This window comes from Eubacterium callanderi, assembly GCF_900142645.1.
GTDB lineage: Bacteria > Bacillota > Clostridia > Eubacteriales > Eubacteriaceae > Eubacterium > Eubacterium callanderi.
The window spans coordinates 1-115343 of sequence record NZ_FRBP01000013.1 but is presented as its reverse complement, the minus strand read 5'-3'; the positions used below and the strand labels follow the sequence as shown (position 1 = coordinate 115343).

The following is a 115343-nucleotide window of genomic DNA, read 5'->3' as shown; positions in this document are numbered from 1 at the left end:
AGCTAACGCCAGTAATGTCAGCTGGGAGGCAGTGCATATAAAGCGCTTTGCCGTCTTTGGTTGTTTTCATCAACTCTTCGGTGCATTCCCAGTCTTTATGATTTGCATTCTGAGCGAGCAGTTCTTTTTCTAAGCGATCGATGCCTTCCTGGTCACCGTTGCCGTATAAGATGGTCCGTTCTTCCATTGCGGAGAAGGGTGCCCAGCTCTTGGGATAAACAACGTCAGCGTCTTTAAAAGCTTCTGCCATGCTGTTGGTCTTTGTAAAAGATCCACCGCTTTCAGCTGCATTCTTTTTAGCCACTTCTTCTACGTCAGACATAATTTCATATCCTTCCGGATGTGCCAGAGTAACGTCCATGCCCAGACGGGTCATCAGACCGACAATCCCCTGCGGTACAGATAACGGTTTTCCATAGGATGGGGAGTAGGCCCAGGTCATCGCGACTTTTTTACCCTTAAGGTTTTCAATACCGCCAAAATAATGGATTAGATGGAGGGCGTCGGCCATTGCCTGTGTTGGATGGTCAATGTCGCACTGCAGGTTGACTAAGGTTGGTTTCTGTTCCAGAATACCGTCTTTGTGGCCCTCAGTCACAGCATCGACCACTTCATGCATATAGGCGTTCCCTTTGCCAATGTACATATCATCCCGAATACCGATAACATCTGCCATAAAGGAGATCATATTGGCAGTTTCACGCACAGTCTCTCCGTGGGCTACCTGAGACTTACCTTCATCTAAATCCTGTACTTCCAGACCTAAGAGGTTGCAGGCAGAGGCAAAGCTGAAACGGGTACGGGTTGAATTATCACGGAACAGGGAAATTCCCAGACCACTCTCAAAAATTTTAGTAGAAATATTATTTTCACGCATATATCTTAAAGCGTCAGCCACGGTGAACACAGCTTCCAGCTCTTCCGGTGTTTTTTCCCAGGTCAGGAAAAAGTCATTTTCGTACATTTCTTTAAAATTCAACGCATTCAGTTTATCGATATAGGTTTGTAAAGTTTTATCCATTTTTTAATCTCCTTGATTTTTATAAATTAATGCTTATAGTTTAAAACTCAGGATAAAAGTAACAACGTCGCAAATTATCCTTTATCCACAGCCGAAGTTTTTTATTTGGTGTAAACAGTCGGTAAAGCAGCGTAAACAGCGGCACAGGTCACAAGATCCTGTTTCCAGGTTTTTTCGTTTGGTGCATGAGCCTGCGCTTCTGCTCCAGGGCCAAAACCAATTACCGGAATACCGTTACGTCCCATGATGGACACACCATTCGTTGAGAAAGTCCATTTATCTGTCAGCGGACGGGCTTTCCGTTCTGCCACTGTCTCAGAAGAGCCGATGCGTTCTTCACCGTACATTCCCTTGTAAGCTTCTTCCAATGCTTTAGTAACCTTGTGGTCTTCCGGAATAACCCATGTTGGGAAATAGCATTCGATCGGATAAACACATCCGGTGTAAGAAGGACGGTCATATTCATACATCGAAACCTTCACATCATTCCCGTATTTTTTTACATTTGGCAGATTGCGGATTTCTTCCAGACAGCTTTCCCAGGTTTCCCCGGCAGTCATACGGCGGTCCAGAGAAACCGAACAGCCATCCGCTACTGCACAGCGGCTTGGTGAGCTAAAGAAGATTTCCGAAGTGGTGACAGTACCACGGCCTAAGAAGCGGGCTTCCTTCCACTCCGGATTGTATTTTTCATCCAGCATTTTAACCAGACCCTTGATTTCCGTACCTTCTTCAGCATCATTTTCATTAAGGGCACGGACATCCTGGAGAATATCCGCCATTTTATAAATGGCGTTGTCGCCACGCTCCGGAGCTGATCCGTGACAAGAGACACCCGCAACGTCGATCCGGATTTCCATGCGGCCACGCTGTCCACGGTAAATACCGCCATCTGTCGGCTCGGTAGAAACGACAAATTCGGGACGGACCTTGTCTTCATTGATGATATACTGCCAGCACAGACCATCGCAATCCTCTTCCTGAACTGTACCGGTCACCAGCACGCTGTATTTATCATTCAGCATACCCAGGTCTTTCATAATTTTAGCGCCATATACAGCGGACACAATCCCCCCAAGCTGATCAGAGGTTCCACGCCCCCCGATTTCGCTATCCGATTCAAAGCCTTCATAGGGATCGAAATCCCAGTTATCCATATTGCCAACGCCAACGGTGTCTATATGAGCATCAAAACCGATCAGGGTATCGCCGGTTCCCATATATCCCAAGACATTCCCCTGTGGGTCAATTTCCACTTTGTCAAAACCGAGCTTACGCATTTCTTCAGCAATGGTATTAATATGCTTTTCCTCATCACAGCTTTCACCCGGGTTTTTAACAATATTGCGGAGGAATTTTGTCATATCCTCTTCATAACCCTGTGCCGCTTTTTTGATTGCTTCAAAATCCATTTTTATTTGCCTCCTGATTAATTTAAATTGATGGGTGTGCGCCATTCCAGACAATAGCGCGGTAATTTTCGGGATCTGTATCCCCTTCAGTTGAGAACATGATGATCTTAGAACTATGGTCCAGACCCATGCTCTCTCTCAGATCTTTATAGTCATCGCTTTCCATTAAAGTTGCAATTAAGCCCATGGATACCGCTCCGGACTCACCGGAGGTTACAGGCGTATCCCCTTTCACCGGCGCCGCCAGCATTCTCATACCTTTTGCCGCCACCCAGTCCGGGCAGGAAACGAAAAAGGAGCTGTTATTTTTCAAAATTTCCCATGATATGGTGTTCGGCTCACCGCAGGCCAAACCGGCCATGATCGTTTGCATATCTCCATCCACAAAACGGATCTTACCGTCTCCAGCAGAGGCCGATTTATATAAGCAGGCTGCTTCATCCGCTTCAACTACAACCGTTGTAGGGCAGTTTCCCGGGAACAGGTTTGCGAAAAATCCTTGTACTGCTCCGGCCAGGGATCCAACACCTGCCTGAATAAAAATATGTGTCGGACGTTCACAGCCAGCAGTTTTTAACTGCTCAGCTGCTTCCAGCGCCATTGTCCCGTAGCCCTGCATGATCCAGGCGGGAATTTCTTCATAGCCATCCCATGCCGTATCCTGAACAACCACGCCGTTTTCTGTTTTTTCTGCTTCAGCCGCCGCTATACGGACACATTCGTCATAGTTTACATCTGTAATGGACGCCTCCGCGTTCTCTTTTAAAATGTTTTCCAATCGAATCGGGCTGGAGCCTTTCGGCATATAGACGACTGCCTTTTGTCCGAGTTTATTAGCCGCCCACGCAACGCCACGTCCATGGTTACCGTCAGTAGCTGTAAAAAAAGTGGCCTGTCCAAATTCTTCTTTCAGTTTATCGGACGTCAGATAATCATAGTCCAGCTCAGAGACATCTCTGCCCAGCTTTTGTGCAATATACCTCGCCATCGCAAAGGAACCACCTAAAACCTTAAAGGCATTGAGACCAAAACGGTAAGATTCATCTTTCACAAACAAACTTCCGATGCCCAGATACTCTGACATTTTGTCAAGCTTTACAAGCGGCGTCTGTGAATACTGCGGAAAGCTTTCATGAAAAGCTTTCGCCTTCTTAACCGATTCGATGGACATCACCGATAATTCCTTATCGTCCGTTTTTGGCATCTCATTGGATACCCATTTGATTTTTTCCATTGTTCTCTCCTGTTAAAGTGTAATACTAAATTGTTTTCAGGGCCGTGATGGTCTTCGCCTATTTCTTTTCTGATGGATCAGAACTGCTCTGATCTATATAGCTGTACAGCGTGTACTTGGATATCCCAAAGTAAGCTGTCAGCTTTTCGCTTGCTTTGGTGATCAGTAAAGCTCCGGCATCATTTAAAAATTTAAGCGCCTTGATCTTATCCTCTTTGTTCATTAAGGCCACCGGCTTTCCAACCAGTCGAACAGACTGCTCAAGCAGATCGTCCAGTAAGTCATTAACATTTGTAGGAATGTTCTCCACTTCTTCCTCTTTTTCTTTTTGGGTTCCGATAAGAGACTGAAGTGAGTTCTCCACCATCAATAAGCCTGTAATGTCATAATTAATCGAAAAGATACCAATAACCTTATTGCCTTTATCTCTGATATAAACCGTACTCGATTTTAAAATTTTGCCATCTGCCGTTTTTGTCATATAATCCAGATGATCCTGTAAATCTTCGGGGCTTTTTTTCAGAGCTTCCAGCACCACATGGGAGGGCCCGTCTCCCAGCTTGCGGTTGGTAACATGTCCATTCTCTATATAGACAACCGTGCTCTCTTTATTTTCAGTTGTAAGATCATGCACTACCACTTCACAGTTGCTGCCAAACTGGGTAGCAATGCCATGGGCCAAATTTTTTAATAAATTCAGTGTTTCTCCTTGCATCTTAATTAATTCCTTCGCATATCGACTTTTTCAATTAACCAAACAGTTTATCAGGTTACCTGACAATTTGTTTGATTTATGTGTCTATCATAACACCATTTTTGAAGAAGCGCAACCCCTGTTTTTAAAAAAAATAAAAATTTATTATATTGCCAAAATAGATTTAATAATTTTTTTTAAAAAAGGCTTGCTTTTTGTTTTAAAACATGATAAATTATCTTTAGGATAATAAAGTATTATTGTCTTGCAAGTCTATTAAAAGGTTGCTGCATCTCATATAAAAACCTTCGCATATTCAATGTTTTGCAGTATTCATCCGTGATATAGAAAAACACACCATTTTCTATATCCATTCAAAATAATAATAATCAAGGAGAAAACAATGATTTTAATTGGAAATGGTCGGTTAATTACCCGAGATGAAAAGAACACGTATTTAGATAATGGTTGTGTCGCGGTGGAAGGTAATGAAATTGTAAACGTTGCTTCTACGGAAGAAATGAAAACACAATATCCCGATGCTGAATTTATTGATGCCAAAGGCGGTGTCATCATGCCAGGGCTGATCAACACCCATAACCATATTTACAGCACCTTTGCAAGAGGACTTTCCATTGAAGGCTTTAATCCTCAAAATTTCATGGATATTTTAGATGGCCAATGGTGGACCATTGACCGCAACCTGACAAACGAAGACAATAAATACAGCGCATACGATACTTATATCGACTGTATCAAGCAGGGTGTTACCACTGTGGTCGATCACCACGCCAGCTATGGCGAGATTAAGGACAGCCTCTTCACAATTGCTGATGTCGCCAAAGAGCTGGGCGTACGTACCAGCCTTTGCTACGAGGTTTCTGACAGAGACGGTGCCGATAAAATGAAAGCCGCCGTTAAAGAAAATATTGATTTTATCAAAGCCGCCCATGAAGACAAAACCGGCATGGTCCACGGCATGCTCGGCCTGCACGCCGCCTTTACCCTGACCGACGAAACGCTGGATTACTGCAATGCCGAAAAACCGGATTACGCCGGTTATCATGTACATGTCGCTGAGGGACTGGACGATGTTTATGACTCTTTAGAAAAATATGGTAAACGTGTAGTCAACCGCCTATTTGATAAAAATATTTTAGGCGAAAACACCATTGCTGTTCATTGCATTCATGTCAATGGCGAAGAAATGGCAATTCTCAAAGATACCAACACCATGGTCGTACATAACCCAGAGTCCAATATGGGAAACGCTGTTGGCTGTCCACCAGTGCTGGAGCTTGTAAAACGCGGTATTCTCATCGGTCTCGGAACAGATGGCTACACCAATGATATGATCGAATCCTACAAGGTCGCCAATATCCTTCACAAACATTTCAATTGTGATCCAAATGTGGCCTGGGTCGAAATCCCCCAGATGCTGTTTAACAATAACCCAGCCATCGCAAAACGCCTTTTTGGCAAAACATTAGGTGTGCTTGCCCCGGGAGCCGCTGCCGACATCATCATAACAGATTACAACCCAACCACCCCGATGAACGCTGACAATTATAATTCACATATTCTATTTGGTATGTGCGGCCGCTCCGTCATTACCACTATGATTAACGGCAAGGTTCTTATGAAAGACCGTGAGCTGCTGAACATTGATGAAGAAGCTATTCTGGCAAAATCACGCGAAGCCGCTAAAAAATTAGCTGATCGCATTAATCACAGATAACATCACTGCCCTGTTATAAAATAAAAATATGTTCCACCATAAAAAGGAGTATCAAAATGAGTGATAAAATGTACCCTATCCCCTTTGGCGAGATGATCAACTGGATCTTAAGTGAATACAAAAAAGAAAAAAGTATTTTTGGTGTTCACAAACTTTACAAAAAAAACGACCAGCAGACGCTCTCAATTTTTGGCGAGATGCTGGAAACCCCCTTTGGCCCCGCTGCAGGTCCGCACAACCAGCTGGCACAGAACATCATCGCCGCTTATGTTGGCGGTGCCCGTTTCTTTGAATTAAAAACTGTACAGCCCGTAGACGGCGAAGACCTTGCCGCGCTTGTTTCCAAGCCCTGTATCACAGCCGGCGATGAATGCTACAACTGTGAATGGTCTACCGAGCTGCGCGTGGAAGAAGCCTATGATGAATATGTAAAGGCCTGGTTTGCCATCAAGCTTTTAGCCAAGGAAATGGGCTTCGGAAGCCCAGACGGCTTTATCTTTAACATGAGTGTCGGCTATGATTTTGCCGGTGTTCAGACTGAAAAAATCGATCATTATATCGAGGGGATGAAAAATGCTGAAAACTCTGCCGTGTGGCAAGAATGTATGGATTACACCCTGGCTCATTTAGATCAGTTTGATAACATTGACGCTGGTTATGTCAGAAATATTACTCCGGTTGTCAGCCGCTCCATCACCCTTTCTACCCTCCACGGCTGTCCACCCGATGAAATTGAACGAATCGCCAGCTACCTGATTAACGAAAAAGGTTTGAATACTTTTGTCAAGTGTAATCCCACCATGTTAGGCTACGAATCCGCCCGTGAAATTCTGGACAGCATGGGTTATGACTACATGGATTTTGACGACTATCACTTCTTACATGACCTTCAGTTCAAGGACGCTGTCCCCATGTTTACCCGCCTGAAAAAAGAAGCCGCCGATAAAGGCGTTGCCTTTGGGGTAAAAATCACAAATACCTTCCCACAAAAGGTTATTGATGGTGTTTTGCCAAGCGAAGATATGTACATGTCAGGCCGGTCCCTGTTCCCATGTTCAATCGAACTGGCAAACCGCCTGGCAAAAGCCTTTGACGGCGATCTGCGTATTTCTTACTCTGGCGGTGCAGATATCTTTAACATTAAAGACATCTTTAAAGCAGGTGTCTGGCCGATCACCCTGGCCACCACCCTGTTAAAACCAGGTGGATACAACCGACTTGACCAAATGGCAGAGGATCTTGTCTCTTATAATTTCAAGGAAGTGCAAAATCTAAAGCCTTCGGCTTTATCCATGCTCGCAAAACGTGCCCGAACCAACCCTCATAATGTAAAAGGCGCCATAAAACCTTTGCCATCCAGAAAATTTGACAAAAAAGTACCGTTGGTTGACTGTTTTACAGCCCCCTGTTCTGAAGCCTGCCCAATTTCTCAGGATATCCCGGATTATATTGAACTTCTGGGCGAAAACAGGCCTCTGGAAGCGCTTAAAGTTATCACTGCGAAGAATCCACTTCCGTTTATCACCGGTACCATCTGTAACCACCGCTGCATGGACAACTGTACACGTAATTTCTATGAGGCCCCTCTGTGTATCCGTGATGTGAAGCTTAACGCTGCCGAGCTGGGTTATGACGATTTACTCAAAGAGATCAAACCCATTGAAAAACGTACAGATGCCAAGGTGGCCATTATCGGTGGCGGCCCTGCCGGTATCTCCGCCGCTTACTTTCTGGCAAGAAATGGGATCTCTGCTACAATCTTTGAACGCAATGAAAGTCTGGGGGGGATTGTACGCCATGTAGTTCCTGAGTTCCGTGTCGATGCCGAAATCGTAGAAAATGATGTAAAGCTCATGGAAGCCTACGGTGTAGAAGTCGTTACAAACAAAGAAATCGGCTCTGTAGAAGAACTGAAAAGCAAGGGCTTTAAATATGTTATCGCCGCTACCGGCGCCTGGGGGCCAAGCCCGTATAAACTGGAGGGTGAACAGGCAATCAACGTACTCGACTTTTTACAAAGCTTCAGAAAAGATGCTTCCAGCCTGAAACTTGGGAAGGACGTTGTAGTGATCGGTGGTGGCAATACCGCCATGGATGCCGCCAGAGCTGCCAAAAAAGCCCCAGGTGTTGAAAATGTCCATCTGGTATACCGCAGAACAAAACGTTATATGCCAGCCGACGAAGAAGAGCTTGCAATGGCATTGGAAGACGGCGTGAAATTCTATGAGCTTCTCTCCCCTGAAAAATTTGACGGCAGCCTCCTTTCCTGCCGTAAGATGGTGCTCGGCGCACCGGATTCGTCTGGCAGAAGAAGTCCTGAAAACACCGATGAATTCATGGATATTCCAGCTAATACTGTCATCGCCTCGGTTGGCGCAAAAATTGACAAAGAATGGTTTGCTCAGAATAAAATCGCTCTGACAGACCGTGACCGTGTCGAAGTAAACAAAGACACGCTGGAAGCCCGTGACAATATATTTGTAGCCGGTGACGCTCAATTAGGCGCTGCCACCGTTGTACAGGCCATTGCAGACGCGCGCAAGGTTACCGATACCATTGTAAAAGCCGAAGCGCTCGAACCTGCTTCCACCTATTCTAAAAATACCGGCAATTATGAAAGAGCTCTGGCTAAACGGGGTATTCTGGCCGAACCAAAATGTGAATCAACAGAATGCAGCCGTTGTCTGGAATGCTCAACTGTCTGTGAATCCTGTATGGATGTGTGTCCAAACCGTGCAAATCTGGCCCTTTTTGTACCGCACCATAAGATGCGTCAGATTGTCCATGTTGACAGAATGTGTAACGAATGTGGTAACTGCCAGACCTTCTGTCCATATGACAGTGCACCTTACAAAGATAAGTTTACCCTCTATCACACCCTTTCCGACTTTGAAGACAGCAGTAACAGTGGTTTTCTGGTCACAGGTGACCATTGTGTTAAGGTCCGCCTTGAAGGCAATGTTATTGATGCCTCTATCGGTGACAATACACTGCCTCAGGGTATCAATGATATTATTAAAGCGGTAGTCAATAATTACAGCTATCTCCTTTAAAAACTTTATATCAGGGACGTCTTATAAGACGTCCCTACTCTTGTTTCATACGCAAATTTCCATTGTAAAATGAGGTGTTATTATGAAAAAAACAATCATCAAGGGCGGTATTCTTTTTTCTTCCACAGATACGGTTAACGCCGATATTTTGGTGGAAAATGATAAAATCGCCCAAATAGGCCAAAAGATCGAAGACTCAGAAGCCAAAATCATCGAGGCTGCTGGGAAGTACATTTTCCCAGGCTTTATCGATCCACACACACATCTGGATATGGACACCGGAACTGTCCACACAGCAGATGATTTTGTCTCTGCGACAAAAGGCGCTGTTTCCGGCGGTACCACCACCATCATTGATTTTGCCACTCAGGATAAAGGCCAAAGCCTGACAGAGGCTTTGAAAAACTGGCATGGGCTGGCGGATAACCGTTCCTCCTGCCATTATGGCTTTCATATGGCCATTACCGACTGGAATGAAACGACACGCAGTGAGCTGAAAACAATGAAGGATTCAGGAGTAACCTCCTTTAAGCTCTATATGGCCTATGATAATCTACGCTCCAATGACCGTGAAATTTTTGAGATTTTAGAAGCTGTTAAAACCTTTGGCGGGCTTGTCTCCATGCACTGTGAAAACGGCGATCTTGTCAACGCACTGATTGCCGAACAAAAACGTCAGGGCCGCACGAGCCCTGCCGCCCATCCCCTTTCCAGGCCCGATTTTGTAGAAGCAGAGGCTGTCAATCGCTTTTTAGCCATCGCAGAAGCTGCTGAATCTCCTGTTTATGTGGTACACCTCAGTACTGAGCGGGGGCTTGCAGAGTGCCTGAATGCCCGCCGGCGCGGGCAAAAAGTCTTTATTGAAACCTGTCCGCAATATCTGCTGCTTGATGACAGCTGTTATGAACTGGAAGGTTTCGAGAGTGCAAAATATGTTTTTGCGCCTCCGGCACGAAAACCATTGGACGAAAAAGCGCTTTGGGAGGCTGTTGGTTCTGGAATTGTTGATACCATCGGCAGTGATCATTGCAGCTTTAATATGAAAGGCGGAAAGGATCTTGGTAAAAATGACTTCAGTAAAATTCCAAACGGCATGCCCGGTGTAGAAACACGACCGGTACTGATGTATACCTTTGGCGTGTGTAAAAACAAAATGACCCTGAATCAGATGGCGGCCCAGCTCTCAGAAACACCAGCTAAAATTTTTGGCATGTATCCGCAGAAGGGAGCCTTAAAACCTGGAAGTGATGCCGATATTGTTATCTGGGATCCGGAATATAAGGGCACTATTACTCAGAAAGACCAATACCAAAATGTTGACTATACACCCTATGAAGGTGTCAAAACCAAGGGCCGAGCAGAAGTTGTCCTGTTAAACGGAGAAATCATAGTCGAAAAAGGCCGGGTTATTGCCGAAAACAAAGGGCAGTATATTCCACGTGGGATCTGTCAGCTTTAAACAAAACCATAAAGCAGAAAAAAAGCCAACATTTCGTTGGCTTTTTTTGATGTATCTGATCATTACTTTTTCTTCTTTTTCTCATAGGGCGTATTTTTCAGCGGTAAAACCGTCTGAAATTCGCCGTTTAAACGATAGTATGCATCCGCAATGGCCGGAGCTGTCGGTATAGAGGTAATCTCACCAATACCAATGGCACCATAAGCCACATCAATGCCTGGTTTTTCAACAACGATACTGTCAAGTTCCGGCACTTTATCTGCCTTAAAAAGGCCAAGTGTACCAAATTTTGACTTTGGAATGCCGTGATCCAGCTCATACTGCTCCGTAAGCGCATAGCCCATCCCCATGACCACACCGCCTTCGATTTGCCCCTCTACGCTGGTAGGGTTCACAGCCTTGCCCACATCATGAGCCGCAACCATTTTTTTAATGGAGCCATCTTCATTCAGTACGCACATCTGCGTCGCATAGCCGTAGGCTACATGAGAAACAGGGTTTGGCACAGGTGTACCCATAGCGTCTGTTTTTGCTAGATACTCTCCCATAAAATCCTGTCCTTCAAGCTCAGCCAGTGTTTTATCTTTCATTGCCGCCTTCAAATCCTCCGCTGCCCGTCTACAGGCTTCACCGGTTACCAATGTCTGCCTGGAACCAGAGGTTGTGCCAGAGTCCGGTGCATTCGCTGTATTCGGCGGCATATAGGCAATCTGGTCCAGAGTAAGGCCTGCGGTTTCAGAAAGCACCTGCGTTAACACGGTACCCAGCCCCTGGCCAATACAGGAAGCTCCTGCATGTATCTCGACGTGTCCGTCCTTTACCAGAAGGCGGCAGCGTCCCCAGTCTGGAAGACCCACGCCGACTCCGGCATTTTTCATCGCACAGCCAATACCCACGTATTTTTCACTGTTGTAAATTTCCTTAACGGCTTCTAATGTTTCGGCAATCCCTGTTGCCGGATCGGCAATCTGTCCGTTTGGAAGCACCTCACCCGGCCGCACTGCGTTGCGGTAACGGATTTCCCATGGTGTGATTCCCACCATTTCAGCCAAAAGGTTAAGGTTCATCTCAGAGGCAAAGCAGGTCTGAGTTACCCCAAAACCCCTGAAAGCGCCAGCTGGCGGGTTATTCGTATAGACGGCTTTACCATCTATATCAATGGTCTGGAAATTATAAGGTCCGGCAGCGTGTGTACAGGCCCGCTGGAGTACCGGTCCCCCCAAAGAAGCATAAGCGCCTGTATCGGACACGACTACTGCCTTTAACGCCGTCAATCGTCCTTCTTCATCGCAGGCAGATGTGACATCCATATAAAACGGATGGCGTTTAGGGTGAATCATAATACTTTCCTTCCGCGAAAGCTTGACCTTGACAGTCCGTTTGGTCAGATAAGCAATCAGCGCAGCATGATGCTGGACCGATACGTCTTCCTTCCCTCCAAAGCCGCCGCCAACCAGCTTATTTTCTACAATAACTTTTTCGGGAGGCAGCCCCAGCATTGCCATGCACTCATGCTGAGTATCATAGGTTCCCTGGTCTGTTGAATAGATAAAGACACCGTCACCGTCAAAGGGCATTGCCACAGCTGTTTCCGGTTCCAGGAAAGCATGCTCGGTCCACGGTGTTTCATAATGGCGTGTAACCTTATATTTTGAACGGGCAATAACCTCATCCGCATTCCCACGTACCAGGTGCTCATGTGCCAAAATGTTAGTTTCACTGCCCTCATGCACTAAAGGAGCGTCCTCCTTCATCGCCTCACACGGATCAAAGACACCTTCAAGCTGTTCATACTCAACCCTTACCAGCTTTTTAGCCTCTTCCAAAATTTCTGGTGTTTCCGCCGCTACCAGACAAATCGCATCACCGATATAGTGCGTTGTTTTACCAACAGGAATCATTGTATCCCAGTCCTGCTTAAGGTGCCCAACCTTAACGCTTCCCGGAATATCCTCCGCTGTAAAAATACCAATCACGCCCGGCAGCGCTTTCGCTTCATCCGTATGAACGGCCAGCACACGGGCTCTCGGATATTCTGCCCGCACAGCGCTGCCATAGATCATACCGTCCAGATAAAGATCATCCGGATATTCACCTGTTCCCAACACCTTTTCTCTGGCATCCACACGCAACATGGCCTGGCCGACAGTGACCTCGCCGACTTCTTCATTTACAGGAAGATTCTCTCTGAAAATTTTAGCAGCTAACAGGACACCATCAACAATTTTCTTATAGCCGGTACAGCGGCATATATTATTTTTAATAGCGTTTATTACCTCCAAACGCGTTGGGTCCGGATTAACATCAATGAGCGCCTTTCCTGACATTACCATGCCCGGTATACAAAAACCACACTGCACAGCGCCTGCTTTTGCAAAGGCATAGCTGTAAACTTCTTTTTCACGCTCTGTAAGGCCTTCTACCGTGATAATTTCCTTATCTGCCATTTTAGATACCATGGGTATACAGGATCGGGTAGCTTTTCCGGCGATGATAATCGTACAGGTACCACAGGCCCCTTCACTACAGCCATCCTTCACTGAGGTTAATCTCAAATCATCTCTTAAAAAGCGCATGAGCTTTTTATCCTGTTCAACCTCATGTATAACTCCGTTGACCTTAATCGTGTACATTTCTGATACTCCTTTATTGATTAATTATACCGAATGCTTGGTTTCAACACTTCTGTTTATCTAAAGAACGATTAAAGGCAGCTGTTCTTTGATAAACTTTGCACAGTGTTTTATTTAAGATACAATACTGTTTTATTATATGACATAATAATATTTTATCGTACCTTTAGAGAAATAGCAAGCTTTTATTCTCAGAAACGACTGTTTTTTTTAGAACAATCGGAACTTTTAAGTATAAAAAAACCACCAAAATTAAACTGGTGGTTTGAAGTCATTCATTAAAAATTCATGCTTCATTATCAACTTTTTTAGCTGCGGTGGAGGGTGTTTTCCGAGTTGTCTTTTTAGCTGGTTCTGGGGCGGCTTGTATTGTTTCAGCCTTTCTAGATGTACTGGCTTTTGAGGTGGTCGCAGTTTTCTTTGCGGATTTTTTGGATGCCGTTGTTTTTCTGGCAGCGGTTGTCTTGGAGACCGTTACCTTTTCAGCCGTTTCTGATATGGCCTTCTTCTTTACCGCAGTTGTTTTCTTATCTCCAGATGAAGCTGTTTTTTTAGCCGCAGTGGCTTTTCGCGCGGCTGTTTTTTTTCGTGGCGCTGCTTCAGAAGCCGCCTTTTCATCTGGTTTTACTGCCTCATCAAGCTGAGTCGGTGAAAAATGCCATACCTGATTGGCACTCCCAGTTTTTTCCCAAATCTGCATCTGTGCGCCTGGTACAGCCGCCCCCATCGCAATGTCAAGATAGATACCAGCGCGCTGCGACCTGATCAGACAGCTGCCTTCAGCCGTTTCTTCTAATGTCCAAAGCTGACTGTCCGTATCAACAGATTCCCACTGCTGTACCCAGGTACCGTTTACTGTTCCCAGCATACACAGATCCAGTGCCTTTCCCGAATGTTTATTGATAAGCTTAAACCATTCACCATCTACGTATTTCACTGTCCATTTCTGGCTGTCTGCTCCTGTTTGGGAAGCCTCCTGTAATTTTATAAGTGCACCATTCTCAGCCGAGCCATTCTCAATCCCGAGAGCCAACGTCTTTTCCTGCGCCATAATGACGTAGGCTTTATTTGCTTGCAGTTTCACTTTACCAACTCCTTTGATCATTTTAAACAGTATTATAATATTACACTGTTTTTATCAAAATATCTCTACACTGCATTTTGATTTACTTTAGCTTAGTATTATCATAGCAATTTTTTACCTGTTCGTCAAACATTCATTGAAAATTTTACAAAATATAAACAAGTATTAAGCATTGCTTTGCGTTTTCATCAAAAAAATTGAAATTTATAACAGCTCACGAGATTCAACTATAACTCTGAACCAGCTTAACGGGCTGTCAATATTGTTTGAATAAACAGCAGAATTTTAAAGCTTTTGTTAAGATTAATCATAATCGGGTAAGAATTTTTTTGAAAAGAACTTGACCATTCTCATAAATTGTTATATTATATAAACATACCCCACCCCATGAGGGGTGTCATTTGGAGGTTATTATATGAAGAAAAATTTTAAAATAGAAGGGATGTCCTGTACAGCCTGCGCTGCTGCCATCGAACGAACTGTAAATAAAATGGACGGCGTTGAGGATGCAGTGGTTAATTACGCTACAGAAAACCTGACCGTAACTTACAATGACAGTTCTGTTCAGCCTCCTGCCATTGTTTCCGCCATCGAAAAAATCGGTTATGGCGCGGTGCCCGAGCAGGAAGCTTCTGCGTCCGGTAAAAGCACTGTCAGGAACACCGCCGGTGAAAATGCCCAAAAGCAAATGAAAGAGCTTCAGACCCGGCTCATAATTTCATTGGTTTTCACCATTCCTTTATTCTATCTCTCTATGGGCCCCATGGTAGGGCTGCCCATTCCTGCTTTTTTGGACGGTGATATGAACCGCCTGGTCAACACAATTACTCAGATGCTTTTAACCCTGCCTGTTGTTTATATGGGCGCACATTTTTACAAAGATGGTTTCAAAGCCCTCTGGAAACGCATTCCAAATATGGACTCTCTGGTAGCCGTTGGCACCAGCGCTTCTTTCCTCTACGGTATTTATGTATTGTACCAGTTGGCTTGGGGCTACTCTTACGGTGATATGACCATGGTGCATCACTTTGCCCACGAGATTTATTTTGAAGGGACCGCAGTTATCTTAACCCTTATCACCCTGGGAAAATATATGGAAGCACGCGCTAAAGGAAAAACCTCGCAGGCCATTGAAAAGCTCATTGCCCTGGCGCCGGATACCGCTCTCGTAGAACGCGGCAATTCAGAAGTCGAAATTCCCATTGATGATGTGCGCCTGGGCGACACAGTCGTCATTAAACCCGGCGACCGTATTCCAGTGGATGGTGAGATTATTTCCGGCCATTCCAGCGTGGATGAGTCATTGCTTACCGGCGAAAGTATTCCAGTGGAAAAGGAAACCGGCGACCACGTTATCTGTGGCAGTATTAACAAAACCGGTGCTTTTAAGTTTCGTGCCACAAAAATCGGTGACGATACCACACTCAGCAAGATTATCCATCTGGTAGAAGAGGCTCAGTCCTCTAAAGCCCCGATCGCCAAGATTGCCGACCAGATCAGCCGTTATTTTGTACCGGCTGTTATGGGCATTGCAGCCTTATCCTTTATCGTCTGGCTCCTTCTTGGCTATGAATTCTCCTTTGCCCTGTCCATGGGGATTTCAGTGCTTGTTATCTCATGTCCCTGTGCTCTTGGCCTGGCAACGCCGACAGCCATTATGGTAGGCACCGGAAAAGGTGCTGAGCAGGGCATTCTTTTTAAAAATGGTCCTGCCCTTGAAACCCTTGGAAAAGCGGATGCCGTTGTTTTTGATAAAACCGGCACCATCACCATTGGCAAACCATCCATCACAGATATTGTCCCTTTAGGTAATACAGATGAAGAAACACTGCTTCAGCTGGTTGCTTCCATCGAAGCCAAATCCGAACATCCGCTTAGTGAAGCCATTGTGGAGGGCGCCAATGGGCGGGGTATTGCGCTGCGGGATGTGTCCGACTTCAATGCGATTCCCGGCCTCGGCGTTGAGGGTACTGTGGATACCCGTTTTATTACCATCGGCAACCAAAAGCTCATGAAAGGCTCCGGAATTGATCCGAGTACACAGACCGAGCTTTACAATACGCTTTCTGACGCTGGCAAAACACCTCTTTTTATTGGCGAGGGCAGTGAACTGATTGGCATAATCGCCGTTGCCGATACGCTTAAAGAAAATTCAGCCAATGCCATCGCTCAGCTCAAGGCTATGGGTACTCAGGTGTATATGCTGACAGGTGACAATGAACGGACTGCCCGGGCCATCGGCTCAAAAATCAATATTGATCACGTTATCGCTAACGTTCTGCCAGAGGAAAAGGCTGACCTGATTAAAAAACTTCAGACTGAAGGCAAACAGGTGATTATGGTCGGAGACGGCATCAATGATGCTCCTGCCCTGGCACAAAGCGATATCGGTATTGCCATCGGCAACGGAACCGATGTGGCCATTGAGTCTGCTGATGTTATCCTTATGCAGAATGATCTTTTACAGATCGTAGCAGCGATACAACTGAGCAAAGCGACGATTCGAAATATCAAGCAAAACCTGTTCTGGGCTTTTATTTACAACACCATTGGCATTCCATTGGCCGCTGGGATTCTTTACCTCCCCTTTGGCCTCAAGCTGAACCCAATGTTTGCCGCAGCGGCCATGAGCTTGAGCTCTGTATCCGTTGTGCTGAACGCACTTTCTCTGAAAGGCTTTAAGCCCAAATTTATTCCTGTGAATGACCTGCCGTCTGCCCATACTGATGTGACGGTTGTCAATAATCAATTTAATACCAGTGATTCGGTAACGGAATCACAGAAAGAAGGAACAAATATGACTAAAAAATTGCACGTAAATGACATGAGCTGCAAGCACTGCGTAAAACGCGTTGAAGACACCTTGAACGCCATTGATGGCGTTTCAAATGTTCAGGTTTCTCTGGAAGACGCTCAAGCTACCATGGATGTAACAGATGCTGTTACCGACAAAATGCTGTGTGATGCACTGGATGAAGCAGGCTACCCGGCCTCTGTCATTACCGAGTAAAACCATGGAAGGCATTGACCGCACCAAGGAGCTCAATCTTTTAAAAACGGCCAGAGGTCAGATGGACGGTATTATTAAAATGCTTGAGGAAGGCCGCTATTGCATTGATATCTCTAAACAGGTACTGGCAGTGCAGGCCCTTCTGAAGAAGGCCAACCTGCAGATTCTCGAACAGCATATGCATCACTGTGTAACGGATGCCTTTGAAAATGGCAGCAAGGAAGACCGTAATATTAAGATTGAGGAAATCATTACTATTCTGGATAAATACTACAAATAGTTAAAAGCCCCGTACGGGGCTTTTTTATTATGCATCAGCGTATAAAAAAACAGGTTCCGGATACTTTGTTCCAGAACCTGCTCAGGGAAAATTTGGGGAGAGTAAAATTTTTAAGTAAGAGGTTGTATGCTCTTTTTAATAGATACCCTTTTCCTGAAATATAAACATTTTATCTTCCTTTTCTTTTTTGAATCGTGTGGGTATATAGCATCTTAGAAAGTGAGGTTTAAATCATGCAGAAAAACATTATTGATACTAAGAAACTTGAAGCTGTTCTCAAGCAGGCTCACAGCACCGCAGAAAGTGATCAGTCTGGCGCCAACGCTTCCTATATTCCTGCTCTGGCAAAGGTTCCATCAAATCTGTTTGGGCTGACCGCTGTAACAGCAGATGGCACAGTCCTTGAGACAGGCGACAGCAGCTATCCTTTTGCCATTGAATCCATCTCCAAGGTCTTTTCCATGGCGCTTGTCATGGAAGCTGTCGGCGCTCAAGAAATGTTAAAAAAGGTAGGCGCAGACCCGACAGGACTTCCCTTTAACTCTGTAATGGCACTGGAGCTGCACCGGGGCAAGCCGCTTTCACCACTGGTAAACGCTGGCGCTATGGCCACTGTCAGCCTGCTGCCAGCCGCCAATGCCGATGAAAAATGGCAGAAAATTCTGGATGGTTACAGTCAGTTTGCCGGCCACAGCCTCGAAGTGATGGACGCTGTATATACCTCCGAAGCTGCCACCAACAGTCATAATAAAGGCATTGCCTGGCTCATGTCAAGCTACGGCACGCTTTATGACGATCCAGATACCACCTGCGATATTTATACAAAGCAATGCTCTATCGCCATAACCTGTAAGGATCTGGCGGTTATGGGTTCTACACTAGCCAATGGCGGTGTAAATCCAATCACTGGAAAAGCCATAATAAATCCTGAATTTTTACCTCATATTTTTGCCGAGATGACCATGGAAGGTCTCTATGGTGCTTCCGGCGATTTCGCCTATACCGTAGGGCTTCCTGGGAAAAGCGGTGTAGGTGGAGGCCTGCTGGCGGTAGTGCCCGGACAGCTGGCGCTCTCTGCTTTCAGTCCCAGGCTTGACCCGATTGGCAACAGTGTTCGAGGGCAAAAAGCCATGCGTTTTATATCAGACGCGCTCGATCTTTCACTTTACCGGTAAGCAGCCATAAAATACCATGGATCTCTTTTTCCTAGTTGAAAATAAGCGGAACGGCAACTGAAGCTGCCTGTTTAACGCCAATTTCACACAATGTCTCCCGGGTCGAGCAGAAACTCCTGTGGAACAAATCAAAAAGCGTTTTGGAAAACAAGGCCGCGTCTTTATTATCAAGGCTGTTTTCAAACTGTTCAGCCATTTCCGGCCACCATGCAATGCCTTCATCTCCAGTGCTCTCCAGCCGCAGAACACTGCCCTTTAATGTCATAAGGGTCAGCTTACTGTATATCTCCCTTATGGCCGCAAATGGCGCGCAGTGGACAATAGCCTGTAAACAGGCCGCAAAGGTCTGTACCTTTGACCGCTCATCACCTTTTAATTTTAAGGCTCCTCTGATTTTCTTAATGGCGGCCTCGTTAAAGAATGGAAAGGTATGAAATACGACAGATTCACCGGTGATGGCTAAAATCTGCAGGGCTTCTAAAAACTGAATCAGATTTCTGTCCATTGTCATATCCTTCATTTTATATAAAATAGTTTGATCGCCCGGAAAGATCACTTTTGTCCCAATGCCATTGATATTTTTAGCTACGCCCAATTCATTTAAAATATTAATGGTTCGGCGCATGGTAATGGGCGATACGTGATAGATATCCGCCAATAGTCTGCCCTGTGGCAAATAGCTGTCTACCGGATATACGCCTTGGTTAATTTTACAGATCAGATCAATTGCGATATCATCACAGTACCGCTTACGTCCCTTCTGAGGTTCCCAGGAAAAAGCTTCAGCCTCTCTCTTCTGGCAGATCTCCTTCTGGTCAAAATCAAAAAAATCTTTAAAATACCCGCTTAATTCTAAAAGCTGCTCAAAGCTGTTTTTATATTCCTGTTTTTTAATACAGCGGATAGCATTAAGTAAATATTTCCTCACTTTTTCCAGAGCCCTGTCGCCCTGTCCATCATTAACACGTTTCATCCGGTCCACGAGCGCAGTTCCCACAAAAGCATCAATATCCGTAAATAAATACATTAGCATCTGATTTTTCATAGGCTTTAAAGAATCTTCGAATCCCTTATATAAACTGAACAGCAGCGGCTCCTGATCACTGGCAAGCAACTGTTCCAGTTCAGCAAGCTGTTCCTTGTCCATCAGACTTAATCCCTGCAGCCTGAATAAGGGTGAAAGGTGGCAGAGGCCTTCATAAAGGTCCCTTAGCACCTCTCTGCGCTCTTCAAAGTCCAGCGCTTCTTCAGTCTTTTCATCCGGCTGCCATATTATTTCTGCTGTTCTTCCCTTACTCAGCCGGACATAGCCATCCTTTTCCAATGTTTTCAGGGCTATCTGTGCCGGACAGTAGGATACATTAAAATGACCGGCGATCTCCTTAACCGTTGGAAAATGGTCACCGCTCTTATAGTTGCCCATCTTGATCTGTCTTAAAAGAAAATGATATATCATCCGCTGTTGACTTTTTTCTGCTGCCATAGAACTCCTCCTTTTTTTCATTCTAACATACTTTATTTTCAAAATCCAGCAATGCCATAGAATCAAAAGCATCAAAAAAAGAACGGCTTACCGTTCTTTTTTGTCTTTCATCCTCCTACGCATCTACTTCTGATAAAACAGAATGAAAATGGGTCTGGCGAATCTCGTCACGATAAAACGCATAATCGTTTTTATGTTCTTTTTTAATATAATATAGTGCCTGATCAGCTTTGACGAGTAATTCATCATATGTCTTTCCGTCTCTTGGAAAACATGCGATTCCAATACTCCCGGATATAGCGCATTCGACATCATCTTCCTCGTAGCGTTTTCTCAGAGCACGGCAGAAAGCCTCGGCTCTTTTTTCCAGTACACTTTCATCTCCGTAATTCTCCATAAAAACCACAAATTCATCTCCTCCAATGCGTCCTATTATATCTGTCTCCCTTACTCTCTCTCGAATTTCTCTGCTGATCTCCTTCAATACCCCATCGCCGTATAAATGTCCAAAATTGTCATTTACAGCCTTAAAATTATCCAGATCAATGATCATGACTGCCGCATTTTTTAGTACTGGATCTGCCAGAACCGCATAGATATGCTCATTTAGAGCATTCCGATTAAAAAGGCCTGTCAATGGGTCCGTATTTGCCTGCTGATATAACAGATCACTGCGTTTTTTACGCTCATGTATGTTGGTAATCTTACCCAAAATGCTGATACAACGCCCCATATCACTGTCAAAAATAGCGTTGGCATACAGGTCATACCATTCATAACTGCTATCTTTCAATTTAAGCCGCAGTTCCTGACGAAAAAAAGGCTGCTCTGGTGTAATTTTTTTAATGCTGTCGATTAATTCTTTAAACTGTTCCTGCTCTATAAACCCACTTTCCTGTATCCGTTTTATAAAATGTTCGATTTGAGTGTCCATACCAAATATATCACTGGCCTTTTCTGAAAATTCGATACGGTCACTTAAAAGATTATAATCAAAAATAATCTCACCTGACATTTCAGACAGGACCCGATATTTTTCCTGTTCAACCTCCAAAAGCCACATCACACGTTCAGAAATGGTATCCATCTCTTCAATATCCGTCAGCCTGAGCGGCTTGACATGGGAGGACGGACGATACGGTACCAATCCCTCCCCTGCGGTTTTCTCTGTATTTTCATCCAGATTATCGCGAATATGGTTAACACATTCCTTAAAGCATGCTATCAGCTTAGGGTTAAAAACACCGCACTCTCCGTTTAAAATCATCGTCACTGCCTGTTCATGACTGTAAGGTGGCTTATAAACCCTTTCACTGGTCAGGGCATCATAAACATCTGCCAATGAAACAATCTGTGCCCATATGGGAATTTCGTCTTCCCGCAGGCCTTCAGGATACCCTTTGCCATCCCATCTTTCATGATGATAACGACAGATTTCATAACACAGTTTAAAATAATCCTCATCCTGGGTATAGTCCAGCGTTTCAAGAATCTCACAGCCCCTTATGGTATGGGTCTTCATTACTTCAAATTCTTTATCGGTTAATTTGCCGGGCTTTAGCAGGACAGAATCTGGTATGGCAATTTTCCCGATATCATGCATCGTCGCCGCACTGGCTACGGCCTCTACCATGGCTGGTTCCATATCATACTCCGGATACAGGTGGACCAGATTATTGGTTAAATAACGCGTGAGACCACGCATACGCTGGATATGCTGTCCGGACTCGCCACTCCTGAACTCAATAACTGTGCTTAAGGCATCAATGACAAAACTATTGGCCTGGTTTAAACGGGCTTCCTGTTCCTCCATGGTTGTAATTTGCTTTTTAATCATAGTTTCAAGGTCAAATTTATGCGCGTAAAGCTCAATGACATTTTCCACACGCCGTCTTACTATTTCTGGATTAAAGGGCTTCTTGACCATATCAGAAACTCCCAGATTATAGCACCGCAATGCAGCCTTTTCCGATGAGTCCGAAGTGATAATGATCACTGGTATCTGCTTCAGCCATCCATTCCCAGCCATAGCCTGTAAAACCTCATAACCATCCATTTCCGGCATGATAATATCTAAAAGCACCATTTTAATGGCACGGCCGTGTACAGCAATGGCGTCCAGCACCTTCCTTCCGTTTTCGACCTCTATTATCCGGTAGTTTTTATTGAAAATCTCAGCAATGATCGCTCTGTTCAGCTCAATATCATCTGCTATTAAAATAATTTTTTCATTATCGTTCAAGGTGTTCTCCTCCGTTCAGCACATGGCGCCTTTTCTGCATTCACTTTAACACCTCTGAAAGCTGTTTCATATTTCCGGCCTGCTCACATCAGCATCCATACCGGTTAAGGTGTCTTAAATCATTCTTTGACAAGTATACTGTCCTCAGCCGTATGATCTGCTCTGTATTTTTTACATCACTTTTCAATTTCTGTTTCCCATAGCAAATAATCCGTCTACGCTTGTTCATTTTATATTTTATTATAAAATATATTATTATGAAACACAAGTAGTTTTGACAAGTATACTGTTTATGATTAACACTTTTACGCTCTCTGAAAGCCTTAAAATTCACACCACGATTTATCAGGTTTCCATTGCTTTTATTATCACACTGGATTATAATTTTACTCAATGGTTGTTCACGTTATCAGGAGGTTAAACATGAAAGTTTTAATTATTTCGTCCAGTCCCAGAAAAGGCGGTAACAGCGAACTGCTGGCCCGCGCCTTTGCACAGGGCCTTCAGCAAAATGGCCATGTGGTTACAATGATTTCTGCTGGTCACATGAAAATAAACGGATGTCTGGCTTGCGAACAATGCTATGCCGAGCCTGACGCCCCCTGCGTTCAAAAGGATGATTTTTGGAAAATTTACCCAATGCTTCTGGCTGCAGACATGGTTGTGCTGGTATCCCCGCTATATTTTTTCAATATGACGACCCAGCTAAAGGCCGTCATCGACCGAATGTACGCTTTTTGCAGGGGGCATCAGACGATGCCCCTGGCAGGTAAAAAATCTGTCCTGCTGATGACTGGCGCCAGCAGTGATCTAAAGGATTTTCTTCCCGCTATTGACAGCTATAAATTAACTGCTGATTATTTGAAATGGCAGGACAAGGGTGTTTTTATCGCTTCTGACGTCTGGAAAAAGGATGATATTTTGGAAAGCGGCTGGCTGGAACAGGTTCTTGCTTTTGGACAGAGCCTTTAAAAAATAATTTTGTTACTACAAAGCCGGGGGACTATGCCCCTGGCTGATTTTTTAAATCTTACATTATCAGGAGGATCGCTTTGTACGCAATTTCGAAAAAAAATCTGTGGTGTATTGCTTCATTATTTGAAGGCTGGAATGAAACACCAGTATGGTCCTGCCTTCAGGGGCATCTTGGCCAGGCCTTTGCAGATGATCCCGATAACCCTCAGTCCGCTCAGATATCAATCGGTGATTTCTGTTTTTTTGCCGGTATACCCAATCCAGAACTCATTAGAAACATTCCCGATCCCAGCAAAGTTCCTGTTATTACTTTAGTCGCACGCCAGGAAAACTGGCATCCATTAATCGAATCTGCCTATAACGGGCAATACGAAAAATTTACGCGCTATGCTTTTAAAAAAGAACCCGAAGCTTTTGATCAGGAACAGCTGCGGGCTAATCTCACAGCGCTTCCTCAGGACTGCGAAATTTGTCAAATTGACGGTTCGCTTTACAGTACACTTCAAAACGAGGACTGGTCCAGAGATTTATGCTCTCAGTTTAAAGACCCTCAGGACTATACACAAAACGGCCTTGGCTTTGTAATCATTAAAAACCATGAAATCATCGCAGGGGCTTCCTCCTATACTTATTACGACAATGGTATCGAAATCCAAATCGATACCAAACAGCCTTACCGAAGACAGGGGCTGGCGCGGATTGTAGGCTCACGCCTTATTTTAGAATGTCTGCAGCAAAACCGCTGTCCAAGCTGGGACGCAGTCAGCCCAGAATCCCTGCGCCTTGCCGAGAGCCTTGGTTATTGTCTGGAAACACCTTACACAGCTTATGCCGTAGGCGATATGGCACTTTTATCCGCACCACGTTAGATAACAAATATATCGTAAAAAAAACAGCACGAAAAACACAATAAAGCCCAGAGCAGCTTCTCACTGGTCTGAGCTTTTGATGATTAATTCCAATTTAATATCCTGTCTCGATTATACCACATATCTTAAAATTGACCTGAAAATAAAGAACCGTTAAACAAGTCTTTCTGTTTAACGGCCACCAATTATTTATATTTCACCAAATCCGCCTCTGACTAACTCTGCCAGAGCCTCAACCGCTGCGTATTCATCCTCGCCTTCTGCGCTGATTTCGATCTCACAGCCTTTTGGCAGTCCCATAGCCATAACAGCGATCACAGACTTTCCGTTTCCTTCTTTTTCGTTTTCTCCCAGGCGTTTAAGGCTAATTTTTGATTGATAGGTCCCAGCGATCTTACAGAACTCTGCTGCTGGCCGCGCGTGCAGGCCGGTAGGGTTAACGACCGTCAGTTTTTGTGTGTGCATTTTGTTTTCTCCTTTTTTAAAAAGTGCCCAGACAAGTGTGAAGTGCTTGCTGTCTCCACATCCTGTCCAGGCAAGGGGTAAAGGTTAGATAAATAATTCGTCCTGTAATTTGCGCAGTTGTACAATCAGGTTATCATTGTTCAGTACAACATCGTCATAGGTAATCACTTCACCGGCCTTTTTATCATGGACCAGCTGTGTTTTTTTGTCGACAAGTCCCATCGGCAGTGCGTTCTGTCTGTCGGCTTCTGAGGCAGCCATGAAGGTTCCCCGAATGGTATACCCGCCGATGCCATCCAGCATTTCTCCAGCTTTCATATCCTTTTTAGCGACAGCAATGGTTTCAGCCACACGGCCGCAGCGCGGTACAATCGTCGGTTCATGATCTATGCAGGCCTTTGCTACAGACATTGGTGTTTCTAAAGAAGTTAAGTGATACGGACGGTACAGTGTATAATTTGGTCCAGGCCCCATACTCAGATAAGTCAGCTCTGCAGCAATATCCGGCTGATCTGTTCCGATAATTACAAACACACCAGGCGCCACGCCATTGATATATTCAATGACACCATAATTGTCTAACACACCACCGCGTCCTTCGCTCTTAAGGCTTAACACATCATTCAAGTGGGCAACATCGCTTTCGGCGCCATGTGCACCGGTAACATCTGGTACAAAGCCTGTGGCATTGGCCATTGCAGTCATCTCGACCATGGTTTTAGTGCCATCCTTGAAGGCACAAATCATTTTTGGAGAAGCGCCTTTCTCTTTTGCGATTTCTGCAACGGTTTCTGGTGTGCACTCCAGAGCCAGAGGATTGTTTTTACCTTTACCAACAACCTTGACATCAAATCCGAGGCCTTTTGCATAATCATACATTTCAACAACAGCACCTGGTTCGTCTCCTGCGGAACCAGTGTAGACAACACCTGCGTTGTTGGCCAGTTTATATAAAAGATGGCCGATGCACACGTCAGTTTCAACATTTAACATACAGATATGTTTACCGGCGTTGATGGCGTCCATTGCAACCTTGGCACCAACTTCCGGCACGCCGGTTGCGTCGACAGCACAATCGATAATGTCACATTTTGTTGCGATTTCATTATTTTTTGTAACAATAAACTTGCCTTCTGCCAGAAGCTTATTAGCTTCTTCAACTGTTTCCGCTTCTACAAAGTCTTCGCCTTCTTTATAACCGGAATCCAGATACGCACGTTTTGCATTTTCAAGCACAACGTCAACCACAACTACCGGATCCATCCCTTTCATAACTGTCATCTGAGCGGCCATACCGCAGCCCATCTGGCCTGCGCCAACAATACTGGCCTTAATTGGTTTACCTTCGTCTTCCAACTTCTGAAGCTTGTACATCATGTTAATCATTTTAAATACCTCTTTCTATATTAAAAATTTGTTAAACGATTTTTATCCGACAGCTTAATAAGTCTGCTCTCCACTGTCATATTAAGTGAATAAAATTTCAAACTGATCTCCAGGCTTTATTTCTGGCAGATCACCGCCAGACAGTTCAATCTGTCCAGGAAGTTCCACAGCCTCTTGGCCTGTAAATTTAAAAGAGCAGTGCCCCATCGCTTTTAAAGTGTGGTTTGCTTCCTCACCCACTGCGGTAACAATATATTGGTTGTTTCCAAAAATGACCACATCTCTTGGCTTAATTTCCTGATCCATATCACAGATAGTGTGAAGAACAGACATCTCTGCAAGAGATTCTGGTGCATTTTCATTAAATACGATTATAAAATTTCCTTCTTCCGCCATTTCCTCTACCAGCGGCCCAATGGTTGTTACAGTGCTTTTATAGTCCATTTCATCTCTGCCTTTTAATATAAACCAATACTGAAAGCATAAGCGATCAGAACAGCCACAGGGCCTGTGATCAAGCGCTCAAACAGTACGGCTGGTACACCGGCATCAATGGTTTCCGGCTCTGCTTCACCAAGGGAAAGGCCGACCGGTACAAAATCACAGCCTACCTGTGCGTCAATGGCAAAGAGTGCTGGCAATGCCAGTGAAGGATTGATGGCGCCTACACCAATCTGCTGACCAATTAAAACACCGACTACCTGAGCAATGACAGCGCCTGGTCCGATAATTGGGGAAATAATTGGTATGGCGCAGATAATACAGATAACCAACAAGCCCGGCAGTGTATTTGCAAGCGGTGAAATCGTGTTTGCGATCCAGTCGCCAAGACCGGTTCCCTGGATAATCCCGATAAGCATGGCAACAAAGGCCATAAAAGGAAGGATATTACGGATAACCATATCGATGGTGTCACGGCCTGCCTGAAAGAATTTGCCAACAACGCCGCCAACGCCTTTACCAAGACGTACGATAATGCTTTCTTTCTTGTCACCCTTATCGCTTTTCTTATTTTTGCTTTCTTCTTTCTTCTGTTTTTCCTTTTGTATGGTTTTTTCAGTGGCAATTGGTGCTTCAGAGCCATCGGCCAGCTGAATGGTCTCAGGCTTTACCCCCGATACATAGATATCTTCGGTGATAAATTTAGCCAGCGGACCGCTCTGTCCTACTGAAGTGATGTTAATGGTCGGTATCTGCTTTTTAGGGTAAACACCGCATCGGGCTGTACCGCCGCAGTCAATGACAACGCATGCAAATTCATCATCAGGAACACCTGTTGAGAAGCCATCAACAGCAGTCGCTCCTGTCAGCTCAGCGATTCTTTTAGTGAGCGGGTCGATACCGCCACCTGTAACAGATACAATTTTATTACGCTTTTCGGTTGGCTGGATCACCAGCGGGCCACCCCAGCCTGAAGAACCCTTTGATACTTTAACGGCTTTATACATTTGCGTTTTCCCCCTTTTTCATAAACTTAATGGTCAATCGCTCGCAGATAATCCCACGGATCAATATTACGATAACGCCGACAATAAAGTAGCGGATTGCCAGTGGGCCCAGATCCTTGCCTAGGGTTGTGAGCCCTGCCGCAATCCCGCCGTAAACAAAGTATTCACCAGCATTAGCATGCGGAAACAAACCTGTGATTGGATGACAGAAAGACACTGCCGCATCATAAAATGCGGGTTTGTATTTTTCATCCAGAAAACGTCCCATTGTGTAGGCCATTGGGTTGCACAGGAAAAACATTGACAGGATCGGCAGCAGCGTGTATCTGAGTAAAAAGTTTTTGCTGCAGATAATTCCCAGCTTATCGACCTTGTCCTGACCGATGATTGCGATCAGAGCATTGACTGCTGTGATCAAACAGACAAGTGTTGGAATGATTCCGGTGATGTACCCTACAAACTGTTCACCCCCAATTTGAAACAGCCCAATAAATGCAGTAGCTAAATTTGATAAGAATTCCATAATTACCTCCTCGTTCTTTTCTTTTTTAATAATTGCTGATATGTAAACGGATCATCAACATTTTACATACAGCGTATTATTTACATTGATTCCTTTGCCGTGAGTTGTCCAGTGCATTCGAGCATCCGTTTTTTATTCTCTGTTTGCGTATCTTCCACAGCAAGCCTTCTTTCGATGGCCTCTACCGCCTGAATGAGTGCCCCCTTTTTTTTAGACATCTCTTCTGGGTCATAAGGATGCTTCCGCCTTCTACGCCGGAATTCCCGGGCATCTTCTTTCAAACCAATATCTTTCAAATCTGACAGACTTTTTCCAAGAATGGCTTCGTTTGTCTTAAACCCTGCAAAAATGGTAAGCCCTTTCATCTGACGGTAAGCCACTACCTGATCTTTACGCCTGCTATAAGACACAATCAAAATTTGTCCTGCCTTCAGCCCCCCTTTCGTATGTCCAATACCAATGGTACCGGTTCCTCTTAACTTGCCCAGTTCACGCTGATAGCGCTTTATCTGAAACAAGCTGAGTACCATCTGAAGTGCCATCAACGCAAATACAACTAAAAACAATAAATTTCTTTGCATTTTCCTTTTCCCCTTATTTTAATTTTTTAGTCTGAATGCTTCTATTTTTGTCTTTTGTTCTTGGCTTTAATCGCATTATATAACGCACATTTGTAAATGTCAATCAGATATTGAAATCATCCTTGTGATCTTTGATATTAAATTTTATATAACTTTGGCTTAATTTAGCGAATTGCATTCGTTTTCTTATGCTTTATTTGTTTCATTCGTTAAAATAATATCATTTTAGATTACGTTTTTATAATTTACAAATGATAATTTTATGATGTTATTTGTTTAACAATCATAAATAGTTTACAAAAATAAAAAATGATCTATATTATTTTTGTTCCTAACTTTTCTTTTTCTAAAACAAAAAAATGCTATATTCTCATTAAAAATAGAGAGTACAGCATTTTTTATATTATATTAAAAATTATTCGCCAATAATGCAGACCTTACATTTTCTTGGTCTGGGGCGCGAGCAGTCAAAATCAACAAAATAAGCATATCCCGTCACACCAACGCCAAGATTTCCGTTTTCTACATCAAAAACTTCACTTGAGCCAATGATCGTTGCTTTCAGATGGGCGTCACAATTAAAAAGCTGCGTCCGGTCGCCTCCCGGCAGATAGGTTTCGGCATTCGGCCAGGATTCGACCTCTCGATAATGCTCCTCACCGGGATAAAGATATTGTTCTGCTGTTTCATGCCTGGGGAAAATTTTATTAAGCCCATTGTTTAAATCGACTTGTAAAAATTCATCACCTTCTTCGGTATAATCGTGGACAAACTCCTCAAAAAAGACAGCGCAGGTAGTATGCGGCGAGGAGACAGCACAGATACCATCTTTAATACCGCTCTCTTGAATAATTTTTTTCAACTGTGGTGTGATGTCAAAATAAGTGGGTCTGCCGCCGTGAGACTCCAGTTCAATTTGTTCTTTATACATTTTCATTGCATTGTTCCCCTTTCTTTTCTTTATCCGCCTTAGCCATGGCCTCTGCCATTTCGCGGACCATCCGCGCAGGATCAGGCGCTCCTATAATGCCGGAGGTCGCACCTGTCCCGTCTGCGCCCAGCTTAATAATATTATAAACATCTTCTGGAGAATTAACTCCAGAGGCGATCATGATCAAAATTTCCGGATTCACAGCATGGATCTGTTCAGTCGTTTCCAGAACGTAGCTATCATCCGCCGTCTCTCCCGTACCGATAAGATCCGTTGGTTCAGACAGCAAAATATTCGGCTTCATTTCTGCAATCGCCCTTGATTCCACAACCGAATCCGCACAGACCACTGTAATCATTTCAAGTTCTTTTGCCCGATTCATGGTCGCATACAGTTCTGCCACTGTACAGCTGTTCTCGGCGTGGTTTAAAAATACCGCTTCTGCTCCCGCTGCTTTCAATGATTCCGGCAGCACGTGTCCCATCCCTCTTCCAGGGCGCAGTGATTCCATATGCTGAGCCGTCACAATAATATTTTTAGTGTTTTCAGCAATGTAACGAATATCCGCAAAAGGACAGGTGAAAAAAATTTCAACTCCAGTATCTTCTGCTACCCTGTCGGCGGCTTTAGCTAATTCCAGGCTTTTTTCGCCATAGAGATAGGACTTTGGATTGACGATCAAAAAAGGTGTTCTCACTTTTCTCATTGTTTATACCTCCACTGCTTTTGTCTCAAAAATACCATAATAATGCTCAAGGGTTTTCTGCATCCCCTCTTTAGAAGCCTTCTTAACATCCAGGTAATTATCTGGCTTTTGTTCATTCAGACTTTCCATAGCGCCGGCCAGAAAATCAGAAAAAATATTGATCTTGGCAATGCCACTCACTGCGCATTTGTTTAAGTTTTTATCTCCCGACGAGGAGCCGCCATGAAGAACTAATGGTGTATTCACAGCCGCCGCTATTTCTTTCAAACGGTCAAAGTTAATTTCGGGAATCCCCTTATACATACCATGGGCTGTCCCGATTGAAATCGCCAGAGAGTCGACATTTGTAGCTTTAATAAAGTTTTCAGCATCTTCTACTGTAGTATACTTTGAGTCTGTCTCGTCATGATTCTCATAGTTTTCCCCAGCCCCTACATGTCCAATTTCAGCCTCTACCACCACACCCCTTGGATGAGCATAGTCAATAATTTCTTTTGTTCTGGCAGCATTAACATCAAAGCTTTCCATCGAAGCATCAATCATAACTGAAGAAAAACCCAGATCAATGGCTCTTTTAATGAGTTCTGGCGTCGCACCATGATCCAGATGTAAAACTACTGGAACTTTTGCAGCTTCAGCATATTTTTTACCGACAAGAGCCGCGTCCTCCAGATTAATGTCATCCCCCAGATGGCTTTCTGCCAAAGCCAGAATAAGAGGAAGTCCCAGCCTTTCGGCTACCTCTACATGCCATTTCAGTGATTCCAAGTCAATAAAATTAGCTGCTGGTATTGCAAAATGCTGCTCTTGGGCTTTTTTAAACAATTCCTTTGATGTTACTAACATAATTCATCCCTCCATAGAATAAAAGCTGGCGGTATTCGCCGCTAAACAGGCAAAAGGTGAGCTCTCCTTTATTTTCTATAACATATGTTCCTTCAAGCCTTTTTTGTTCTTTCTCACCTATGATTATATGCGTTTTTTATTTTTTGTCAAATCTTAAATCTTCCTCTGTGTTTTTTTAAGAAGATATGTTTGTTTTTTACATTTGTTTCTTTTTTATTTTTTTACCACTCTAACAAAAAGCCTTAAAGCCCTTTTTTTAAAGGTTTTTCCAACCCCAACGCTTTATTTTTCAGAAGTCAAAAACCATTTTTTATTAATAAGAACATTTGAAAAACAATTTCATATTTTTGCTTTAACGCTTTTAATTATTTTAATTTTTGTTTTTTCTGTTTTATCATTTATTCTATTTAAAACATTTGTTAAATTATAACGAAAAAAATGGTTTTTCTAAGAAAGCTATGTTAAAATTCATACTAACAGATATATAGATATAGAGGAGTTTTTTAATGAAAAAAAATATTATTGAGGATGAACGCATGATGCTGCGCGTCAGCGATATGTACTATAATAAAAATATGAGCCAGCAGGACATTGCCAATAAGTTATCTATTTCTCGCCCTACCATCTCTAAGCTGTTGAGCGCCGCCAGAGAACATGGCATTGTTACCATTACGGTATCGGACACCAATGGACGTAAATACTTTCAGCTGGAGCAGTTGTTAGAAGAAAAATATGATTTAAAAGAAGTTTTCATTGTAGAAACTCTGGAGGATACAGCCGAAACTAAAGCGTTGATGGGTAAGGCCGCCGCTCAGTATCTTTCCCGGATAATACGTGATGGCGACGTCATCGGCGTCACCATGGGAACCACGGTCGCACAGATTGCGCCGCACGCCAACAATTCCTACCACTCAAATCTTACCTTTGTCCCTTTGATTGGCGGCATTGGCACTGTAGCTACCGAACTGCACAGCAACTATATTGCTGAATCCATGGCGCGTGCCTTTGGAGGCATTTACTATCCGCTTCACGCTCCTGCCATGATTTCCAGAAAAAATACAAAAATTGAGTTGATGAAAGAAAACAGTATTCAACGCGTCTTTAAAAAGGCTAAGCGTATGGATATCGCAATTTTGGGTATCGGTGCCCCTACCAGCAATTCTACTATTATAAAAACAGGTTACTTTACCCCGGAAATGTTTGAAGAAATTCGTGAACAGAAAATGTGTGGTGATATCTGTATGGTTTTTTATGACGAAAACGGCAATATTGATAAATTTGAATATAACGAAAAAATGATGTCCATTGACCTGGGCGTGCTCAAAAATACTAAATACTCCATTGGTGTCTGCGGCGGCGTTGATAAGCCTGTTGCCATTTCAGGCGCCATCAACGGCGGTTATATTAATGTGCTGATTACCGATTACGATTGTGCACAGATTTTAGACCGCATGAAAAGTGAATGATTTCTTGCAACATAAAAGGGTGACCGTCCGAAACGGACGGTCACCCTTTTATCCCTACTTCCTGTAGCGCGTATGGATATTACGGATGTCACTTTTGATCTGGGCGACCAGATCGCCGAGATTATCAAACTTGATTTCACCACGAATTCTCTCTTTAAAAGTAAGAGTGACGTAATCCCCATAAATATTCTCATCAAAATCATAAATGTAGGTCTCAATACTGTAGGGATGTTTTTCAAAAGTGGGATTAAACCCTAAATTCGTAAGGCCATCGTGTTCCTGGCCGCGCACCTTTATTTTTGTATAATAGACGCCGCTGCTGGGAAGAATGACTTTTTCTTTCATTTTCAAGTTGGCGGTGGGAATATCAAAGGTATGCCCAAGCCCCTTCCCTTTTACAATGGTTCCCTCAATGCTGTAATCCCGCCCTAAAAAGGTTGATACCTCATTTACTTTTCCGGTACCGATAAGCTCCCGGATCAGGGTACTGCTGACCGATTGTCCATCGATAATACACGGCGGAATAACGGTCACGCCAAAATTAAAGCGTTTTCCAAACTCTGTGAGCATCTGAATATCCCCTTCACCTTTAAAGCCAAAGCTATAGTTAAAGCCGACCACAATATGAGCAACATTATATTTCTGCAGCAGGTAGTCCCGTATAAAGGCTTTTGGACTGTAACACATCAGCTGGTCATTAAAAGGATTCAGAAAAACATAATCAATCCCCAGATCTTTCATAACCTGAACTTTTTCTTCATTCGTGGTAATAAGCCACGGTGAGTAGGCTGGAAAAATATGCGTCAGTGGATGTTCAGCAAAGGTCATGACTCCACTGGCGCAATTCAGTTCTTTTGCCTTTTTGATGGTGGCATTGATAAGCTCCTGATGCCCCAAGTGCACACCATCAAAAAAGCCAAGAGCCAACACAATTTTTTCATTTGGATTAATTTCGGTATTCATGGTTATTCTCCCTAAAACATTTTAATCGGCTGAACATAGGGTTTCTCGCCGGCGCAAAACCGGCCAATACCTACAAATTCTTCCTGGTCGTAAAGACGCAGGATTTCGCTGTCTTCATAACTCTCGAAATCTTCTATGGCATTCCACTGATACAAACGGTTGCCGCTCCTCAAAAAACGGCTGCCCTGTCTGTTGGCTGTTACCATTCTGAATTTTTCGAGCGCATACTCCGGCTCATGGAAAAATCCCTGGGCACGGCCAACCAGCATCAAATTCTTAAGCTGGGATAAATGCAGCGCATTCTCAATCCTAAAATCCCCAACTCTTTTACGATAAAGATCCCCCATACAAGCCACCGTCCCTAATTTTTTACCAATATCACGACAAAGGGAACGGATATATGTGCCTTTAGAGCATTCTACAATAAACCGGGCCTTATACGGTAATTCATCCGTCTCTATTGCTTCTATCCGGCTGATCTGTATGGGTCGCGGCGGTATCTCCACCTTCTCACCCGCTCTTGCGTAGTCATAAAGCTTGCGCCCGTTGATTTTCAAGGCTGAATAAATGGGCGGCACCTGCATGCTGTCACCCTTAAAGAATTCCAGCGCCTTTAAAAATTCTTCTCTGGTAAAGCTTACCGGCGCCTCTGCAGTTACTGTCCCTGTGCAGTCACAGGTATCGGTTTCCTGACCAAAAAGAATTTCCGCCTCATAAACCTTATCCAGGTCATTTAAATATTCCACCGCTTTAGTGGCTTTACCTACGCATAAAACAAGCACTCCCTGGGCGTTTGGGTCCAGGGTCCCGGTGTGCCCGATCTTTTTAGTGTGTAATATCTGCCGGGCTTTAAAAACAACATCGTGCGATGTCATTCCCTTTTCCTTATAAATATTGAGATAACCGTTTAGCTCACTCATATATCTTCTTCATGCTTCCTATAGTACTCGATCAATTCGATCAATTCTTTTTTCAGCGCTTTCAGGTCTCCTTTAAAGGTAAATCCTGCGGCGCGCATGTGGCCTCCTCCTCCGTATTTACGGGCAATCAATGAGACATCAATTTTAAACGGTGTTTTTGAACGGAGCGAGACACGGTAAATACCACACTCTACCTCTTTCACTGTTGCAGAGAGCTGAACGCCGATAATATTCATGCCAATATTGGCAACATCATCTGTTATCTGGACAGGGCCGCCGTATTTACAAATATCAGCATAACTTAAAAAGATCCATGCCAGGGTATTATCTTCATACAACTGCAACGAGTCTACGGCTTTACCATAAAGCTTCATTTGAGCATAATTTTTCTCGCTGTGAAGGCGCTTGGACAACACCGCAAAATTATCACGCTTTTCATAAAGGCGGCTTAAAATCTGATGCGTATCAGCGGTGACATTGGAAAACTGAAAGCTGCCGGTATCGGTAGAGATACCGGTAAAAACAGCCTCAACCATCTCAGGGTCCAGCTCAACGTCCAAAGCATCCAAAATACGGAAAACCAGCTCGGCAGTGGCGGCCGTTATCTCTAAAAAATTGATGTCGCCATACCCCTGATTAGTGGCGTGATGGTCAATGACCACAGTAGTCCGGGCATCCACCATCGGGACGGGTTTAAACGCATATTCCATTGTTGAACAGTCTAAGAAAGCCACAACATCATATTCATCCTGAAGCTCATCTTCAAAATAACGGCTCTCGCTAAAGAACTGAAGCTTATCCTCCAAAGGCGTTTCGATGTAATAATCGACGTTCTTCCCCAGGGCTTTCAGGCCCTTTCCAAGGGCAATAGCAGACCCGATGGCATCGCCATCGGGTTTATTATGCACGAGAATCAAAAAGCTCTGATTCTCTTTTATACAATCAAGAATCTCTGTCGGTACCTTCTTCATCCTCAGATGCTCCTTTGTTTTTTTTCAGACTTGCTAAAATACTGTCAATATGCATGCCGTACTCTACAGAATCATCCAATTTGAAAGTAAGCGCCGGAATTGAGTGGACCTTAAGCACCTTCCCAAGATTTGCCCTCAAAAAGCCTTTTGCATTATCTAAGAGGCCCAGAACTTCTTCCTTTTCCTCAGATGTTCCGAAAATACTGACATAAACAGTCGCTGTTTTGAGATCTGGCGCCGCTTTGACGTGGGTAATACTAAGTGTGTCACGGTTAAAACGGCTGTCCTTCATTTTCTGCTGAATAATCAGACTCAGCTCACGCTGAATCTGACCATTAATTTTTTCTATTCGATGTGATGCCATAATAGCACCCCCTTTATTTTACAGTTCTCTTGCCACGGCTTCCATGACAAAGGTCTCAATGACGTCACCAAGCTTGATATCATTGTATTTATCAATACCGATACCACATTCGTACCCGCTGGCAACCTCTTTGACATCATCCTTAAAACGCCTTAAGGATGAGATTTCACCTTCAAACACAACAATGCCGTCACGAATGATCCGAACCTCATCATTTCTGGATATTTTACCGTCAGTGACATAGGAACCGGCAATCATGCTGCCATTCGGTATCTTGAAGACTTCACGGACTTCGGCATTCCCGGTAACTTTTTCGACAAATTCCGGCGCCAGCATCCCTTCCATCGCTTTTTTGACATCTTCGATCGCATCATAGATAACGCGGTACAGACGGATATCGACTTCTTCCGTTTCCGCAGCTGCCAGCGCGTTTTTATCCGGACGCACATTAAAACCAATGATGATAGCATTAGAGGTAGACGCCAGCATAACATCTGTCTCGTTCACTGCACCAACTGCGCCGTGGATCACATTAATGCGCACATCATCTGTGTTCAGTTTTTCAAGTGACTGCTTAATGGCTTCAATGGAACCCTGAACATCGGCCTTGATAATAATATTGATATCCTGAATCTGCCCTTCCTGAATCTTCGTAAACAGGTCATCCAGAGACAGCCGCATCTTAGCCTGACGGGCATCCTTTTCCATTTCACGGCGTTTTTCCGCCAACTGTCGTGCTTCTTTTTCATTTTCGAGCACGATAAAGTCATCCCCTGCCACAGGGATATCCGACAAACCAGAAATTTCAACCGGAGTGGATGGACCAGCTTTCTTAATTCGCTTGCCCTTATCGTCAATCATGGTACGAACCTTACCATAGGTCATACCGGATATGATGGAATCTCCAACGTGCAGTGTACCCTGCTGTACCAAAAGACTGGCGGTCGCGCCTTTTCCTTTTTTAACCTGGGCTTCAATAACGCTTCCGCGGGCGGCACGCTTAGGGTCTGCGGTTAATTCGCCCATTTCTGAAACCAGCAGAACCATTTCGAGCAGTGTATCAATATTTTCACCTTTCTTGGCTGAAACCGGCACTGCGATAACATCGCCGCCCCACTCTTCAACTACCAGGTTATGTTCTGTTAATTCCTGTTTAACACGTTCGGGATTGGCGCCTTCTTTATCAATCTTGTTAATCGCAACAATGATTGGGACACCGGCTGCCTTGACATGGTTGATCGCTTCTACCGTCTGCGGCATGACACCATCGTCAGCCGCTACCACCAGGATGGCAATATCGGTCATCTGCGCCCCTCTGGAACGCATGGCGGTAAAGGCCTCATGGCCAGGTGTATCGATAAAAGTAATTGACTCACCATTGATGGTAACAGTGTATGCACCGATGTGCTGGGTAATCCCACCAGCTTCACCGGCTGTAACATTTGCTTTGCGGATACGGTCTAGGAGGGAGGTCTTACCGTGGTCAACGTGACCCATAACAGTAACAACCGGCGGACGTTTAACTTCGTTTCCGGTATCTTCTTCGTCATATTCTTCCAGAATTTTGGTGACGACATCCTCCATTTTAACAGCTTTAACTTCATACCCCAGCTCTGAGGCCACAATTTCTGCGGTTTCATAATCAATCTGCTGGTTAATGGTTGCCATGGTACCCGACATCATTAAAATCTTAATAATTTCGGTCGCGCCAATATCCAGAATTTCGGCCAGCTCTCCAACGGTTACCAATTCAGGAATCTCAAAAACCTGATTTTTCAGCTTTTCGGTCTTCTTTTCATCCTTCATCTTTTTGTAAACGCTGCGGGCTGTTTTCCCTTTTTTGCTGTGGTCTCTGACCTTAGCAGGCTGGTTATTGTTATTATTATTTCTTTTCTGGTTTTTATTTTTGCGGTCTGGCTTGCTGTTATTAGGCACAGTCTGGCCTTTGGCGTTATTGGGACGGTTGTTATTATTGCTGCCGCTGTTCCCCTGTCCTCCGGTATTTCTCTTTTGCGGACTCTGGCCGTTGTTCCCATTTTTCTGGCCATCTGCCGGGCGGCGGTTCTGGGATGCGCTGCTGTCCCTTTGCTGCGGTTTTCTTTCCTGCTGCTGAGGCTTCGACTGCTGTGGTTTGCGCTCCTGCTGCTGAGGCTTCGGCTGTGCTTTAGACTGTGGCTTGCTTTCCTGTTTGGGCTGCTGAGGCTTCTGGGCCTTTGTCTCCTGTTTTGGCGCCGCTGCTTTAGGTGCTGCTTTTGGCTGCACTTTGGTATCTTCACCCTTTTTGTATTCTTTTCTGAAATCAGTTACCTGTTGTTCTGTTAACACACTCATGTGATTTTTCACGGGAATATTATGTTTGTTTAAGATATCGACAAATTCCTTACTTGGAACGTCATACTCACTTGCTAATTGATAAACTCTTAACTTTGACATATAATTCCTCCCTTCAATTGTTTTTATTTGTTCATAGATCTCTCCATAGCTGTATTTTTCATCTGCCGTTATGGCCTATGACAGCTGTTCTTTTATTTTTTGACGCACTTCTTCGACGGTCTCTTTGTCGATTGGCCGTTTAAAAGCTTTTTCAAGAATATTTTTACTCAGAAAAGCGTCCAGACATTTGGGATCGTCACAGATGTAGGCTCCCCGTCCATTGGCTTTTCCCGTTGGATCATAGAATATTTCATTGTCTTTATTGCAGACAATACGCAGTAGATTTTTCTTTTCAATTTTCGAATGACAAACCACGCAGGTTCTTACGGGCATTTTTTTCATTGCTTCCTCCTGCACACATTATAATATTATATCACAGAGATACCGGATAAATCTTTACTTATTCAAAAAAGTCATCCAGATCCTCTAATTCGTCCGTCATTACCAGGTCGTCCAGTACATTATCGAGGCTTTCGGCATTATCTTCATCAATCTGAATGTCCAGTACCTCATCCAGCTCATTTTTCAGCTCATCCAGAATATCCTCTTCTTCTCCCGCATTTGTATAGTCCGCATCGAAGTCTGGATTTTCTGCCAGCATACGTTCATAGTCGCTTTTGCTCTTGATATCAATTTTCCAGGATGCCAGTTTGGCTGCCAGACGGACGTTCTGTCCCTCTTTACCAATGGCCAGGGATAATTGAAAATCATCGACCACCGCAATGGCGGTCTTTTCGGTTTTATTGGGCAGAATGCGGTAAATCTTTGCAGGACTCAGGGCATTAGAAAGGTATTCTCGCACATCATCGCTGTATTTGATGATGTCAATCTTTTCACCGTTGAGCTCGTTAATAATATTCTGAACCCGTATTCCCTTTTGGCCAACACAAGCCCCAACTGGATCAACGGACGAATCATTGGCCTTAACGGCAATCTTGGTTCTTGACCCTGCTTCTCTGGAAATGGACACAATATCCACAATGCCATCATAAATTTCCGGCACCTCGGTCTCAAAGAGCCGCTTCACCAGACCCGGATGGGTTCTGGACAATCTGAGCTGCGGCCCCTTGGTGGTCTTGCGCACCATGAGCAAATAAACCTTTAAACGCTGTCCAGGGTAGTATTTTTCTCCGGGAACCTGTTCCATTGGCGGCATGCAGCCCTCGCTGTTTCCAATATCCACGAACACATTGCCGCGTTCAATACGGTTGATAATTCCCGTCATTACTTCCTCCTGGCGTTCCAGGTATTCGTTATAGACCATGTTGCGTTCAGCTTCCTTGATTCGCTGGACAATAAGCTGTTTTGCATTCTGAGCTGCTATACGTCCAAAATCTCTTGGGGTAATGACTTTACGGTAGACATCTCCAACTTCATAGGTCGGATCAATTTCACGCGCTTCTTCAAGAGATATCTGTGTTTCCAGATTTTCGACATCCTCGACAATATCGCGTGTTGCATAGACGGTAATCTCTCCCGTATCACGGTCGAGCTTTACGTCCACATCCTGGACATTGCCATAGTTTTTTTTGTAGGCGGATTCAATGGACACCTCAATAGCGTCAATCAGTTCCTCCTTATCAATGTTCTTTTCTGCTTCTAAAGCATCAAGAGCTCTCATAAATTCTGCATTCATAACGATTCGCCTTCCTAAAATTCAATTTCCGGAGCAACCTTGGAAACAGCAGACATTTCCAGCTCCATCATTTCTTCAGAGTCAAGCTGTAGGGTCAGCGTTACACCTTTGTATCCTTTAAGGATACCGCTTAACTGTTTGCTGCCATTTACCGGTGCGTAGAAACTGACCACAATGCGTTTATCCATATTGCGGGCAAAATCTTTTTCCTTTTTTAAAGGACGGTCAATTCCCGGAGACGAAACCTCTAACAGATAGCTCTGCTCAATGGGGTCTTTTTCATCCATCAGGTCACTGAGCTTACGGCTGACCACTTCGCAGTCATCCAGCCCAATACCGTTCGGTCCATCAATATAGGTCGTTAACACCCAGTCCTTTCCGGCTTTTTCAAAGGTAACATCAACACACTCATAGCCCTCAGCTTCTACCACAGGTGCTATAAGCTCCTCCAGCATTGACTCCTTGGATTGTTTCTTCATATATTCTCCTAGATTTTAATAAGCTTCAGAAAATACACAAGAGTGGGTTTCCCCACTCTTGTGAAAGGCTTATTTAGTTTCACAAACAAAACCGAGATGGTTTCAGTTGACAATCAAATCATTTCTGGCTACACTGCCATGATTTCCGCTTCTTTTTCCTTCAGCACACCCTCGATGTTTTTCACTTCATCATCGGTCAGCTTCTGAATTTCTTTTTCGCCCTGGTGCAGTTCATCCTCACTGATCAGACCTTCCTTTTCAGCGTCTTTCAGATCCTGTACAGCTTTACGGCGTATGTTACGCATGGCAACTTTACATTCTTCACCGTACTTCTTGGTTAACTTAACCAGCTCTTTACGGCGTTCTTCCGTCAGCTCCGGCACGATCAGACGAATGATTTTGCCATCGTTAGATGGATTGAAGCCCAGATCGGCGGTCAAAATAGCCTTTTCGATCGCAGAGATCGAGGTGCTGTCATAAGGCTGAATGGTAATCATACGCGCTTCAGGCACTGCCACACTTGCCAGCTGGTTGATGGCTGTCGCCGCACCGTAGTAATCAACCGTAACCTTATCCAGAATATGGGGGTTCGCACGGCCTGCTCTCAGACCTCCCAAGCTCTCATTTAGGTTATTCAGGGCTTTCTGCATTTTGTCATTGGCTCTGTCTTTAATTTCGTTTAACATTATTCTGCCTCCTCGATAATTGTTCCGATGGTTTCGCCGCGAACGGCTTTCAAAATATTTTCCGGCTGATCCAAACCGAAAACAAGGATTGGTATTTTATTATCCATACACAGGGTGATAGCTGTGGAATCCATAACCTTTAATCCCTGGTTAATAACGTCAATGTAGGTCAGGCGATCATATTTTTTAGCGTCTGGATTCACCTCTGGATCAGAGTCGTAGACCGCGTCCACACTCTTGGCCAAAAGGATCATCTCTGCATCTACCTCTGCTGCACGCAACGCCGCTGTGGTATCCGTCGTAAAGAACGGATTGCCTGTGCCTGCCGCAAAGATAACTACGCGTTTCTTTTCCAGATGTCTGACGGCTTTACGGCGTATATAAGGTTCAGCCACTTCCTTCATTTCAATGGCAGTCTGTACTCTTACCGGTACGCCCATCTGTTCCAAAACATCCTGAAGCGCCAGCGCGTTAATAACAGTGGAAAGCATCCCCATATAATCTGCGGTAGATTTATCCATTCCCTCGCCAAAACGGCCTCTCCAGAAATTGCCTCCGCCTACAACAATCGCGATCTCAACATCCTGTTCAAAAACTTCTTTGACAGATTCACAGATGCGCTGTACCGTCGGTGGATCAATGCCAAAGCCAACCTTACCAGACAGGGCTTCGCCGCTCAGCTTGATAATAATTCTTTTGTATTTCGTCTCCATATAATCCCCCTTCTATTCTTAGTTTGATTATACCTCAGAACCTCCTGTTTTTCAAGAGAAGCTCAGGAATAACCCAAACTGTAAAAAAAGAACACTCGCGTGCTCTTTATCACAAATCTATTCAGGTACCGTTTGTGTCGGCCTACCTTTATGCCAAAGAGCCGACACAATCATGAACTGTCTAATATACAGTCATAATGAACATATCTATTATAGCTTAAAACAGCTGCCTGCGTCAAGCTTCTTTCACAAAAAATTAACGAAAGCAGCTCAAGTCATTATCACTGATCTTCTTTTTGAAGTGTGCTGTGTACATTCAGAGAAAGCCGTCCATCAACAGTCATCTTTCTTCTGTCATAATTTCTCACACACTTTGTCAAAAGACGTTCTATACCAAAGGCAATCACCAACACAGCACCGAGCAGGAGAATGGCTCCAGTATTCAAAGCCATTTCCAGCCCCAACTGATGGCTGAACAAAAAAACTGCGCCAAAATACCCTGCTGCCATCGTGATCATTACAAACAACCGAAGCTTTGTAAATGGAATATTATTTTTCACCACAGCCTGCATACTAATAAGGCCCGTTATAAAATAGAGTATTGTTGTTTTCTCAATCATCCCGATTTCGAACAGACCTATACCTGATATAAAATTAATCAGTAGAAATGCCATAATGATGGCCGCAGCATTTGGCAAGGCGCTTCGCAATGCTGCCGGCAGAAATTTTTTCCTGATTCTCCGTCCATCTGCTTCAAAAGCTGTTGCAAACGAAGGGTAAGCCTCTATAGCAGCGTCGATCAATGTAATCTGAATCGGAAGGAAAGGAAAGGGAATATTAGCCAGTACACAGATGAGCGTCATGACCACCGAATAAATCGTTTTGATAAAAAAGACACCTGCTGCGCGGGTAACATTATTTACCACACGCCGCCCTTCCAATAAAAGCCCTGGCAGCGCTGAAAAATCAGATTTCAGCAGAACCACCTGCGCGGCTTGTCTGGCTGCATCACTTCCATTTCCCATGGCAATAGAGCAGTCAGCCTCCTTCAATGCCAGAAGGTCATTGACACCATCTCCCGTCATTGCCACAGAATGCCCCTCTGCCTTTAATGCCTGAACCAACTTCTTTTTCTGCTGCGGTGTTGTTCTTCCAAACACCGTATACTTTTCTGCGATTTTTCTAAAATCCGCATCTTCACTTACAGTCATCATGTCAATCGCTTCGTCATAGTTCTTTAGCCGGGCATCCTTCGCAACCATAGATACCGTCACCGGATTATCACCGGATATTACTTTAACCGTGACGCCCTGTTTTCTAAAATAGCTTAAAATTTTGGGTGCACTCTGGCGTATGCAGTCCCGGATGACAATCCCAGCTATGGGAGTCAGCTTCGTTTCGGATAAATTTGTCTGGCTTTTAATTACATCCTCTGTGACGCTGGCGACAAGCACTCTTCTCCCTCTTTTTATCTCCGACTTCAGCGCATCCGGCATTTCTCCCTGCAACACTTTTTCCGGTGCTCCAATAACAAATGTGACCCCTTCTTTAAAGGTCATTGCAGCCCACTTTCTTTCGGAGGAAAACGCAACTCTTGAGTACACAGTAAAGGCGCTGTTCTCTTTAAAGTACTCCTTTAGGGCCTGAAAAGTCGCGTTGTTATCATTACTGTATTTCAAGAAAGAGCCCATCAACGGCTCAAGTTTCACTTCCCTGGCAAGTACGTTTTCAAAAATCTGTACACTTTCCACTTCCATCCTCCCCTCCGTTAACGTACCGGTTTTATCAAGGCACAGTACGTCTACGTGAGACAAAGCTTCCAAAGAAAACATATCCTGAATCAAGATTTGATCTTTTGCCAGCTTAATGACACCGCCAGCCAGCGATACACTGATCAGCAGCACTAACCCCTTTGGAAGCATCCCCAACAGGCCGGCCGCGGTGGACACTACCGAAGTAAAAAGCGGATCGCTCCGCAAAATAAAAGCTTCCAAAAACAAGATAATCCCCAAGGGAATAATAAACAGGCTGGTAATGCGGGTTACCTTACGCATGGACTGCATCAGCTCAGAGCTTTGTTCCTTTGCCTGTTTTGCCTCCTGCGCAATTTTAGCCGCGTAATTATCATTCCCAACATGAATGACTTTCGCCAGACACCGTCCGCTGACCACACTGCTGCCAGACATCAGCTTATCGCCAATTCCCTTTCCAATTGCGTCCGCCTCACCTGTCAGGAGTGCCTCGTTTACCTCCATATCACCAGAAAGAACCTCTCCATCACAGCAAATCTGCTGTCCTGCGGTCAATGCCATTATATCATCCTGAACAACCTCTTCCGTCGCGATCGTTTTTTCTTCTCCATCACGCAGCACTGTGACAGAAGGAGCTGAAAGCAGCGATAGCTTTTCGACTGTTTTCTTAGCTTTAAACTCCTGTGCAATACCAATTGCCATATTTAAGATGATGATTCCAATAAACAGCATATTGCTGTAAGCACCAACACAGAAAAGTGCAATGGCAATCAATAAATTCATAAGATTAAACATGGTAAAAACATTTTGTCTGATGATCTCATTCGTTGTTTTAGTCATGGCACTTTGGGTCAGATTCTGCTTACCCTCCTGCACGCGCTGGATTACTTCTTTTTCAGAAAGTCCTTTTACACGATTTTTCTCAATCATTGACAGCCTCCATTATTTTGCTGTCCTCATTGTAACGAAACTTTCTAACCTGCTGATAAAGAAATTATTAAAAATTTATTAACACTTTGTATCTTCAAACACATCCAAATATTGAAGGCTGCCTTCTTAACCTAATTTTCGAGACAGCCTTCTTAGTTTATAATTTTTACTTAAACAGACCAAAAACAAACAAAAACATATTTTTTTCATCTTCCTTTAATATCTCAGCCGCTTCAACACCTTGAAGAACTGGAAATTTTTCTAAATATGCTTCCCAATCAAATTCATATGTTTTATTATCCATATTAATCTCCTTTATCAGATTCTACCGTTAACTGCCCCAAAAATTTGTATGCATAATAAATTTAATATTGTCCATACTCACGAACCGTTTCTAAAACTGCTTTAAGATTTTCTGCAATTTGGCCTTTAAGGGAGAAAATAATTTTATCTGTACTGAAAATATACCCACCACCAGGGGCCATAATATCTAAAAGTCGTTTTGCTTCATCGATACATTCCTGTTTTGATTTTGTCTGAAGATAACTGATGGGGTAAAGCCCTGAAACAATATGGTTCTTTCCAACTATTTTTTTGATTTTTGAAGGATCTCCGTATTCAAAGCACATATAAACTCTGCCCTCTAACTCTGCAAGATAATCAAGCTTATCGGACCAGTCATGTTCGCAAAAAATCCACGCCCCCATATTATTTTCAAAAATATATTTCATAAGTTTTTGGAAGGTTGGCCACCAAAAACGTTCAAACTGCTTTTTGTTTAAAAAAGGCGCCATATGAAGCGGAATGAAACATCGGGCATACTGATTCTGCACAGGCCCAATAGCCGCTTTGCATGTAAGCGGCAGCAGCGCTTCACACGCTTCTTCTACCTTCTGTGGAAAGCGGCGAATATCTTTATTTATATTTGTAAATGAACGTATTAAATCTGCAAGATAATCAAACGGAGCCTCTGTTCCGGCACCGGGTGGTAATACAGCATAACCATATTTATCCGTCATGCAGTCAGCTATTTCTGTCATATATTGCATACTGTCATGATATGCTTTATAGGCTTTCGCAAAATTTAACGCACTAAAAATTGTGTCGTTTTGAATTGAAGGATATAATCTTGGAAGCAGTACCTCTGTCATAAAGTTATAGGGATCTTTTATAAACTCATCATATTCATCAACTTCTAGACATGAAATTTCCGGATGCTGCATATATCCGGAGTCACTCATCACAAAAGATTTTGCCTGTAAAATCTGATAAAAACGGGGAGTTCGGTTGCTGCGTGTGAGTGGCAGCTTATCATTTTGAAATTCCTGAGCCATTTTTTCATAAAATATTGGCCATTGTTTCATATCCCATTGGGCCGTTTTTAAATCAAGTTCTGCATATTCAATGGCGGCATCCCATGAAAAATCAATATCAATCGGCACACGTTTAGGTACTTTTCCATCAAAAACATTTTTAAATAATTGAGTTCTTTCTTCCTGAATTGTTTTATTACTTAACATACCAATCTCCCTTAACTTTTAAAAATCTCTTAAATCTGATTCTATTAATCATTTTTGTCAATAAAAAATATTTTTATGGTTGAAATCACCATTAAAATAAACACTCCAAAAACAATAATACCGCCAACCGAGCCCATATATTTAATTGCTAACAGCCCTTCCTGTTCTTTTGTAAATAATATCATCGTACACGCAATAATTGAGCAAAGCAGACCCCAGGTTAGCTTAACCCAAATTGGTGCTTCATTTTCCAGCCCTTCATCTTTTATGCACAAAGAGGAAACCGCAATAATATTACTGTCTGCCGATGTCGCAAATGATAAAATCAGCAGACCAAACATCAATGGAATCATCACCTTCGTAAATGGAAGATTGTTAAAGAAAGCACTCAGCGCACTAAGAGGACCAACCTGTTGAATAATAGGTACAAAATCGACGACACCTTCCATCTGCCAGTTGATTGCTGTCCCTCCCCACACACCAAACCATATAATCGCAAATAGTGATGGCATAAAAAAATTCACGATCATAAATTCACGAATTGTTCTGCCATAAGAAATATTTGCCAGAAAGATTCCTGTTACCGGTGCATAAACAATCCAAAAGTTCCATGTCATAATCGTCCACCATTTAACAAGGGTTTCTCCTCCAAGAATTCCTGTATCAAATGTCCACAAAGGCAAATTTTGCAGCCAATACCCAAAGGCTGTTGTTGTATGATTTAGAATAAATAATGTTGGCCCGCAGATAAACAATATAAAAAGCAGCAAGTAGAAAATATATGTGTTTATGTTCGCAAATACACGAACTCCTTTCTTTATTCCTCTTATCGATGAAAAAATAAAAACAAAAGCAAATAACATTGTAATAATAATTAAAATTGTTTGGGTTGTCTCGATTCCATATATTAGCTTCAATCCAGAGGCGATCAGTACAATACCACCGCCCAAGCTGCCAGAAAGTCCTAAAACCAGCGCAATAACTGCCAGAACATCAACAACAGTCGCCAGCTTTCCGGCTTTTTTATCACCCAACAGAGGGATTAAACAGCTTGAAATACTAAGGGGTTTTTTCATGTTATAGCACATATAGGCAATACAAAGCGCACTGACCGCTGCGATAGAATAGGGGAAAAACGACCATTCATGTATAATTCGTCCTAAAGCAAAGACAGCGGCTTCTTCACTTCCGGCTGCAACTCCAAAGCCATCGAGCTCACCAAAGATGTTTTTGAAATAAATCATTGGCAATGACACACCATAGGTTATCGTTCCAACTGCAATCCCCCCAGTTAATGACATCGCAAACCAAGATTTAAAGCTGTAATGCGCTTGAGCATTTTCTCCCCCAATACGAATCCGGCCTTTTTTTGAAAAGCTCAAAATAATGCAAAGAACAAAGGTAATTGCTGTAATAATCTGATATAACCAGCCGAGTTTGTCCAAAGAAATGTTAAACAAATTTTCTAAGTTACCGGACAGCAAATCTCCTCTTATACACCCAAGAATCGCAGCACCTCCAACGACTGCTAACGCAGGAATAAAAACTCTTTTTTTGATCTTTTTCATAACATACCTTCTTTATAAATTTTGGGGAGAAAATTTCAAGTATCACTATGTTTTACAATTGAACCTGTACTTCGCCTTCATCCTGTACATCTGTATCACTTTTTGCCCGAATCTTTTTAATGTCTTTAGCCACAAAAAGTCCTGCAAAAAAAGCGATGATCAGGCAAATACAGGTTAATAAGAAGATATTAAAATATCCTCCTGCCCCATACTGGTCAATCCAGCCACCACAAAGCGAATAATAAAACGCATCTGTAATATAAGTAATAATTGACACAACCCCCATAGCTGTTCCCGTTAAGCGAACCGGTAGTTCAATTTCTGAAACGGGAATAAACATGATTCCCCAAACACCGACTACCCAAAAAGAAGCAAGTAAAAATACAACAATGGTTAATGTGAGTAATTCTGGAACGGTCGGAAAAACTATATAACAGATAAAGCAAATAGCACTGATAAAACAAGCAATCGAAATCACTTTGGTTATTGAAACTTTATCACGATTACGGTTGCCTAAAAAAGTACAAACCGGAGCCGCGATAATTCCAATATTTTTATAAATAACTCCCAATGTCGTCGATTGTGCCGCATCTAATCCAAAGAATTCAACCATATAGGGCTGCATATAAATTAATGAAGTCGATGCCAGATAAATGCTAAAACAAATCACACCAATCAACCATACATTTCTAATTTTCAAAACATTTTTTACATCGGAAAATGTAACAGGATTTTCTTTAGCTGTATCCTTTATTTCTGGTTTAAAAAAGAACAAAATCAACAATGCTCCGAGTAAATTTAATGCTGAAAAAGAAATTAAAACAATTTGCATGCTTAATCTAACCGAGGAGATACTTGCAATCAGCCAAATGCCCATCGCACTAATTGGTATCGTTGAAACATTTCGCACAATTTGCCGGAACGTAACAAGCTTTCCCTGCTCTTCGTTTGTTCCAAGAAGACGTGTCATTTTCTGATTTGCATTAAAAACAAAACCACATGCAAATACCGCATTCAAAAGATACAGCGCTATCATAATGCTGAAACTCGGAAGCACCGCAATTCCAAAACCGGTTAAGGATGTCCCCATCCAGCCGATAACCAGTAAAGTTTTTGTGTTTACCCTGTCTGCAAGCCAACCCCCGGGAATATACATGATCAGTTGCATGATACCATACAATGACAGCAATAATCCAATTTGTGTGTTTGAATAGCCTGTAGAATCCTGAAACGCTACATAAAAACTTGAACAAGCATAGGTCACCATAAACATCATCTGCCAACCAAGCCCGGCCCCGGCAACGGCAATATACCTTTGTACTTTTTTCATATTCGCACCCAATTCTTCTGATATATATTTAGGTTCTTTTAAGGTGAATCTATAAGACCTTTCGTTTTATTACTCAAGCCGATTGGATTATCCAAACAGCATCCAGACGAACTCAAGAATTATGTCTTCATATTGCTGACGCTGTTTGTTTTGCTCTTTCTCAAATTCAGTTATATCGTCATCCTCTACTAAATAATTCGTATAAAATTCCGAAGAAAATTCCATAATAATCTCCTTAATAATTTGTGTTTTCAATAATATAATTACAAATCGCCCTGAAATTTTTGATATTCAAATCTCCCAGAGCCATTGGCGATTTGTCAAAACCAAAAATGTACTTGCCGTCAGGCGCCATAACATCAATGAATCTTTTCAACTCGTTAATGCATTGTTCTTCCCGTAAGCTACGTGCTGTATTCAATGGAAAGAGCCCCCTGAGAACATACTTTTCTCCTAAATTCTTTTTGAGAAATTCTGGATTTCCATATTCAAATGTAAGCTCCGTCAATGGAGGCAGTTCCTTCCAAAAATCCAGAAAACGAGTACAGTCTCCTTCTAAAAAAAGTGAAATTGTATAGCCTTTTTTTGTTATCCCATCCATTACCTGTTTTAAGGAGGGCCAATACAATTTTTCAAACTGCTTCTCACTCATAAACGGTGGCATATGTATCGGAAACATAACTTTTGTTTTATCTGGAAACCCGTCTGCAGTTGCAATTTTAATGCACAACGGGACCAATGCCGATGCTGCTTCTGCAATTTTCTCAGGGCATCGCCGCATATCTAATGAAATCCCAGAAAAGGAACGCAGTAAGTCCGCTAAAACATCGAAGGGCGCAACACACTCATGTACAGGTATGTTAATAAATTCATGTTCATCAATAACCTTATCGATTTCAGAAAATATCTTTAAATAAGTATCATGATAAACATTCAGCGCTTTAGCAAAAACAAAGGATCTTCTTTCTGAAGCTGTATCCAATGCAGTATATAAACGCGGCAGACACTTTTGTACCATCACTTTATAAGGATCCTTTATAAAATCATCATATTCTTCCGCATACAAACTCTGCATTTCAGGATGCTGGATATTTCCATTACTTCCCATGATAAATGCCTTAGCACCTAAAAAATCATATAAAGCAGGCAGTCTCCATGAATAAACAACTGGGCAAAAATCACTTGGAAGCATAGAAGAGAATTGCTTGAACGTAGGATAGATATATTCTGGATTCCATTGAGCCAGTTTAAGATCATACCCACAATACTGCATTGCTGCTTCCATACCGATTTTTAAATGAATTGGTACTCTCTTAGGTTTCTTTCCTTCGTAAATATCCATAACCATTTTATTTCTTTCCATTTGAAGCTCTTTTATCTTAAAAACCCCCTTGTAAATAAAAGTCATTGACTTTTAATCGCTAAATATTTTATACTAAATAATATATCTTATAGTTATTCAAAATCTTTCGCGCATACTTGCACAAAATCAAAATCCGGATTTGCATTAAATTTATAAAATATATCTTTTATACAAAAAATTATAGTTTATTTCCAAAAGAAAATCTACGTTATTCAAGTATAAATAAAACTTTCAAATTTTGATAGTTTTGTGCAAAACAGTACAAAAGGAGTTGTGGAATGAAACTTAACCTTGAAATGATTGCCAATGTTCTTTATAAAGAAAAAATCTTTTTGCATATTAAGAGCAGCCTTCCTCCCTATCTGAATAAAGAAGATATCTATCAGAATAAAGAGAGCCTATTTCAGTTTCTAAATAACAATTGGTGTCTTACTACACAGGAAGGATCATTAACTTTTTACGAACTATCTGATAAACAATGTATCGAATCCGTGTCCAAGGCTTTTGACATTTATTACAACTGGTTCGAAAAAACAGTATACTTTTTATTCGAAGATAACGATATACAAAGCGTTATCGATGAAACATATACGTTATTACGCAACCCTATGTTTTATCTGGATAGCGATTATCGGATCATAGGGATCACGCTCCAATATTTAAATGACCCAAAACTCGATAAGCATTGGAGTGCTTTACTAAAAAACGGTCATTTTTCTTCCGAATGGCTTTACTATATGGGCAATCGAGATAATTATACTGTAAAAAAAATATTAAAAACAGGAGAATACTATACCGAGAGAAACTTCTTTGAATATAACCGTTACTGCGACGATGTTTTTGTGGATGGAATACGAACGGGATTTCTCGAAGTTTTAGAATATGAAACTACTTTAAATTTTGGCCACTTTTGTTTGCTGAGGAAACTGACAGATTTGATTAAAATCAAAGACAAAGCACATAAAAAGGAGCTCAGCCATTACACAACGTCTAAGCAAATTATTAATATTCTTAATGGCAATATTTATGATAAAAAGCTGGTATCTTATTATTTATCTTTAAAGGGCTGGCAAGAATGTGATTGTTACGCCGTAGCCGTACTCTCTCCAACACATAGCGAATCGAAAAATTTAAAAGGTATTATTAATAATATAAAAATAATTTTAGAAAAACAGTTTAACAATAAAATTTTATGTATTGAATTTTCTGACAAAATTATATTAATTTTAAACCAAACACTTCTAAATAAAGACATTTCCATAAGCTTATCACAAATTGCTCAAACTGAAAAATTATTTTGTGGTGTTAGCAATAAATTTAACGGCTTTTTTCTTTTATTCGATTACTATATTCAAGCGGTCTCCACAATAAACTACGGAATAGAAACAAGACACGACACTACTTTTTTCTCTTTTTATGATCATGCCGTAAATCTGATTATCGGACATAACGATCTGCCTGCCAATATTTCCATGTGCCATCCTGATTCTATTGAGCTAATGAGATATGACAATGAAAACAATACAGATTTTTTATTGACGTTAATCTCTTATATACGCAACAATTGCAACCTGCAAAAAACTGCCTCAAGTCTTTTTATTCATAGAAACACCTTAATCTATCGAATGCAAAAAATAAAATCACTTCTTCATTATGATTTAGACAATCCTTATACGAAAGAATACCTCATGATTTCATACCGTATTATACAACAAAATATTAAATAAAAAACAGCTTATATTACAGTGCTCAAGAAAAACCCGGGCACTGCTTTTAAAGCTGTCTGTCACTCATACATTAATGGTAATCTTTATTATTTTATAGTTCTCATCATAATGGCTCTGATTACATCCCCCGAACTATATTCTTTTGATTCCAAACGTTCCTGGAATTTCGTTGAATATCTCTATCTCAGACTGGGGCAAAAGCGGTGCATCCCCCATTGGATAAGCGATTCCCAAACCTTCATATTTTACCTTCCCCAATTTATGGTATGGTAATAAGGATACCTCTGTGATATCTAATTCTACCAGTTTCTCACATATTTTATGAATATCTTTTTTGAATGCGTTAAAACCGGGAATTATTGGAACACGCACCAGTATTTCCTGACCATTTTGTCTTAGCTTTTTTAAGTTTTCTGTAATTTGCGCCAAATCTCCCCCAGTCCATCTCCTGAAAATATTTTTATCCCAGTGCTTATAATCACAGATAAAAAGATTGGTTTTATCCATAGTGGCCGCTATATTTTTCCATGGAATGCATAAGCAGGTTTCTACGGCTGTATGTATTTCTGCCTGCGTACAATGCCCAAACAGCTCATTCACAAAAGCAGGTTCTAAAAGAGCCTCACCGCCACTAACTGTAACGCCTCCACCGGAATGTTGATAGAAAGCCTGATCTCTTTTTATTATTTCAAAAATTTCTTCTACCGTATTATCTTCCCCCATCAAAGTCAGTGCTCCTGAAGGACAACGTTCAACACATAATTTTTGTCGGCATTTTGCACACAATAGAAAATGATTTCTTCTATTTTCCAGCATTAAGCCCTCTGTGCAAGCCTTTTCGCAAGACCGGCAGCCAATACATTTATTTTTTTCAAAAAACAACTCGGTTTCGCTTTTTTGAGATTCTGGATTGCAGCACCAGCGGCAGCGCAGAGGGCACCCTTTTAAAAAAACAACTGTGCGGATACCCGGTCCGTCATGAACCGAGTATCGCTGTAAATTAAAAATTTTTGTTTTCATAATAAACCTATAACTCAAATTGTGTACGCGCAATGATGTCTTCCTGAAGTTCACTGTTTAAAGTTGTAAATAACGCGCTGTAACCAGCGACTCGCACCATAAGGTCTGCATAATTCTCAGGGTGCTTCTGGGCATCCCGCAACGTTTCATTCGATAAGACATTATACTGTGAATGCCAGCATTTTAAATCTCCTGACGCACGTAAAACCGCTGCAAATTTTGCTTCTTCTTCGGGGGTTTGCAAAGTTGCCGGATTAATACGAATGTTTAAAAGCTGTCCTCCTGTAAACAACTCATTAGAAAGCTTCCCAACTGACTGAAAAATAGCCGTAAGACCATTTTTCAATGTATTTCGCGATGGGGATACACCTTCTGCAGTAGGCTCCCCTGCCTTTCTGCCATCAGGCGTAGCGCCGACTGATGCCCCGCAAGGAATATTGGCTGTAATTGTTACCGTAGAGCTTGTATAACAACAGCCGATGGGGCCTTTACCATCTCTCAACGTTTTATATTTAGAAATCTCTGTTACATAATAATCAGACAATTCTTTTGTGATCTCATCGACCGCATCTACATCATTGCCATATTTTTCTGCCCCATTTATTAAAAGAGTTCTTATAAACTCGCCACCTTCTTCTTCAAAATTTGTTTTAAGCGCGTGACTAAGCGCCTGTGGTGTAATTCTTTTTTCCTCAAACACTAGTTTCTGGATGGCATACACTGCATTACCCACATTCGGAATCCCCACAAGGGTACCACTGATCATGTCATAAATAGTTCCACCCTCCTTAATGCTTTTCCCTCTGTTTAAACAGTCCTGCACTATCAAGGAACAAAACGCGTCCGGCACTAAAGCATTCATTGCCATTTCGTTTATATTGTCTGCAATAACATGGAGCTTCATATAATGTTCAATTGCTTTCTGATAGCCATTTTTGATTTGTTCAATGGTCGTACATTCTTCCAAAGGTGTTAAACCATCCATAATTTTTTGTCCACTTTTACGGTCAACACCTCCATCTAAAACAATTTCAAGAATACGCAGTAAATTAATTTTACTCTTTCCATTCGCTCTATAGCCCCATTTTCCCGGCACTTGAACCTCTGTACAGCCCATTGTGGAATAATTGATGGCATCTTCTGGTAATACTCCACGATGCAGCAGAGATGGAATAATCACCTGATCATTGACAAATGACGGCATGCCAAGTCCTTTTTTCACTATTTTTACAGCATGGTTCAAAAAATCATCGGGTGTTCCTTCATGTATACGTATATAAATATTAGGTTCTGGAAGCCTTATCTCTTCCAGCATATCAAGACACATCCACGAGAGTGCATTAACTGCGTCGCTTCCATCGCTCTTTTGCCCGCCTAAACATATATTTTGATAAGTAGGGTAACCCAGCTGGGTCTGTGTTGTTTTCCATGATCGCAGTTTATTGTTGCCGAAAACTTTCAAGTAAAAGCATCCCAGCAATTCTTCTGCTTCCGTCTGTGTCAATATATTATTTTCAATATCTTTCTTGTAAAAAGGATATAAATACTGATCAAACCGGCCAAAGGACAGCGAGTGTCCGTTAGACTCAATATGGAGAATAACCTGAACAAACCATACACACTGAAGCGCTTCCGCAAAAGATTTGGGAGGACGATGAAGTAACGCATCACAACGTTTTGAAATAGCTTTTAATTCAGAGCTGCGCACTGAACCTACGCATCTTTTCTGTTGTTCTATGGCCAGATCCCGATAACGCTCAATAAAATCAAAGCAACCCTTTAAGATGGATTCACAAGCGCGATAGAAGGTAAATTTTTCAAGATCTTTCGGCTCCGTTAATACAAGATTGCCGATAAGTGTCTTAACCCTTGAATACAATCCTGAAAAACCATATTCTAATATCATTTCATAATCTGGAACTATATGGCCTTCTCCTGACGTAATATTTCCCTGCCAGCCCAGTACCCCAATTTTTATATCTTCTAAAACAGCTTCAGGCTGCATAGCTGTCGCTCTTGCTTTTAAGGTTTTATCCTTCCACCAAGGCAGCACTTGCCTTAGTTTTTCTTTATCCTCCTCCTTTATGATAAAGCGGTCACTTGTCCGGTGTTCAAAATCTTCCATTTCACTTAATACAAACTCATAGTCATATTCTGGAAATAAAGGCGCTGCTCTGGGCACACGCGCCTGATTCCCCACCAGAAGCTCATCATCACCAATATAAATCTGCATGCCGCTGAGAACATCCGCCAATGCTTTTGCGCGTTTTTCAACTATTGGATATTTCTCATATTTTTGATAAGCCTCTGTTAATAACAAACACCGATCTACACAAATTTCCGGTACCCGATCAAGCAAATCTGAACGAATGCGTTTAAAACGCTCCCTCACTTTCTCCCCCTCCTTTATGCTTTTTATTTAATGTTTAATCCAGTTTAGTGAACGTGTAACTGCTTCTTTCCAGATTTTATATTCTTCTTCACGCCGACGACTATCTATATTCGGCGTAAAGACCGCATCTGAAGCCGTCACCCTTTCTACTTCATCTAAAGTAATATCTCCCATGTACATCGCCGCCATCAAAGCGGCACCTAAACTTGTCGCCTCCACACTTTCTGGTCTTAAAACAGAGGCATTACAGTAATCAGCAATCATCTGTGCCAGTAAATTATTTTCTGACGCACCTCCATCAATTTTGATTTCTGATATTTCAATTCCCTGATCAACCACAATATTCAAAATGTCCTTAATCCTGAAAGCTATCGCCTCCAAGGTTGCCCTTGCAATATGAGCTTCTGTTGTTCCTCGGGTAATCCCTATAATAAGGCCACGCGCAAAGGGATCCTGATACGGTGTAATAAGACCAATTAATCCTGGGACAAAATAAACACCATTTGTATCTTCAACCGAAGCGGCCAGGGCTTCTATATCGCTTGACTTTTGTATGAATTTCACTCCATCACGCAACCACTGCACTGCAGAACCTGTTACTGCCGCAAAGCCTTCAACCGCATACGTGGTTGTATCACCTAATTTCCAGCCAATCAGTGTATCAACCCCTCCATGAGATGTTGTAAAAGTTGTCCCGATATTAATATCTAAAAAACTGCCAGTGCCATTTGTACATTTAACACTGCCTGGCTTAGTGCATCCCTGAGCAAAAAGAGCCGACTGCTGATCTGCGATGACTCCGGTAATCGGAATAGGCACTCCAAAAACATCTGTCATTCCATAATCATCAGACTCTGATTTTATTTTCGGGAATACCGATTCTGGCACTCCTACGTAGTCAAAAAGCCTGCTGAACCATTTCTCATTTTTTATGTCCATGCACCCACTGCTTGAAGCGTTAGAAAAGCTGGTCGCGTGGACTTTTCCCCCTGTCAGTTTCCACACCAGCCATGTATCAATCGTACCAAAAATCGCCTCGCCGCTTTCTACTTTTTCGCGCGCCCTCTACGTTATCCAAAAACCATTTTAAAAACAAAACATCCAAATGGGGCGTAACATTTTTTCCAGAAACCTCGAGCAGTTCGTCAAAAAATTCTGATTCTCTAATCGCATTACTCGCTTCCCCCATTCGTGAGTCCTGCCAAACTAAAGCATGATAGAGCGGTTCCCCTGTTTTTTTATCCCATAACAAAGCGGTGTTTCTTTGGTTTGTGATTCCAATACAACGAATATCGGAAGACGATAAAGAAGCTTTTTCAAGCGCGTTTTGGCACATTCTGACACTTTTTTCATAGATTTCCATCGCATCATGCTCAACCATATTTTCATTTGGCGTATATTGTATAAATTCGTCGTAGGATTGAGCGATTGGCTGAAAATTATCGTCAAAAATAATAGCTCTTGTCCCTGTGGTCCCCTCATCAATAACCATTATATATTGTTTCATTTTTTACTCCTCTTAAAATCATATTTACCCTTTTCTAAATTAATCAACGATTTTTGCGCGCACGTTTTTTCTTTTTTTTGCTTTATAATGCATTATTTAACTTTATTATACTTGTTTATACGTTTTTGTCAACAAAAAAATTCCCATTTGTACACATTCGTGTATAAATGGGAAAAAACTAAATAATTTCAATATCATTTAATTCTGCAAATTCCCGATACATGTCCGGAAACTCATCATCAACGATCAATGCGTCAAAGGCCTCTAATTCGACCACTCGCCCTAAAGAGACTTTACCAAATTTTGAAGAATCTGCAATGAGGTATTTCTGCTGACTGATATCCAGCAGGCTGCGAAGCACGGATATTTCTTCAATAAACGGATGTGTAATTCCATTATTAATGGATACGCATAAAATACCAAAAAATATTTTATTGGCGCTTAATTGCCGAATCGTGTCTTCTGCTAAATCTCCATAAAACATACCAGACAAAGGCCTGTATTTACCGCCTGGCATATAAAGATTAATAAAAGGCTTTGTTGTTGCTTTAGCAGCGATCGTTAATGACTGTGTTATTAAATTTATGGATTCCAGATCTCCAAGATCTTCTAAAATCAACTCAGCCGTTACGCCATTATTTAAAACAATCGTATCCCCATTATCAATCAGAGCCGCTGCTTTTTTGGCAATCATTTTTTTCTTTTCCAAATTGACCATCCGTTTTTCTAAAGGGTCAATTTCAATCACACCACTGGCTTTTTCCTTTTTATAATAAGCTCCGCCATAAATTACATGAATATCATAATTCTTTGCCAGCTCCTTCAAATCCCTGCGAATTGTCGTTGCATCAACATTGAATATATCAACAAGTTCAGCTACCTTTACGCTGCCCGTTTGGGTTAACATCTCTAATATCTTTTGGCGGCGTTCAACATATAACATTTTTTTCCTTCCCGTAAAATAAAGTTTTTAATTAAACAGTGCACTATTTCGATTTTAGAAAAAACCGCCACAAATCGTCACTTTAAACTTCTTAAAAGCCAAAGCCGTATTTATGGCGGTTTTTATATTTTAAATAATTTTATTATTCTTTATTTCATCTGTGCAGCTACTTCTTCTGCAAAGTTTTCCTGTTTCTTTTCAATACCTTCGCCTAACTGGAAACGGGCAAAACGTCTGATTTTTACATTTTCACCGATTGCCATGATCTGTTCTTTTACAAGATCTTCAATGGTGATGTCTGGATTTTTAACAAAAGGCTGTTCTAACAGGCAAATTTCTTTATAAAATTTACCGATACGGCCTTCAACCATTTTGTCGACAATTTTTTCTGGCTTGCCTTCATTTAACGCCTGATGTTTCAGGATTTCTTTTTCATGTTCAACTTCCGCTTCCGGAACTTCTTCTTTAGAAACATAGGTTGGGTTCGCAGCGGCAATATGCATTGCAACATCTTTAGCGAAAGCTTTGAAGCCATCAGTTTTAGCAACGAAATCTGTCTCACAGTTGATTTCTACCAAAACGCCGATTTTACCGCCCATATGGATGTATGATTCTACAACACCTTCAGCAGCTACACGGCCAGCTTTTTTATTGGTAGCGGCTAAGCCCTGTTCTCTCAAGTATTCCATTGCTTTTTGGATGTCACCGTCGGTAGCAACCAAAGCTTTTTTGCAGTCCATCATACCTGCGCCGCTTTTTTCTCTTAATTCTTTAACTAATTTAGCGTCCACGTCTGTATCCTCCTCTAATCAAATGTCAAACCGCTTATTCAGCAGTTACTTCTACTACTTCTTCTACAACGACGTCGCCGGAAGCATCTTCGGCTACAACAGTTTCTTCTACGACAGCTTCTTCAAACTGTTCACCCTGCTTTCCTTCAATAATCGCATCTGCTAATACGCCAAGGATTAAAGCAACGGCGCGGATCGCATCGTCATTTCCAGGAATAACGTAGTCAATTTCATCTGGGTCACAGTTGGTATCGACAATACTAACAATTGGAATACCCAGTTTATGTGCTTCTGCAATGGCAATTCTTTCTTTCTTGCTGTCGATAACGATCATAGCGCCAGGCATTTCTTTCATGTCTTCAATGCCGCCTAAGAATTTCTGCAGTTTTTCACGTTCTCTTTTTAATTTAATAACTTCTTTTTTCGGTAACAGTTCAAAAGTTCCATCTTCTTCCATCGCTTTTAATTCTTTTAAGCGTTCGATACGTTTGCTGATGGTGGTGAAGTTTGTTAAGGTACCACCTAACCAACGGTGGTTAACGCAGAAGCTTCCACTTCTTTTGGCTTCCTTTTCGATGCTGGTCTGAGCCTGTTTTTTGGTACCAACGAATAAAATGCTTTCGCCGTTTGCTGCTACTTCTTTAACGAAGTTACAGGCAACATCGATTTTTTTCACTGTCTGCTGTAAGTCGATGATGTAGATACCATTTCTTTCAGTGAAAATGTAAGGGGCCATTTTAGGGTTCCATCTTCTGGTCTGGTGACCAAAATGTACACCCGCTTCTAATAATTGTTTCATTGTTACTGCTGCCATAATAATTCCTCCTTAGGTTTTTCCTCCATTTTTCTCTCCGGACTCGGCCCACCTGCTCCGCAGGCACCTGCCATTCCTCGAAAAATGTGTGTAATAACAACATACTGCCCTATAATAACATAATTACAGGGCAGTAGCAAGTGTTTTTTCTTAATTTTTTAAAGTAAAAATCTGGAATAGCTGCGTTCACGCTCTGCCGGTTTAAATACAGAGTTGACGTATTCTTTATTGACCACAAAGGTGTCCGCATCATAATCGGACGCATAGAAGGATACTTCCTCAAGCAGCTTTTCAAGGACAGTGTGCAGCCGTCTGGCGCCAATATTTTCCTGTTCCTCGTTCTGAGCAAAGGCAATCTGCGCCAATGTTTCGATGGCGTCGTCCTCAAAAACCAAATCGACATCCTCTGTTTTTAAGAGCTCCTGATATTGGCGGATGGCTGAGTTTTCAGGCTGAGTAAGAATTTGTTTAAAATCCTCCTCTGTCAGGCTGTCCAGCTCGACGGTGATCGGGAAACGCCCCTGCAGCTCAGGAATCATATCGGATATTTTAGCCACATGAAAAGCGCCTGCACCAATAAACAGAATAAAGTCGGTTTTCACCGGACCGTATTTTGTGGTGATGGTGCTGCCCTCAACGATGGGCAGAATATCCCGCTGCACACCCTCGCGTGAGACATCCGGTCCGTTGTTGTTGCCGTTCCCGATAATCTTGTCAATTTCATCAATGAAAATAATCCCATTCTGCTCCGCTTCACGCAGGCCGATTTCCTTGACCTCATCCATGTCGATCATTTTCTGTGCTTCCTGGTTTGTGAAGATCTTGCGCGCGTCCTTGACCTTAACATGACGTTTTTTCTTCTTGGATGGAAGAAAATCGCCGAGAATATCATTGATGTTAATGCTCATATCATCATTCATCCCCGCCATGACACCAATGGTTTTGGAGCCGTCATCCTCCACCTCGATCTCGATAACCTCGTCCTCCATTTTGCCATCGGCCAAGTCCTGTGCAATGGCTTCCCGTTTAATCTGGAGATTCTTTTCTTTTTCAGCTTTTTCAGCTTCCTTAGCCGGATCCGGTGCCTCTGGCTGGGCTGGCTGTTTATTACTCTTCATAAAAATATCGAAGGGTGTCTTAATGGTTTCCTTTTTCTTTTTCATGGGTACCAGAATATCCAGAATCAGTTTATTCGCCCGTTCTTCGGCCTGTTCATAAACTTCCTTCATTTTTTCCTGCTGTACCTTACGGATGGAGGTGGTTACCAGGTCTCGCACCATGGATTCCACATCGCGGCCAACGTATCCCACTTCTGTAAATTTAGTCGCCTCTACTTTAATAAAGGGCGCAGACACCAGCTTGGCAATCCGTCTTGCGATCTCGGTCTTACCGACACCGGTAGGCCCCATCATAATAATGTTCTTTGGTGTGAACTCATCCCGCATTTCCTCTGATAAAAGGCTTCTGCGATAGCGGTTTCTCAGGGCTACCGCCACCGCCTTTTTTGCCGGTTCCTGGCCAATAATATAGCGGTTCAGCTCTTCGACAATTTTTTTAGGCGTTAAATCTTTCATTTCCATAAATTTTACCTCAAATTTATTCTAATTCTTCGACACGGATATTATCATTCGTGTAGACACAGATTTCAGACGCGATCTTAAGGGATTCGTGCGCGATTTCCTTTGCGCTTAAATTGGAATGGCGTTTTAAAGCTCTGGCGGCAGAAAGCGCATAGTTGCCGCCGGAACCAATGGCGGCAATGTCGTCATCCGGCTCAATGACCTCACCGCTGCCAGAAAGCACCAGCGTTTCTTTTTTATCCATAACAATCAAAAGGGCTTCCAGCTTGCGCAGCGCCTTATCCTGGCGCCAGTCTTTTGCCAGCTCAACCGCGGCACGCTGTAGGTTCCCGTTGTACTGTTCAATTTTGTGTTCAAATCGTTCACACAGTGTAAAAGCATCTGCCACTGATCCCGCAAAGCCGACCAGCACCTGATCATTGTAAATTTTTCTGACTTTCTTGGCAGTTGCCTTCATAATGGTCGTTTCACCCATTGTCACCTGGCCGTCACCGGCAATGGCAACCTCGCCATTGTGTCTTACACCAACGATTGTTGTTGCATGAAACATTTTTTATTCCTCATTTCATTATATATTTAATCTAATAGGTCATTTTAGCAATGAATACTTAAATCTGTATATAAATGACGACCGCCCGAAACGGACGGTCATCAGTCTTATGCGTATTTTCTATTGCTGATCCGCTGATTTTTCAAAACCGCATTTGGCGCAGTAAACTTTTTTTCGTTTACCCAGACCTTTCTGGAACATGGTCTGCCCGCATTCCGGACATTTTTCGGCCACTGGCATATCCCAGCTCATATACTCACAGTTCGGGTAATTTGAGCAGGAATAAAAGGTACGTCCCTTTTTAGAGGTACGCTTGACAAGGTCTCCGCCGCATTCTGGACAGATACCACCGGTTTTTTCAAAATAGGGCTTGGTATTCTTGCAGTCCGGGAAACCGGGACAGGCTAAAAATTTGCCGTATTTGCCTTTTTTGATGACCATTCTGCGTCCGCAGAGCTCACAGATCTCATCGGATTCAGGGTCTGCGATGGTAACCTCTGCCGCCGCCTCCTGAGCATGGTCCAGTTCTTTTTTAAAGCCACCATAAAAGCTTTCCAGAAGCTTAACCCAGTCCGTTTCGCCATCGGCTACCTTATCCAGCTTCTCTTCCATCTCTGCGGTAAAGGTCAGATTGACAATATCCTCAAAATATTCCTTCATAAGGTGAGTAACGGTAATCCCCAGCTCCGTGGGCACAAAGTGCTTTTCCACTACCTCAACATAGTCCCGGCTTTTGATGGTGGCGATGGTTGGCGCATAGGTGCTCGGCCTGCCAATCCCCTTTTCTTCGAGAATTTTTACCAGCGAGGCTTCCGTGTAGCGTGCCGGCGGCTTGGTAAATTTCTGTTCTTTATTGATTTTAACAAGGTTTAGTTCCTCGTTATCCTCAAACTCTGGCAGACGGTTTGCTTCTTCCTTCTCTGCTGAGCTGGCTGTGCGGTACACGGCCGTGAAGCCTTTGAATTTCATGATCTCGCCCTTTGTTTTAAAGAGCAGATTTGCACAGGCTACATCCACATCGGTTACGTAATACTCAGCATCTGCCATCTGGCTGGCAACCATACGGTCCCAGATAAGCTTGTACAGCTTATACTGGTCCTTTTCGAGGGAATCGCGCACTTCCTCCGGCAGGTTAAAAACCGATGAAGGACGGATCCCTTCATGGGCATCCTGGACATTTTTCTTTTTCACGGTCTTTTTCGCAGAGCTCTGCTGATAATCTGGACCGTAGTTCGTTTCGATAAAGTCTTTTGCTTCTGCGATGGCTTCATCCGCCAAACGTGTGGAGTCGGTACGGATATAAGAAATCAAACCGACCAGGCCTTTGCCTGCTACCTCGACCCCTTCGTAAAGCTGCTGAGCAATGCGCATGGTGCGCTGTGTCGTAAAGCCCAAAACCTTGTAGGCCTCCTGCTGCAGGGTACTGGTGGTAAAGGGAAGCGGCGGCTTCTGTTTGCGCACACGCTTTTTAACCCCGGCAACCGTAATGGGGTTATGCAGTACTACCTGCTCCAGACGGGCTGCTTCTTCGGCATTCTTGATGGTTTTCTTTTTTCCGTCTTCTGAATAGAAACGGGATAAGAAGATGTTTTTATCCTTATCCTTTTTAAGCTCCAGGTCAAGCCCCCAGTACTCTTCAGGGACAAAGGCCGCAATTTCCTCTTCCCTGTCCACAATAATACGGGTGACAACCGACTGGACACGTCCGCCACTGAGTCCCTTCTTTACTTTTTTCCATAAAAATGGGCTCAGGGAATAGCCGACAAGCCGGTCAAGGATTCTTCTAGCCTGTTGGGAGTCCACAAGGTCCATATCCACCGCGCGCTTGTTTTCAATGGCGGCGTTCACCGCTCTCTTGGTGATTTCATGGAATTCGATCCGGCACTTGGTATCCAGGTCAATGCCCAAAAAATTGGCTACATGCCATGAAATGGCCTCGCCCTCGCGGTCGGGGTCCGTTGCCAGCAGGACGTTATCTGCCTTGTTGGCTTCCTTCTTAATTTTTTTCAGCAGTTCACCTTTTCCCCTGATCTTGATATAATCGGGTTTAAAGTGATCTTCGATGTCAATCCCGATCCGGCTTTTGGGCAGGTCAATCACATGTCCCATGGTTGCTTGCACTTCGTAGCCCTTAGGCAGATATTTTTTTATCGTCTTAGCTTTTGCGGGTGATTCAACAATGACGAGATTTTTTGCCATTGTATTCCTCCTTCAATATATATTTTACCGTTATAACTTGTTTTTATTATGTATGATAAAAGTCAAACAAGCTTCATTATAACAAAGGAATCCTTTTTTTTCAAATTTTGAATACAGAAACCCATAAGGTTTCTCTCTAAAGAATATATACCTTTCCATATTCTACTTTAACACGATCGTCAAGCTCCAGCATCGAAAGGGCGCCATTGACAGCCCCAATACCCATTCCAGACACTGCTACCAGTTCATCTACCGTCGTGTATCCCCCGGCAACATAATTTAATATTTTTTTCTGTTCCGGGTCCTCTATTCCCTCAGCGGCTCGCTCGAGACTGATGGGATTATGGAAGCTCTCAATATCCTTAGGCAGCATGTCCACATAATCCTCCAGCACATCCTCAGGTTCTGTTACTACCTTTGCGCCTTCCTTGATAAGCTGGTTACTGCCCGCACTCTGATAACGGGTAATATCACCGGGCACAGCGTAAACATTTTTTCCCTGCTCCAGTGCAAAGTCTGCTGTAATCAGAGCGCCGCTCTTTTCCCGGGCCTCTACCACTAACAGGCCGTCGCACAGGCCGCTGATGATCCGGTTCCTTCTTGGAAAATGAAATTTTAATGGCGATTCATCCATGAAAAACTCTGTGAGGATCAGCCCGTTGTGGACGATCTTTTTGTAAAGGACTTTATGCTTCTCGGGATAGCATACATTGATACCAGTCCCCATGACGGCAATGGTTGAGCCGATCCTATTGCAGCTGCCCAAATGGCTCTCGCCATCGACGCCCTCTGCCAGTCCGCTGACTATGGTAATCCCCATATCGGAAAAGGCTTCTGCCAGTTTACGGGCCTGCTTAAGGCCTGCCGGCGACGCTTTTCGAGAGCCTACGATTCCCAAATACATCGGGCGGTCCAATAGATCAAGATTGCCCTTTGCAAACAGCCCGACTGGCGGATCATAAATATTTTTAAGTCTTTTCGGATAAAGGCTGTTTTCAATGGTTATAAGGCCAATTCCATGGCGTTCCATAAAGCCTTTAGCCTTTGTGGCAAGGTACAAATGCTGCTGGCTTCGGATATATTTACAGTCTTTTTCCTTAACCGCACCAGAAGCCATCAGGCTTTTCTCATCAGCATTGTATATTTTTTCTGGTGTCTCAAAATATTCTAACAGCTTTAGCTTGCGCTTATTTCCAAGATCGGTCAACGACATCAGCCATATCCAGAACAGATCCCTTTCCATATCAATTCCCCTTTTAAAAAATATGATACTTTATCATAACACATATCTTGACATTAATGTTGTATATTTTTAACTTTCTTCTTAAAACACCCTCTTTTGCATATCTATCCCTTTTTATTTGATTCTTTTCTTTTTTGCCGCCCTCCTTTTTTAGTGCTTTCGACTATGGTATAATATAAAAAAGTAATCGCATAGAAAAGAGATACTACATGAATGACCGTGGGTTAAAATCAAAAATATGGCGGCCCATTCTCGCCGCGCTGCTGCTGATATTTATGATCGTCATTATCGCTTATGTCTACACCTCCTATCTGGACCATTTTTTAGAGTCCGAAACTCAAACCACACTAAAAGAGCTGTCCCAGCAGTCTGCCAACACCATCCAGAATCGGCTGCGGGGTGACTTTAATACGCTGGATGCCATCGCCACCTACATCGGCAATGATTCGCCGGACAATATTCTGGGCGCCCTTCCTGTTTTGAAACAGGAGAATGACCGCAATTCTTTTAAACGCATGGGAATCATCACCCCTGACGGTATCGCCCATACGACCGACGGTTACGATGAAGATTTTTCTGACCGGAATTATTTTTATAAAGCGTTAGAAGGCGAAACCGTTGTTTCTGGTATTCTGACGGATAAATTCGGCGGAGAACCCATCACGGTCTATGCCGCGCCAATCCGTTCAGGCGGTAATGTGCTCGGCGTACTCTTCGCGACCAACGCCATCAGCCAATACAGCAACGTTCTCTCCGTAACAAGCTTTGACGGCAAAGGCTATTCCTATATCATAAACGATAGCGGAGACATCATCATCCGTTCTAATCATCCCGGCAGTAACCAGGATATTGAAACTATTACGGAGCTCAGCTACTCAGATGATAAAACGCGTAACAAAGTGCTGGAGGCTCTGGATTCCCGCGAGACCTGTGTTGCAGAATACCGTCATAACGGGGAGCCTTACTATTTCAGCATCGCTCCAGTAGATACCAATAATTGGAATGTATTAATTGTAGTCCCCAAAAGCGTCGTCTCAGAAAAATCCAGCCAGATTATTCAATCAACCCTTTTAACCTGGGGTGTTATTCTGTTTTTCTTTACTGCCCTGATCGTATATATTGAAATCCATCAGAGAAAGAGCCGCCGTGAGCTTAAACGCATGGCTTATACGGATGACATTACAGGCTTTTCCAATTTTAACCGGTTTATTCTTGACAGTGAGCACTGGTTAGGAGGAAAGGAGCATCTTCAATACGCAATCGTCAGCTTCGACATTGATAAATTCAAGGCTATAAATGATCTTTATGGTTTTCAAAGTGGTAACCGGCTGCTGGCCGCCATGTCTGAAACCATCGCCAGCCATCTGGGTAGCAAAGAAACTTTTTGCCGTGTCGCCTCTGATGATTTTGCGCTTCTGCTTCACTATAAAACCACTGAGGCTCTAACTGACCGCTTGAATTCCTTAAGAGAGCAGCTGGCCTGCCGGGATTTTGATATTCCCTTTACCCTGTCTTTTGGTGTTTATCTGGTTCAGGAGGACCACCTCACGGTTAACCATATGTATGACCGGGCGGATATGGCTCGTAAATCCATTAAAGGTGCCAACGGCAATGGTATTGCTTATTTTGACACCGTTATGCGCAATCAGATTCTTCGGGAAAGAAAAATCGAAAATCAGATGGATGAGGCGCTGGCCTCAAAACAGTTTAAGGTCTATCTTCAGCCTAAGTACTCTCTTAAAACCTTACAGCCCGTTGGCGCTGAGGCCCTGGTCCGCTGGCTTCACCCTGAAAAAGGACTGATACCGCCAGCCGAGTTTATTCCTCTCTTTGAAAAAAACAATTTTGTCATTAAACTGGATTTCTTTATGTTTGAATCCATCTGTAAACAGCAGCGTATTTGGATGGATCAGGGGTTGGCACCGCTGCTGATATCTGTTAATTTCTCTAGAAAGCACTTAAGCCATTCCGATTTTGCTGAGAATCTTATGGCTGTTGTCAGAAAATATGACGTGCCGCCAAGCTGTTTGGAGCTTGAGGTAACTGAAAGTGCAGTTTTTGACAATATTGACGTGCTCGCTTCTGTTTTTAAGGCGCTTAATGACTTTGGGTTTAAGATCTCGATTGATGATTTTGGAACTGGCTACTCCTCATTGAATCTGTTAAAGGAGCTGCCTGTGGATGTCTTAAAAATGGACAAAGAATTTTTCAACGAGACGACGCTGTCACACCGAGGAGAAAAAGTTGTGGAGAGTGTTATCCAGATGGCCCATTCGCTCGATATTAAGGTAGTAGCCGAGGGGGTCGAGACACAGGAGCAGATCGACTTTTTGAAAAAAATCGGCTGTGATATTATTCAGGGATATTATTTTGCAAAACCGATGCCAGTCAAAGATTTTGCCAGCCTGGTTTACAGGACGCGATAAAAAAAGGTGAGTATCCAGAACGGTTCTGGACACTCACCTTTTTAATTATCCTTCGGGACTAAAACTTCGGTATTGTACTGCCTCTGACAGATGGGCAGCCTTTATTTCGACAGCGCCTTCCAAATCTGCAATGGTTCTGGCCAGCTTGAGAATACGGTGGTATCCTCTGGCGCTGAGATTCATTTTCTTATAAATCTTTTCCATGAGCTGCTTTTCAGGCATTCCGAGCTCACAATACTTTTCGATATGCCTCGGTGAAAGCTGGGCATTGAAGTAAAGACCCTTCTCCTCACCATATCGCCTGTTTTGCACAGCGCGTGCCGCATTTACCCGAACTTTGATATCCGCAGAGCTCTCACCTTTTGGCGCTGTCTCAAGCGCGTCAAAATCCATGGCCGGTACTTCAATTTTTATATCAATTCTATCCAAAAGTGGCCCGGATATTTTCCCGGCATAACGGTGTATCTCACTGGTACTGCAGCGGCATTCATGGGTTGGATCACCGTAATAACCGCAGGGACAGGGGTTCATACTGGCAATCATCATAAATGAGGCTGGATAGGTCAGCGAAGCGTTGACTCTTGAAATGGTGACCTGCTGGTCTTCAATGGGCTGCCTCAAAACCTCCAGCGCGCTCTTTTTAAATTCTGGCAGTTCGTCCAAAAACAATACGCCCAGGTGCGCCAGAGATACCTCACCCGGCTTAGGGATTCGTCCCCCACCAATCAGTGAGATGTTTGAGATGGTGTGGTGCGGTGATCGGAAAGGCCTTTCGGTCATTACCTGCGCATCGCGCAGAAGCCCGGCCACTGAATAAATCTTCGTGACTTCCAGCGCTTCCTCCACTGTCATATCCGGCAAAATTGACGGGAACGCTTTTGCCATCATCGATTTTCCTGCTCCTGGCGGCCCGCTTAACAGAAGATTATGGGCGCCTGCAGCGGCAATTTCAAAAGCTCTTTTTGCATGCTCCTGTCCTCGTATCTCTGAAAAGTCTGTCTCACAGTTATGAGTACTGCTTCTTTTGAACAAGGCGTCAATGTCCACCTTGCAGGGTGCTTTACAACATTCACCAGACAGATGTGCTGCCGCCTCTGCCACACTCTGCACAGGAAGAATTTCAATTCCCTCAACCACCGCCGCCTCGTACTGGTTCGCCGAAGGGATCATGATTTTTTTAAAGCCATGATCCCTGGCGGCCAGGACCATAGGTAAGATACCGTTAATCGGCTTAATCTCACCACTCAGAGAAAGCTCTCCCAGGATTACATAGCTTTCAATATCAACAGGCTCCAACTGCTCCGAAGCCATCAACAGTCCAAGAGCGATGGGCAGGTCATAGGCCGGGCCCTCCTTCTTAAGGTCTGCCGGCGCCAGATTGATGGTGATCTTTTTCATCGGATAGCTGTAGCCGCTGTTTTTCAGAGCAGAGTAAACCCGCTCCTTCGACTCTTTAACGCCCGTGTCCGGAAGGCCCACCAGCACATAGGAAGGAAGGCCGTTTAGTACATCAATCTCTACTGTAACAATCTGTCCCTCAATCCCTAAAAGGCTGCAGCTGTGAATCTGGGAAAGCATGACCGCTATTCCTTACCGTTCCAGCAATAGGTACAGACCTTACAGGGATCGATACCGATGGACTCGATCATATCCTCCAGCTCATGATATTTGAGTGAAGTAAATTTAAGTCGCTTACAGATCGTGTCAACCATTTCCTTATGATTCCGAGAATTCTGGTCTGCATAATCTGCTACGACATTCTCGTCATTATCTCCCTCACGTTCACGGATAATACGGCGTGTGATTAAATCATACTCCGAAGTAGAACGCGAGAAGTTCAGGTACTTACAGCCATACATAATTGGTGGGCAGGCTGATCGGACATGAACCTCCCTGGCACCGTTGCTGAACAGGTGGCTGGCGGTATCACTCATCTGCGTCCCGCGCACAATGGAATCGTCAATAAATAAAAGCTTTTTGTCTCTGATCAGAGCATCGACTGAAATAAGCTTCATCTTAGCGATAAGATGCCGCATACTCTGTGTCGGCGGCATAAAGCTTCTTGGCCAGGTAGGTGTATACTTAATCAGCGGCCTTGAAAAGGGAATGCCTGATTCGTTGGCATAGCCGATGGCATGTGCAATCCCGGAATCAGGAACCCCGGCGACTGAATCGACTGGCACATCGGTGTCACGTTTTGCCAAAGCCTCACCACAGCGGTAGCGCATTGCCTCTACATTTACCCCTTCATAGGTTGAAGTTGGATAACCGTAATAAGTCCAGAGGAAGGCACAGATTTTCATCTCCTTACCCGCTGGCGATACTGTTTCATAGCCATCGGCTGTGATATAAACTATTTCATTTGGCCCCAGCTCATAAGCGTCACTGTAGCCCAGGTTTTGATAAGCAAAGGATTCAAAGGACGCGCAATAGCCATCCTCCTTTTTGCCGATAATCAAAGGTGTCCTCCCCAGGCGGTCTCTGGACGCGTAAATGCCGTCCTTTGTCATGATCAGCATGGTCAGGGAACCATCCACCATTTCCTGTGCTGCTTTAATTCCATCCAGAAGGTTATCTCTGGCAGCAATGATCGAAGCGACCAGTTCGGTAGCATTTACCTTTCCACTGCTCATTTCCATAAAATGGGCACGGTGCTTGGACAATACCCGCTCTACGATGTCATCGGCATTATTAATCCGGCAAACTGTGGTCAACACAAAATTGCCATAATGCGCGCGGACAATAAGCGGCTGCGGGTCGCTGTCACTGATACAGCCAATGCCGATCTGTCCTTTCATTTCCTGTACATCGTGTTCAAACTTTGTACGGAAGGGTGAATTCTCTATATTATGAATTGCCCGGTCAAAGCCTTCTTCCTGATCGTAGACGGCCATGCCTCCTCTACGCGTTCCTAAATGTGAATGATAATCTGTCCCGAAAAACAAATCTGCTACACAGTCTTTTTTAGATACAACTCCAAAAATTCCTCCCAAAGTCTTTCTCCTCCACTTTATTCATGTTATCAAAAAATTCCATAGTACTATTATATACTAAGGCCCTGCTAATAAAAAGCCCTAACCAGAAAAAAACCTCTCCGGTTTTCCAGAGAGGCTTATGTTCTTATTGCTTATTTATCGTCGTCTTCGTCATCGAATGACAGACCTTCAAAAAGATTACCAAAAGCATCACCTAAGGTTACATTAGCTGATTCTTCATAAACAGTTTTATTCTTATTCTGTTGTGGTCTTCTTCTTGGCGCATCAGATCTTGGTGCAGAGGATCTTTCATAAGAAGAATCTGATTTTTTCTGTCTTGCAGGTCTTTCAGGCGCTTCTAAGGTTGCTTTGATACTCAGGCTGATTTTTTCTTTTTCAGTATTGATACCAATGATTTTAACCTTAACAACATCGCCCGGTTTCAGAACAGCTGCAACAGACTCTACACGATCATAGCTGATTTCAGAAACGTGAATTAAGCCTTCAACGCCTGGCAAAATTTCAGCGAAAGCACCAAAATCCAGTACGTTTGTGATCTTAACTTCAACTTCGTCATCCACTTTATAGTTTTTAACGAATTCTTCCCAAGGTCTTTCTTTAAGAGCCTTAACGCTCAGTTTGATCTTCTTGTCTTCGTCGTTCTTGGAAATAACCTTTGCTTCGATTTCCTGACCTTTTTCTACCAGGTCTTTTGGTTCGTTAGCTCTTTCCCAGGTTAAATCAGAACGATGCACAAAACCATCAATTCCGTTTAAGTCTACGAAGATACCAAAGTTAGTGATGGTTTTAACGGTACCGCCCACGATATCGCCGACTTCAAGCTCGTCAAAACGTTTTTCTTTGGCTTCTCTTAAAGCTGCCTGTTTTTCTTTGATTTCTTTTTCAAGAATAACCTTCTGTGACAAGATGGCTCTTCTTCTCTTTGCGTTGTAGTCAATGATAATACCTTTAACGTCTTCGCCGATTAAAGATTCAAGATCTTTGACATAACGCACATGATACTGGGATGCTGGCATGAAGATATCTGTAAATCCGATATCAACAATGAGACCGCTGCCAGATACGCCTTTTACTTTACCTTCTAAAACAGTTTTATTTTCAAAGGCTTCTGCTAACTGACGCTGAACTGCCTGATTGTCATATTTGATCTTAGACAATTTAACGCTGCCAGAACCGTCATTTAAGTCGGTCACAATAGCATTGACTTTATCACCAAGTTTGACAAGGTCTGCCAGTTCTTCATCATGTTTCCATGTGAAGTCATTCTTCTTAATGACTGCATCTGCCTTATATCCAATATTCAAAATAACTTCATCATTGTCAATGTGAATTACTTCACCTTCTACTGGGGCACCCTTTCTGATTGGTTTGAGGGATTCTTCAATTTCAGCTGCGAAATCGAAATTAGCGTCTGCAATTTCGTTTGCTGTCTGCGCTTTTGCAGCTTCTGTTTCCTGAACCACCTCTTGAGTTTGTTCTTGTTCCAATTTGTTTTCTTCCATACTTTCCGTTACCTCCTTAACGATCCAATCCGGTGTTGATGCGCCCGCTGTGATTCCGATGGTTTGATACTTCTTAATCTCATTAGGGTCTAATTCTCCGGCTGTTTCTATATGACAAGTGTTTTTGCAATAGGTCTTACAGATATCTAATAATTTTTGGGTATTGGAACTATGATATCCGCCTATTACGATCATATATTCTACTACCTTTGCAGTTTCTGCCGCAGCCGCTTGTCTTTCAGCTGTTGCACTGCAAATAGTATTAAATATAACAATTTCATCCGCTTTCGACTTCAGGGCTTCTGTAATTTTGTTAAAATTTGCCTCGATGATCGTCGTCTGCGCCACTACACATATTTTATCATATTTTTTTAAATTTTCTACACTTTTTATGTCGTTTATAACAATTGCTTCGTTATTGCACCAGCCTGTAGCGCCAACGACCTCCGGGTGCTCCTGATTGCCGACAATGACAATCTGGTAGCCCTTTTTGTAGTAATCCTCAACTTTTTTCTGCATCGCCCTTACAAAAGGACATGTCGCGTTGACAATTTCAAGGCCCTTGGCCTCAGCCGCCTCAATCACATCCTTCCCCACACCGTGAGAACGAATGATGACGCAGCCATGGTCTATTTCATCGATGGTCTCCGCCTTGACAACCCCTCTGCCGATCAGCCGATCCATTTCCTGACGGTTATGGGATATATCCCCCAGGGTATAGATTGATTGATTCTGGTGGTTTGCCAGAGTATCCTCGACCATTTTCATGGCGTTTTCAATTCCAAAGCAGTAGCCTGCCTTATCGGCAATGATAATCTGCATAGTCTATCTCCATTATTTTATTGTAAATCATAGACAATGTCCATAATTTTTTCACTTATTTTTGACATTTCTTCAGGTTTCACTTTTTTTCCATAATATTCGTTTAATTCAATGGGTTTTCCGAATTTTATGTTTATTTTACCTCTAAATTTGTATTCACCTTCAATATGTACCGGCAGGATGGGAGACTTGGTTTTTAGGGCAAACACCACGAAACCTTCCATTGGTTTCTTGTGTTCGCCGTTTTTTACACGGGTCCCCTCCGGGAAAATGCCCAGAATCTCACCATTTTTGAGAACTCTTAAGGATTCCTTTAGTGTTTCCAATGAAACCTTTCCCCTGTCGACTGGAATGGTACCCACGGCAAGCAGCACCTTTCTGACAATAAAATTTTTATAAAGCTCGGCCTTGGCCAGAAAATGCACCTGCCGCTTCATATGGGTTGCCACTGCCAGAGGGTCATAATTACTGATATGATTGGGGCAAAGGACAACCCCGCCTGTCTCCGGGATATTTTCTTCCCCTTCCACATGGATGTTATACAGAATAAGGTTTAAAAGCTTGATAATGGCTCTTCCGAATCTATAAAACATGGGCCTTTCCTCCCCGGATATTATCTAAGATTACCTGGCAGACTTCCTCGATGCTTTTGCCGGTCGTATCGACCACAATGGCATCCTCTGTACAGACCAGCGGCCCTTCATCGCGGTGGCTGTCATTGTAATCGCGAACCGCAATGCTTTCACGGATACTGTCAAAATCCTGATCAATTCCCCTGGCCTGCTGCTCAATAGCACGCCGTCTGGCGCGTTCATCAATGCTGGCATCCAGATAAAATTTATAGTCTGCCTTGGGAAGCACAACAGACCCGATATCTCTGCCATCCATAATAACAGAATGGCAGCCTGCAATGCTCTGCTGCTGGCCGACCAGCAGTCTGCGGACTTCACCAATACAGGCAACATCTGACGTGTGCCTGCTGACAATGGGCAGACGGATCTCTTCTGTAACCTTCTCTCCACTCAGGTAAACATCTGTCCCTTTAAAATCGATGGTGTTCTCTTTTGTAAAATCGGCAATGGCCTTCTGATCCGAAAAATCTATTTTATTTTTCCAGATACCATAGGTAATGGCCCGGTACATGGCGCCGGTATCTAAATATAGAATACCCAATTCCTTTGCAATTATTTTCGCAATGGTACTTTTTCCTGCCCCAGCGGGGCCGTCAATCGCAATTTGCATAAAGCTCTCCTTAACCTTCTTCCGATAAGCCTGCCAGCCATCCGGTACTGGCGGCAATCTGTATGTTAAATCCTCCGGTCAGGGCATCGACGTCAATCATTTCGCCGGCAAAATAAAGCCCCCGGACGAGTTTTGATTCCATTGTGCTCGGGTCGATCTCTTTGACATCCACACCGCCAGAAGTGATAATGGCGGTATTGATATCCTGAAGAGAGGTCACGTGGAGCGCCAGCCCTTTAAAAAGCTCTGCCAGATGCCTGCGTTCCTCCCGCGTGATCTGGTTCACCCTTTTATCTTCTGGAATCCCTGAACATTTTACCATAACCGGAATCATTTTTGAAGGTAATAAATCAACTAAACCGTTAATAAAATGCTTGTTATGATATTTTTCAAAGTCACGCTGCAGCCGCACATCCATCTGTTCCATGCTGAGAGCCGGCTTCAAATCAATGGTCAAAGTATAGTCTTCATATGGCGGCTTCATAAAAGCACTCATGGTAAGCACCAGCGGACCGGAAACACCAAAATGCGTAAAAAGCATTTCCCCCGCTTCATGGCGGATCTTTTTCCTGCCCTGTTTCATGGTCAGCCCTACATTGCGAAGGGAGAGGCCCTGAAGCTCCGGCACCCATGCCTCCTGGGTATTGACGCCCACTAATGATGGTCTCAGCGGGGTTACCCGGTGTCCGAGGTCTCTGGCCATTTTAAAACCGGAACCGTCAGAGCCTGTTGAGATATAGCTTCTCCCGCCAGTGGCCAGGATGACCCGATCATAGTTTTCGATTCTTCCATTCTCAAAACGGACACCTGTAACCTTTACCCCTTCGCTGCTCTTTGCTGTCTCGACAGCGGCAATACGCTGGTTCAGGAAGACCTGTGCCCTTTCGCGCTCCAGAATTTTCCTGTAGGCTTTAATGACATCGCTAGATTTGTCACTCTTGGGAAAGACCCGCTCGCCCCGCTCAATTTTAAGGGGACAGCCGTTTTCTTCCATCAGATCCATAAGCGCATCATTTGTAAAGGTATAGAGGGCCGAATAAAGAAAATTTTTGTTGGTGACAATACTGTCAAAAAATTCACTGATGTCACAGTGATTGGTCAGGTTGCACCGGCCCTTGCCAGTAATATACAGCTTTTTGCCCAGTTTTTCATTCTGGTCGTAAAGGTCTGCCTGCTGGCCTGAGCGCAGCGCGGCAATGGCTGCGCTCATCCCTGCCGGGCCGCCGCCGATAATGGCTGTTTTTTTCATTTTCTCTCCTATAAATCCTTGACAAACTCGTCACCGGTATAAATATAATGTTCTTTCCAGATTTCTTCGAGCTCATTAAAGGTCTGTTTTGTTTCTTTGATATTTTTAAAACCAACGGCCACTACCAGCGCGTTAATCAGACTTAAAGGCGCCACCAGGGAGTCCACGAAGGAATAAACATTGCTCTTCGCAATGAGCTTGTGATCGGCAAACTCATTGATGGGTGCGTGCTCATTATCCGATATGGTGATAATCCTGGGACCCCGGTTTTTAAGAAATTCTACAGCCTCATAGGTTTTCTGCGCATAGCGCGGGAAGCTCATGGCAATGACCACGTCGCCCTCGCCAATTTTGATCAAATGCTCATATATGTCTGTTACACCGTGATTGATTACCCGGACATCATCCAGGATCAGGTTCAGGTAATAGCCCAGATGCTCGGTCAGCAGACTAGTTGTTCTAAAACCGATAATGACCACCTTGCCTGCACTGCGGATCAGGTCTACGCATTGCCTGAGCGCTTCGTAATCAAAGGATTCAAGGGTTCCGTTGATGCTGTTGATATCACTTTTGAGCACCGCGGCCACAGAGCGCTGCATCAGCTTTTCTTTTTCCTCGTCACCCAAAGTCATGTTGATGCGCTCAATGGTCGTCAATTTACTGTTTATTTCATTTTTAAGGGCCTTTCTGAACTCTGGATAGCCTTCATAGCCTAAAGACAGCGCAAAGCGCACAACCGTCGCTTCACTGACCTTAACATGCTGCGCTACTTTGATGGCGGACATATCCGGAGCCTTTTCATAATTTTTCATCACAAAAGCTGCGATTTTTTTATGGCTCTTGCTCAGGCCTTTATAGCGCTCCTTAATCTCTGCAAAAATATCCCTTAGTTCCGGTTTGCTGTCTTGTTTCATATCCGATGATTGATTCATTTCCGTTATCTGCCTCATTTTGTCTTTTCCGCCAAAATTAAATAGGGCGGATTATTTTTATTGATTGTCTCAAGCTTGTGCACATTAAACCCTGCTCCAAGCTGCGCGCACCATTTTTCAACGGCCATGCTCTCCTCCAGTCCGGCTAGATGCCGGTACAGGCAAAGCGTCATCAGCCCCTTTGGCGCCAGCAGGGTTACACTGCTTTCAAGTGCTGCCAGTGTGGTATCTGTCTTTGTAACGATTTCTTTGTCTCCATGAGGCAAATACCCTAAATTAAACATAATACCCATTATCTTAGAGTCCTGACGAAGCTCTGGTATACTGCCCATTGTTTCGTGCCCCTTGTGAAAAAGAAGGACCCGGTCTCTTAAGCCCTCGGCCGACAGGCGCTGCTCGGTTTCTTTCAGGGCTTCTTTCTGGACGTCAAAAGAGTAGACCTTTCCGCACGCTCCCACACTCCGGGCCAGCAGACAGGTATCTGCACCTGTCCCGGCGGTCGCGTCGACAGCGGAGTCTCCCACGCGTAAGTGCTCGGCCATCAGGGCTCCTGCCAGCAGGGTCACTCTTCTGAATTCACTAATCGACGGCACCGGCACACCCCGGACACGGCTTAAAAAATTCATCGACATAAGCGTCATGGCCGATGTACTCACCGCAGTCCTTAAATTGATGGCCTTCAAAATACGCCTTCAGTGTCTTCGGCACATTGTAGACCCTGCAGGCTTCACACCCAAGCTCAGCCGCCTGAAACAGCGTGGTGCGGATCAAACCGTCCAGCACCGCCATTGGCACCTCCGGCTTAATATTTAAAATATCATAGATCTCTGCTGTTTCACCTTTTGCCATAAAACGGGCAACAGCAAGAAGCGCTTCGTCATCCATGGCTGTCATATAAAGGCTCCGTCTGTGTTCGGGCTCCTTAAAATAAGGGGCGACCACCTCAAAACTTTTAGGAATCACAATTTTAATCATCTTTTTCTCCCCTCAGATAACGTATTTCTTCCTCAGTAAGATAACGCCATTCACCCGCTTTTAACCCTTTTAAGGTAATACTGCCAATGGCTGTCCGCTTAAGGTGAATGACGGGATGGCCGATTGCCGCGCACATTTTACGAATCTGGCGCTTCCTCCCCTCATGAATCGTCATTTCAAGCAGGGCTGTGCTTCTGTAAGTCTTTAACACCTGCACAGAAGCGGGCGCAGTGGTATGCAGCGTATGGTCATCATCCTCGATCTGGACACCTTCAGCAAAAAGCCTCAGCTCCCCGGCACTGGGGATCCCCTTTACCAGCCCTTCATAAATTTTGTTAAACTCATGGCTGGGGTGTGTCAGCCTGAAGGTAAGGTCTCCGTCATTGGTTAAAATCAGCAGCCCCTCCGTATCCTTATCCAGCCGCCCCACAGTAAACAGCCGCTCCTTAATGGGCAGCCGATCCATCACGGTCTGGTCGGCGTGGCGGTCTGCCGAGGTAGAAACCACACCTTTTGGCTTGTTCAGCAGCACATAAATTTTTTTATCCTCCGCGATGGTTTTGCCATCCACTGTAACCGTGTCGGCTTCCGGGTCTACCTGAAGCCCTGGTGTCAGCACTGCCTCACCGTTGACACATACCCTGCCTGCGGCAATCATCTCTTCGGATTTACGTCTTGAAGCAACGCCACACTGGGCCATATATTTCTGTAATCTCAATTCAATTCCTCAACTGTGTTTATTTCCATATTTTCCGCCATAGAAGCGGAGATATCGATTTTCTGCTGTTCTCCCTCAGCAAACTGCTCAAAAGCCGGCAAATCCTCGATATGCTTCAAATGAACGGTCTTTAAAAAGGCGGGGGTTGTTTTATAGAGAATCGGCCGGCCCGGCGCTTCCATCCTGCCAGCCTCCTTGATCAGCCCCCGGTCAAGGAGCCGCTGAACAGAACTGTTGGAGCTGACCCCTCTCAGATTATCAATATCGATCCGGGTAATCGGCTGGCGGTAGGCAATGATCGAAAGCGTCTCAAGAGCCGCCTTGGACAGCCCTGTGGCCTCCTGCTGCCCCAGTACCTGACGGATAAAATCGTAATGTTCAGGCTTTGTGGACAGTTGCCATGTGTGATTGACCTGCACTAGGCGAAGCCCTCGTTCCACACTGCCATAGTCCTTTTCCAGTTCTGACATAAGGGCCTGAATGGTGTTCCCGTCCAGCTCCATCGCCTTTTCAAGCTCACGCAGCGCGACGGGCTCACCGGCGGCAAAAAGGATGCCTTCGATGATTCCCTTTAGACGCTTTTTATTACTCTTTGAAAGTTCCTGCATTTATTCCTCTGTCCTCTGTCTGATGATAATTTCCTGAAATACACGGTTCTGAAAAAGCCGTATGTTATTAATTTTATACATCTCCAAAAGCGCCAGAAAGGTGACAACAACTTCTCCCCGGCTGACTTTTTTTCTGAACAGCTCTGAAAAATGGAGTTCTCCAGAGCGATTGAGCTCAAACTGGTGCTCGATGTACTCAATTTTTTCCTCTACAGTAAAAACTTCCCTTACAATCTCCTGAGAAAAATCTTTGAACTCAATCTCATCGTTGTATAGGGAAAATATGTTGGAGTATGCTTTAAAAATATCCTCAGGGTTGATCTCAACCTCGGCGTCCTGGGTCATAACTGGGATATATTCCGGATCCTTATAGACGGCATGAAGCTCCGCGCACTCCCGTTCTTCCAGATAAGTGCTGATATTTTTAAAGATTTTATACTCTATAAGCTGCCGTACCAGCTTCTCTTTCAGGTCTTCTTCGTCCTCTTCCTCGTCCTTTGCTCTTGGCAGAAGCATTCTGGATTTAATCTCCAAAAGCTTGGAAGCCATGACCACAAACTCGCTGGCAACCTCCATATCCAGTTCACGCCATTTCTCAATATGGGCCAGATACTGGTTTGTGATTTCTGCGATGGGAATATCGTAAATATCAATTTTGTTTTTTTGAATTAAATGAATGAGAAGGTCCAGAGGACCTTCAAATTTCTCTAAACTGACTTCATAACTATTCATTTTATGACCAAAGCATTAAAAAAAGTGGGTTTAATATCATTCTGAACAACCCATCGATCCCGTTGATGATGGGTGTAATAATCAGACCAAACACATTAAATACAACCAGCAGCAGCAGAATGATCATCCCATAACGTGAAAACTGGTAGAACTTCTGTTTTGCGTTATAAGGCAAAAACTCAGCCAAAATCTGCGACCCGTCGAGGGGTGGAATGGGAATGAGGTTAAAGACTGCAAACATCAGGTTATACAGGTACAGATACTGCAGAATCTGCAGCAGATACACGTTGGCAAAAGGCGAAACTGCGTAGATCGCAATGAGCGAAATAAACCCTAACAAAAGGTTTGTGAAGCAGCCCGCCAGACTGACAACAATGATTCCCTTCCGATGGTTTTTAAAATTATTCGGATTAACCGGCACAGGCTTTGCCCAGCCAAAACGAAAAAGCAACATACTGATAAAACCGATGGGGTCAATGTGCTTAAGGGGATTAACCGTCAGGCGTCCCGCCAGCTTCGGGGTTGGATCGCCCATGGCGTCCGCCGCATAGCCGTGAGCCATTTCGTGAAAAGAAATGGCGACTAAGATGCCGGGCAGGCTCAGCAGCAGGTTGATAAAATAGCTCGCACTAAACATAATCAGTCCTCTAGCCAGGAGGGAATCCTGTCATTTTTGACCAGATCCTCAAAGCTTTCACGTTCAACCAGGACTGCTGACTGATCGCCCTTCAAAAGGATAACAGCCGGCCTTCTAAAGCGATTATAGTTGCTGGCCATCGAATAATTATAGGCACCTGTATGAAGCACTGCCAGCGTATCGCCTGACTGGGGAGACGGCAGCTTAATGGATTTAATTAAAGTATCTGTCTCACACGCTTTACCGCTGACTGTTACCTCTTCCATCAATGCTTCATCCTGTGGCTTATTACAGATCACAGCATCATAGTCCGCACCGTAAAGCGCCGGACGTGGATTATCTGCCATACCCCCGTCAACACTCACGTACTTTTTGAGTCCCGGGATTTCTTTGACGGTCCCCACTGTATATAAGGTAATGCCCGCCGGAGCAGCCACTGAACGGCCAGGCTCTACCACGATTTTAGGCATCGGAACCTCTCTCTGCTCAGCCATCTCACGCATATGGTCGACCATTTTAGGAATATAGCTGGTAACATCAAAACTGGGATCTTCCTTCAAGTAAGGAATACCAAAGCCGCCGCCCAGATTAATCTCAGTCAGATTAAGGCCATCGGAGAGCAATGCCTTATAAAGATCGAGCATGACTTCCGAAGCCAGTAAGAAAGGCTTTTCATCTGCAATCTGAGAGCCGATGTGGCAGTGAATGCCGACAGTCTCCACATAGTTCATTTCTTTTGTGCGGCCGATAATCTCACGGGCCTGGCTCAATGGCAGGCCAAATTTGGAGTCAAGCTTCCCAGTCTGTATGAGCTCATGGGTATGGGCTTCGATTCCGGGAGACACCCGAAACAGCACCTTGACAGGCTGCTCAAGCTCCTCAGTCAAAAGCTGCAGCCGCTCCAGCTCCCATTCACTGTCGATGACGATACGGCCTACCTTGTAGCCAAGCGCCATTTCCAGCTCGGCCTGGTTTTTATTGCTGCCATGAAAGCAGATACGGGCAGGATTAAAACCACTTTTCACAGCCGTATAGAGTTCTCCGCCTGAGGCCACATCCAGAGAGATGCCCTCACTTTCAATAATCCGGCACATTCCCATATTTAAAAAGGTTTTACCGGCATAGTTCACATCGTAGACCGCGCCTGCTGATTCAAAGGCGTCCTTAATACGGTTGATGTTGGCTCTTAAAATATCTTCGCTCATAACATAAAGCGGCGTGCCGTATTTCTGCGCTAACGCTACTGTGTCATGACCGGAAAATACAAAATTTTCTGTCATTCAGTTTCTCCTTAAAAGCTTTAATTTATTTGTTACAAATAATAAGAAAAGTGATCTGTTATCCTGTGTGCGACACAGATGATAAAAGACCACCTCGATGATTTTATTTACATAAGAGAAAAAAAGCGACCTAAAACACAGGCAGTCTTTGCGTCTGAAAACTTCCCCTTAAGGTAAAGCGCCCGGACTGTCCGTATAGGCATTTCGACAATTTCGATGAATTCATCATCATCCTGTTTTCTCGGCTCAATAACAAATTGAGACGCCATAAATAAAGTGGTCACTTCATTGGTAAATCCCGGCGAGGGCCACATTTCTCCTAAAAAGTGCAAATCCAGGGGCTTCAGGCCAATTTCCTCCTGCAGCTCCCGCACTGCTGCCTCTTTTGGATCTTCACCCACTTCAACCAGACCTGCCGGTATCTCCAGGATCACTTTTTCGATGGCCTTTCTAAACTGGCGCACGAAAATAATCCGGTTGCCTCTGACAGGCAGAATACCGACACCCTGTTTGTGGTCTACCAGTTCCCGGAAAGAGGTCCCTCCATCCGGAAGCTCGACTTCGTCGACCTTTAAATTTAAGATACGTCCATTATAAATCTCTTTGGACGCAATGGTTTTTTCAAAAAATTTCATTCACTACTCCACGCCTTCAGCGTTCAGACATTAGGCGGTTCAGTTCATCCATAAAGGACTCGACATCCTTAAACTCACGATAAACTGATGCAAAACGAACGTAGGCCACCTGATCGATATCCTTAAGCGCATCCATGACGCGCTCTCCAATATAGGATGATTCCACCTCTTTATCTTCAACCTGATAAAGTTCCTTCTCCATCAAGTCAACAACACGCTGGATGTTGTCGATGGGGACCGGACGTTTTTCACAGGCTTTGATCATCCCGTTCAAAATTTTATTTTTATCAAAGGGGACACGCTGGCCGCCCTTTTTAACAACGATCAAGGGAATGTTTTCAATCCGCTCATAGGTTGTAAACCTTTTGGCGCATCGGATGCATTCCCTTCTTCTACGAATCATAGTGCCTTCTTCAACAGGTCGTGAATCAACTACTTTGCTTTCGTCATAATCACAAAAGGGACACTTCATTCAGACACCTTAGTCTTCGTTGCTTAAAAATCCAGGAATCGCAAATTCGCCAGCACCGCTGGTTGTTTTGGTTTCAGGCTTAGCAGTTGTATTTGCAGCAGCAGCAGCATTTGCACTGTTCAGAATAGCAGCTTTTTTAGCTTCCACTTCTTCTGCCGGTAAAAAACCAGTGGCGATAACCGTAATCTGGATTTCGTCGCCAAAGCTTTCATCAATGGTCGCACCAAAGATAACGTTGGCGTCTTCGTCAGAAGCTTCTCTCGCAATGGTAGCGGCTCTGTCCACTTCAAAGAGTGACAGGTCTTCGCCTGCAGTAATATTTAAGAGCACGCCGGTAGCACCGTCGATTTCGGTTTCCAGAAGCGGGCTTAAGATTGCTTCTTTTGCTGCTTCTTCGGCACGGTTTTCACCGGAGGCACGGCCAACGCCCATGTGCGCCAGACCGGCATCCTTCATGATGGTCTTAACATCGGCAAAGTCAAGGCTTACGAGACCCGGCATAGAGATCAGGTCAGAAATACTCTTAACACCCTGTAATAAAACATCATCTGCCAGTTTGAAAGCGTCTCTTAAAGAAGTGGTCTTATCCGCCATTCTTAACAGGCGGTCATTTGGAATGGTCACCAGCGCATCGACATTGTCCTGAAGGAAATCACTGGCAATCTGAGCGTTGCGCATACGGACCCGGCCTTCAAAAGAGAATGGCTTGGTGACAACACCAATGGTCAGGATTCCCATTTCACGGGCAATTTTTGCAATGATCGGCGCAGCACCGGAACCTGTTCCGCCGCCCATACCAGCAGTGATAAATAACAGATCTGTTTCCTGAATTAAATCTGCAATGGCATCACGGCTTTCTTCCGCAGACTTCTGACCCATTTCCGGGTTACCGCCTGCACCAAGACCGCCGGTGGTCTTTTCACCAATCTGAAGGCGTTTTTCAGCCAGGGTCAGGGCTAATGCCTGATTATCAGTATTGATGGATATGAAGTCAACACCCTTCAGACCGGATTCGATCATGCGGTTAACGGCATTGTTCCCGCCGCCGCCAACACCAATTACACGAATTCTCGCAAAATTATCATTGTAGCCATCTAATTCAATCACTTTTCTTCCTCCTCTATTTCACGTAAGAAACTCTTAGTTTGTTTTTTATCATCATTTTTTTGTTCTTCATCCAGTTCTTCATCATCTTCAAAGACTTCATCCTCGTCGGAAGCGTCTCCGCGGTAGCCGTTCTCGTCAAGCTCGACGGCATCGTAGTCTTCTTCCTCATAGTCCTCTGTCTCGTCCAAATCATCGGTCGTGGAATGTATTATTTCTATAGGCTCAGCCTTATGGCCGGTTGAATGACCATGCTTCTGCTCCTTTGAAATCGCTTTAGGATCTGATTCTTTGCTGCCAGACCGGAAATAATAACGCCGGATCTTCGCAAAATTTGAAAACAGGCTGGTTCCAAAATAAAAGATTGCTGCGTAATAAATTGGAATTCCTACCCTGTCACCGATATAGGTCAGCAGCGCCGCTAAAATGGTGTTGCCAAAAAAACCGGTGATAAACAGTTTCTGGTCAAATTTTCCTTCCAGGTCTGCCTGAATGCCGCCAAATACTGAATTCAGCGAAGCGAGTATCGCGATTGAGAGATAGGATGAATATGCCAGCGGTATTTCAAAAGGCAAAACAACACCGATTAAAAGCCCTGCAAGCAGCCCTATTAATGGATATAGCATCGTTGTCCCCGTTTCTCTGCAAAAAATCAAATTACAGTTTATTACTTTTGTTGAGTAGTAAATATTCTGACTTTTCTATATTAACCTTTATTTCCCAATATTTCAACAGTTGAATAACACTTTCATCAGAATTTAAGTAAATATACATAGATTCAGGGTCTCCAATGGCTTCAATCACAAATGGAGGTGAGGAAATCTCATCATCCACATTTATGACCGCGCCGCCGCAGTCGATATTGCTGCTGCTTGTCACGCGCATTTTATTGAGCTGGATTCCCTCTGCGCCGGCTGCCTTCAGTTCGTTGATGACTGCCAGTACATCTGAGTTATGCACCAGGTATTTATTGGGATTTTCTCCAGGTTCGATGGCTTTGTCGCTGTCTTCCAGCGTGATGACAATGCCAGGTCCCTGGATCGGTACAGAACCGTCTGCCATTTTATAGTTTTCGAGCTCTGCATCCAGATATTGGCCGACAGTATCGACCACTGACCCTTCATCCTCGATGGCCCTCCGGGCCTCCTCGTAGGTGTCGAGTCTTTTTTGCTCAGCTGCTATTTTTTTGCCAAGCTCCTCATTTTTGACCTTGAGGTTATCCTCCTCAAGCTCCTGATTGTACAGGGTTTTCGCGTTGACAAAGGTACGCTGGGCCGGAATGTCTTTTGAGCCAATCTCCTTAACGATCAGAGCCATTCCGATGCCAACCACCAGAAAGACCAAAACCAGTATCCGGTTCATGGCTTTTTCACTTATATTCTTCATAGCCCACCGCTATTCACTGGCCCCACTGCCTGAGGCCGGCTTGGCATACTTAAAGTCAATCACACCGCTGTAGGCCTTTACCAGAACATTGTCTTCCTGTGAAATAGAAACCTTCAGCTTATTGGACTGCATGACATCCACAACACCAGCCCGCATTTTGATGGCAGCGGACAGATCCTGAGGATTGCCAATGACTTTCACCTCAAAGGGTGCACCGTATTTGTTACGGTTAATATTAATATAGGAGCCCGCCTGGCGGATCTCCGAAGTATTAATCAAACGCTCGCCATTGATGGAAATGGCTTCGGCACCTGCTGCGTTCAGCTCGTTTACCAGTGAGAGCAGCAGATCGGAGCTTTTGGAATAGAGGGAAGCGTCGTAATCTGTGCTGTCGGTATCAATGGTGATGACCAGGCCTGAGCCCGTCACATCCGTCACACCTGCAAGCACGCGTTCCTTTTCCATTTCCTTCTGTTTTTTCTTTATGACATCATCGGTTCCAGCGGCATCCGATTCATAGTTTGCCAGCTGTTTTTCGAGATCCTCGAGCTGGTTGTTCAGCTCGTCATTTTTGTTTTCAAGGGCTTTTACCTCAGCAGCCAGGTCGCCGGCGCGCTCGGAATCAACCGTCCCGCCCAACTGGTCGACTGTTTTCATCTGAAGGATAATCAAAACACCCACAAAAATACATATTAGCGCAATCGCCAAACTGCCTTTTCGCTTCAAGCCTTCACCTCAGTTTATCTTGGTTTCAGAATCGGTTTGTTACCGCCAGTGGTCAGATTGATGTCCAGATTGCTCTTGTTCTCGGCAAAAACCGTATTGATATAATCATAAGAGCCTTTAAAGTTATCCAGATCCGACACGGTCATAACCACATTATTTTTTGTAATGATCCGATAAGTATTATTTTCCGTAATACCCACTTCCGAAATCTTCGCAAGGTTTCCGTCATTCTGAAAGGTCTTCAGAATCTCCATGACTGTGTCAAACTTCCAGTCCGGATTGAAGGTGACCGGATGCCCGATTTTATCAATGGTAATATCCGTGAAGCCCGTAACAATGGGGATATCCGTTTTTCGCAGGTACTCGCTGCGCTCAACCAGAAGCCCCTCACGGTTGATATAATTGATCTTGCCGTCATAGTTAACCGCGCAGATTGCCGGTGCTTCCTTTACCCTGATCACGATTTTGTCCGGCATGACTTTTGTAATCTCCAGCTTTTCAACATTTATGAGTTCCTCAATATTATAATGAGCCTTATTTAAATCTACCCAAAAAATGCTCTCACCTTCATTGATTCCTGAAGTTTCTACAATTGTTTCGCTATCGACAACTTCATTCCCAATTACTTCAATATGCTTGATGTTAAACACACCGGCGGAAATGGCGCTTGCCATGACAAAAATAAAGACAAATAAAATAGAAACAGCAACCACTAATAGTGTAACATATTTTAGCAGTCTTTTCCTTTTATTTTTTTTTAATTTTTTACGTCTTTGCAGCTTTTCATCCATTTTATCACCATTTACCGGTTTTTGTCACCCTTTTTATTTGTTTTTGTTCAATTTATTTGATCAGCTTCAAAGCTTCTGCACAAATCCGGTCACCTGCGTCCAGTATTGCCCGTTCTTTTGTGGCCCTCCGCATTTTCTCAAGCCCCTTTTCATCCCGGAGCAGGGCCGGAATGGTTTCGGCCAGCAGGTCCGGGGTCAGCTCGGCGTCATGGATCAGGATACCGCCGCCGTTATCGGTAATAACACGGGCATTGAATTCCTGATGGTTTCCGGCTGCCATTGGGTAGGGCACCAAAATGGATGGAATGCCCACCGCGGCAATCTCAGCCACCGACATGGCCCCAGAACGGCTGACAACTAAATCTCCAGCGCCGATAAGGGTGTGGACATCATTGCTGTAGGCTAATACGTTTATATTACGGCAATCATCTAATTTTACACCATTTTCCTTTAATTTTTCTAGGACTTTATCGTACTGTCCTCTCCCGGTCAGGTGATAGACAACCATCTCCGGGTTATCTGCATTCCGGGCGATAAACGAAGCGGCCGCATTGTTGATGCTCCCTGCCCCCTGGCTGCCGCCCATGATGACGACCAGACGCTGGTTCTCCTTCAGGCCAAGCTTATCTCTGAGGGCATTGCGGTCTGTCTGTTTAAACACGTCGCGCACCGGGTTGCCTGCCAGAAAGGTCTTGTCCTCCGGAAAATACTCGGCGGCCTCTTTAAAGCTGATGGCCACACGGTCCACCCTTTTCCCCAGCATCCGGTTGGTCTTGCCCGGGTAGGCGTTCTGCTCGTGGATCATGGTGGGAATGCCCCGCTTGGCTGCCTCGAGAAGCAGCGGGCCGCAGGTGAAGCCGCCGGTCCCTACCACCAGGTCCGGCTGATGCCTTTTCAAAACCTTTTTTGAATCTGAGATGCCGTCAAAGATCCCCTTGACCGCCGCCAGCGTTTCCAGCGACAGCTCACGTTCAAAACCGCGGACGCGGATGTACTCAATAGGATAGCCCTCCTTGGGCACAATGTTTTTTTCCATGCCCACCTGGGAGCCAATAAAAAGGATCTCGGCACCGGGCAGGCGCTCTTTTAGTTTATCCGCAATGGCCAGGCCCGGATAGATATGGCCTCCGGTGCCGCCGGCCGCTACTAATATTTTCATTTTCTTCTCCCTTTCCTTTTACGCAGGTCCGCCTGCCTTGAAATATTGAGTATGGGCCCCAGCATGGCAAAGAGCACCACCATCGAGGTACCGCCAGCGCTGACAAAGGGCAGCGCCATCCCGGTAACCGGGATGACCGAGGTGGCGACCCCCACGTTTACAAACACCTGAAAGCCCAGCAGCAGCATGACGCTGCTGGTGTAAAGGTAACCGAACCGGTCCGGCGACGTGTTGGCAATTTTGAAGCCCCGCCAGATAATAAAGGCGAAAAGACCCAGAACAAAGACACAGCCGATAAGGCCGAACTCCTCGCCGATATTGGCGAAAATAAAGTCATTCTGGAGCTCTGGCAGGAACAGAAATTTCTGCTTGCCATTGCCCAGCCCCTGTCCAAAAATGCCGCCAGTCCCAATGGCTAAGAGTGACTGGGTGATCTGATAGTCAACGCTCCCGCGGCCCAAGAATACATTAAAGCGTTCCAGGCGCCAGGGCTCGATGATCATCAGCACAACGACGCCTGCCACGCCGACTGCCGCGTAAGGCGCAAAGCGTTTAAAGCGCACCCCTGCAAAATAGAGCACTGCCACCATGCCGAAGCCAATGGCCATGGCCGCGCTCAGCGAGGGCTCAATGGCGGTGATGCCGCAGATCAGGAAAATCGGCGCCATACACTGCTTTGTAAATTCCCAGGTGCTCCCATTCAGTACCTCCGGCTCCCGCGCGAGCAGTGAGGAAAGGTAGAGAATGCCTGTGACCTTTGCGAGCTCTGAGGGCTGGAACTGGCCGATGCCGACATTCAGCCACCGCCTGGCATCATTGACCTCTACCCCGATGCCCGGTATCAATACAAGGAGCAGCAGAAAGACCGTCACGCCCAGCAAAATCATGCTGATTTTCTTATGATTGTATTTGCGATAATCGATATTACTCATAAAGCCCATTACAACGAGCCCCAGCGCCACAAACCCAAATTGCTTGAGAAAGAGCGAGTAGCCCTTGCTGCCGTCGACTGTTGAAGAATACATGCTGGCGCTAAAGACCATCAGGAGGCCAAAGCCTACCAAAATCAACAGAGCGATGACAAACGGCCTGTCTACTTTTCCTTTTTTCATCAGTTACTCCCGATTCGCTTCACTAAATCCTTAAAGACCTGTCCTCTGATTTCAAAATTGTCAAACATATCCCAGCTGGCACAGGCCGGTGACAGCAGCACCACATCGCCGGGAGCGGCACACTCCGAGGCGACCTTGACCGCCTCGTCATAATCGCCCACACGCACGGTGCTGTAATAGCCCTGGCTCTCGGCTGCCGCCTCGATCTGCGGCGCGGTCGCTCCGACTAGCACCATGCGTTTCACCTTTTTACAGACCACTTCGATAAATTCGCTGTAATCTTCCTTTTTATCGTAGCCCCCGGCGATGAGGATGACCGGTTTGGTCATGGCGTTCAGTGCCACGATGGCCGCGTTGGTATTGGTGCCCTTGGAATCGTTGATATAATCCACGCCACCGATGGTCGCCACAAATTCCTGCCGGTGTTCGACCCCGCCAAAGGACTTCAGCGTCTCTGCGATGCTGACCACGTCCACGCCCATAAAATAAGCAAGCACTGTGGCCGCAAGAGCGTTCTGTACGTTGTGAGGGCCCTTTATGCCCATTTCCTCGATGCGGCAGATGGGAATGACCGATTCATTGTCATTGATAAAAATACCGCCGTCCATGGCATAGGCGCCCTGTGCCACCTTTTTATCCAGGCTGAAATAGTACTTCCGGCACTGTGCCTGGCGGCCCAGCTCACAGACCTGCTCGTCATCGGCGTTGAGCACCAGAAAGTCCTCGCCGCGCTGGTTTTCAAAAATGCGGGCCTTGGCGGCAATGTAATTTTCCATGGTGCCATACCGGTCCATATGGTCTGGCGACAGGTTTAAAATGGCCGAAGCGACTGGCCGGAATTTATTGATGGTCTCAAGCTGAAACGCGCTGATCTCTGCCACAAAAACATCCTCGGGCGCTGCTTCCATCACATAGTTGCTGATGGGGTCTCCGATGTTGCCCACCGTGTAGGTTTTCCGGCCGCTGTTTTTAAAGATCTCACCCGTGAGTGTGGTGGTGGTGGTTTTGCCATTGGTGCCGGTGATGGCTACAAAGGGGGCCTTTGTCATACAGTACGCCAGCTCAGCTTCGCCGATAACAGGAACGCCGCAGCGGTATGCCTCGGCAATGATTGGAATGGTTAACGGCACGCCCGGGCTTGTGACCACACGGTCAATCTCATTGATAACCCTGGTATCGATCTGTCTGCCAAAAATGGTTTTGATGCCCTTTTCCTCAAGCTCTGCCAAGGTCTCCCGCACCTGGGGAAACTCTGCCAGAACCACGTCCTCAGGACGATTATCGGTCAGTATTACGCTCTTGCCGCAATCCATTAAAAGCTTTGAAACCGCCACACCGCTGCGGGCAGCCCCTATCACTAAAATCTTCTCACTCAATTGTACTTACGCCTCCTAAATTATAAACATAAAAATGCCAGTGCCACAAAGACTGCCGTAACGATCCAGAAAACGGTGACGACCCGGGTCTCACTCCAGCCCTTCAGCTCAAAGTGATGGTGGATCGGCGCCATTTTAAAGAAGCGCTTGCCGTGAGTCAGCTTGAAATAGCCCACCTGAATAACCACCGACAGGGCCTCAATCACATAAAGCAGACCTGCGATCAGCACAAATATCTGCATCCGTGTAATGATGGCCATCACAATGACCGCGCCGCCCAGAGCCATGGAGCCTGTATCGCCCATAAAAATCTCGGCCGGGTTTGAGTTATAGCGCAGGAAGCCAAGGCACGCGCCAATCACTGCCCCGCTGAAAACAGCGGTGCTGACCTGATTCAGGGCCACAGACATGGCCAGGAAGAAAAGACACACAATGGCTGTAACGCCGGAAGCGAGGCCGTCAAGGCCGTCGGTCAGGTTGACGGCGTTGGTCACTGCCACGACAGCGAAAAAGGTAAAAGGAACATACCAGATACCGAAATCAACGGTGGTACCCATAAACGGAATGACTAGCTCTGTGCCGATGGCGGGTGTCCATGCCGCGTAAAGGGCAACGGCCAGGGCCGCCACAAACTGGAGCACCAGCTTCTGCCAGGCACGCAGCCCCAGGTTGTGCTTCTTTGAAACCTTGATAAAATCATCAATAAAGCCAATGGCACCAAAGGCCACCATCACGATCAATGGGAAAAAGTCCCATTTTTTAGTAAATAAACTGATGATCACAACAGCGATGAGGACAGCGCCCTGGATGACAAGGCCGCCCATGGTGGGGGTGCCGGATTTTTTCATATGGCTCTGCGGGCCTTCCTCGCGGATGGCCTGTCCGAAGTGCAGCCGGTGCAGAATCGGCAGGACTCTCGGCATGGCGAGCCAGACAATGATAAATGCGACTAATAAACTGACAATTGAAATTTTTAAAGTATCCATCTTTTCCTTGTTTCCTCTTCCTTTACTCCTGAATCATTTTTAGTGTTTTTTCCAGATGCACGCCCCTGGAGGCCTTGATGAGAATCACGTCTCCCGGCGCCATAAGCTTTCTCAGCAGCTTTCCAGCGCCCTCTGCGTCGGCAGTCCAGAAGCATCGTTCATCTGCCAGGCTGGCGCCTGCCCCCTTGATGTAGGCTTTTGATTCCGGTCCCACCGCAATGAGCACATCGGCCTTCTCTGCCGCGTAAGCACCGATCTCGAGGTGCCCGCTTTCAGCCATCTCGCCCATTTCCAGCATATCGCCGAGCACCGCGAGCCTGCGGCAGCTTTTCCCCATATCCCACAGCATATCGAGAGCTGCCTTCATGGCGTCGGGGTTGGCGTTATAGGAATCGTTAATGACCGTGGCCTCTCTTACCCTGACGATATCCATGCGGTTGCCGCTTGGTTTAAAGGCGTCGAGCCCGCGCTGAATCTCTTCATGGGTCATCTGATAATATCTGCCGAGCCAGATGGCGGTCAGGCAGTTGTAAACATTGTGAATGCCAGGATAAGCGAAGTGGAAGTGTTCGCCATCTGCTACAAAGCGGATGCCCTGAGCGGAGGAATCGACCTGTTCTGCCTTAAGTGACAGATCCTCACCTTTAATCCCCACCCGGACAACCGAGAAGGGTTCTTCATCCTCTTTGATCTTATTTAAATACACATCATCCCCGTTGAGCAGCGCAATGTCGCCGGGACCCATGGTCTCGAAGATCTCTTTTTTGGCGGCCAGGATGTTGTCCTGGGTTTTCAGGATTTCGATATGGGCTGTGCCGATATTGGTAATGACGCTGATATGGGGTCTGACCTCACCGATGGATTTACGGATATCATCGAGATGGTCCATGCCCATCTCGATCACGGCGATTTCGTGCTCTGGCTGTAAGTTAAAGAGTGTCTGGGGGATGCCGTATTCATTATTGAAATTCCCCTGGGTTTTCAGGGTCTTGTATTTCTGGGACAACACTGAAGCGATGAGGTCCTTGGTTGTGGTCTTTCCGCTGCTGCCGGTAACGGCGATGACCGGTATATCATAGCGCTCCCGGTTGTACTTCGCCAGGGCCTTCATGGCTTCCAGGCAAGATTCGACCAGAACGACGCTGATCCCCTCTGGAAAATCCAGAGCTTCTGTCTCTGTAAAGCTTGTTGAACAGCCTTTTTCAGCTGCGATTTTGATGAAACAGTGTCCATCTGCCTTTTCACCCTTAATGGGGATAAAAAGATCATTTTCTTCGATTTTACGGCTATCGATGGCCGCGCCGCTGATCCAGTCGGTTGTTCCTGTCTGGATGAGCCGGCCTTCTGTGATTTTCACCAGTTGTTCAAGTGAAATTTTTTCCATATTTAAGTATCTTCTTTCTCCTGTTGTTTTGTCAAAGACAAACTGAAATTTTTACATACTTTCTTATTATAGCAAAACCACAGGCAAGGTTCCAACAATTTTATATTTTATTTACAAATTGACAAAAAGAAGCAAGAAAATCCTGCTTCTTCAATGATGATTTTAAGCTTAAGCGTCACGACCGTACGAAACGGGCGGTCGCCGGTGAGCAGCTGTGAACCTCCAATGGATATTATGGTATATGGCGCAATCAGGGTACTTTACCGAACTGCGCCTACAGTTTCATTGAGAAACAAATTGGTATATTTTTGGCAAAGCTGTCGAAGCTGTGAGATAAGAGTGCTGGGATTTGCGGCATCCTAAAAAAATCTATTGCTTGTCCCGCGCTACACCGTTGACCGTACGTTTCGTACGGTCGTCGCTGCCTTTACTTTATGCTTTAAGGTTTAAAAGTCACGCTGATCTCACTGCCCTTATCCACGGCGGTTCCCGCCGCCACAGACTGCTCGGCGGCAAAACCGGAGCCGGTAACCTTGAGGTTGAGGCCAAGACCGGTGACAATCTCGTTGACGGACTGAATGGACATGCCATTAAGGTCCGGAACTGTTACTTTATTGCCATTTTCACTGCTCTGGGAGCCAATCTCCAGGACCAGCTCTGTATTGGGGTCATAGACACTCTGGGCCGGGAAGCTCTGGGAAATGACGGTATCGCCATCGCCTTTTACATCCAGCTTATACTTGATGCCCTTTTCCTCCAGAATCTTAACAGCAAAATCCTTTTCCTGGCCGACCAGGTCCGGCACAGTAATGGCGTTCTGCTGGATCTGGGTGTCGCTGTCGGTCTGGCCGCCCATGTAGTCCAGAACCTGCTTCATCAGATTGATGGCAGTCGGCGCGGCACTGGTTCCCCCAAAGGCGCTGGGGTCAGGCTCGTCGAGCACCAGAAGAATGGAGTAGCGAGGGTCCTCGACCGGCGCGTAACAGAAAAAGGAGGTGACGTAGTAGGTGCTGTTGTAAGCGCCGTCCACAAATTTTTCGGCTGTACCGGTCTTGCCGCCAATGCTGTAGCCCTCTGCCAGGCTGGCAAGGGTCGAGTTTTCAGCGACAACATTTTTCATGATATTGCGCATCTCCGCCGAGGTGTCGGAGGAAATGATCTGTTTGGGGCCGTTCAGCTGGTTGTTGACATATTCCTGCTGGCTGCTCCCCTTTCCAATGATGGTCGGGTTCATATAATAGCCGTTGTTGACAACACAGTTCAGCGCTGAGAGCAGCTGAATGGGTGTGGTGGCAAGGCCCTGGCCAAAGGAGAAGGTGGCGTAATCCAGAAGGTTGATCTCGCCGTTTCCGTCAAAGGGACGGTTGATGATCCCGGCTTCCTCCCCTGGAAGCTCAATGCCTGTCTGCTTGCCAAAGCCATAGTTATAAACATACTGATAGAACAACGCCGGGTCCAGCTTCTGAATGATCTGGACCAGCCCTGGGTTACAGGAGTTTGCAATGGCTTCTGAAACGGTCTGTGTGCCGTGGGAGCCGGTGCAGTTGACGGTTACGCCGTTAATATTGATGGAGCCGCTGCAGTACACCTTGGTGTCCGGTGTCACCACGCCTTCCTCAAGAGCGCTGGACGCTGTTACAGCTTTAAAGGTAGAACCAGGCTCGTAGATGAAGCTGACCGCCGGGTTTTTCCACATTTCACTGAGCTGGTCGGCCTTGGATTTGTCCTTAAGGTCGCCCGCGTGCTTTGAGCTGTAGTAATCGCTGATGGCATAAGGGTCGTTGAGATTGTAATCCGGCTGGGTGGCCATGGCGATGATCTCACCGGTTTTGGTATCCATGACAATGGCCGTGCCGCTTTTGGCTTTCCATTCCTCAACAGCGGATTTAAGCCCTCTCTCGGCCAGCATCTGAATGTTGCTGTCGATGGTCAGTGTCAGATCCTTCCCCTGGGTCGGCTCCTTGATGATCTTTGTCTGCGAAGGGATCTGGTTGCCCTGGGCATCCTTCTGGAAATAGATGATGCCGTCGTCACCCTTCAGCTGGTCATTGTAGGAGGATTCGACACCGGTAAGGCCGGTATGGTCCTGCCCGGTGAACCCTAAAACATAGGAGGCAAAATTGCCGTTGGTGTAATAGCGGCGTTTATCCTCAATGAGCTCAATGCCGTTATAGCTTTTTGTCTCGCCTTTTTCATTTTTAATGGCCTGGTCCTCTTTAATCTCTCGGGCCAGGGCGTTATCGACCTTGCCCTCAATGAGCACTGCGCTGTTTTCCTTTCGGGTCAGCACTTCATGGGCGTCGTCATAATCCATGCCCAGCACACTCACCAATACCTGGGCGGCTGAATCGGGATCCTTGATCTCATCGGGCACCGCGTAGACGGTGCCATCCAAAAAGCTGACACCCTCAGGGATTCCAGCGACGACCTTCTCGCCGTCACCCTTTTTAACCCCGTTTTTCACCTCAACCTTGTCATCCTCAGTCTTGTTGACCTTGTCCAGAACCTCCTGGTAATCAAGGTTCAGCTTCTCACTGAGCCCCTTTGCCAGCTTTTCGGGCTCCTTGACCTCCAGCGGGATGACGTGGATGGCGGCGGCTGAGGAGTCCTGTACCAGGATGCGCATATTGCGGTCGTAGATATTCCCCCTCGAGGCTTTTAACGGCACCTCCTCCACCAGCTGGTCCACCTGACGCGAGTACTGGTCGGTGGAGTCGATAATCTGGAGATACATCAGTTTTATTACAAGTATTAAAAATGCAACTGCTAAAATAACAATTGCATAATACATACGGGACTGCTTTAAATTTTTCTTTTTTTTCTTACGCGCTCTCATTGTCACCCTCGATTATTTAAAAATCGAACGGAGCCAACTGTCGCTCTGGGTGTCCGCTGACGCTCTCTGTGTATTTTCCATGGTGGTTTCATAGACATACTGGCTGGCAGTGGGCGTGGTCATGCCATAGCCTCTGGCTGTGGCCTCAATACCGCTCAGATCGTCGGTGCTGGCCATGATCTGCCCGTTTTTACTGTCGTTGACTGCCTGCTTGTCCTCAAGTTCTGCCTGCATGGTGCGCACTTCCTCGTTCAGCTCTGAAATCATGGACTGCTGGAACAAAAGGCCGATGCAGACCACAAAAATAAGCACGGCTGCAATCATAAGGTAAGATAAGCCGGTAAGCTCCTTGGATTTGGCGCGGCCGCGGCGTTTTCGATTGCCTGCTTTTGCGGCTTTTACATTATTTTTAGCTTTTTTATATGACTTTTTGCGGGTGCTGGTCCGTCCCAGGCTTTCACTGGCTGAAGCAGCATCCAAATTCATGGTATCAGAAATAACCCAACTGTTCTGCATGTTCTCCATTTTGATTTTGCTCCTTGTTCTATAGCTTTTCTGCAATTCTTAATTTAGCGCTTCTGGACCTTCTGTTGGCCTCGATCTCTTCCGGCGCGGGAAGCACCGGCTTGCGCGTAATAATCCTGACTTCCGGCTTTTTCCCGCACACGCAGGCGGGGAACTCCGGCGGACAGGTGCAGGGGTTCTGCTTGTCCTTAAAAAAATGCTTGACGATCCGATCCTCAAGGGAATGGAAGGTAATGATGCACATACGCCCTCCGGGCTTCAGTGCTTCGATCCCCGCTGAAAAGGCATCCTCTAAAATGTCCAGCTCATGGTTGACCTCCAGGCGGATGGCCTGGAAGCTTTTGCGCGCCGGATGCTTTTCTTTGAAGCGCTCTTTGGCCGGGTAGGCGGCCTTGATGAGCTCGCTGAGCTCCAGAGTGGTCTCAATGGGCTTCGTTTCTCTTTCCTTTATAATGGCGTTTACAATACGGCCGGCAAAGCGCTCCTCCCCATAGACCTGCAGCACCTTTTTCAGGCGCTCCGGCGGATAAGCGTTGACGACCTCATAGGCCGACAGCTCTGCCCCGCTGTCCATACGCATGTCCAGTGGGCCGTCATGGTGGTAGGAAAAGCCCCGGGTTTCATCATCAAACTGAAAGGAGGAAACCCCCAGGTCATAAATGATGCCGTCGATCTGCGAGACACCGGCTTCCCCGAGCACCTCTTTCAGATGAACAAAATTATTTTTGACAAGCTGTTTGCGGCACGCGTAAGGCGCGAGACGTCTGCCCGCGTAGTCCAGAGCAAAATCGTCCTGGTCGATACCGATCAGGGTTCCGTCTGCGCTCAGGCGTTTGCAGATCAGCTCTGAATGGCCGCCGCCGCCCAGGGTACCGTCGACATAGGTACCGTCCGGCCTGATCATCAGCCCGTCAACGGTTTCGTGCAAAAGCACGGTTGTGTGTGAAAATTCCAAAGGTTCCCTCCTTTCTGCTAGATTCCCAGCTCTGCCATTTTATCGGCAATATCGCTGACGTCCATATTGTTGTAGTTGTCCCAATTTTCTGTGTTCCAGATTTCAAGCCGGTTGGAAACGCCGATGATCTTGGTTTCCTTTTCCAGCCGGGCATGCTTTCTGAGAGGCGCGGGAATGGAGATACGCCCCTGCTTGTCCAGCGCGCACTCGGAGGCGCCGCTGAAAAAGAAACGCGTAAAATCCCGGGCATCCTTGTCGGAGATGGGCAGGGTCCTGAGCTTGTTCACAAAGATCTCCCACTCTTCTGTCGAAAAGACAAAAAGGCAGCAGTCAAGCCCCTTGGTGATGACAAAGTCCTTGCCAAGCGCTTCCCTGAATTTGGACGGGATGATCAGACGGCCCTTGTCGTCAATATTATGCTCGTATTCACCAAAGAACATGCCAAACGCCACCCTTTCTTCCACAAATCCCCCACTTTATTGGGTCATTACACCAATTCTCCCCACATTATACCACAATGCACCACCCAGGGACAAGTTATTACCATCAATCTTAAAAAATTAAATATTTACTTTTGCTCTTTATTTTAATGATTTTTGGGTATTCCTTAAGCTGAAGTCCGTTTCAACCCACATTACCCCTTGTTCTGCGCGCTTTTTTAGTTTAATATAGTAGGGATTGATGCTGCTGACAAATTTAAAAATTTGTCAGCACCCATATTTTTCAACGTCATTAAATGATAAGGAGTACGTGTATAAATGAGAGCAGTAGTTACGGTCATTGGTAAGGACCGCACAGGAATTATTTACAATGTGTCCAAAATTCTGGCAGAGAGCAACGCCAACATTGAGGACATCAGCCAAACGGTTATGCAAGACTTTTTCACCATGATCATGCTGGTGGATGTCACCAAGATGACCTGCGATTTCGCGCAGCTTAAGGAAGAGCTGGAAGCGCTCAGCAAGACCATCGGCATGTCGATCCGCATTCAGCATGAAGACATTTTTAATGCCATGCATTCCATTTAAGAGGTGAGGCACAATGGCAATGTTTAAAGATGTGCTCGAAACCGTCCGCATGATCGAGAAGGAAAATCTGGATATCCGAACCATTACCATGGGGATCTCTCTGATGGACTGCATCGACGCCGACGGCGAAAAAGCCCGCCGCAAAATTTACGACAAAATCACCCGAATGGCTGAGCACCTGGTATCCCAGGGCGAACGCATCGAAACCGAGTTTGGCATTCCAATCGTCAATAAACGTGTCTCTGTGACGCCCATTTCGCTGATCGCGGGGGCCAGCAGCGACACCGACTATGTGGCCTACGCCGAAACCTTAGATAAAGCTGCCCACGAAATCGGCGTCAACTTTATCGGCGGGTTCTCTGCGCTGGTGCCCAAGGGCTTTACACGGGGCGATCTCAACCTGATCAACTCCATTCCCGAAGCGCTGGCCTGCACCGAACGTGTCTGCTCCTCTGTCAACCTTGGCTCGACCAAAACAGGGATCAACATGGATGCGGTTAAAATGATGGGCGAGATTGTCAAACAGACCGCTTACCTCACACGCGATGAGGACTCCATTGGCTGCGCCAAGCTGGTGGTCTTCTGCAACGCGGTCGAGGACAACCCCTTCATGGCAGGCGCCTACCACGGCATCGGCCAGCCGGACACCGTGCTGCACGTGGGTGTCAGCGGACCAGGCGTTGTCAAGAAAGCCCTTGAAAAACACCAGAACGCCAGCTTTGACGAGATGGCTGAGATCATTAAAAAAACCGCCTTCAAGATCACCCGCGCCGGCCAGCTTGTGGGCACCACGGTGGCAGAGCGCCTGGGCGTCCCCTTTGGCATCCTGGACCTCTCTCTGGCCCCAACGCCCGAAATCGGCGACTCGGTTGCCCGCATTCTTGAGGAGATGGGACTGGAACACTGCGGCGCCCACGGAACCACCGCGGCGCTGGCCATGCTCAACGACGCGGTTAAAAAGGGCGGCATCATGGCCTCCACCTCTGTTGGCGGCCTGAGCGGCGCTTTTATTCCTGTCAGTGAGGACGAGGGCATGATTGAGGCGGCCTCCATGGGCGCGCTGTCCCTTGACAAGCTGGAAGCCATGACCTGTGTCTGCTCAGTCGGGCTTGACATGATCGCCATTCCTGGCGATACCCCTGCCGCGACCATCTCCGGCATCATTGCTGACGAAGCGGCCATTGGCATGATCAACGCCAAAACCACCGCTGTCCGCCTGATCCCGGTATACGGCAAGGGCCTTGGCGAGTCTGCCTCCTTTGGCGGGCTGCTGGGTACCGCGCCCATCATGGCAGTCAATCCCAATGACTGTTCTGTCTTTGTGAACCGCGGCGGCAAAATTCCCGCTCCGATCCACAGCTTTAAAAATTAATAAAAATCGAACTTAAATTTAACGGCTGGCCCATGATAAATGACGAAACACAGGGCGCAACGCCCTTCGTCATTTTCCAGCGGCCAGCAAACAGGGGGAGAAAACATGGAAGATTTAAAAGTAGCAGTTTGTGTCTGTACAGAATGTGTGATGAAAGGCGCTATGGACATCATCGAATCCATCGAAAGCCTGAACGATGTTAAGGATGTCCTTGAGCTCTCACGCGGTATTTATATCGAAACGGTTAAATGTATCGGCGAGGCAAAGCATGGAATGAAATCCCCTATTGTTTCTGTCGGAAATGTTGTGATCGAAAAGGCAAATACGGAAACTGTTATGGCACAAATTCTTGAAATGACAAAATAATCAAGAAGGAAGTGAATTTGTAAATGAGAGGAATCTACACACCTGTGACCAAAATCCGCCGTCAGGTTTTTGCCGCCATCGCCAAGATGGCCTATGAGGGCGGCGATTACGCCAGTAGAGTGGAAGAAATCCCTTTTGAAATTATACCGGGCGAGGTCGCAAACTACCGCGACAGTGTCTTTAAGGAAAGAGCCATTATCGGTGAGCGCCTGCGTCTCGCCATTGGCCTGCCCTTATACCCGGTCGATCAGCCCTCCCCCATCTCCAGAGATGTGGAGGAAAGCGCCATCGCAGAAAAGGTCTATGATCCACCTCTGGTCAATGTTATTCCTTTTGCCTGTGACGCCTGTGAGCCTAAAGCCTTTATGGTGACGGACAACTGCCGGGGCTGTCTGGCACACCCCTGCGTATCAGTCTGTCCGGTAAACGCCGTCTACATGAAGGATGGCAAATCCCATATTGACAAGGAAAAATGCGTGCGGTGCGGGCGCTGCCGCGAGGCCTGCCCTTACGAGGCCATCGTAAAATATGACCGGCCCTGCGCGGCGGCCTGCGGCGTCGACGCCATTGAGAGCGACGAGCTGGGACGCGCCAAGATCAATTATGACAAGTGTGTTTCCTGCGGCATGTGCCTGGTCAACTGCCCCTTTGGCGCCATCGCAGATAAAACCCAGATTTTTCAGCTGATCCACGCCATCAAGGAGGGCGATGAGGTCATCGCTGAGATCGCCCCGGCCTTTGTAGGCCAGTTTGGCCCTCTGGCAACGCCAGAAAAGATCAAAGAAGCCATTAAGGCGCTGGGCTTTGCCGATGTGGTCGAGGTGGCCCTGGGCGCTGACCTGGGCGCTGTTGAGGAGGCCCACCACTATGTCAACAAAGTCGTTAAGGGGGACGATCCCTTTATCGGCACCTCCTGCTGCCCGTCCTGGTCTGTCATGGCCAAGACCAAATTTCCGGAGATTGCCCACTGCATTTCCGGTGAGCTGACCCCAATGGTCGCCACTGCCCGCATTATCAAAAAAGAACACCCCAAATCCCGGATTGTCTTTATCGGCCCCTGCGCAGCTAAAAAGCTGGAGGCCTCCAGAAAGAGTGTCCGCAGCGACGTGGACTTTGTCATTACCTTTGAGGAGCTCATGGGTATGTTCGTGGCCAAGGGCATTGAGTTCGGCGACCTTGAGGATGACGGCAGGCTGGACGACGCAACCGCGGCTGGCCGCGGCTACTCTGTGGCCGGTGGTGTGGCAGACGCCATCTGCAACGCAGTCCATGACCTCTACCCGGACGTGGATGTCAAGATCGACCGCGCCGAGGGCCTGAAGGAATGCCAGAAAATGCTGAAGCTGGCCCAGGCCGGCAAACGTGACGGCTACCTGCTAGAGGGCATGGCCTGTCCGGGCGGCTGTATTGGCGGCGCCGGCACGCTCATGCCGATTAAGAAAGCCGTCACAGCGGTTACCAAGTTCCAGAAGGAAGCCGATGAAAAACTGGCGACCAAGAGCGCCTATATGTCTGAGCTCAATCTGATGGACGACAAAAAATAAAGGCCCCAGAGCGCGTCTTTATAAAATATTTATACGATCCGCCAAGCCTTAACACCACCTTCACGCGCAACGTGATATGCTGTGCTTAAAGAAGGTGGAAACTATGGCAGATATCATTTTACTCTTAATACTAATTTTTGCCGGCATCGCGGGCTGTTTTGCCGCTTCCCATATCGACAGCTTTATCCGAAAGCTGCGCACTTACGGGTGGCGCAAGCTGTGAAGTGATCACGTATAACCAAAAAGATGACCGTCCAAAACGGGCGGTCATCTTTTTTGATACTCCCTCCCCACCCTGGGTATAAATGAAGCAGAAAGGCATTTATGCTGTTTATTATGAGGAGGAAAACAAAATGACCAAACACACCATTGCAGGCGAATTTGATAAGATAAAAAACAAGCTGCACCGCAAGGATAAAACCGAGCGTCCCAAAGAGCTGGACGTGGAGGATGTGATTTCAGAAGAAATTGACCTGAATTCAGAAGCGGCGGTAAACATCAGTGAGCACAACAGCCGTGAGCACACGAGCCACCCATCCATTGATGATATGACCCGGTAAAAGCACAAAAGCGGGCAGGCCCTCTGGCCTGTCCGCTTTTTATTTTCACTATCCGATAATGCGTTTAACTTCCTTTACCATGGCTTTACCAAGCAGCTCGTGCTGGTCTGCCTGAAGGTGGAGCCCATCCTCGTCGCTGCTCTTGACAACGGTTCCAGCGTCAAAGAACTCGACCCCGTAGGCTTCGGCCACGCCCTTATAGAACTGGGCAACATCCTTGGATTTTTCTTCGTTCCCTGCAAACATGTACTTGAACACGCCGTCTGCGATTGGCCCCAGCGGCGGCGGGCCTACCAGCAGCACCTTGGGCTCGCCGGTATAGTCTCCGACCTGATGCAGGGCCTTATCCACCAGAATACCCACGCCGTTGGCGATATCCTGCGGGGATACGGTGTAGCGCACCTTAAGGTCATTGGTGCCCACAAAGATGATGATCATGTCAAAGGGCGCCTGGGCATCCATGGTTGGAATGATCTGGTCCTTGCCGCAGCGGTATTCCTCGATGGGGTCGTTCCAGACCGTGGTGCGGCCGTTGAGCCCATCGGCGATAACCTTGTACCCGTCCCCCAGGCCGGCCTGCAGCACGCCTGGCCAGCGCACATCGTCATCCCAGCGTTCCAGCGGCTTGATCATGTCGTTTGAGGGCTTCCAGCCCCAGGTGTTTGAATCCCCAAAAATCAAAACAGTTTTTTTCATTCGATTACCTCCACTAAAATATATTTTAAGCCCAGAAGGCTCATTAACCAATGGTCTGCCACAGCGCCGGCTTGGTGACAGCCGCCGCCAGGGCGCCGTTATCAAGAGCTGCTGTCACCAGCTCCTCCTCCATGCCCAGCCCGCCTGCCAGAAGCGGCACCCGGATCTGGCGGAGGATGGCGTCATAAATGCTGCCCGGTATGGTCATGGGCATGACCAGCCCCGCGTCGGGCCGGCTCTCATTAATGCTCTGGACGCCTGTGGCCATGGCGTTGGTATCAATGAGGAACAGCCCCAGAATCGAGAGCATTTCTTCCTCCTTTATCCACCGCACACACTGGGGCTTCATGGTGATGACAGCATCCACCCCCAGCTTTGACAGAAAATCAATGCTGGTGCGGTCCCGGGCCAGCCCCTTGATGGAATCCTGGTGCACCACTGCCTTGCGGCCATACTGGTGAATCAGCCTGACAATTTTGGGCAGGGTATTGACATCCCCCAGCTTGAGCATGACGCAGGGCAGGCTGGTCTTTGTGAGCACACATTTCAGGCCCTCGGCCGAATTGACTGACGGGATGATCCGTGAGCCGGCGAGCAGCCGCTCCAGTTTAGACGTTTCCAAAACAATCCCTCCTAATTTTAGGTATAAAAAATCCGTATCATACCTCATCGCACAACAAACAGACGTTACACGGTGTAACAAGGTATAATACGGACAACTCTTAGACTCAAGTCCTTAAACTGATGATTAATTGTTTACATTATATGCTAATCCTTTTCAATTGTCAAGCTTTAAATCGGAGAAGCTGTACAGGACCCGCGGCCGGGCGTGTGAAAAAAATCGCAAGTTTGATTTAAGGTTCAAGTAAAAGGTATTTCAATGGAGAATTGAGAATGGAAAATGGAGAATTCACGTGCCCTTTTTCTAACGAAAAAGCGATTAAAGCAGCGGCCTATGGCCGCAATTAAACTCAAAATGCGCAGGCATTTTGTTCCTGTAATTCTCCATTCTCAATTCTTCGTTCTCCATTAACAAACCTCTACTGAACGCTTTACCTCCTAAGGCTAACGTTTTTTGACGCCAAAAGACGACCGCCCGTTTCGGACGGCCGTCTTTTTAATCATTCCAGCCCAGCACGTGTATGAGCCTGAAATCATAGTAGGCATACGCGCTGGCCGGATAGCTGATTCTGTCGGTTGTGTTGGAATTGATCAGATAGTCCTGAACCCTGCCGTCCTCGCCGTAGATCACATCGGTGATGATCACCGAGTGCCGCCATTCGCCGGTGGCGCCGTATTGCAGGACATCTCCGGGCTCGCCGGTATACAGGTTTGGATGAACCTCTGCCACCAGGCCGAAGCCACTGTTGTTTTCGGCGTAGTTATAGAACTCATCGACCCCTGCCCACGCCGGCGACCGGCCGTTTGGCTGGTTCCAGGTATCCACCTCATCGTCAAACCATTTCCACTGGGCATAGCCGTCCCAATCCATGGGGATGCCGCCCGCATACAGGCACTGCGAAATAAAATTATTGCAGTTGCCGCCGTAGCCGTCATAGAGAAACCAGTCCGGGTTGCGCTTTACGGTGAGGGGATCGACCCACTCCATGGCGTAGGCCACTGCCGCGTCCCGGTCATAGGGATGGCTGTGGGGCTTATCGGCTGCCGGGCTGTCTGCCGCTGTAAAGCGCTGGGCGTTCTGGTAATCGACCGCGGCCCTGGCGTTTTCAAGCAGCGAATCCCGGATCTGGTCCAGAACCTCCTGGACATTTTTGGGACCTTCACCCTCGGTTTCCTGTTCAAAGCATTCCTCGATGAGCAGGTAGCCGTCCTCCTCCTTTTCATGCGCCACAATGCGGTAGGCATCGCCGCTTTTCCGGAGTGTGAACTGATGCCGGATGCCGCTGCTGCTGGCATCGACCTCTGGGATAAAGGCAAAATTGACGATCTGGTCCTCCAACAACTCGATCTGCACGTCGCCGCCGGGCTGCGGGGCTGCGTTTACATAGGTGACGCCGATGCTGCAGGCATCCATTTTAAGGTCGTTTGGCTGCAGCTTTCTCACCCCGATCAGGTAGGAAAGCGCGGTCTGGTCGATGGCGGCGGCTTTGGCTGCCGATGCCTCTGCGGTGTCATAAAGGGCCGTGAGGTCCTGTTCCTCCAGGGAGGCCACACTGTCAAAATACAGGGTCATATAGTTTAGAATACAGTCCTCTGCCGCCGTGTCAAGGCCAAAAGACTGGATGTCGTTCCGGGCCGTTACGGTAATCTCCCGGGCTTGTGTCAATTCCTCCAGCTCTCTGAAGCTTCTGGACCAGTTCTCATAGGCCAGGGCACCGCCGGATACAAAATCATAGGCGGCCAGCCCCTCCAGAAAAACAATGGCCAGAATCAGAATGGTCAGAACCAGCTTGCTGCATGGCTGCACTGTTTGCTTTTTATCACTCATTCTGTTCTCCATTTGAAGGTATTCGCTTCATTATATCATTTTTGGAGCTGTCTGTGTGATAAAATTTCACTCTGTTCCTTCAAGAATCTGTCCCGAGGGCCTCCTCCAGACGCGCCAGCATGATCTGGCTGGTGCGGGTAAAGGCCTCCCGCTCCTCCTGTGTCATGGTGCCCAGGGCCTTTTCCTCAAAAGCGCTCAGGCTTTTTAACAGCTGTCCCGCATAGTCTGCACCTGTCTTGGTAAAAGCAATACGCTTGTTGCGTTTATCTGATGGGTCGGCCTTTTTTTCGACGATCCCTTTCCGGGTCAGCGCTTCCAGGATGGTGTTCACTGTCTGCTTAGGCAGCATCAGCTTCTCGCAGATCAGCCGCTGGTTACAGGTCTCCTGATACGCGTTCACTGTGTAGATCACAAACAGGGTATTGACCGTGATGCCCTGCCGCTTGGCCCATTTTTCGTACAGGGCGTTGCAGCTGAACCAGAAATCATAGTAGGCTCTAAGCGTGTTCTGAATACTATCCTGCATATTCTGCCTCCTTGCTTCTGAGTGTACTTTTGTGCAGCCCCCACAGAACCACGAGCACTGCCATGATCAGGGCCTGGGCGCCTGGCAGCGCCATCCACACCCCCTTGAGGCCAAAGAGCCTGGGCAGGATAAAAATGCACAGCGGCGTAAACAGTACCGGGTCCAGATAGACCAGCAGGGTGGAGTACAGCGTCTCGCCGCAGGCATAAAAATAGGAGGTGAACAGCTTGCCCAGCCCCATCATCGGAAAGGCCAGTCCCAAAATGGGCAGCGCTGACCGGATGACCGCCGCCGTCCCGGCCGAGGTGCCAAAAAAACCGGGCAGCAGGTCCACTGCCGGCACGCAGGCGATCAAAAACAGCGCCGAAAAGACGAGCACAGTCATCAGCCCTCTGTTTTTCAGCCGCCTCATGGCCGCATAGTCCCCGGCACCGCTCGCATAGCTGATCAGGGGCTGCATGCCCTCACCCACGCCCTCCAGCAGCAGCAGGACTGAGCCGATAAAATAATTGATGACCGCGTAGGCCGATACTGCCAGATCACCGCCGTAGGCCAGGCACTGCAGATTGTTATAGACCGTGATCACCGACGGCATCAGCGACAGGCCAAAGGGGGACACGCCAATTCTCAGCATCTTGACCATCATCCGCTTTTGAAGCCGGAAATGGCGCCTGCGGACAGGGTGCTCCCGGTCCCGGAAAAGGCAGATCAGGCTTCCGGCCACTGTCAGCGACTGGGCGATAATGGTGGCCAGCGCCGCGCCGGCCAGCCCCATGGGGACCACCATGGTTAAGCAGGCGTCCAGAATAATATTACAGACAAGACCTGTGCTCATGATCACCATGGCCTGGATGGTCTTGTGGCTGTTCCGGATCATGGGGATCAGGCCAGAGGCCAGTATCTGCATGCTGCCGCCAATGGAAATGATCCGGATATAGGCCATGGCCGCGTCGTACACCTCGCCCCTTGCCCCCAGGGCATATACGAGCACTGGGTTCATAAAGACCAGGAACAAGGTGAGCAGCGCGCTGGCTGCCACCAGCAGCATCAGGGTATTGGCCCGGGCCGCGTTGGCGTTTTCGTCACACCCCGCGCCCCGCGCTGTGGACATGAGCACAGAGCCGCCGACACCGATGCCCATGCCCAGGGCGATGAGCACCGCTGTAATAGGCCATACAAGGCCAATGCCCGCCAAGCCCACATCACCGACAGCATGCCCCACAAAAAAGCCGTCTACAATGGTATAAAGCCCGCTTAAAAACATGGTAAACATGGAGGGCAGGACAAACTTAAAAAACTTTTTATCAACCGCTTGCGCTTTCATTTTTCACCTCACCAAATTAGTCCGGTTTCGGACTAATAAATTTTAACACAGCCTTAAAGAAAATGCAAACCAAAGTTTCGCCTGGCCTTTTTGGCAAAAGCGTGTTATAATTATTTAAACAAAATAATTAGCACGCAAAGGAGTTGACAGCCATGCGCTATGAAGGACGCGTATTCCGGCCGCCCAGCGAGGCCTACAGCCTGATTATCCAGGCTACCGTGGGGTGCAGCCATAACAAATGCCGTTTCTGCGATATGTATAAAGAAAAAAGCTTCCATGTCCCCCCTCTCGAGGACGTCATTGGGGACCTGAAGCAGGCCCGGGAGGCCTATGGCCCTGTAAACAGGATTTTTCTGGCCGATGGGGACGCCCTGGTCCGCCGTTTTTCGGATCTGGAGGCCATTCTGGGCGCCATCCAGGAAATCTTTCCGGAGTGCGGCCGGGTCACCAGCTACGGCTCGCCCAGAAGTATCCTGATTAAGACACCGGAGCAGCTTAGAAGGCTCAGAGCCCTGGGGCTTAAGATGATTTACATGGGTCTGGAATCGGGCAGCGACGCCATTCTCTCCCATGTGAACAAGGGTGAGACCGCCGCCGAGATCATAAAAGCCGGCCGGATGGTGCGTGAAGCGGGGATGAAGCTGTCGGTCACGGCCATCTCCGGCCTTGGCGGCAAAGCCCGCTGGCAGGAGCACGCAGTCAAAACGGCAGAAGCACTGAACGCTATGAACCCCGAGTACATCGGTCTGCTCACCTTCCGGCTGGAAGGCCAGGCGCCCATGATCCCCGAGGTAGAGCGCGGTGATTTCCAGATGCTCACCCCCATCGAGGTGGCCCGGGAGACCCTGCTGATGATGGAGCACCTGGACAGCCCCGGCTCGGTATTCCGTTCCAACCATATCTCAAACTATATCAACCTGTCCGGTACCCTGAACCAGGACAAGCCCCGGATGCTCGCAGAGCTTCACGAGGCCCTTGGAGGCCGCGTGGCCTTTAAGAGTGAGGAAATGCGCAACTGGGACCTTAAATTTCACTGATACTAAAAAGACTGTTCATTTTTTGAACAGTCTTTTTTAAATGCTCTGATTTTATTATGTAATAAACGACATTTGTGTCATTTATACACACTTTTGGGAAAGGCCTTGTGTTTAAGGCGATTTTTAAAATACATCGCTTTCCATTTCGCTAAATTTTTAAATTTCAACATGAATATAACCGTGCGCATAATAAGGCAGGACGTTTAAGCCCACATCCTTTGCCGCCCCGGCCAGCTCTCCCACCGCCACACCGGGGCAGTAAAGATCTGCGGCGCAGCCCCGCATGTGAAAAGACCACGCCACCCCGCCCACCTCTGCGTTGCGCGCCTCACAGCGCACACCGGAGGTAATGATCACGGGCTGTCCAAAAACACCGCGCAGGGCCTCAATCTTATCGAGGAGCGCGGGGTTCATGGGACAGGGCCAGCCGCCGCAGTAGCCACCGCAGTCACAGCGGTACTCTGTCTTTTTTCTCAAATCTCGCATTTAAAGCCGATTTTCAAGAGTATTTAAATCATTTCTAACAGAATTCTAACAAGCTGTATCTCTCTCATTTTTCTTGCCATTGATCAAAGCGACAATTTTATTTGGAATTTCATTTTGAATTTTCTCTTCGACATGTGCATAGATATTCATGGTGGTATCAATGCTTCCATGCCCCATATACTCCATGATCTCTCTTGAAGAAAAAAGCGGGTTTCCCTCTTTCGTTCTCGCATTAATCATTAAGGAACAGCATGTATGTCTAAGATCGTATAAACGCATCTTACGAAATCCATTCTTTTCGAGCGATCTTTGAAAACTTTTATTTAAAGCGCCTTCATGGTAAGGCTCGCCGTTTGGTTTGAGAAAAACAAAATCATGCTCTTGTTTATAATAACTGTTACCATAATAATTTGCTTCTCTTTCTTGCTCGATTTTTACCTTTTTTAATATTTCAATGGCCTCATTTGATAACATAAAAGAACGGTAGCTATAACTGGTTTTTAACGTTTTTTTATACACCATCTTTGAACGTACTTGTACGGCACTAAAATTTATCTTCATTTTTCCCTGTTCCAGATCAATCGATTGCCATCTTAATCCGAGCAGTTCACTTGGCCTGAGACCATAATTAATCGCAATATAGACCATGGGATAAAGGAAATCTGCTTGTACAATCTCTAATACCATGTTAACTTCACTTGCTTTTAAATAATCAAAACGGTTTTTTTGATTGTTTTTTACTTCAGTCGGAACAATACACTTTGCTTTACTATATGGATTGTCTATTATTAATTCATTATCCTCTGCTGCATGGAAAATATTACCAACGACTTTTCGGATATGGCCTACTGTACTTGATTTTTTTCCTTCTTTATAGAGATGTTGATAAAAGCTTTCCAGGTCTTTTTTAGTCACTTCATTTAATTTGAGTTTCAACGGCTTAAAGTATTTGATAATATTGCTCCTAATAATATCTTTATAGCGCTCAGCCGTCACTTCAGCGTATCGAAAAGCATTATCATTAATCCATTGTTGCGCATAATCAATAAATAAAATGTCCGATGATGTATGCAGTGAAAGCTCTAATTCCTTACGCTTTTCTTCTAGCAATGGAGCAAGCTTATTCTTTTCGCGATCACTACCTGTTTTTACCGGAATGCCTGTTTTTAACCATGGCTGTTTTCTCTTTCCATCACCATCCTTATAATCACATACTACATACCAGAAATTATTTTTCTTTTGCAGTGTTGCTTTTACTTTAAATTCTTGTTTTTTCATAACGATACTCCTACCGTCCCATCACTACAGATTCAGTATAACAGGATTAAATGTATGAGACAATTATGCGTTGCTAGCTTTGGTATATTCGATCACCGCTGCTTTTTGAATAACCCAGTGTCCAGTTCGATCTTTTTTCGCCTTTATCTGGCCACTTTGTAACAAATTATAAGCTTTGTTTTTTCCTATTTTTAACATTTTAGTCAAATCTTGAACTAAAATAATATCGTCATATCGATTAAACATTTTAATACCACCTTCTATAGTGATTTGTTATCTATATTAGCCAAATAATATTATTGCCGGTTTGCCATACACCACCGGCTAGGCATTATCTGGATAAGGTTTTTGGTGAGAAAACCACGAAAGCAAAGGGAATCCACCTTTCTTCACTCCATATCACACAAAGTGCAGCACGTAACCGTCGCATTGCCCTTTCTCCAGCGTCATCGCGAAAAATCTACCACGATTTTTTTATAGCCATGGTTCATCGTCAAGCGCCCATTCTAACGTCGCTCCATGCCGGATTAAGGTTTTTACCCAGATAATCTTCATTTAGTTTTCAAAGACCAGGAAAACAATTGCTTTCAATTTGAGAGTTTTGCTCGATTAAAATCTTTAAAACTCCCTCTATTTATATAAAGGAAAAAAAAGCGTTTTTTAGAATGATTTTTTTTAAACGCATTATTTTTTAAGTATTATTTAAGGTTTCTTGCTGCTCATTGTTTCCGAATATCTGTTCTTATATTTTTATTTACACTTAATTTCAAAATAAGCAAATGCGCTATACGGAATCTTACACTTGACATTTTTCAGATATCGTTATAATATAATATTAATAAAAACATTTGTTTGTTATTTATGTAAACATAAGTTTTGTCCAGTTTTATGTTTATACACTGAATTTATGTCCCGTTAAAAATTGATAAGTGAGGTCCACAATAATGAACGTTTCTGCCAAACAGCTCCCACCTAGTGCATCAGCGGGAAATCTTGATCACATTTATCTTTGCATTGATTTAAAATCATTTTATGCGTCGGTGGAATGTGTTGAACGTGGTCTTGACCCTTTGACGACCAACCTGGTTGTCGCTGATGTGACGCGTACTCAGAAAACAATCTGTCTGGCGGTCTCCCCTGCCTTGAAAGCCTATGGCATTCCTGGCAGACCCCGCCTTTTCGAGGTTGAACAAAAGTTAAAAGGCATCAAATTGCGAACGGGCAGGGAGATCCCTTATATTGCTGCACCTCCAAGAATGCAGCTTTACATTGATTACAGTGCCCGGATATACGCAGTATATCTTCAATATGTCTCTGAAGAGGATATCCATGTGTATAGTATCGACGAAGTTTTTATGGACATAACCCATTACCTTTCGACCAATCGCAATAAAAACGGACAGCCCATAACCGCGCGTGAGCTGGCAAAGATGATCATTCAGGAGGTTTGGGCAACCACGGGCATTACCGCCACTGCCGGTATCGGAACCAATCTTTATCTGGCCAAAATCGCAATGGATATTGTGGCAAAGCATGTCAAAGCGGATGCGGACGGCGTCCGGATTGCTGAGCTCAACGAAACCAATTATCGACAGCTTCTGTGGGATCACCGGCCACTCACAGATTTCTGGCGCATCGGGCGGGGCATTGCCAAAAGGCTTGAAAAAAAAGGGCTTTATACCATGGGGGATGTGGCCAGAATGAGCTTGCAGGGCGCTGACACAAACGGGTATGGTGAGAATCTTCTTTTCAATGAATTTGGCATTGACGCGGAACTCCTCATTGATCATGCCTGGGGGATTGAGCCTTGTACCATGGCCGACATCAAGCATTATAAGCCCAGCACTCACTCTATTTCCTCCGGTCAGGTGCTTCCCCATGCCTATGATTTTAAAAAGGGACGGTTGATCGTCCAGGAAATGGTGGATCTGCTCGTGTATGACCTGATCGAAAAAGATCTGGTCACAGCCAGTATTACCCTGCATATCGGCTATGACAAAGATGGTCTGAAGGAATCTCATTACCGCGGAGGTGTTCACATTGATCATTTTGGCCGCGCAGTACCGAAGCCGGCGCATGGCACCGAAAAGTTAACCGATGCTGGTGGCCAGGCGATTTACAGTCATTCAACAAAGAAAATTATGAACGCTGTCCTTAAGCTCTATGACCGGATCATTGACAGGAAGCTCATGCTGCGAAGGGTGTCTCTGACTTTCAATGATGTCGAATCCGCTGTTGCCCGTAAAGTAATCTGCCGACAAGTCAGCATGTTCACAGAAGATGTCCTGGAACAAGAGCAGGAAGACCAAGAGCAAAGGATACAACAGGCATTATTTCGAATAAAGCAGAAATACGGAAACAACGCTGTTTTTAAGGGCATGAATCTACAGGAGGGCGCAACAACGATGGAACGCAACAATCAAATCGGAGGCCATAAAGCTTAGATGATCTTTCAGTACGATTTAACAGGAGGTTTTCTTAGATGGAAAACAATGATTTCAGTTACAAGGATATCATTGATCAGGTCCGTCCCATTTCGAAGCGGCACTTGCCTATGGCGAATGCGGACCGGGCAAAGCAGTTCAGCCCTTTCGCCGCCCTGAAGGGCTACGAGGAGGCGCTACAGTTAAAACAAAAAAGATACACGCGGCGAATCGAATTGTCAGAAGATGCGAAAAGCCTCCTTGATCGCAAACTGCATATCTTAAGTCAATGGCTGGAAAATGGGCGGAAACCAGTGGTGACAATCCGCTATTTTGTGCCAAAACCAGTGCGCAATCCTGGAAAAACACTGGACGAAAATGACATAGAACTAGGGTCTTATCTGGAAATCAGCGGTGCAGTGGAAAAAATTAATTCAGAGACGCGGCGCATTCAAATATCCGGCGAATTGCTTGCCGTCGATGATGTGGTTGATCTTCAAGAAGGTCCTTTAACGGGCACTTCTGAAAAATCGGTCTGTATTTTTGAGGCGGACTGTGTTTGACCTATTTTAAAGGACGCTCACAAAATGCGAGCGTCCTTTTATCCATTAGCTTTCAATCATTTTTCTTAATTTCTGTAAAATTCTCTTCCGCTGTTTGTATACTGTGTCAATAGAAATACCCTGTCGGTTGGCTAACGCCTTCACTGTCTGATCTTCAAAATAAAGCGCTTTAATCAGAGCTGCTTCATCCTTATTTAACCGCGACAATGCTTTCCTGAGTTCTTCTAGCAACAGACCCGTTTCGACAATTTTATGCACGTCCACTTCCTTAACACTGATCGCTTCTTTTTCCCGATGGGTTTGTTCTTTTAAAGTCTCATAAGAAATCGCACGGTACTCTTCATCCAATGCTTTTAAATAATCCTGTCGCTCCTTATCGCGATAAAAATCTCGATAATCCTGTTGACCAACTTCCAGTAAAGCGCCCCCAACGGGTATAAACCACCTTTTTGAAAAAGCTTCTGGATCAAGTTCTTTCATTCTCTTTAATTCACTATAAGTCATTTTGCGATATTTTGAATGATCCTTTATATAACAGGCCGCTTCTGGACTAAACTCTTTTTGCTTATGTTTCATGTTTGTTCCTCCAATCAATTTGTTTTAAAACAAACGGTTTAGAGGCGGACCGCGTTTAGGATCGCACAAAAAAAGGGTACACTTACCGGTAGCGGTAAATGTGCCCTTTTGATAATAAAAGATTTTAATATTATTTTCTTGATAGTGATTTAAAGAACATTGACGATATAAAGAAATATCCAATAAAAAAGGACTTTACCATATTGTTTACTAACTGGTAAAATGAGTAAAATGCCCTGACGCCTTTCTCCAAAGATCCTTTTTAAAACCTCCATTAAAAAAGCCTGTCAGTCAACCGCTCATTTCGGGCGTTCGTTTTATACAGATTGAACCGCTTCTTGTGGGTCCAGGTCGCCAAACAGATTGAATCCGGCAATGATGTAGGTTAGATCGCCAAATTCTACCAGTAAGAAGTTTTTATAAACACCGTTGATAGTGATGTTTCTAAAGGCAAAAGCATGATTGCCGTTGCCCGTTCCTTTGGTCAAGTGGTTCTTAAAGCTTTTTCGGTTTCCCATCCTTCCATTCCAGTAAACTCAGCTCTCTGAAAAGCCTAGAAGCGGAAACTCGAGTCATTCTGGATCACACTGGACACATAAAGCCGATGCCCTTAAAATTGCCCGTTATGACCTTGATAATTGGGCGGAATTACGACAGTATATGTCGGTGGATACCATTCGAATTAAAAACTTTAAACCGGCCATACGGCCTTTATACGAAAAACAAAACGGCCCTTAAAACAATCTCATTTCCCTTTTAGACCACACTTATCTGGGAGTCAATGAACTTTTCATGCGTCCTATCTGTAAGGATGGTCACCAGAAATGGGTGGATTTTCCGGATTTTCCCTCCACCTTCTAGCAAGGAGGGTCTTCCTTAAGCTCAAACGCCTTTACACACCGTTATCATAAGTAGAGTAAGCATCACGGTTATTCCTTTTCTTCAGCAAAAGCCACTGTAATTCACGTCACTTCTAAAGAAGCAGATCGCAATCTTTCCAAAGGATTCTTTGACAAAAATGCTCATTCAATAGGCAGTACAGTCACTCAACGCCCTTTCCAAAGCCGCCTTTTCCATTCGTTTGAAAACGAAAGACCTCGTACAACAACTCCCGGAATACCCAGTGGTCATGGCCATGTATAGCGTTGGCCATTCTCTTGGTCCGCAGCTCATGGCTGAAATTGGCGATGTTCGAAGATTTCACAAAAGAAACTCCCTTACTGCCTTTGCTGGTGTTAATCCAAAGATCAATCAATTAGGAAACCACGAGATTAAGAGCACTGCTACACCGAAGCGTGATTCCCCGGAACTCCAAAAACTCTTTTCTTAGTCATGGAGACCTTGATTAAGAATTCTTATGCGATGATCCTGTTTTTCAGGTTATGAATAAAAAACGGGCAGAAGAAAAGCCTTACTATGTCTACATGACTGCTAGTGCCAATAAGTTTCTGCGCATTTATACGGAAAAGTTCTGAAGTCTCTGGCTACTCTTGATGCCTTAGAATAAACACCTTGCTTTTGCTTTTTTCTCTTTTCCATACCGACCTTTTTCCTACAGTCTTTTTAACGTGCTTTTTTTCTGCATTATCTTTTTTCATTTTTTGCTTGACTATGCTTTACAGGTTTTATTTGCAGTCTTTTTATTTCAACAGTTATTTTCGACTAAAAATATGCTTAATATAAGTTTTAAGGTCCTAATTTTATATATCTTATTTTATTTAAACGAACCCTGACCTCTTTTTTAACCAGGGTTCGTAACATGTATTCCCTTTAGACGAGTATAATCCTTCTATTTTTCAATAAAATAAAATATATTTACTGTTTATTTTGTATGTTTTTCTTCTTTTTTCCGTTTTTTCGCAAAACCTACTCCCAGTAAGGCACCAATAGAGCTCAGTAATCCAGCCACCTGTAATCCACCATTTCCGATATATCCTGTATTTGGACCTTTAATGGCTGTCTTATCCGTTGCTGTCTGCTCTTCATTTTCAATGTCTACTTTACCGATTGGCGTGATGTCGATCATCGGAATGGAATTCGGATCCTTTGGATCGGAACCCTTATCCAGCTCTTCCTGATTTGTGACTCCATCATTGTCATCATCATTATCTTTTATATCCGGAGTTCCATCTCCGTCAGTGTCTCGTTGAACCGTAATGGTGATTTCTTTTTCCACCTTTGAGCCATCTTTGTTTGTCACAGTCACTGTGGTTGTGAAGTCTCTTTCTTCTTCATCCTTGCCCCAGTCTTGTACATCAACGGTACCACTAATCGTTTTATCCGTATCGTCATAGGTTACCCCATTCGGCAACTTAGAACCATCAACTACTACTGTCGCGTCTTTGTCCGACGGTTTTATAACGATATCTTTAATGGCTGTCTTATCTGTTGCTGTCTGCCCTTCATTTTCAATATCTACTTTACCGATTGGCGTGATGTCGA

The 115343-nt window shown here is 45.1% G+C and carries 105 protein-coding genes and 2 pseudogenes (1 of these 107 running past the window's edge); 20 read left to right on the top strand and 87 right to left on the bottom strand.

The window, feature by feature from the left end:
• The 4 genes from ygeW to BUC22_RS17250 all read right to left on the bottom strand — a co-directional run.
• A protein-coding gene (gene ygeW, locus BUC22_RS17265; RefSeq protein ID WP_013380745.1) for a knotted carbamoyltransferase YgeW crosses the window boundary here: on the bottom strand, window positions 1–1021 show its 5' portion. 179 nt of this gene lie to the left of the window's left edge; only the first 1021 of its 1200 coding nucleotides appear in the window; the start codon lies at window positions 1019–1021; the stop codon falls past the left edge of the window.
• 101 nt (window positions 1022–1122) lie between these two features.
• Entirely contained in the window at window positions 1123–2433 is a 1311-nt protein-coding gene (locus BUC22_RS17260) for a YgeY family selenium metabolism-linked hydrolase (RefSeq protein ID WP_013380746.1), read from the bottom strand.
• 22 nt (window positions 2434–2455) lie between these two features.
• Entirely contained in the window at window positions 2456–3667 is a 1212-nt protein-coding gene (gene dpaL, locus BUC22_RS17255; RefSeq protein WP_013380747.1) for a diaminopropionate ammonia-lyase, read from the bottom strand.
• 58 nt (window positions 3668–3725) lie between these two features.
• A complete protein-coding gene (locus tag BUC22_RS17250; protein WP_013380748.1) occupies window positions 3726–4382 on the bottom strand; it encodes a helix-turn-helix transcriptional regulator in 657 nt (218 codons plus the stop codon).
• Between the two features lie 382 nt (window positions 4383–4764).
• Between BUC22_RS17250 and ssnA the strand changes: the two genes are divergently transcribed.
• The 3 genes from ssnA (at window position 4765) to hydA (ending at window position 10611) form a co-directional block, all read left to right on the top strand.
• A complete protein-coding gene (gene ssnA / locus BUC22_RS17245; protein WP_013380750.1) occupies window positions 4765–6099 on the top strand; it encodes a putative aminohydrolase SsnA in 1335 nt (444 codons plus the stop codon).
• Window positions 6100–6155: 56 nt separating this feature from the next.
• Complete coding sequence (gene ygfK / locus BUC22_RS17240; RefSeq protein WP_013380751.1) at window positions 6156–9152, top strand: putative selenate reductase subunit YgfK; 2997 nt, start codon at window positions 6156–6158, stop codon at window positions 9150–9152.
• 82 nt (window positions 9153–9234) lie between these two features.
• The gene (gene hydA, locus BUC22_RS17235; RefSeq protein WP_013380752.1) at window positions 9235–10611 is read left to right on the top strand and encodes a dihydropyrimidinase; all 1377 of its coding nucleotides are present in this window, start codon (window positions 9235–9237) and stop codon (window positions 10609–10611) included.
• Window positions 10612–10673: 62 nt separating this feature from the next.
• Here hydA and xdh read toward each other — a convergent pair whose 3' ends face one another.
• Together xdh and BUC22_RS17225 are read right to left on the bottom strand one after the other, a co-directional pair.
• Window positions 10674–13244, bottom strand: a complete 2571-nt coding sequence (gene xdh, locus BUC22_RS17230; protein WP_013380753.1) for a selenium-dependent xanthine dehydrogenase — start codon at window positions 13242–13244, stop codon at window positions 10674–10676.
• 286 nt (window positions 13245–13530) lie between these two features.
• Entirely contained in the window at window positions 13531–14328 is a 798-nt protein-coding gene (locus tag BUC22_RS17225; RefSeq protein WP_013380754.1) for an RICIN domain-containing protein, read from the bottom strand.
• A 415-nt stretch (window positions 14329–14743) separates the two neighbouring features.
• On the opposite strand from BUC22_RS17225, the gene BUC22_RS17220 reads away from it, so the two are divergent.
• The 3 genes from BUC22_RS17220 (at window position 14744) to glsA (ending at window position 18793) form a co-directional block, all read left to right on the top strand.
• A complete protein-coding gene (locus BUC22_RS17220) occupies window positions 14744–17338 on the top strand; it encodes a heavy metal translocating P-type ATPase (RefSeq protein WP_013380755.1) in 2595 nt (864 codons plus the stop codon).
• A gap of 4 nt (window positions 17339–17342) precedes the next feature.
• Window positions 17343–17618, top strand: coding sequence for a metal-sensing transcriptional repressor (locus tag BUC22_RS17215; RefSeq protein ID WP_013380756.1), 276 nt, complete (start codon window positions 17343–17345; stop codon window positions 17616–17618).
• Between the two features lie 233 nt (window positions 17619–17851).
• Complete coding sequence (glsA, locus tag BUC22_RS17210) at window positions 17852–18793, top strand: glutaminase A (RefSeq protein ID WP_013380758.1); 942 nt, start codon at window positions 17852–17854, stop codon at window positions 18791–18793.
• Between the two features lie 31 nt (window positions 18794–18824).
• Here glsA and BUC22_RS17205 read toward each other — a convergent pair whose 3' ends face one another.
• Entirely contained in the window at window positions 18825–20276 is a 1452-nt protein-coding gene (locus BUC22_RS17205; protein WP_013380759.1) for a GntR family transcriptional regulator, read from the bottom strand.
• Between the two features lie 115 nt (window positions 20277–20391).
• A complete protein-coding gene (locus BUC22_RS17200; RefSeq protein WP_013380760.1) occupies window positions 20392–22518 on the bottom strand; it encodes a diguanylate cyclase domain-containing protein in 2127 nt (708 codons plus the stop codon).
• A 423-nt stretch (window positions 22519–22941) separates the two neighbouring features.
• Between BUC22_RS17200 and BUC22_RS17195 the strand changes: the two genes are divergently transcribed.
• Together BUC22_RS17195 and BUC22_RS17190 are read left to right on the top strand one after the other, a co-directional pair.
• Window positions 22942–23490, top strand: coding sequence for a flavodoxin family protein (locus BUC22_RS17195; protein WP_013380762.1), 549 nt, complete (start codon window positions 22942–22944; stop codon window positions 23488–23490).
• Window positions 23491–23570: 80 nt separating this feature from the next.
• A complete protein-coding gene (locus BUC22_RS17190) occupies window positions 23571–24362 on the top strand; it encodes a GNAT family N-acetyltransferase (RefSeq protein ID WP_013380763.1) in 792 nt (263 codons plus the stop codon).
• 189 nt (window positions 24363–24551) lie between these two features.
• Here BUC22_RS17190 and BUC22_RS17185 read toward each other — a convergent pair whose 3' ends face one another.
• The 9 genes from BUC22_RS17185 to BUC22_RS17145 form a co-directional block, all read right to left on the bottom strand.
• A complete protein-coding gene (locus tag BUC22_RS17185) occupies window positions 24552–24827 on the bottom strand; it encodes an HPr family phosphocarrier protein (protein WP_013380764.1) in 276 nt (91 codons plus the stop codon).
• An 84-nt stretch (window positions 24828–24911) separates the two neighbouring features.
• On the bottom strand, window positions 24912–26213 hold the full coding sequence (locus BUC22_RS17180) for an NAD(P)H-dependent oxidoreductase (protein ID WP_013380765.1): 1302 nt from the start codon (window positions 26211–26213) through the stop codon (window positions 24912–24914).
• Between the two features lie 81 nt (window positions 26214–26294).
• Window positions 26295–26657, bottom strand: coding sequence for a PTS glucitol/sorbitol transporter subunit IIA (locus BUC22_RS17175; protein WP_013380766.1), 363 nt, complete (start codon window positions 26655–26657; stop codon window positions 26295–26297).
• Between the two features lie 14 nt (window positions 26658–26671).
• Window positions 26672–27661, bottom strand: coding sequence for a PTS glucitol/sorbitol transporter subunit IIB (srlE, locus tag BUC22_RS17170; protein ID WP_013380767.1), 990 nt, complete (start codon window positions 27659–27661; stop codon window positions 26672–26674).
• Complete coding sequence (srlA, locus tag BUC22_RS17165; protein WP_013380768.1) at window positions 27654–28184, bottom strand: PTS glucitol/sorbitol transporter subunit IIC; 531 nt, start codon at window positions 28182–28184, stop codon at window positions 27654–27656. The genes srlE and srlA overlap by 8 nt, the downstream gene beginning before the upstream one ends.
• 80 nt (window positions 28185–28264) lie before the next feature.
• Window positions 28265–28765, bottom strand: coding sequence for a transcriptional regulator GutM (locus BUC22_RS17160; RefSeq protein WP_013380769.1), 501 nt, complete (start codon window positions 28763–28765; stop codon window positions 28265–28267).
• 415 nt (window positions 28766–29180) lie between these two features.
• Entirely contained in the window at window positions 29181–29702 is a 522-nt protein-coding gene (locus BUC22_RS17155; RefSeq protein WP_013380771.1) for a YjbQ family protein, read from the bottom strand.
• Window positions 29689–30402, bottom strand: coding sequence for a triose-phosphate isomerase (locus BUC22_RS17150; RefSeq protein WP_013380772.1), 714 nt, complete (start codon window positions 30400–30402; stop codon window positions 29689–29691). The genes BUC22_RS17155 and BUC22_RS17150 overlap by 14 nt, the downstream gene beginning before the upstream one ends.
• 3 nt (window positions 30403–30405) lie before the next feature.
• A complete protein-coding gene (locus BUC22_RS17145; RefSeq protein WP_013380773.1) occupies window positions 30406–31248 on the bottom strand; it encodes a class II fructose-bisphosphate aldolase in 843 nt (280 codons plus the stop codon).
• Window positions 31249–31754: 506 nt separating this feature from the next.
• Here BUC22_RS17145 and BUC22_RS17135 point away from each other — a divergent pair.
• Complete coding sequence (locus tag BUC22_RS17135) at window positions 31755–32714, top strand: sugar-binding transcriptional regulator (RefSeq protein ID WP_013380775.1); 960 nt, start codon at window positions 31755–31757, stop codon at window positions 32712–32714.
• Window positions 32715–32768: 54 nt separating this feature from the next.
• Here the strand turns inward: BUC22_RS17135 and BUC22_RS17130 are convergent, their stop codons facing one another.
• The 17 genes from BUC22_RS17130 to BUC22_RS17060 form a co-directional block, all read right to left on the bottom strand.
• The gene (locus tag BUC22_RS17130) at window positions 32769–33677 is read right to left on the bottom strand and encodes a bifunctional riboflavin kinase/FAD synthetase (protein ID WP_013380776.1); all 909 of its coding nucleotides are present in this window, start codon (window positions 33675–33677) and stop codon (window positions 32769–32771) included.
• An 11-nt stretch (window positions 33678–33688) separates the two neighbouring features.
• Window positions 33689–34597, bottom strand: coding sequence for a tRNA pseudouridine(55) synthase TruB (truB, locus tag BUC22_RS17125; RefSeq protein ID WP_073383282.1), 909 nt, complete (start codon window positions 34595–34597; stop codon window positions 33689–33691).
• Window positions 34594–35568 carry a DHH family phosphoesterase gene (locus tag BUC22_RS17120; protein WP_013380778.1) on the bottom strand — a complete coding sequence of 325 codons (975 nt, stop codon included), beginning with the start codon at window positions 35566–35568 and terminating at the stop codon, window positions 34594–34596. Before BUC22_RS17120 ends, truB begins: the two co-directional genes overlap by 4 nt.
• Window positions 35540–35932 (bottom strand): 30S ribosome-binding factor RbfA, encoded by a 393-nt coding sequence (gene rbfA, locus BUC22_RS17115; protein ID WP_013380779.1) that lies wholly within the window; start codon window positions 35930–35932, stop codon window positions 35540–35542. Before rbfA ends, BUC22_RS17120 begins: the two co-directional genes overlap by 29 nt.
• Window positions 35933–35950: 18 nt before the next feature.
• Entirely contained in the window at window positions 35951–38365 is a 2415-nt protein-coding gene (gene infB, locus BUC22_RS17110) for a translation initiation factor IF-2 (protein WP_013380780.1), read from the bottom strand.
• Between the two features lie 75 nt (window positions 38366–38440).
• Window positions 38441–38707 (bottom strand): RNase P modulator RnpM, encoded by a 267-nt coding sequence (gene rnpM, locus BUC22_RS17105; RefSeq protein WP_013380781.1) that lies wholly within the window; start codon window positions 38705–38707, stop codon window positions 38441–38443.
• A gap of 58 nt (window positions 38708–38765) precedes the next feature.
• Window positions 38766–40001 carry a transcription termination factor NusA gene (nusA, locus tag BUC22_RS17100; protein WP_013380782.1) on the bottom strand — a complete coding sequence of 412 codons (1236 nt, stop codon included), beginning with the start codon at window positions 39999–40001 and terminating at the stop codon, window positions 38766–38768.
• 14 nt (window positions 40002–40015) lie between these two features.
• Window positions 40016–40480, bottom strand: a complete 465-nt coding sequence (locus BUC22_RS17095; RefSeq protein ID WP_013380783.1) for a ribosome maturation factor RimP — start codon at window positions 40478–40480, stop codon at window positions 40016–40018.
• Window positions 40481–40608: 128 nt separating this feature from the next.
• Window positions 40609–41166 carry a ribosome recycling factor gene (frr, locus tag BUC22_RS17090; RefSeq protein ID WP_013380784.1) on the bottom strand — a complete coding sequence of 186 codons (558 nt, stop codon included), beginning with the start codon at window positions 41164–41166 and terminating at the stop codon, window positions 40609–40611.
• Window positions 41166–41879 (bottom strand): UMP kinase, encoded by a 714-nt coding sequence (gene pyrH, locus BUC22_RS17085; RefSeq protein ID WP_013380785.1) that lies wholly within the window; start codon window positions 41877–41879, stop codon window positions 41166–41168. The genes frr and pyrH overlap by 1 nt, the downstream gene beginning before the upstream one ends.
• A 281-nt stretch (window positions 41880–42160) precedes the next feature.
• The gene (locus BUC22_RS17080; RefSeq protein ID WP_013380786.1) at window positions 42161–44560 is read right to left on the bottom strand and encodes a cation-translocating P-type ATPase; all 2400 of its coding nucleotides are present in this window, start codon (window positions 44558–44560) and stop codon (window positions 42161–42163) included.
• A 166-nt stretch (window positions 44561–44726) separates the two neighbouring features.
• Complete coding sequence (locus BUC22_RS21950; protein ID WP_159435641.1) at window positions 44727–44864, bottom strand: hypothetical protein; 138 nt, start codon at window positions 44862–44864, stop codon at window positions 44727–44729.
• Window positions 44865–44925: 61 nt separating this feature from the next.
• Window positions 44926–46080 carry a uroporphyrinogen decarboxylase family protein gene (locus BUC22_RS17075; RefSeq protein ID WP_013380788.1) on the bottom strand — a complete coding sequence of 385 codons (1155 nt, stop codon included), beginning with the start codon at window positions 46078–46080 and terminating at the stop codon, window positions 44926–44928.
• 44 nt (window positions 46081–46124) lie between these two features.
• Complete coding sequence (locus BUC22_RS17070) at window positions 46125–47648, bottom strand: BCCT family transporter (RefSeq protein ID WP_013380789.1); 1524 nt, start codon at window positions 47646–47648, stop codon at window positions 46125–46127.
• Between the two features lie 52 nt (window positions 47649–47700).
• A complete protein-coding gene (locus tag BUC22_RS17065) occupies window positions 47701–48978 on the bottom strand; it encodes an MFS transporter (RefSeq protein ID WP_013380790.1) in 1278 nt (425 codons plus the stop codon).
• 87 nt (window positions 48979–49065) lie between these two features.
• Window positions 49066–49203, bottom strand: coding sequence for a hypothetical protein (locus BUC22_RS21945; protein WP_013380791.1), 138 nt, complete (start codon window positions 49201–49203; stop codon window positions 49066–49068).
• 10 nt (window positions 49204–49213) lie between these two features.
• Window positions 49214–50341, bottom strand: a complete 1128-nt coding sequence (locus tag BUC22_RS17060; protein WP_041689878.1) for a uroporphyrinogen decarboxylase family protein — start codon at window positions 50339–50341, stop codon at window positions 49214–49216.
• 278 nt (window positions 50342–50619) lie between these two features.
• On the opposite strand from BUC22_RS17060, the gene BUC22_RS17055 reads away from it, so the two are divergent.
• Window positions 50620–52068 carry a PucR family transcriptional regulator gene (locus BUC22_RS17055; protein WP_013380794.1) on the top strand — a complete coding sequence of 483 codons (1449 nt, stop codon included), beginning with the start codon at window positions 50620–50622 and terminating at the stop codon, window positions 52066–52068.
• 132 nt (window positions 52069–52200) lie between these two features.
• On the opposite strand, the gene BUC22_RS17050 is transcribed toward BUC22_RS17055, so the two are convergent.
• The 11 genes from BUC22_RS17050 to dprA form a co-directional block, all read right to left on the bottom strand.
• Complete coding sequence (locus BUC22_RS17050; protein ID WP_123876069.1) at window positions 52201–53088, bottom strand: glycyl-radical enzyme activating protein; 888 nt, start codon at window positions 53086–53088, stop codon at window positions 52201–52203.
• Between the two features lie 7 nt (window positions 53089–53095).
• On the bottom strand, window positions 53096–55480 hold the full coding sequence (locus tag BUC22_RS17045; RefSeq protein WP_013380796.1) for a glycyl radical protein: 2385 nt from the start codon (window positions 55478–55480) through the stop codon (window positions 53096–53098).
• 27 nt (window positions 55481–55507) lie between these two features.
• Window positions 55508–56485: an FGGY family carbohydrate kinase gene (locus tag BUC22_RS22380; protein WP_256198636.1), complete on the bottom strand. Its 978-nt coding sequence runs from the start codon at window positions 56483–56485 to the stop codon at window positions 55508–55510.
• Window positions 56486–56495: 10 nt separating this feature from the next.
• The gene (locus tag BUC22_RS22375; RefSeq protein WP_013380798.1) at window positions 56496–56987 is read right to left on the bottom strand and encodes an FGGY family carbohydrate kinase; all 492 of its coding nucleotides are present in this window, start codon (window positions 56985–56987) and stop codon (window positions 56496–56498) included.
• A 178-nt stretch (window positions 56988–57165) separates the two neighbouring features.
• Window positions 57166–57930, bottom strand: coding sequence for a DeoR/GlpR family DNA-binding transcription regulator (locus tag BUC22_RS17035; RefSeq protein ID WP_013380799.1), 765 nt, complete (start codon window positions 57928–57930; stop codon window positions 57166–57168).
• Window positions 57931–58079: 149 nt separating this feature from the next.
• Window positions 58080–58721 carry a translation elongation factor Ts gene (tsf, locus tag BUC22_RS17030; RefSeq protein ID WP_013380800.1) on the bottom strand — a complete coding sequence of 214 codons (642 nt, stop codon included), beginning with the start codon at window positions 58719–58721 and terminating at the stop codon, window positions 58080–58082.
• Window positions 58722–58755: 34 nt separating this feature from the next.
• Entirely contained in the window at window positions 58756–59535 is a 780-nt protein-coding gene (gene rpsB, locus BUC22_RS17025; RefSeq protein ID WP_013380801.1) for a 30S ribosomal protein S2, read from the bottom strand.
• Window positions 59536–59693: 158 nt separating this feature from the next.
• On the bottom strand, window positions 59694–61109 hold the full coding sequence (gene hslU, locus BUC22_RS17020; RefSeq protein WP_123876140.1) for an ATP-dependent protease ATPase subunit HslU: 1416 nt from the start codon (window positions 61107–61109) through the stop codon (window positions 59694–59696).
• 22 nt (window positions 61110–61131) lie between these two features.
• Complete coding sequence (gene hslV, locus BUC22_RS17015) at window positions 61132–61665, bottom strand: ATP-dependent protease subunit HslV (protein ID WP_013380803.1); 534 nt, start codon at window positions 61663–61665, stop codon at window positions 61132–61134.
• 120 nt (window positions 61666–61785) lie between these two features.
• The gene (topA, locus tag BUC22_RS17010; RefSeq protein ID WP_013380804.1) at window positions 61786–63864 is read right to left on the bottom strand and encodes a type I DNA topoisomerase; all 2079 of its coding nucleotides are present in this window, start codon (window positions 63862–63864) and stop codon (window positions 61786–61788) included.
• Window positions 63865–64000: 136 nt separating this feature from the next.
• Window positions 64001–65107 carry a DNA-processing protein DprA gene (gene dprA, locus BUC22_RS17005; RefSeq protein ID WP_013380805.1) on the bottom strand — a complete coding sequence of 369 codons (1107 nt, stop codon included), beginning with the start codon at window positions 65105–65107 and terminating at the stop codon, window positions 64001–64003.
• Window positions 65108–65316: 209 nt separating this feature from the next.
• On the opposite strand from dprA, the gene BUC22_RS17000 reads away from it, so the two are divergent.
• Window positions 65317–67533 carry a bifunctional diguanylate cyclase/phosphodiesterase gene (locus BUC22_RS17000; RefSeq protein ID WP_013380806.1) on the top strand — a complete coding sequence of 739 codons (2217 nt, stop codon included), beginning with the start codon at window positions 65317–65319 and terminating at the stop codon, window positions 67531–67533.
• A gap of 45 nt (window positions 67534–67578) precedes the next feature.
• On the opposite strand, the gene BUC22_RS16995 is transcribed toward BUC22_RS17000, so the two are convergent.
• The 30 genes and pseudogenes from BUC22_RS16995 to mraZ all read right to left on the bottom strand — a co-directional run bounded on the left by BUC22_RS16995 (window position 67579) and on the right by mraZ (window position 97113).
• Complete coding sequence (locus tag BUC22_RS16995; RefSeq protein ID WP_013380807.1) at window positions 67579–69111, bottom strand: YifB family Mg chelatase-like AAA ATPase; 1533 nt, start codon at window positions 69109–69111, stop codon at window positions 67579–67581.
• A gap of 5 nt (window positions 69112–69116) precedes the next feature.
• Window positions 69117–70526: an amidophosphoribosyltransferase gene (locus BUC22_RS16990; RefSeq protein ID WP_013380808.1), complete on the bottom strand. Its 1410-nt coding sequence runs from the start codon at window positions 70524–70526 to the stop codon at window positions 69117–69119.
• A 134-nt stretch (window positions 70527–70660) separates the two neighbouring features.
• Window positions 70661–72853 carry a bifunctional 4-hydroxy-3-methylbut-2-enyl diphosphate reductase/30S ribosomal protein S1 gene (locus tag BUC22_RS16985; protein WP_013380809.1) on the bottom strand — a complete coding sequence of 731 codons (2193 nt, stop codon included), beginning with the start codon at window positions 72851–72853 and terminating at the stop codon, window positions 70661–70663.
• Window positions 72854–72870: 17 nt separating this feature from the next.
• A complete protein-coding gene (locus BUC22_RS16980; protein WP_013380810.1) occupies window positions 72871–73446 on the bottom strand; it encodes a lysophospholipid acyltransferase family protein in 576 nt (191 codons plus the stop codon).
• Window positions 73436–74095 carry a (d)CMP kinase gene (gene cmk, locus BUC22_RS16975; protein WP_013380811.1) on the bottom strand — a complete coding sequence of 220 codons (660 nt, stop codon included), beginning with the start codon at window positions 74093–74095 and terminating at the stop codon, window positions 73436–73438. The genes BUC22_RS16980 and cmk overlap by 11 nt, the downstream gene beginning before the upstream one ends.
• A 10-nt stretch (window positions 74096–74105) precedes the next feature.
• The gene (locus BUC22_RS16970; RefSeq protein ID WP_013380812.1) at window positions 74106–75344 is read right to left on the bottom strand and encodes a BaiN/RdsA family NAD(P)/FAD-dependent oxidoreductase; all 1239 of its coding nucleotides are present in this window, start codon (window positions 75342–75344) and stop codon (window positions 74106–74108) included.
• Between the two features lie 8 nt (window positions 75345–75352).
• Window positions 75353–76276, bottom strand: a complete 924-nt coding sequence (locus tag BUC22_RS16965) for a MurR/RpiR family transcriptional regulator (protein WP_227162878.1) — start codon at window positions 76274–76276, stop codon at window positions 75353–75355.
• A 14-nt stretch (window positions 76277–76290) separates the two neighbouring features.
• Complete coding sequence (gene mnmM / locus BUC22_RS16960; RefSeq protein ID WP_158308589.1) at window positions 76291–76902, bottom strand: tRNA 5-(aminomethyl)-2-thiouridylate-methyltransferase MnmM; 612 nt, start codon at window positions 76900–76902, stop codon at window positions 76291–76293.
• Complete coding sequence (locus tag BUC22_RS16955; RefSeq protein WP_013380815.1) at window positions 76856–77251, bottom strand: hypothetical protein; 396 nt, start codon at window positions 77249–77251, stop codon at window positions 76856–76858. The genes mnmM and BUC22_RS16955 overlap by 47 nt, the downstream gene beginning before the upstream one ends.
• Window positions 77244–77969 carry a pseudouridine synthase gene (locus BUC22_RS16950; RefSeq protein WP_013380816.1) on the bottom strand — a complete coding sequence of 242 codons (726 nt, stop codon included), beginning with the start codon at window positions 77967–77969 and terminating at the stop codon, window positions 77244–77246. Before BUC22_RS16950 ends, BUC22_RS16955 begins: the two co-directional genes overlap by 8 nt.
• Window positions 77966–78577 carry an SMC-Scp complex subunit ScpB gene (gene scpB / locus BUC22_RS16945; protein ID WP_013380817.1) on the bottom strand — a complete coding sequence of 204 codons (612 nt, stop codon included), beginning with the start codon at window positions 78575–78577 and terminating at the stop codon, window positions 77966–77968. The genes BUC22_RS16950 and scpB overlap by 4 nt, the downstream gene beginning before the upstream one ends.
• Window positions 78578–79309: a segregation and condensation protein A gene (locus BUC22_RS16940; RefSeq protein ID WP_013380818.1), complete on the bottom strand. Its 732-nt coding sequence runs from the start codon at window positions 79307–79309 to the stop codon at window positions 78578–78580.
• A 1-nt stretch (window position 79310) separates the two neighbouring features.
• A complete protein-coding gene (locus BUC22_RS16935) occupies window positions 79311–79946 on the bottom strand; it encodes a site-2 protease family protein (protein ID WP_013380819.1) in 636 nt (211 codons plus the stop codon).
• A gap of 2 nt (window positions 79947–79948) precedes the next feature.
• On the bottom strand, window positions 79949–81226 hold the full coding sequence (lysA, locus tag BUC22_RS16930; RefSeq protein ID WP_073383280.1) for a diaminopimelate decarboxylase: 1278 nt from the start codon (window positions 81224–81226) through the stop codon (window positions 79949–79951).
• A gap of 107 nt (window positions 81227–81333) precedes the next feature.
• Window positions 81334–81861: an NUDIX hydrolase gene (locus BUC22_RS16925; protein ID WP_070081243.1), complete on the bottom strand. Its 528-nt coding sequence runs from the start codon at window positions 81859–81861 to the stop codon at window positions 81334–81336.
• 16 nt (window positions 81862–81877) lie between these two features.
• Window positions 81878–82333, bottom strand: coding sequence for a transcriptional regulator NrdR (gene nrdR / locus BUC22_RS16920; RefSeq protein ID WP_038351403.1), 456 nt, complete (start codon window positions 82331–82333; stop codon window positions 81878–81880).
• 9 nt (window positions 82334–82342) lie between these two features.
• A complete protein-coding gene (gene ftsZ / locus BUC22_RS16915) occupies window positions 82343–83440 on the bottom strand; it encodes a cell division protein FtsZ (protein WP_013380824.1) in 1098 nt (365 codons plus the stop codon).
• Window positions 83441–83751: 311 nt separating this feature from the next.
• Window positions 83752–84063: pseudogene (locus tag BUC22_RS22370) on the bottom strand (small basic family protein); the annotation flags it as partial.
• Window positions 84064–84094: 31 nt separating this feature from the next.
• Window positions 84095–84823: a DUF881 domain-containing protein gene (locus BUC22_RS16905; RefSeq protein WP_013380826.1), complete on the bottom strand. Its 729-nt coding sequence runs from the start codon at window positions 84821–84823 to the stop codon at window positions 84095–84097.
• Between the two features lie 9 nt (window positions 84824–84832).
• Window positions 84833–85549 carry a DUF881 domain-containing protein gene (locus BUC22_RS16900; protein ID WP_013380827.1) on the bottom strand — a complete coding sequence of 239 codons (717 nt, stop codon included), beginning with the start codon at window positions 85547–85549 and terminating at the stop codon, window positions 84833–84835.
• A gap of 14 nt (window positions 85550–85563) precedes the next feature.
• Window positions 85564–86340, bottom strand: coding sequence for a cell division protein FtsQ/DivIB (locus tag BUC22_RS16895; RefSeq protein WP_013380828.1), 777 nt, complete (start codon window positions 86338–86340; stop codon window positions 85564–85566).
• A gap of 52 nt (window positions 86341–86392) precedes the next feature.
• On the bottom strand, window positions 86393–87499 hold the full coding sequence (gene murG / locus BUC22_RS16890; protein WP_013380829.1) for an undecaprenyldiphospho-muramoylpentapeptide beta-N-acetylglucosaminyltransferase: 1107 nt from the start codon (window positions 87497–87499) through the stop codon (window positions 86393–86395).
• A complete protein-coding gene (ftsW, locus tag BUC22_RS16885; RefSeq protein WP_013380830.1) occupies window positions 87496–88611 on the bottom strand; it encodes a putative lipid II flippase FtsW in 1116 nt (371 codons plus the stop codon). Before ftsW ends, murG begins: the two co-directional genes overlap by 4 nt.
• A complete protein-coding gene (gene murD, locus BUC22_RS16880) occupies window positions 88611–89987 on the bottom strand; it encodes a UDP-N-acetylmuramoyl-L-alanine--D-glutamate ligase (RefSeq protein WP_013380831.1) in 1377 nt (458 codons plus the stop codon). The genes ftsW and murD overlap by 1 nt, the downstream gene beginning before the upstream one ends.
• Window positions 89988–90007: 20 nt before the next feature.
• A complete protein-coding gene (gene mraY, locus BUC22_RS16875) occupies window positions 90008–90973 on the bottom strand; it encodes a phospho-N-acetylmuramoyl-pentapeptide-transferase (protein ID WP_013380832.1) in 966 nt (321 codons plus the stop codon).
• Between the two features lie 22 nt (window positions 90974–90995).
• Window positions 90996–92357 carry a UDP-N-acetylmuramoyl-tripeptide--D-alanyl-D-alanine ligase gene (locus tag BUC22_RS16870; protein ID WP_013380833.1) on the bottom strand — a complete coding sequence of 454 codons (1362 nt, stop codon included), beginning with the start codon at window positions 92355–92357 and terminating at the stop codon, window positions 90996–90998.
• A 439-nt stretch (window positions 92358–92796) separates the two neighbouring features.
• Window positions 92797–95148 (bottom strand): penicillin-binding transpeptidase domain-containing protein, encoded by a 2352-nt coding sequence (locus tag BUC22_RS16865; protein ID WP_227162877.1) that lies wholly within the window; start codon window positions 95146–95148, stop codon window positions 92797–92799.
• A 57-nt stretch (window positions 95149–95205) separates the two neighbouring features.
• On the bottom strand, window positions 95206–95718 hold the full coding sequence (locus BUC22_RS16860) for a septum formation initiator family protein (RefSeq protein ID WP_073383277.1): 513 nt from the start codon (window positions 95716–95718) through the stop codon (window positions 95206–95208).
• A 19-nt stretch (window positions 95719–95737) separates the two neighbouring features.
• Window positions 95738–96673, bottom strand: coding sequence for a 16S rRNA (cytosine(1402)-N(4))-methyltransferase RsmH (gene rsmH, locus BUC22_RS16855; protein ID WP_013380836.1), 936 nt, complete (start codon window positions 96671–96673; stop codon window positions 95738–95740).
• A 17-nt stretch (window positions 96674–96690) separates the two neighbouring features.
• Window positions 96691–97113, bottom strand: a complete 423-nt coding sequence (mraZ, locus tag BUC22_RS16850) for a division/cell wall cluster transcriptional repressor MraZ (protein ID WP_013380837.1) — start codon at window positions 97111–97113, stop codon at window positions 96691–96693.
• A 318-nt stretch (window positions 97114–97431) separates the two neighbouring features.
• Between mraZ and BUC22_RS16845 the strand changes: the two genes are divergently transcribed.
• The 5 genes from BUC22_RS16845 to BUC22_RS16825 all read left to right on the top strand — a co-directional run bounded on the left by BUC22_RS16845 (window position 97432) and on the right by BUC22_RS16825 (window position 101543).
• Window positions 97432–97701: an ACT domain-containing protein gene (locus BUC22_RS16845; protein ID WP_013380838.1), complete on the top strand. Its 270-nt coding sequence runs from the start codon at window positions 97432–97434 to the stop codon at window positions 97699–97701.
• A 13-nt stretch (window positions 97702–97714) separates the two neighbouring features.
• The gene (locus tag BUC22_RS16840; protein ID WP_013380839.1) at window positions 97715–99073 is read left to right on the top strand and encodes a PFL family protein; all 1359 of its coding nucleotides are present in this window, start codon (window positions 97715–97717) and stop codon (window positions 99071–99073) included.
• 105 nt (window positions 99074–99178) lie between these two features.
• Entirely contained in the window at window positions 99179–99439 is a 261-nt protein-coding gene (locus BUC22_RS16835; protein WP_013380840.1) for an NAD(P)H-dependent oxidoreductase subunit E, read from the top strand.
• A 23-nt stretch (window positions 99440–99462) separates the two neighbouring features.
• Window positions 99463–100983, top strand: coding sequence for a 4Fe-4S dicluster domain-containing protein (locus tag BUC22_RS16830; protein WP_013380841.1), 1521 nt, complete (start codon window positions 99463–99465; stop codon window positions 100981–100983).
• Window positions 100984–101336: 353 nt separating this feature from the next.
• Window positions 101337–101543 carry a hypothetical protein gene (locus BUC22_RS16825; RefSeq protein WP_041689882.1) on the top strand — a complete coding sequence of 69 codons (207 nt, stop codon included), beginning with the start codon at window positions 101337–101339 and terminating at the stop codon, window positions 101541–101543.
• 48 nt (window positions 101544–101591) lie between these two features.
• Here BUC22_RS16825 and BUC22_RS16820 read toward each other — a convergent pair whose 3' ends face one another.
• The 5 genes from BUC22_RS16820 to BUC22_RS16800 all read right to left on the bottom strand — a co-directional run bounded on the left by BUC22_RS16820 (window position 101592) and on the right by BUC22_RS16800 (window position 106538).
• A complete protein-coding gene (locus BUC22_RS16820) occupies window positions 101592–102239 on the bottom strand; it encodes an SGNH/GDSL hydrolase family protein (protein ID WP_013380844.1) in 648 nt (215 codons plus the stop codon).
• A 43-nt stretch (window positions 102240–102282) separates the two neighbouring features.
• Window positions 102283–102861: a glycerol-3-phosphate responsive antiterminator gene (locus BUC22_RS16815; RefSeq protein WP_013380845.1), complete on the bottom strand. Its 579-nt coding sequence runs from the start codon at window positions 102859–102861 to the stop codon at window positions 102283–102285.
• Between the two features lie 495 nt (window positions 102862–103356).
• Window positions 103357–104688 carry an amidase domain-containing protein gene (locus tag BUC22_RS16810; protein WP_013380847.1) on the bottom strand — a complete coding sequence of 444 codons (1332 nt, stop codon included), beginning with the start codon at window positions 104686–104688 and terminating at the stop codon, window positions 103357–103359.
• A 79-nt stretch (window positions 104689–104767) separates the two neighbouring features.
• Window positions 104768–105214, bottom strand: a complete 447-nt coding sequence (locus tag BUC22_RS16805) for a MarR family winged helix-turn-helix transcriptional regulator (RefSeq protein WP_013380848.1) — start codon at window positions 105212–105214, stop codon at window positions 104768–104770.
• Window positions 105204–106538, bottom strand: a complete 1335-nt coding sequence (locus tag BUC22_RS16800) for an MATE family efflux transporter (protein WP_013380849.1) — start codon at window positions 106536–106538, stop codon at window positions 105204–105206. Before BUC22_RS16800 ends, BUC22_RS16805 begins: the two co-directional genes overlap by 11 nt.
• Before the next feature lie 152 nt (window positions 106539–106690).
• Here BUC22_RS16800 and BUC22_RS16795 point away from each other — a divergent pair, with 152 nt between their 5' ends.
• Complete coding sequence (locus BUC22_RS16795; RefSeq protein WP_013380850.1) at window positions 106691–107575, top strand: radical SAM protein; 885 nt, start codon at window positions 106691–106693, stop codon at window positions 107573–107575.
• 156 nt (window positions 107576–107731) lie between these two features.
• Here BUC22_RS16795 and BUC22_RS16790 read toward each other — a convergent pair.
• From BUC22_RS16790 to BUC22_RS16780, 3 genes and pseudogenes are all read right to left on the bottom strand, one after another.
• Window positions 107732–108037 (bottom strand): annotated as a pseudogene (locus BUC22_RS16790) (YcbK family protein); the annotation flags it as partial.
• Window positions 108038–108106: 69 nt separating this feature from the next.
• A complete protein-coding gene (locus tag BUC22_RS16785; protein ID WP_073383275.1) occupies window positions 108107–109339 on the bottom strand; it encodes a tyrosine-type recombinase/integrase in 1233 nt (410 codons plus the stop codon).
• A 63-nt stretch (window positions 109340–109402) separates the two neighbouring features.
• Window positions 109403–109585: a helix-turn-helix domain-containing protein gene (locus BUC22_RS16780; RefSeq protein WP_073383272.1), complete on the bottom strand. Its 183-nt coding sequence runs from the start codon at window positions 109583–109585 to the stop codon at window positions 109403–109405.
• A 698-nt stretch (window positions 109586–110283) separates the two neighbouring features.
• On the opposite strand from BUC22_RS16780, the gene BUC22_RS16775 reads away from it, so the two are divergent.
• Both BUC22_RS16775 and BUC22_RS16770 read left to right on the top strand, forming a co-directional pair.
• Window positions 110284–111783, top strand: a complete 1500-nt coding sequence (locus BUC22_RS16775) for a Y-family DNA polymerase (RefSeq protein WP_073383271.1) — start codon at window positions 110284–110286, stop codon at window positions 111781–111783.
• A 38-nt stretch (window positions 111784–111821) separates the two neighbouring features.
• Entirely contained in the window at window positions 111822–112325 is a 504-nt protein-coding gene (locus tag BUC22_RS16770; RefSeq protein WP_073383268.1) for a YolD-like family protein, read from the top strand.
• A 45-nt stretch (window positions 112326–112370) separates the two neighbouring features.
• Here BUC22_RS16770 and BUC22_RS16765 read toward each other — a convergent pair whose 3' ends face one another.
• From BUC22_RS16765 to BUC22_RS22365, 3 genes are all read right to left on the bottom strand, one after another.
• Window positions 112371–112901: a sigma-70 family RNA polymerase sigma factor gene (locus tag BUC22_RS16765; protein WP_073383266.1), complete on the bottom strand. Its 531-nt coding sequence runs from the start codon at window positions 112899–112901 to the stop codon at window positions 112371–112373.
• A 317-nt stretch (window positions 112902–113218) separates the two neighbouring features.
• Entirely contained in the window at window positions 113219–113419 is a 201-nt protein-coding gene (locus BUC22_RS22155) for a hypothetical protein (RefSeq protein ID WP_200805553.1), read from the bottom strand.
• A 524-nt stretch (window positions 113420–113943) separates the two neighbouring features.
• Window positions 113944–114105: a hypothetical protein gene (locus tag BUC22_RS22365; RefSeq protein ID WP_242946570.1), complete on the bottom strand. Its 162-nt coding sequence runs from the start codon at window positions 114103–114105 to the stop codon at window positions 113944–113946.
• Here BUC22_RS22365 and BUC22_RS22360 point away from each other — a divergent pair.
• The gene (locus BUC22_RS22360) at window positions 114031–114231 is read left to right on the top strand and encodes a transposase (RefSeq protein ID WP_341465654.1); all 201 of its coding nucleotides are present in this window, start codon (window positions 114031–114033) and stop codon (window positions 114229–114231) included. The genes BUC22_RS22365 and BUC22_RS22360 overlap by 75 nt on opposite strands.
• A 492-nt stretch (window positions 114232–114723) precedes the next feature.
• On the opposite strand, the gene BUC22_RS16755 is transcribed toward BUC22_RS22360, so the two are convergent.
• Window positions 114724–115343: LPXTG cell wall anchor domain-containing protein (locus tag BUC22_RS16755; protein ID WP_143163946.1), on the bottom strand; the 620-nt coding region annotated here is incomplete at its 5' end.

Excerpts from the sequence above, each read along its gene's own strand:
- BUC22_RS16780 (WP_073383272.1), bottom strand. The coding sequence starts at position 109,585 with ATGTTTAATCGATATGACGATATTATTTTAGTTCAAGATTTGACTAAA.
- BUC22_RS16995 (WP_013380807.1), bottom strand. The coding sequence starts at position 69,111 with ATGCTTTCCCAGATTCACAGCTGCAGCCTTTTAGGGATTGAGGGACAG.
- BUC22_RS17130 (WP_013380776.1), bottom strand. The coding sequence starts at position 33,677 with ATGAATACCGAAATTAATCCAAATGAAAAAATTGTGTTGGCTCTTGGC.
- BUC22_RS16830 (WP_013380841.1), top strand. The coding sequence starts at position 99,463 with ATGAGAGGAATCTACACACCTGTGACCAAAATCCGCCGTCAGGTTTTT.
- BUC22_RS17250 (WP_013380748.1), bottom strand. The coding sequence starts at position 4,382 with ATGCAAGGAGAAACACTGAATTTATTAAAAAATTTGGCCCATGGCATT.
- hslU (WP_123876140.1), bottom strand. The coding sequence starts at position 61,109 with ATGAAAGATTTAACGCCTAAAAAAATTGTCGAAGAGCTGAACCGCTAT.
- hydA (WP_013380752.1), top strand. The coding sequence starts at position 9,235 with ATGAAAAAAACAATCATCAAGGGCGGTATTCTTTTTTCTTCCACAGAT.
- BUC22_RS16800 (WP_013380849.1), bottom strand. The coding sequence starts at position 106,538 with ATGAAAGCGCAAGCGGTTGATAAAAAGTTTTTTAAGTTTGTCCTGCCC.
- BUC22_RS16795 (WP_013380850.1), top strand. The coding sequence starts at position 106,691 with ATGCGCTATGAAGGACGCGTATTCCGGCCGCCCAGCGAGGCCTACAGC.
- BUC22_RS16765 (WP_073383266.1), bottom strand. The coding sequence starts at position 112,901 with ATGAAACATAAGCAAAAAGAGTTTAGTCCAGAAGCGGCCTGTTATATA.
- BUC22_RS17095 (WP_013380783.1), bottom strand. The coding sequence starts at position 40,480 with ATGAAGAAACAATCCAAGGAGTCAATGCTGGAGGAGCTTATAGCACCT.
- BUC22_RS22360 (WP_341465654.1), top strand. The coding sequence starts at position 114,031 with ATGGCCATGTATAGCGTTGGCCATTCTCTTGGTCCGCAGCTCATGGCT.
- BUC22_RS17000 (WP_013380806.1), top strand. The coding sequence starts at position 65,317 with ATGAATGACCGTGGGTTAAAATCAAAAATATGGCGGCCCATTCTCGCC.
- BUC22_RS16785 (WP_073383275.1), bottom strand. The coding sequence starts at position 109,339 with ATGAAAAAACAAGAATTTAAAGTAAAAGCAACACTGCAAAAGAAAAAT.
- srlA (WP_013380768.1), bottom strand. The coding sequence starts at position 28,184 with ATGGAATTCTTATCAAATTTAGCTACTGCATTTATTGGGCTGTTTCAA.
- BUC22_RS16825 (WP_041689882.1), top strand. The coding sequence starts at position 101,337 with ATGACCAAACACACCATTGCAGGCGAATTTGATAAGATAAAAAACAAG.
- rbfA (WP_013380779.1), bottom strand. The coding sequence starts at position 35,932 with ATGGCATCACATCGAATAGAAAAAATTAATGGTCAGATTCAGCGTGAG.
- dpaL (WP_013380747.1), bottom strand. The coding sequence starts at position 3,667 with ATGGAAAAAATCAAATGGGTATCCAATGAGATGCCAAAAACGGACGAT.
- BUC22_RS16770 (WP_073383268.1), top strand. The coding sequence starts at position 111,822 with ATGGAAAACAATGATTTCAGTTACAAGGATATCATTGATCAGGTCCGT.
- BUC22_RS16865 (WP_227162877.1), bottom strand. The coding sequence starts at position 95,148 with ATGTATTATGCAATTGTTATTTTAGCAGTTGCATTTTTAATACTTGTA.
- xdh (WP_013380753.1), bottom strand. The coding sequence starts at position 13,244 with ATGTACACGATTAAGGTCAACGGAGTTATACATGAGGTTGAACAGGAT.
- frr (WP_013380784.1), bottom strand. The coding sequence starts at position 41,166 with ATGTTAAACGAAATTAAAGACAGAGCCAATGACAAAATGCAGAAAGCC.
- ssnA (WP_013380750.1), top strand. The coding sequence starts at position 4,765 with ATGATTTTAATTGGAAATGGTCGGTTAATTACCCGAGATGAAAAGAAC.
- BUC22_RS17060 (WP_041689878.1), bottom strand. The coding sequence starts at position 50,341 with ATGGAAAGAAATAAAATGGTTATGGATATTTACGAAGGAAAGAAACCT.
- BUC22_RS16895 (WP_013380828.1), bottom strand. The coding sequence starts at position 86,340 with ATGGATGAAAAGCTGCAAAGACGTAAAAAATTAAAAAAAAATAAAAGG.
- infB (WP_013380780.1), bottom strand. The coding sequence starts at position 38,365 with ATGTCAAAGTTAAGAGTTTATCAATTAGCAAGTGAGTATGACGTTCCA.
- BUC22_RS16805 (WP_013380848.1), bottom strand. The coding sequence starts at position 105,214 with ATGCAGGATAGTATTCAGAACACGCTTAGAGCCTACTATGATTTCTGG.
- BUC22_RS16985 (WP_013380809.1), bottom strand. The coding sequence starts at position 72,853 with ATGCAGATTATCATTGCCGATAAGGCAGGCTACTGCTTTGGAATTGAA.
- BUC22_RS16870 (WP_013380833.1), bottom strand. The coding sequence starts at position 92,357 with ATGGAAAAAATTTCACTTGAACAACTGGTGAAAATCACAGAAGGCCGG.
- BUC22_RS17175 (WP_013380766.1), bottom strand. The coding sequence starts at position 26,657 with ATGGACTATAAAAGCACTGTAACAACCATTGGGCCGCTGGTAGAGGAA.
- BUC22_RS17180 (WP_013380765.1), bottom strand. The coding sequence starts at position 26,213 with ATGATTAACATGATGTACAAGCTTCAGAAGTTGGAAGACGAAGGTAAA.
- BUC22_RS17055 (WP_013380794.1), top strand. The coding sequence starts at position 50,620 with ATGAAACTTAACCTTGAAATGATTGCCAATGTTCTTTATAAAGAAAAA.
- BUC22_RS17075 (WP_013380788.1), bottom strand. The coding sequence starts at position 46,080 with ATGTTAAGTAATAAAACAATTCAGGAAGAAAGAACTCAATTATTTAAA.
- BUC22_RS16845 (WP_013380838.1), top strand. The coding sequence starts at position 97,432 with ATGAGAGCAGTAGTTACGGTCATTGGTAAGGACCGCACAGGAATTATT.
- BUC22_RS16970 (WP_013380812.1), bottom strand. The coding sequence starts at position 75,344 with ATGAAAAAAACAGCCATTATCGGCGGCGGCCCGGCAGGGATGAGCGCA.
- BUC22_RS17035 (WP_013380799.1), bottom strand. The coding sequence starts at position 57,930 with ATGTTATATGTTGAACGCCGCCAAAAGATATTAGAGATGTTAACCCAA.
- BUC22_RS17195 (WP_013380762.1), top strand. The coding sequence starts at position 22,942 with ATGAAAGTTTTAATTATTTCGTCCAGTCCCAGAAAAGGCGGTAACAGC.
- scpB (WP_013380817.1), bottom strand. The coding sequence starts at position 78,577 with ATGCAGGAACTTTCAAAGAGTAATAAAAAGCGTCTAAAGGGAATCATC.
- BUC22_RS17260 (WP_013380746.1), bottom strand. The coding sequence starts at position 2,433 with ATGGATTTTGAAGCAATCAAAAAAGCGGCACAGGGTTATGAAGAGGAT.
- nrdR (WP_038351403.1), bottom strand. The coding sequence starts at position 82,333 with ATGAAGTGTCCCTTTTGTGATTATGACGAAAGCAAAGTAGTTGATTCA.
- lysA (WP_073383280.1), bottom strand. The coding sequence starts at position 81,226 with ATGACAGAAAATTTTGTATTTTCCGGTCATGACACAGTAGCGTTAGCG.
- BUC22_RS17150 (WP_013380772.1), bottom strand. The coding sequence starts at position 30,402 with ATGAGAAAAGTGAGAACACCTTTTTTGATCGTCAATCCAAAGTCCTAT.
- BUC22_RS16905 (WP_013380826.1), bottom strand. The coding sequence starts at position 84,823 with ATGAAGAATATAAGTGAAAAAGCCATGAACCGGATACTGGTTTTGGTC.
- mraY (WP_013380832.1), bottom strand. The coding sequence starts at position 90,973 with ATGGATACTTTAAAAATTTCAATTGTCAGTTTATTAGTCGCATTTATC.
- BUC22_RS17065 (WP_013380790.1), bottom strand. The coding sequence starts at position 48,978 with ATGAAAAAAGTACAAAGGTATATTGCCGTTGCCGGGGCCGGGCTTGGT.
- BUC22_RS17155 (WP_013380771.1), bottom strand. The coding sequence starts at position 29,702 with ATGAAAATGTATAAAGAACAAATTGAACTGGAGTCTCACGGCGGCAGA.
- glsA (WP_013380758.1), top strand. The coding sequence starts at position 17,852 with ATGCAGAAAAACATTATTGATACTAAGAAACTTGAAGCTGTTCTCAAG.
- BUC22_RS16940 (WP_013380818.1), bottom strand. The coding sequence starts at position 79,309 with ATGAATAGTTATGAAGTCAGTTTAGAGAAATTTGAAGGTCCTCTGGAC.
- mraZ (WP_013380837.1), bottom strand. The coding sequence starts at position 97,113 with ATGTTCTTTGGTGAATACGAGCATAATATTGACGACAAGGGCCGTCTG.
- BUC22_RS17145 (WP_013380773.1), bottom strand. The coding sequence starts at position 31,248 with ATGTTAGTAACATCAAAGGAATTGTTTAAAAAAGCCCAAGAGCAGCAT.
- BUC22_RS17215 (WP_013380756.1), top strand. The coding sequence starts at position 17,343 with ATGGAAGGCATTGACCGCACCAAGGAGCTCAATCTTTTAAAAACGGCC.
- BUC22_RS16835 (WP_013380840.1), top strand. The coding sequence starts at position 99,179 with ATGGAAGATTTAAAAGTAGCAGTTTGTGTCTGTACAGAATGTGTGATG.
- rpsB (WP_013380801.1), bottom strand. The coding sequence starts at position 59,535 with ATGGCAGCAGTAACAATGAAACAATTATTAGAAGCGGGTGTACATTTT.
- mnmM (WP_158308589.1), bottom strand. The coding sequence starts at position 76,902 with ATGAATTTTTTAAGCCGTGTCCGGGGTGTGCCGGTGCCGTCGATTAGT.
- murG (WP_013380829.1), bottom strand. The coding sequence starts at position 87,499 with ATGAAAATATTAGTAGCGGCCGGCGGCACCGGAGGCCATATCTATCCG.
- BUC22_RS21950 (WP_159435641.1), bottom strand. The coding sequence starts at position 44,864 with ATGGATAATAAAACATATGAATTTGATTGGGAAGCATATTTAGAAAAA.
- srlE (WP_013380767.1), bottom strand. The coding sequence starts at position 27,661 with ATGTATAAAGCCGTTAAAGTATCAAAGGGTTCTTCAGGCTGGGGTGGC.
- hslV (WP_013380803.1), bottom strand. The coding sequence starts at position 61,665 with ATGTTTCATGCAACAACAATCGTTGGTGTAAGACACAATGGCGAGGTT.
- topA (WP_013380804.1), bottom strand. The coding sequence starts at position 63,864 with ATGGCAAAAAATCTCGTCATTGTTGAATCACCCGCAAAAGCTAAGACG.
- BUC22_RS16935 (WP_013380819.1), bottom strand. The coding sequence starts at position 79,946 with ATGTTTAGTGCGAGCTATTTTATCAACCTGCTGCTGAGCCTGCCCGGC.
- BUC22_RS16955 (WP_013380815.1), bottom strand. The coding sequence starts at position 77,251 with ATGATTAAAATTGTGATTCCTAAAAGTTTTGAGGTGGTCGCCCCTTAT.
- BUC22_RS22155 (WP_200805553.1), bottom strand. The coding sequence starts at position 113,419 with ATGGGAAACCGAAAAAGCTTTAAGAACCACTTGACCAAAGGAACGGGC.
- BUC22_RS17120 (WP_013380778.1), bottom strand. The coding sequence starts at position 35,568 with ATGAAGAAGGTACCGACAGAGATTCTTGATTGTATAAAAGAGAATCAG.
- truB (WP_073383282.1), bottom strand. The coding sequence starts at position 34,597 with ATGAGTGAGCTAAACGGTTATCTCAATATTTATAAGGAAAAGGGAATG.
- BUC22_RS16840 (WP_013380839.1), top strand. The coding sequence starts at position 97,715 with ATGGCAATGTTTAAAGATGTGCTCGAAACCGTCCGCATGATCGAGAAG.
- BUC22_RS17205 (WP_013380759.1), bottom strand. The coding sequence starts at position 20,276 with ATGGCAGCAGAAAAAAGTCAACAGCGGATGATATATCATTTTCTTTTA.
- pyrH (WP_013380785.1), bottom strand. The coding sequence starts at position 41,879 with ATGGAGACGAAATACAAAAGAATTATTATCAAGCTGAGCGGCGAAGCC.
- BUC22_RS16775 (WP_073383271.1), top strand. The coding sequence starts at position 110,284 with ATGAACGTTTCTGCCAAACAGCTCCCACCTAGTGCATCAGCGGGAAAT.
- BUC22_RS16820 (WP_013380844.1), bottom strand. The coding sequence starts at position 102,239 with ATGAAAAAAACTGTTTTGATTTTTGGGGATTCAAACACCTGGGGCTGG.
- BUC22_RS21945 (WP_013380791.1), bottom strand. The coding sequence starts at position 49,203 with ATGGAATTTTCTTCGGAATTTTATACGAATTATTTAGTAGAGGATGAC.
- BUC22_RS16925 (WP_070081243.1), bottom strand. The coding sequence starts at position 81,861 with ATGAAATTTTTTGAAAAAACCATTGCGTCCAAAGAGATTTATAATGGA.
- BUC22_RS17220 (WP_013380755.1), top strand. The coding sequence starts at position 14,744 with ATGAAGAAAAATTTTAAAATAGAAGGGATGTCCTGTACAGCCTGCGCT.
- ftsW (WP_013380830.1), bottom strand. The coding sequence starts at position 88,611 with ATGAAAAAAGGAAAAGTAGACAGGCCGTTTGTCATCGCTCTGTTGATT.
- BUC22_RS16965 (WP_227162878.1), bottom strand. The coding sequence starts at position 76,276 with ATGAATCAATCATCGGATATGAAACAAGACAGCAAACCGGAACTAAGG.
- ygfK (WP_013380751.1), top strand. The coding sequence starts at position 6,156 with ATGAGTGATAAAATGTACCCTATCCCCTTTGGCGAGATGATCAACTGG.
- rnpM (WP_013380781.1), bottom strand. The coding sequence starts at position 38,707 with ATGAAAAAAATGCCCGTAAGAACCTGCGTGGTTTGTCATTCGAAAATT.
- BUC22_RS17160 (WP_013380769.1), bottom strand. The coding sequence starts at position 28,765 with ATGCAAAGAAATTTATTGTTTTTAGTTGTATTTGCGTTGATGGCACTT.
- nusA (WP_013380782.1), bottom strand. The coding sequence starts at position 40,001 with ATGAATGCAGAATTTATGAGAGCTCTTGATGCTTTAGAAGCAGAAAAG.
- dprA (WP_013380805.1), bottom strand. The coding sequence starts at position 65,107 with ATGGAAAGGGATCTGTTCTGGATATGGCTGATGTCGTTGACCGATCTT.
- BUC22_RS17185 (WP_013380764.1), bottom strand. The coding sequence starts at position 24,827 with ATGCACACACAAAAACTGACGGTCGTTAACCCTACCGGCCTGCACGCG.
- BUC22_RS17080 (WP_013380786.1), bottom strand. The coding sequence starts at position 44,560 with ATGATTGAGAAAAATCGTGTAAAAGGACTTTCTGAAAAAGAAGTAATC.
- cmk (WP_013380811.1), bottom strand. The coding sequence starts at position 74,095 with ATGCAAATTGCGATTGACGGCCCCGCTGGGGCAGGAAAAAGTACCATT.
- BUC22_RS16810 (WP_013380847.1), bottom strand. The coding sequence starts at position 104,688 with ATGAGTGATAAAAAGCAAACAGTGCAGCCATGCAGCAAGCTGGTTCTG.
- BUC22_RS17050 (WP_123876069.1), bottom strand. The coding sequence starts at position 53,088 with ATGAAAACAAAAATTTTTAATTTACAGCGATACTCGGTTCATGACGGA.
- BUC22_RS16860 (WP_073383277.1), bottom strand. The coding sequence starts at position 95,718 with ATGGAGAACATGCAGAACAGTTGGGTTATTTCTGATACCATGAATTTG.
- BUC22_RS16980 (WP_013380810.1), bottom strand. The coding sequence starts at position 73,446 with ATGTTTTATAGATTCGGAAGAGCCATTATCAAGCTTTTAAACCTTATT.
- BUC22_RS17135 (WP_013380775.1), top strand. The coding sequence starts at position 31,755 with ATGAAAAAAAATATTATTGAGGATGAACGCATGATGCTGCGCGTCAGC.
- BUC22_RS22375 (WP_013380798.1), bottom strand. The coding sequence starts at position 56,987 with ATGAAACAATATATAATGGTTATTGATGAGGGGACCACAGGGACAAGA.
- BUC22_RS17070 (WP_013380789.1), bottom strand. The coding sequence starts at position 47,648 with ATGAAAAAGATCAAAAAAAGAGTTTTTATTCCTGCGTTAGCAGTCGTT.